Origin of the sequence: Allobosea sp. Leaf344 (genome assembly GCF_001426225.1) — a bacterium.
Taxonomy (GTDB): Bacteria; Pseudomonadota; Alphaproteobacteria; order Rhizobiales; family Beijerinckiaceae; genus Allobosea.
In genome coordinates, this window is the sequence record NZ_LMRT01000014.1 from 115,343 (window position 1) to 213,311 (window position 97,969).

The following is a 97,969-nucleotide window of genomic DNA, read 5'->3' on the forward strand; positions in this document are numbered from 1 at the left end:
AACCGATTAAGCTAACCTCGGCGCGCCTGTGAGGTCCTTGCCTTCGGCTTACGCGTGCACGAAATGCAGCGCCCGCGAGCGTGCAGCAGAACGGCGACCGCACGAGCCACAGAGCAACGCCTGCCCCCCCTACCGACACGCACCAAAAACCCATCGCCCCCCATCGCCCAATAAAAAAGCCCCGCCTGGGAAGGCGGGGCTGGTCGTCGCGAGGTTTCGGCTCAGTTTTCGTGGGTCATGATGTCCCGGTCCTTCGTCTCGGGCACGAAGAGCATGCCGATCACGAAGGTCATCATGGCGATCACGATCGGGTACCAGAGGCCGTAATAGATGTCGCCGGTGCCGGCCACCATCGCGAAGGAGGTCGCGGGCAGCAGGCCGCCGAACCAGCCATTGCCGATATGGTAGGGCAGCGACATGCCGGTGTAGCGGATGCGGGTCGGGAAGAGTTCGACCAAGGCGGCGGCGATCGGGCCGTAGACCATCGTCACATAGATCACCAGGATCGTCAGGATGCCGATGATCGTCAGCGACTGCGACCCGGCCAGGGCGCTGAAGAAGCCGACCTTGACGATGCGGGCGTCACCGGGAGCGGGATAGCCCGCGGCGACGGCTTCACGCGCCAGATTGGCGGCGAAGCCGGCATCGATGGCGAGATCCTTGCCGTTGACGGTGACCTTCGCCGGGGTGCCGGCGGGGGCCGGAGCCTGGGTGTAGACGATGGCCTGGGTCGCGAGCGTCCTGCGGGCGATGTCGCAGGGCGCCGTGAAGGTGCGCACGCCGACCGGATCGAAGACCGAGCCGCAGCTGGCGGGATCGGCGACGACCTGGACCTTGACGTTGGTGTGGGCCGCGGCGAGGCCGGGATTGGCGGCCTTGGTCAGGGCGCTGAACAGCGGGAAATAGGTCAGCGCCGCGATCAGGCAGCCGGCCAGGATGACCGGCTTGCGGCCGATCCGGTCCGACAGCGAGCCGAAGAAGATGAAGCCGCCGGTGCCGAGGATGAGCGACCAGGCGATCAGCACGTTGGCCGAATAGAGATCGACCTTCAGGATGCTCTGGATGAAGAACAGCGCGTAGAACTGCCCGGTATACCAGACGACGGCCTGGCCGGCGGTGAGGCCGAACAGCGCGAGCAGCGCGATGCGGGCGTTCTTCCACTGGCCGAAAGCCTCCGAGAGCGGCGCCTTCGAGCCGGTGCCCTCTTCCTTCATCTTCTGGAAGGCAGGGGATTCCTGCATCTGCAGGCGGATCCAGACCGAGATGGCGAGCAGGAAGATCGACAGCAGGAAGGGAATGCGCCAGCCCCAGGCGGCGAAGTCGGCCTCGCCCATATTGACGCGGATGCCGAGGATCACGAGCAGCGAGAGCAGCAGCCCCAGCGTCGCGGTGGTCTGGATCCAGGAGGTGTAGAAGCCGCGGCGGCCGGTGGGCGCGTGCTCGGCGACATAGACCGCCGCTCCGCCATATTCACCGCCGAGCGCCAGGCCCTGCAGCATGCGCAGCGCGATCAGAATGACCGGCGCGGCCCAGCCGATGGTGTTGTAGCTGGGCAGGAGGCCGACCAGGAAGGTCGAGGCGCCCATGATCACGATGGTGACGAGGAAGGTGTATTTGCGGCCGATCAGATCGCCCAGGCGGCCGAAGAACAGCGCGCCGAAGGGACGCACCAGAAACCCCGCCGCGAAGGCGAGCAGCGCGAAGATGGCGCGGGTATTGGGATCGAAGGCGGAGAAGAAATGCGCGCCGATCATCACGGCGAGCGAGCCGTAGAGATAGAAATCATACCACTCGAACACGGTCCCCAGCGAGGATGCGAGAATGACGCGCTTCTCCTCTCTGGTCATCGGGCGGGCCGCGACCTTCGCCCCCGTTGCCTGTGCTGCCATGCTCATCGCGTCAACTCCCTCGATTGCCCCGGCAGGAGGACGATCCACGCTGCCTGTCGCCTGTCCCGTCTGTGTCCGGCGGGATTCCAGCCGAGCCCGACGCGCAGCTTTCGGCATGCGATACGGACCGAGCCGAAGGAATGCGCGCGGGCAGGGCGGCGTGCAACGGAGCACTTGGTCTTGCGTCTTTGGTCCTACGACTATCGGCCACGGACCTTTCTCCGGCACGAAAGCCGCGACGGCCGAGGTGCTCCGGCAACAGCCTCCCTTGGCCTAAAGCGCAGTGGCGCCGCGCGATCGCGGCTATTACTGCTGGCTGTGGGGTGCTGCGGAGGCTGCCCCGCGGCCGGCCCCGTCCGTGTCGCCAGTCTCTGCGCCATCGCGACACTGGCGAGATGGCGCCACCTCCCAGCGGAGCGACCGGAGATGAAAGGCAGACAGGCCCCCGGTGATCTCATCGGCGCGACCATCATGGTCATCGGCGCCACGGGGCTGGCGGCGTCGCTCACCCTGATCGCGCCGCTGGAAAGCGTCTCCGCCATCTACATGCTGCCGGTCCTGGTTTCCGCCGTCCGCTACGGGACCAAGCCCGCCATGCTGGCGGCCCTGCTCGGCGCCTTCTCGACTTCGCTCTTCTATCCGCCGGTCCTCAGCATCCAGGTCGTCCAGCCCTGGCAGATCGTCGATCTCGTGATCTCCCTGTCGGTCGCGCTGGTGATGGGGCGGCTCGCGGCGCAGACCCGCGACGAGATGCTGGCAGCGCGCCAGCGCGAAGGCCAGATCAAGCGGCTCTACGATCTCGGCTCGGCCATGGCCGCCGCGAGCGATGCCGAAGCGATCTACACGATCGTCGCCGCCCATATGAGCGAAGCCCTGAGTCGGCCCGTCGCGGTCTTCGTCGCCGGCGCGAGCGGCCGGATCGATTCGATCCCGAGCCCGGTCGTCGGCGAGGCGCAGGAGCGGGTGCTGAAGCCGGCTGTCGAACGCACCCTCGCGGCGCCACCCGGTGCGGCGCGGGACCGGGCGGAATTCGTCGAGGTCCCGGGCGGCGAATCCTGGCTGCTCTTCCCCCTCGGCGATGCGGAGCGCGCCGGGGCGGTGCTCGCCGTCGCCTTCGGGCGCGACGGCGTCGCCCCGGCGAGCGAGGTGATCGAGGAGGCGCGGCTGATCCTGCGCGAGGGCTCGCGCTCGCTGGAGCGACTCGGCCTGACCCGCGCCGTCGAGGAACGCAATATGCGTCAGCGCAGCGACGAATTGCGCGATATCCTGCTCGAATCGGTGTCTCACGAGCTGCGGACGCCGATCGCCGGCATCATGGGCTCGGCCGGTGTTCTCGCCGCGGCGCCGGCGCTTCGCGACGAGCCGCAGCTGGTCGAGCTCGCCTGCGGGATCGAGGCGGAATCGCGCCGCCTCGACATGCGCATCCAGAGCCTGCTCGACGTGACCCGCATCCGCTCCGGCGCGCTGGTGCCGAGGCTCGAGGCGATCGACCTGCTCGACGTGGTCAATGCGGCGCTCGATGCGGCCGCGGACCGGCTGCGGGAGCACCGGATCTGCCGCGAATTCGGGCCGGATCTGCCGCTGGTCCGCATCGATGCGGTGCTGGTGGAACAGGCCCTGATCAATCTCCTGGAAAACGCCGGCAAATTCAGCCCGCCCGGCTCGACGATCCGCATCGGCGTGCGGACCGAGGCCGAGACCGTGCGGATCACGGTCAGCGACGAGGGCGCCGGGCTCGAGCCGAGCCAGCGCGAGCAGATCTTCGAGCGCTTCTATCGCGGCGCGCGCCATGCCGATCTCGCCGGTGGCAGCGGGCTCGGCCTGACCATCGCCCAGGTCTTCGTCGCGGCCAATGGCGGGCGCATCGATGCCAGCAGCGCGGGTCCGGGGCAGGGCACCAGGCTCGCCGTCACGCTGCCGCGCCTGCGCGAGGCGCCCGCGCGCGAGGGAGACGAGCATGAGTGACGCCGCCGCGACCCTGCCCCTGCTGGCGCTGATCGTCGATGACGAGCCGCAGATCCGGCGCTTCGTCAAGGCGGGGCTGGAAATGCAGGGATTCCGCATCGCCGAGGCCAAGACCGCGCGCGAAGCCATCGATCTCGCGGTGATGCGCGCGCCGGATCTGGCGATCCTCGATCTCGGCTTGCCAGATGCGGACGGCGCCACCGTCCTCGCCGCGATCCGGTCCTGGTCGCAGCTTCCGGTCATCGTGCTCTCGGTCCGCAGCACGGAAACCGAGAAGATCGCGCTGCTCGAGGCGGGCGCCGATGATTACATCGTCAAGCCGTTCAGCATGGCCGAGCTGCTTGCGAGGGTGCGCGTCGTCCTGCGCCGCAGCGCGCCGCGCGGCACCTCGTCCCCGCTGATCCGCGTCGGCGAGCTCAGCCTGGATCTCGCCCAGCGCATCGTCAGCCGTGACGGCGCGCCGGTGACGCTTTCGCCGAAGCAATTCGCCCTCCTGACCGCGCTGGCCAGGCATCACGGCATGGTTCTGACCCATCGCCAGCTGATGCGGGAGCTCTGGCCGCAGGGCCCGGAGGAGGATGTCCAATATCTGCGCATCCTGATGAAGAAGCTGCGCGACCGCATCGAGCCGGAGCCCGCGCGCCCGCTCTACATCGCCACGGAACTCGCTGTCGGCTATCGGCTGCGAACCCAGGAGCAGCTCGACGCCATCCTCCGGACCACGCCCGCGGAGGAGTAGGACGGGGAGCGTCGGGCCTTGCGGCGTCGCTGCCGCTTCCTGTGTCGCGCCCGGCGCAATCCGCTTTTTTCGGGCCGGTTCGGCTGCTGGCGGCTTGACACCGCACCCCCGGATACGGAACGTGGCGGCCGCAAGCGGGTGTAGCTCAATGGTAGAGCAGCAGCCTTCCAAGCTGAATACGAGGGTTCGATTCCCTTCACCCGCTCCACTCCTTTCCCCTCCGCCGCTCCTGCCGATGCGCTCGCCGTCATGAGGCTCGCGCGCCGCGGCGTCGCGGCGCTCCGGTGACGCCTCCGGCCGCAGGCAGGGCCGAGCGCGCTCTGGCGCGGCTCGTGCTCGGGCTGGAATGGCTCGGGGCTCTGCTCCTGGCCGCGCTGTTTCTGGTGGTGATGGCCGCCGTGATCCGGCGCTATTGGCTGGGCAGCGGCTTCCTCGGCGCCGATGAGGCGGCGATCTGGCTGCATGTCGGGCTCGTCGCGGTGGGGGCGCCGCTGGCGGCGAGCAGCGCGCTGGCGATGCGGCTCGATGTCTTCGTCAAGCTGCTGCCGCCGGGGGGCCGGCGCGTCGCCCGCATCCTCGCCGATGCGGTGACGGTGCAGGGCGCGCTGGTGCTGTGCCTCGGCGGCGCCGAGGTGGCCATGCTGGTCGGCGGCCGTTCCACCGTGCTCGGCCTGCCGGAATGGCTGCGCTTCGCCGCCTTCGCCTGTGGCGGGGGGCTGACCGTGCTGCTCATCCTCGGCCGCGCCGGGCTGGAGCGCGGGCCGGCGGCGGCGCTGGCGGCGCTGGCGATCGGCACCGGCCTCTATGCCGCCGCCCAGCTGGCGCCTTTGGTCTTCGTGGAGACGCCGAGCCTGGTCGCGGCGGCGATGGCGGCGTTGGGCCTGGTGCTCGGCGCCCCGATCCCGCATGCGCTGCTGGCCGGGGTCTCGCTCAGTAGTGCTTTCGGCGGCACTTTGCCGGAGCCGGCGATCGTGCAGAACTCGGTGTCCGGCGTGTCGAAATTCCTGCTGCTGGCGATCCCGTTCTTCCTGCTGGCCGGCGAGCTGCTGACGGCCGGAGGGCTCGCCGACCGGCTGGTGCGGTTCGCGGCGTCGCTGGTGGGGCATTGGCGGGCGGGGCTGGCGCAGACGGCGCTGCTGGCGAGCGTCCTGTTCTCCGGCGCCTCCGGCTCCTCCGTCGCCAATGCCGCCTTCGGGGCCAAGGTCATGGCGCCGACGCTGATCGCCCGCGGCTATCCTCCCGCCAAGGCGGGCGCGATCGTCGCCGGCGTGTCGATGCTCGACAACATCATCCCGCCCTCCATCGCCTTCCTCATCCTGGCGACGGCGACCAATCTCTCCGTCGGTTCGCTGCTGGTCGGAGGTTTCATCGCCGGCGCGATCCTCGCTCTGGCGCTGGCGGCGGGCATCCACCTCACCATGCGCGATGTCCGCGACACCGCCCCCCGCGCCAGCGCCCGGGAGCGGAAAGAGAGTTTCATCGGCGCGCTGCCGGCGATCGGGCTCGGCATCGTGGTGGTGGTCGGCATCCGCTTCGGACTCGTCACGGTGACGGAGGCCTCGGCGCTGGCGGTGGCCTATGCGCTCGTGGTCTGCCTGCTGCTGCGCAGCCTGGGCGCCGCCGGCGTGATGCTGGCGCTGCGCAAGGCGGCCACGGAAGCCGCGGCGATCGGGCTCCTGATCGGCGCCTCGGCGCCTTTCGCCTTCCTGCTCGCCACGGACCAGATCTCGGCGCTGATCTCCGGGCTGGTGACGGCGCTCGGCGCCGGCCCCTTCGCCGTCATGCTGATGGCCAATCTGCTGCTGCTGCTCGCGGGGCTGGTGCTCGATATCGGTGCCGCCATCCTGCTGCTCGCGCCGCTGCTGCTGCCGGCCGCCGTCGCGGCGGGGCTCGATCCGGTCCAATTCGGCGTCATCCTCGTCGTGAACCTGATGATCCACGGGCTGACGCCGCCGCTCGGCATCCTGGTCCATGTGGTGAGCGGCATCCTGCGCGTGCCGGCCGGTGCCGTGTTCCGCGCGGTTCTGCCGCTGCTGGCGAGCCTGCTTCTGGCGCTCGCCATCCTCTCCTGCGGCGTCGCCGCCTGGCCCTGGCTGCGCTCGCTTTGACGGCTCCGGCCGCTAGCGGCCTTGCATCGGCGCAGCCCCGGGGCGGGGCAGGAGGAGGTGGAAGGCCAGGGCCGTCACCGCCGCCACGACGAGGATCGAGACCAGCCACAAGCACAAAAGCTGCCCGGCCGCGACCCTGTTGTTGAACTCGCGCAGCAGGCCGAGCGCGAAGGCTGCATACCAGGACACGCCCGAGACCGCTCCGCAGCCGATGAAGATCATCCTCTGGCCGAAGGAGAGGTCCATCAGCAACGGCCGCTGCGGCTTGGCGAGCACCAGCGGGATCACCGTCGCGTGCAGCAGCAACCCGTTCAGGGTCAGGGCCAGGACGATGGTGACCTTCGCCCAGATCTTCGGATTGGCGAGTTTTTCGGGCGCGTCGGCGGCATAGATCGCGAGGAAGCCGATCCCCGAGACCCAAAGCAGCACCAGCCCCACGGTGACGACCTTGGCGAGGAAGCCGAAGGTCCGCACGATCGGATCGGGCAAAGCGCGCCAGGCCAGCCAGCGCAGGATCCAGAAATCGAGCATGGTCGCGCCGCCGAGGCCGAAACACAGGCCGATCAGATGCAGACCCACCAGCGCCGTGCGCAGCTCGATGCCTGGCAGGAGGCCGATATCGAGGAGCAGCCGCGGCGCCACCGGCGCGGCCTGCGGGACGCTGGAGAAACCCGGCCGCAGTGCCGGCCTCGCATCGGGGAAGACCAGCAGATCGGTCAGGGACGGGAAGCCCGCCCTGTCGAAGGTGATGGCGACGACCACGCAGCAGAATCCGATGACGATCCAGGGCAGCGCGGGATGCAGGGGAAAGGCGCCGGACGCCGTCGATGCGTCGGAATGGGCGGTGGCGGGGATGCGGGATCGCGCTTGCATCGGAGTTCCGGCCGAGGAGGAGGGCACGGGAACAGGCAAGCATGCCCAAAACTAACGTTACGTTATGTGATGCTCGTACCGTCTCGACAGGGTTGACGAATTGCAAAGCCGGGGCGCGCTCGCCCCTAGAGCCAGCTCTTGATCTGCGCCACCACCGCCTCCGTCGAGAGCCCGTAGCGCTCGTGCAGGGTCGGCAGCGCGCCGGCATCGAGAAAGGCGTCGGGCAGCGCGATCTGGCGGAAGCCCGCCGGGTGGATGCCGCCGCGCAGCAGCTCGCCCGCCACCGCCTCGCCGAGGCCGCCGATGACGCTGTGGTTCTCCGCCACCACGACCAGCCGCCCGGTCCGGGCGCAGGCGGCGCGGATGCTCTCGGCATCGAGCGGCTTGATCGTCGCCACATGCAGCACCGCGACGTCGATCCGGTCCGCGGCGAGCAGCTTTGCGGCCTCGAGCGCCCGCATCGTCATCAGCCCGGACGAGATGATCAGCACGTCGCTGCCGTCGCGCAACATCCTGGCCCGGCCGAGCTCGAAGCTGTAATCGTATTCGTCCAGCACCAGCGGGACGTTGCCGCGCAGCAGCCGCATATAGACCGGCCCCTGATGCGCCGCGATCGCCGGCACCGCCTGCTCGATTTCCAGCGCGTCGCAGGGATCGATGATCGTCAGCTGCGGCATGCCGCGGAAGATGGCGAGATCCTCCGTCGCCTGGTGGCTCGGCCCATAGCCGGTGGTCAGGCCGGGCAGGGCGCAGACGATCTTGACGTTCAGATTCTCCTCGGCGATCGCCATGAAGATGAAATCATAGGCGCGGCGCGAGGCGAAGACGGCATAGGTCGTGGCGAAGGGCGTGAACCCCTCCCGCGCCAGCCCGGCCGCGGCCGAGATCATCACCTGCTCGGCCATGCCCATCTGGTAGAACCGGTCCGGATAGGCTTTGGCGAAGAGATGCAGGTCCGTGTACTTGCCGAGATCGGCGGTGATGCCGAGCACGTCGGGCCGCGTCCTGCCCAGCTCGACCAGCGCCTGGCCGAAGGGCGCGGCTCTGGTGCGCTGGTCGGGGCCGGCGATGGAGGCGATCATCGCGGAGGTCTTCAGCCGCGCGCCGCCCCCGGCAGGGGCGTCGAGATGGGCCGGCCGGAGATATTTCGAGCGTCTCATGCCGGCCTCCCCTGGTCCAGCACGTCCAGAGCCCGTGCCCATTCCTCCGGCTCGACCCGCAGGAAGTGGTTGCGCTCGCGCTCTTCGAGGAAGGGCACCCCCTTCGCCATCCTGGTATCGCAGATGATGATGCGGGGTCTGGTGACCGTCGCATGGCGCGCGAGATCGAAGGCCGTGACCAGCGCCTCGAGATCATTGCCGTCGACGCGCTGGACCAGCCAGCCGAACGCCTCGAATTTCGGGACAAGCGGCTCGAAATTCATGATCTGGGTCGAGGGCCCGTCGGCCTGCATGTTGTTGACGTCGACGATGCCGATCAGATTGTCGAGCCGGTGCGAGCCCGCCGCCATCGCGGCTTCCCAGACCGATCCCTCATCCAGCTCGCCATCGGAGAACAGCGTGTAGACGAAGCTCCGCGAGCGCTTGCGCTTCAGGCCAAGGGCCATGCCGACGGCGATGCCGAGTCCGTGGCCGAGAGAGCCCCCGGTGATCTCCATGCCCGGCGTATAGGCCGCCATGCCGGACATCGGCAGCCGGCTGTCGTCACCGCCATAGGTTTCGAGCTCGTCCTCCGGCAGCACGCCGGCCTCGATCAGCGCCGCGTAGAGCGCGATCGCGTAATGCCCGATCGAGAGCAGGAAACGGTCGCGCCCCTCCCATTCCGGCTCATGCGGCCGGTAGCTCAGGGCATGAAAATAGGCGACGGCCAGCACGTCGGCGATGCCGAGCGCCTGGGCGATGTAGCCCTGGCCCTGGACCTCGCCCATGCGCAGCGCGTTGCGCCGGATCCGCCAGGCGCGCTCGGCCAGAGAGAGGTTGGGGAGGGCGGGGCGGGGCGCCTCAGCCATGGATCAGCATGCCTCCATTGACGTCTATCACCGCGCCGGTGACGTAGCGCGACAGATCGGAGGCCAGGAAGAGATAGACCCCGGCGACATCGTCAGGCGCACCGAGCCGGCCCAGCGGGATGCCGCTCGCGATCTCCGCCTTCATGGCGGGGGTGAGCGCGTCGCCGGTGATGTCGGTCTCGACGAGACCCGGTGTGACGCAGTTCACCCTGATGCCGTCCGGCCCGAGCTCGCGCGCCATCGCCTTGGCGAGGCCGAGCACCCCCGCCTTGGCCGCGGCATAATGCGGGCCGCCGAAGATGCCGCCGCCGCGCTGCGCCGAGACCGACGACATGCAGACGATGCTGCCGGATCGGCGCGAGCGGAAATGCGGGATGAAGGCCTGGCTGAGGTTCAGCACGCCGCGCAGATTGACGTCGAGGATCCGGTCCCAATCGGCGGGCTCGATCTCCATCGTCCTGGCCGGCTGCGAGATCCCGGCATTGTTGATCAGGATATGCGCATGGCCGAAATGGGCGAGCACGCGCTGGGCCGCGGCGATGGTCGAGGAGCGGTCCGCCACGTCGCAGGCGAGGCCGAGATGCCGCTGCCCCTCCTGGTCGGCGCTGAGCGTCGCGGCGGCCTCCATCGCCGCCGTCTCGTCGAGATCGAGGATGGCGACGCTGGCGCCGTGGCTGGCGAAGAGCCGGGCGGTCGCGAGGCCGATGCCGCGCCGTCCGGCCGCGCCGGAAATCGCGGCGACCTTGCCCTGCAGAAGCATGCGTCTCTCCCCGTGGCGTCTTCTCTCGCTTTGCCGGCAGTGTTGTCGGCTGAGCCTCGCGGGGCAAGGCCTATCTCGCTCGCGCCGGCATGGGCGGCGGGCGCGGAGCGCGCCGTCTCGGCAGTGCCGGATTGGAGCAGCCCCGGCCGCGCCCGTTAACCACTCCCTGACCGGCTGAGCGCAACACTGCAGCGCGATTCGGTGTCATTTCGAGCGGTGTAATGGGTCAGATCCTTCAGTTCCGGTTGCGTCCACAGCCTGTCGTCGGCGCCGATGCGCTCGACCTTCTCTCCGCCGTCGATTTCGCGCTGCGCGACCTCGCCGAGATCACCCAGCACATCATCCTCGATTCCGCCCGCGAACAGGCCGAGGCCTGCCGCCAGATGCTGCAGGACGCCTATGACGCGGCCTGCATGGCCGAGTGAGCCTCTTCCGACCCGCGCATGCGCTGCCCTCGCAAGCCCATGACGGCAAACGCCTTGTTGCCGTGAGAGGGCGGCATTACGGTCTCTCCCACCAAGGGAGATCATCATGCAGACGCTCGAAGACTGGCTCGCCGGTCACCATGCCGAACTGACCGCCATCCGCCGCGACATCCACGCCCATCCCGAGCTCGGGCTGGAGGAGACGCGCACCGCGGCGCTCGTCGCCAGGACGATGCGCGCCTGGGGGATCGAGGTCACGGAAGGCGTCGGCGGCACCGGCGTCGTCGGGGTCATCCGCGGGCGCAGGCCCGGCAAGCGCGCGGTCGGGCTTCGGGCCGACATGGATGCGCTGGCGCTCGACGAGCAGACCAACCTGCCGCATGCCTCGCGCCATCCCGGCAAGATGCATGCCTGCGGCCATGACGGCCACACCACCATGCTGCTCGGCGCCGCCGGCTATCTCGCCCAGAACCCGGACTTCGCCGGCACCGTCAACCTGATCTTCCAGCCCGCGGAAGAGGGGCGGGGCGGGGCCGTCGCCATGCTGGCGGACGGGCTGTTCGAGCGCTTCCCCTGCGACGCGATCTACGGGCTGCATAATTCGCCCGGCATGCCGGTCGGGCAGTTCGGCACCTGCACCGGCCCGATGCTGGCGGCGGCCGACAGCTGGAAGGTGACCTTCCGCGGCGTCGGCGGCCATGGCGGCTCGCAGCCGCATCTCTCCACCGACATCACCTATGCCCAGGCGCATTTCACCCTCGGCCTGCAGGGCATCGTCGGGCGCAACGTGCCGCCGCTCGACACCTGCGTGATCAGCGTCGGCTTCATCCATAGCGGTTCGGAGCAGGCATCGAACGTCGTGCCCTCGGAGCTCGTCATCGGCGGCACCGCCCGCACCTATTCCGACGAGGTCCGCGACATGGTCGAGCGGCGCATCGCCGAACTCGCCACGGCCACGGCCCGCGCCTGGGGCTGCCAGGCCGAGGCCAGCTATCAGCGGGGCCCGCGCGCGCTCCTCAACCAGCCGGAGCAGGTCGCCGTCGCCGTCGCCGCGGCGGCCGCCTCGGTCGGCGCGGCCAAGGTCGACAGCGCCATCCGGCCGAGCACCGGCGGCGAGGATTTCGCCGAGATGATGCAGCAGCGGCCGGGCGCCTTCATGCGGATCGGCAACGGCGTCGCGCCCGATGGCAGCTTCAGCGGCCTGCACACGCCGCATTACGACTTCAACGACGCGATCATCCCCGACGGCGTGCGCTATTGGGTGAATGTCGTGGCGCAGGAGCTGAAGACGGAGCCGCTGGAGATCGCCGCCTGAGCAGATTTCGGCGCGCCGCCCCCGCTCGGGGTGCGGCGCGCCCGTCTTTCAGACCGCCGCCTTCTTGATCGCCTCCAGCGTATCGCCGCCGAATTTCGAGACGAATTCCTTCTCGACCTCGGCCGTGACGATCCTGGCGAAGGAATCGCGGTCGGGATTCTCCACCGCCTGCATCCCCGCCTTCTTCAGCGCCTCGAGGCTGGAGCCCTCGGTATCCTCGTTCATCTGGCGCTGAACCCCGGCGATCTCGACGCAGATCCGGGTCAGCATCGCCTGGACATCGGCGGGCAGCGCGTCGAACTTGCCCTTGTTCATCACCACCGGCCCGGTGGTGAAGGCATGGCGCGTCAGCGACAAATGCTTCTGCACCTCGAAGAATTTGGCGTTGAGGATCAGCGTCACCGGGTTCTCCTGCCCGTCGACCGCGCCGGTTTCGAGAGCGGTGAAGAGCTCGGTGAAGGCCATTGGCGTCGGCACGGCGCCGAGCAGCTGGAACGCCTTGATATGGGCCGGGTTCGGCGTGGTGCGGATCTTCAGCCCCTTGATGTCGGCGGCGTTGGCCACCGGCCGGCGGTTGTTCGTCAGGTTGCGCCAGCCGATCTCCCAGGTCGCCAGCGCCTTCAGGTTGGAGCCTTCCAGCTCCTTGCGCAGCCCGTCGCCGATCGGCCCGTCCATCACCGCGGCGGCATGTTTGCGGCTCTGGAACAGGAAGGGCAGGTCGAGCACGTTGAGCTTGGGGGCGAGGCCGGTGAAGAACGGGTTGCCGGTCAGGCAGATGTCGAGCGAGCCGCCGCGCACGGCGCTGATCGTCTGCGCGTCGGAGCCCAGCGCACCATTCGGGAAGACCTGGATCTCATAGCGGCCATTGCTCTCCGCCTTGACCTTGTCGGCGAAGATCAGCGCGGCCTTGTGCCAGCTGTCGGCCTCCGGATGCGGGTGGGCGAAGCGCAGCTTCGCCGTCTGCGCCAGAGCGGGTCTGCCGATCGCGAACAGGGCGATACCGGCACCGGCGCCCTTCAGCATGGTCCTGCGGTCGATGGTCATGACGTTCCTCCTCTTGTTGTCGTTGCTTGCGGGTCAGCGGCCATAGAGCCATTTGGCCGGGATGGTGACGATCTCGGGCACGAGGATGAGCAGCAGCAGCACCGCGAGCTGCGCCAGCAGGAACGGCATCACGCCGCGGATGACGCGATCCATGCGCACCTGACCGACGGCGCAGACGACATTGAGCACCGTGCCGACCGGCGGGGTCAGCAATCCGATGGCGTTGTTGATGATGAACATCACGCCGAAATAGACCGGGTCGATGCCGGCCTGCTTGACGATCGGCATCAGCACCGGGGTCAGGATCAGCACGGTGGGGATGAAGTCGAGCGCGGTGCCGACGACGACGACCAGCGCCATCATCGCCAGCATCAGCAGCGTCTTGTTCTCGATCAGCGGCCCGAGCAGGCCGGCGACCTGTCCGGGAATATCCGCGATCGTGATCAGCCAGGCCGATACCAGCGCCGCCGCGACCAGGAACATCACCGCGGCCGACATCTTGATCGCGGCCAGCAGGGCCGGGCGCAGATGCTCCGGCTTGAGCTCGCGGTAGACGAAGCCGCCGACGAAGGCGGCATAGACCGCAGCCACCACCGCCGCCTCCGTCGGGGTGAAGGCACCGGCCTTCATGCCGCCGATGATCACCACCGGCAGGCCCAGCGCCCAGAGTCCGTCCAGCGCCGCCCGTGCGATTTCCCGCGCCCCGGCGCGCCGGCTGCGGGCGACGGGCTCGTCGCGCGCCACGATGTACCAGGTGATCACCAGCGCCACCGCCATCAGGATGCCGGGGACGATTCCCGCCAGGAACAGCCGCGTGATCGAGACCCCGGCCGCGACGCCGAAGACGACGAAGCCGATCGAGGGCGGGATCACCGGCGCGATGATGCCGCCCGCCGCGATCAGGCCGCAGCAGCGATCCAGCCTGTAGCCGGCCTGCCGCATCATCGGCAGCAGGATCGCCGCCAAAGCGGCCGTGTCGGCGACGGCCGAGCCGGAGATGCTCGCCATCACCAGCGCCGCGATCACCGCGACATAGCCGAGCCCGCCTCGGATATGGCCGACCAGGGTGACGGCGAGCGCGATGATCCGGCGCGACAGCCCGCCGGCATTCATCAGCTCCCCGGCGAGCATGAAGAAGGGCACCGCCATCAGCGGGAAGGAATCGGCGCCGCCGACCAGGTTCTGCGCCAGGATCTGCGAGTCGAAGCTGTCGAGCTGCAGCATCAGCGCGACGCCGCAGACCATCAGCGCGATCGCGATCGGCAGGCCGAGCGACATCGCCCCGAGCAGCGAACCGAGAAAGACGAAGACGGTCACGACCGCTTCTCCGCCGCCATCCGCGCCTCGAAGGCGGCGAGCTCCTCGGAATCCGCGCCGATCACCAATTCGGAATCCGCCATCGTCCCGGTCAGCAGCGCGTGCAGCGCGAGCAGGTTGAGGCTGCCGATGCCGAGCCCGCAGGCGAGCCCGGCCATATAGGTGACGGCGAGCGGGATGCCGGTGATCGGCGCGTAATTGTCGATGTTGATCAGAATCTGCAGCCAGCAGCCATAGACGAGCATGCCCATGCACAGGAGCGAGAGCGCTTCCGCGGCGAGCCGGCACGCCCAGCGGCCGCGCCGGCCCAGCATGGTGACGATGGCGGTCATGCCGAGATGCCCGCCCTCCCGCGCCACCAGAAAGGCGCCGCCGAAGGTCAGCCAGACGAAGATCATGCGCGAGACCTCTTCCGACAGGATGATGCCGGAGTTGAAGCCGTAGCGGAGCACCACATTGCCGAAGACCAGCGCGATCATCGCCACGAAGCCGGCGATGAGCAGGTTCTCGACCAGCCGCAGCAGCCAGGCGCGGGCCTTCATGGGCCGACTCCGTACCAGCGCGCGGCATTGTCGTGGAACAGCGCCAGGCGCTGTTCCGGAGCGAACCGGCGGGTCGCGGCCTTGAAGACCTCGAAGATCGTCCCGAACGGGGCGCACAGCCCGTCGACGGGGTAATTGCTGGCGAAGGCGCAGCGCTCGACCCCGAAGGCGGCGATCACCCCGTCGACCACCGGCTGCTGCAGCTCCAGCGTCCAGGCCTGTCCCGGCACGCCGATGCCGGAGATCTTCGCCACCACGTTGGGCTGGCGCGCCAGGCGGTCGAGCGCCGCCCGCCAGGCCCGCAGCCCCTCCGCGCTGCGGTCGGCCGGCAGCCCGGCATGGTTCAGGATGATCAGCGTCTGCGGCATGTCGGCGGCGAGCTCGGCGGCCTCGTCGAGATGCCACCAGGGCGTCTGCAGGTCGAAATGCAGCCCCGCCTGCCCCAGCATCGCATAGCCGTCGCGCCAGCGCGGATCACGCATCGAGCCCTTCGCGGCGTAGCGCGGGTGATGCTCGGCCCGGCTCGTGGCGGCCGGCTTGTGGCGCACGCTCTTGACCAGCTCCATGCCACGATAGGCGGCGATCACGGCGCCGACATCCTCCCGGTCCAGCCAGATCTGGCCGATCGCCGCATCGGGGCGTCCCGTCGCCTGCGCCACCTCCGTCGCCCAGGCCATTTCGCCGATGGGGTCGGCCGGGTCCCATTCGCCCTCCATCAGCACGCTGCCGACGACGAGATGGCCCGAGGCGGCGGCCAGATAATCCTCTGGCAGGAAGTTGCGGCAGATCGCGCCGTAATCCCCATAGCGGAAGGAGGCGAGCCGCTCGCCCTGCAGCCAGGGATGCCGGTTGCGGTCGAGATCGAAGAAATGGTGATGGGCGTCGATGATCGGCAGCGCCTCATCCGCGCCGGAGGCGAGGAACCGCGCCCTGGCTTCGGCAGGCGCCCGCGGCATCGTCAGGATCCTCGCCGGCAGGGCAGGCAGCTCACGGCACTCTCCATCGTTTCCGCCCCGGAGGCGGCTCGGGCCGACGCCCGCCGCTCTCTCGATATATTGTATGCAGCATACTGAAACGCGGCCGGGAGCCTGTCAAACCCTTACGTCATGCGGTCATAAAGAGAGCGTCCTGCTCCCGGCGCAGGCGCAGCAGCGTCGATCCTTCCGGCAGCGCGACATCGGCCCCGGTCAGGATCGCGCCGCGCTTCACCGGCCGCATCACGGTGAGATTGGTCGCGAGGTAATAGGGCAGGGGGTTCTCCGGGCCGAGGCGCTGCGCCGGCTGGAGCAGCGGGTCGAGTCCGTCCAGCACATGGCGCGCGCCCATGCTCAGCCGGTCGCCGGGTTCGAGATCGCGATGCGCACGGGCGACGAGGTCGATGCGGGGGCGCACCTCGCTGCCGCCGGTCGTGGCGCCGAGCAGCGCCGCCGAGAGCGCCGACATCGGCGCTTCCGCCCCCAGCAGATGCACGGGGTTGTGCAGCATGACATAGCGCCCATCGGGCGAGGCGGGGATGCCCTTGCCGGCCAGGAGCCGCCCGGTCGCCAGGTCAGGCGCCTCGACCACGATGAAGACGCCGCCCGCGAAACTCAGCTCGTCCGCGCGCCGCAGGCAGTTGAACATGTCGACGCGGCCCGGCCCGGCGAGCAGCCCGCCCTCGCTCGCCGGCCTGAACAGCGTGGCGAGCTCGATCGTCCGGGCGATCGGCGCATGCAGCTCCGGCCGGTCCGGCATCAGGCCGGTATGGTTGGCGACGATGCCCATCTCGCAGAGATCGGGCACCGTGGTGCGGGGGAAGGGCAATGTCGCCCGCGCGGCGAGCAGCGCCATCGGCTCGCTCGCCTTGCCGCCGAAGCGGGCGGCGAAATCGGCTGCGGGCACAGGTGTCTCCCAGGCGGTGACGGTGCCGTCCTCCGCATCCCAGACGAAATCCGATTCGCTGGATTTCCCGGCCGCGATCACCGGCAGCCCGAGCATGCGCGCCCAGCCGATCAGCCCGATCAGCAGGCTCGGCTGGTCGCCGTCGACCGGGGTGTGCACAACACCGTTGCGGGCGGCGAGATGCGCGAGCATCGGGCCGATCACCACCTCGGTCTCCTTCGTCACCATCACGAGGTGCCGCCGGTTCTCGATCGCCGCCAAGGCGGTGACGGCAGCGCCTTCCGGATCGCCCGTCGCCTCGATCACCACCTCGATCGGCAGCGCGGCGAGCAGCATGGCATCGTCCACCAGCGCGATCTGCCCGCGCGAGAAAGCGGCCTCGGCCTCCGCGACGCTCCCACAGATCGCGAGCTCGGCCTCGCTCGCCCCACCGGCCAGCGCCGCCTGGCGGGCCCGGCCGAGATCCCGGTCGCAGATGGCGCGGGTCTCGAAATGCGGCGTCAGGCGCGATTGCGAGACGAAACAGGCGCCGAACTCGCCGGCCCCCACGATCCCGGCCGAAATGCTGCGTGCCGCGCCATCGCGCTGGCGCTCGAAAATCTGGGCGATGTTCACGTCGAAAATCCTGTCGCTGAGAGGTGCCGATCAGACCGCGAGGCCTTCGATGGCGTAGATCCGGGCGGGGGCGCCGTCGGCGTTCGGGATCAGCAGCGGGGCTGCCGAGAACAGGTTGCGCGGCGCCGTCAGGCGGCTGGTATTCACGACATATTCGATCAGCGTGACGCCGGTCTTCAGCAGGATGTCATGCGTGACATGCTCCGGCTTCGGCACCTCCTTGCCGTCCAGCAGCAGGCGGATCGGGAAATCCTGGGGGAAATCGAAAGCCACGGCGCTCGGCCGGCGGCCGGCCAGCCATTGCGCCGATTCCAGCGTCAGCCAGGGCGCCTCGGTCCAGAAGCTCTTGTCGCGATAGTCGCGCCTGTCGCTCCAATGCGTCTTGAGGAGCAGGATCTCGCGCTCCGCGCCGCCGGGATCGGCCGCGGCGAGATGCTCGGGCAGGATCGGCTGATTGTCCGGCCTGCCGCTGAGATCGAGCACGCGACACGCCCCGACCACATCGCCGAGCCGCGTTGCCTCGATCGTCGGCGCGCCGGCGACGAAATGCGCCATCGCATCGACATGCGAGAAGCCATGGCAGGGAGTATGCAGCCGCGAGACGCGGAACTGGTCGCCGGCCGCGATATCGCCCTTGACGCCGAGCTCCGCCGGCCAACGAAAATGCGGCGCGATCGGCATTGAAAGGTCGATGATCTGCATGTGATGGTCCATCGGGAGATCGGGCCGCGGCGGCCGCCGGAGCGCCGTGGCCGGCCCTTGAATGAGAGACGTCATCTTGCATACAAGAATTCGGGATCGTCAAGTCGACGGGAAGAGCCGGGGCAGCCATGACCGCAGCGCATGAGACGACGCCGCTCGCGGCGCTATTGGCGAAGCTGCCGACGCCGGAGGCGGAGCGGCGCAAGGGCAGCCTGCACGGCAACACGGTCGCCCAGCTGCGCAACATGATCGTCACCGGCGTGCTGGCGCCGGGCTCGCGGCTGAACGAGCGCGAACTCTGCGAGCAATTGCAGGTCTCGCGGACCCCGGTGCGCGAGGCCATCAAGACGCTGATCCAGGACGGGCTGCTGACCTCGCTGCCCAACCAGTCGGCGATCGTGTCGGAGCTCGATCTGGCGGAGGTGAGCGCGCTGATCGACGTCGTCTCGACGATCGAGGGGCTGGCCGGCGAGCTCGCAGCCAGGAACGCCACCGACGAAGCGGTGGCCGAGATCGGCATGCTGCATTACCAGATGCTGCTGCACCATACGCGGGACGAGCTGCCGGGCTATTTCGAGGCCAACAAGGCCTTTCACCGGCGCATCGTCATGCTCTCGGGCAATCCGATCCTGATCTGGGTCTGGGATCTGCTGGCGCTGCGCGTCGACCGCGCGCGCTATTCCTCCAATCTCTGGCCCAAACGCTGGAAGACCGCGATCCAGGAGCATCAGGAAATTTTGGATGCGCTGAGCGCCCGCGATGCGCAACGCTGCGCCCAGGCTCTTCGCGACCATGTCCGCAACGGCCTGTCCGGCCTCGTCGCGGCGCTCGAAGCGCGGCAGCCGGGCGCGGCCCCGCCACAATCATGACAGCTTTGCTCGCCACGGCAGCAGGTGCCTGTTCCCCGCGAGAGCGAGTGTCCCCATGCGAATTGCCGCCAGCCTCTGCGCCCTGCTGATCTGCCTCGCCGCGACCTTTCCGGCCGGGGCGCAACTGCCGGCGGGCAAGAGCTGGAGCGAGCAGAAATGCGAGCGCTACGGCAAGGCCTGGACGGAGACGCTCGCCCGGCGCGGCAGCAGGGGGCTGAGCGCCGGCTTCCTCGCCGATCACGCGGCGTTCCTGGCGGCGGGCTGCACTGAGGCCGGCAATGTCTGCCCGCGCAGTACCGAGGAATTCGAGATCGCCAACATCATGGTGCTCGCGGCGATGAATGCCGGCATGGCCAGCACCTTCCCGCCCTTCGCCTGCCGGAAATAGCGGCGAGCGCTCAGCGCCCCTGCCATTGCGGCGGGCGCTTGCCGAGGAACGCTTCCATGCCCTCGCGGAAATCCGCGCTCATATAGCACATCACCACCAGATCATCCCCGGCCGGCAGCGGCCCGGCATGGGCCAGCCGGTGGAGGGCTTCCTTGGTGGCACGCATCGTCAGCGGCGCATGGCCGGAGATCGTGGTGGCGAGCTCCTGCGCGCGCTGCATCAGCGCCGCATGGTCGGGCACGATCTCGTTGTAGAGCCCCGCCCTGAGCCCTTCCTCCGCCTCAACCAGCCGCGCGGTGAAGACGACATCCTTGACCCGCGCCGCGCCGAGCAGCGCGACCAGCCTGGAATAGCTGCTCATCGACAGGCAGTTGCCGAGCGTGCGCGCCACGGGAAAGCCGAAGCGGGCATTGGCGGTCGCGATGCGCATGTCGCAGGCGCAGGCGATGCTGGCTCCACCGCCGGTGACCGCGCCGGAAATCGCGGCGATGGTCGGGATCGGGCAGGTTTCGATCGCCGTCAGGATGCGGTCGATCCGCTCCTCATAGCCGAGCGCGTCCTCCGGCGTGGCGAAGGCGCGGAACTGCGAGATGTCGGTGCCCGCGGCGAAGGCTTTTTCGCCCGCGCCCGTAATGACCAGCACCTTCGGCGCTCCATGGCCGGGCAGGTCCGAACAGATCGTCGCCAGCCGCTCATACATGCCGAAGGTCAGGGCGTTGCGCGCCTGCGGGCGGTTCAGCGTCACCATGCCGACGCCATCCGTGACCGCGTAGAGGATCTCATCGTCCATGGCGTGCTCCCGATTCAAGGCCAGACAGGCCGGCGACTATCGGAGCCGCTCCTGCGCACGTCAACGCGCACCGCTATCCTGCATGCAAGATCGCGACGCAGGGCGCCGGCTCAGCGTCCCGCGGAAAAGCGGGCCATGAAGCGCCGGTCGATGAGATCCTTCCAATGCCAGACCAGGCGGCCCTCGAGCGAGAACCAGCGGCCGCGGGCGGCGATGGCGTGGCGCCCGCCCGTCATCAGCAAGGTGAGATAGGCCCGCTGCGCCGCATGCTCCCGCATGGCGCCGCCCCGCAGCCGCGTGCGCAGATTGGCGGCTAGGGTCGGGCCCTGGCGAACCGCGAAGACTCCGGCCTTGGGCCGCGGATCGGCGGTGACGACGGCACAATCGCCCACGGCGAAGACCGCCTCGTCATCCAGCACCTGCAGCGTCCGCCGCGTCCGCACCGATCCGTCGGGGGCCAGAGGCAGATCGGTCCGCCCGAGCCAGGACGGCGCGCGGGCGGCGGTGGCGATCAGCACGGCCTCGGCCGCGAGAACCCTGCCATCCTGCGCCCGGATCCCCGCCGGATCGATGCCGGCGACGCGGAAGCCGGAGATGACGGCGATGCCCTTGCCTGCGAGATGCGCCAGAATGCGCCGGCGCGCCCCTTCATTGAGCGACGGCGCGATCTCCTCGCCGCTGACCAGCGTCACGGCGAAGGCGCCGGCACCGAGCCGATGCGCCTCCGCGATGCCGTGCAGCCGCGCGTTCAACGCGAAGGCGATCTCGATCCCGGCCGCACCGCCGCCGACCACGGCGAAGCGCCGCGGACCGTCCGGCTGCGCGGCCGACGCCAGCAGCGGCTCCAGCCGATGCAGGAAACTGCCGATCGGCTTCACCGCGAGCCCATGGCGCTCGGCCCCCGCGATGGCGCCGAGATCGGGCGTGATGCCGATATCGAGCGACAGCGTGTCATAGGGGAGGGGCGGCGCCCCCTCCAGACACACCAGCTTCTCCCGGCGATCGAGCCCCTCCGCGGGAGCATGGATCAGCCGCGCGCGCGCCGCCTGCGCCAGCCGCGCCAGGTCGATATGCATCTCCTCATGGCGGTAGAGCCCCGCGACATGGCCCGGCAGCATGCCGGAATAGGGCGTCAGCAGCCGGTCCGTGACCAGCGTCAGCCGGCAGGAGGGCATTGGCCTGGCGGCGAAATCCGTCAGGATCTGCACATGGGTATGCCCGCCTCCGACCAGGACGAGCTCATGCGCGGGATCCGCAGCCGCGACCATCACGGCCTCCCGACGAGGGGCGGGGGAAAGCCGGGCCGAGGCGCGGCGAAAATTTCGGGAAACGTCATGGAGCCGTCGTCAATCCGTCGCGGCGCTGTTGCGCAAACGGGTCAGATCCCCCGCCGAGGGGGAGATGATGACGCAAGCGATCCTGTCCGCAAGGGCTATCGGCGCCGGCGAGAGCAGGGGGCGGCCTTTCTGGCCGCGCGGCGACACGGCGCTGGCCTTCGGCCTGCTCGCGCCATCGCTGCTGCTTCTCGGCCTCTTCACCTATGCGCCGGTCGTTCAGCTGGTCTGGCAGGCGCTGACGGCGCAGAGCACGATCGGCGGGCCGCAGCTCTTCGCCGGGCTCGAGAATTTCCGCGCCCTCTTCGCCGATGGCGCCTTCCGCAAGGCGCTGGCCAATAATCTGATCTACGCGCTGGGCACGGTGGTGCCGAGCCTGGTCCTGGCGCTGGGGCTGGCGCTGGCCCTGGTGCGCTCGACTCAGGTCAACGCGCTGCTGCGCGCGCTCCTCTTCGTGCCGGTGCTGTTCCCGCTGGTCGCGGCGGCCTCGATCTTCCTGTTCATCTTCCTGCCCGGCATCGGCCTGCTCGACTATCACCTCGCCAAACTGGCGCTCTCCGGGCCCAATTGGCTCGGCGATCCCGATGTCGCGCTCTACGCGATCATGGGCCTGACCATCTGGAAGAATGCCGGCTACTACATGCTGTTCTTCCTGGCCGGGCTGCAGGGCGTGCCCGCCGATGCCTATGAGGCGGCGATCCTCGACGGCGCCAATCCCTGGCAGCGGCTGCGCCACGTCACCTTGCCCTATCTCAAGCCGACCATCGGCTTCGTCATGGTGATCGGCCTGCTCAACGTCGTCACCCAGGTCGACCATGTCTTCGTGCTCACCAAGGGCGGGCCGTCGGATTCCACCAATCTCCTGCTGTTCTACGTCTATCAGCAGGCCGTCGAGACCTATGACGTCGGCCGGGCCGCGGCCGGGACGCTGGTGATGCTGGCGCTGCTCCTCGCCATCACCGCCGGTTCGCTGCGGACGCTGGAGCGCTCCTTCGGGGAGAAGGAGCCATGAGCGCCGGGCTCGGGGAGGCGAGCAGCGGCGTCGCCATGGCGGAAATCTCGCCCAGGATCGGCTATGGCGCCGCCGTGCTTGTGGCCCTGCTCTGGACCGTGCCCTTTCTCTGGATGCTGGTCGCGGCCTTCAATCCGCAGAATGTCGGCGCGGGCATGGCCTCGCTGGTGCCCTCCTATGTCCCGACCCTGGCGAACTTCAGGGAGGCCTGGGCCTCCGCCGATTTCCCGCGCTACGGGCTGAACACGCTGATCATCAGCCTCGGCATCCTCGCCGTGCAGCTGGTGACGATCACCCTCGCCGGCTATGCCTTCGCCAGGCTCGAATTCCCCGGCCGCAGCCTGTGCTTCTACCTGTTCCTGCTGCAGCTCATGCTGGCCCCGGTGGTGCTGATCGTCCCCAATCTGGCGATGATCGCCAGGCTCGGCCTCTATGACAGCCTGCTCGGCGTGATGGCGCCGTATTTCGCCTCCGCCTTCGGCACCTTCCTGATGCGCCAGGCCTTCAAGGCGATCCCGCGCGAGTTGGAGGATGCGGCCCTGATCGACGGCGCCACCGTCTGGCAGCGCATCGGCTTCATCTATCTGCCGCTGGCGAAGCCGTCGCTGATCGCCTTCGCCATCGTCTCGGTCACCGCCCATTGGAACGAGTTCCTCTGGCCGCTGATGGTGATCAATTCGCCGGATCTGCGCCCGCTCACCGTCGGCCTCGCGACCTTCACCCGCGGGGCCGAAGGCGCCCAGGCCTGGGGTGTGATCGCCGCCGGCACGCTGATCGTCAGCGCGCCGCTGCTGCTGGCTTTCGCGCTCTTCCAGCGCGCCTTCGTCAACTCCTTCGTCTCCTCCGGCATCAAGTGAAAGGCACAGACCCGATGACCACGACCAGACGCAGCCTCCTCGCCGGTGCGGCTCTCGCAGCCGGCCTCAGCCTCGCCCCCGCCTTCGCCCAGACGCCGACGGAGATCGAATTGTTCTTCCCGGTCCCGGTCGACGGCCAGCTCGCCCGCGACATGGCCGTGCTGATCAAGGAGTTCAACACCGCCCATCCCGCCATCAAGGCGACGCCGGTCTATACCGGCAGCTATGACGAGACGCTGATCAAGACCCGCGCTGCGATGAAGGCAGGCAAGGCGCCGGCCGCGGTGATCATGTCCGCCAATTTCCTGCTCGACCTCAAGATCGAAGGGGAGATCCAGTCGCTGGACGGGCTCGTCAAGGCCGATGGCAAGACGAACGAGCAGTTCATGGGCCAGTTCTTCCCGGCGCTGCACGGCAATGCGGTCATCGACCGCTCGATCTATGGCGTGCCCTTCCACAATTCGACGCCGCTGCTCTACGTCAATGTCGACCACCTCAAGGAGGCCGGGCTCGACCCCGAAAAACTGCCGGAGAACTGGCAGGATCTGGTCACGGCGGCGAAGAAGCTGACCAGGCGGGAGGGCGAGCGCACCACGCGCTGGGGCATCACCCTGCCGTCGAATTATGATTACGGCGGCTGGATCCTGCAGGCGCTGACCCAGTCCAATGGCGGACAATGGTTCAATCCGGAATTCGGCGGCGAAGTCTATTACGACACGCCCTCGATGCTCGGCGCGCTGACCTTCTGGTCGGATCTGATCGCCAAGCACAAGGTTCACCCCTCCGGGGTCCAGGCCGGCGGCGCCGTGTCCAGCGCCTTCCTGGCCGGGCAGAGTTCGATGGTGCTGCTCTCGACGGGGTCGCTGACCCATATCCGTACCAACGCGAAATTCCCCTACAAGGTCGCCTTCGTGCCGAAGAATCTGCGCAACGAGGTGCCGATCGGCGGCGCCTCGCTGGTCATTCCCAAGGGCGTTGAGGGCGAGCGTCGCAAGGCGGCCTGGACGCTGATCAACTGGATGACCTCGCCGGAGAAATCCGCCTGGTGGAGCCGCGCCACCGGCTATTTCGCCCCCAACAAGGCGGCCTATGACACGCCGGAGATGAAAGCCTTCATCGCCACGAATCCGGATGCCGGCGTCGCGGTGAAGCAGCTCGATTATGCCAGCGCCTGGTTCGCCACCTACAAGACGGTGCCGGTGCGCAAGGCGATCGAGGACGAGCTGCAGGCGGTGCTCGCGGGCAAGAAGCAGCCCAAGGAGGCGCTCGCCGCGGCGCAGAAGCAGGCCGACGAGATCCTGCGCCCCTATGTCGAGCAGACCGCGCTGAAGCTGCCGACCCAGTGACGCCTCCGTCGGGCCGGGCCGGGCGCATCGCCTCCGGCCCGGCCTCAGCCCATGCCGTTTCCGGATCATCCCATGCTCATCGCCCATATCACCGACCTGCATGTCCGCCCGCCCGGCAAGCCGGCCTACCGCGTCTCCGAGACCAATATGCTGACCAAGCGGGCGCTCGACGCGGTCAACCGGCTCCGGCCGCGTCCGGACGTGCTGGTGATCACCGGCGATCTGACGGATTGCGGGCTGGCCGAGGAATATCGCGTGCTGGAGACGATGCTGGCCCGGCTCGACCTGCCGGTGCTGCTCATCCCCGGCAATCATGACCGCCGCGCCGAGCTGGTCGCGGGGCTGACGCTCGATCCGCATACGCTGCAGGAGGGCGGCTTCGTGCAATTCGTCGCCGATCTCGGGCCGATGCGCCTGATCGGGCTCGACACGCTGGTGCCGGGGCAGAGCCATGGCGCGCTCTGCCGGCAGCGTCTGGCGCTGCTCGAACGCAGCCTGGAGGAGGCGCGCGGCCGGCCGGTCGCGATCTTCATGCATCACCCGCCCTTCGCCTGCGGCATCGCCCATATGGACGCGATCCGCCTGCGCGAGGGCGAGGCGGAGTTCGCCGCGCTCGTGGCCCGCCATCCCACGATCGAGCGGATCCTCTGCGGCCATCACCACCGGCCGATCGTCAGCCGCTTCGCCGGCACGATCGCCCAGATCGCGCCGAGCGTGACGCATCAGGTCACGCTCGATCTCGGTGAGGAGAGCCCGTCGACCTTCCATATGGAGCCGCCGGCCTATCTGCTGCACCGCTGGGACGAGGCGACGGGGCTGGTCAGCCACACCGCCTATGTCGAGCGTTACCCCGGCCCCTATCCCTTCGTGCTCGATCCGGACTATCCGGGCGCCCATCTCTGAGCGGCCCGGCCTGTCGAAACGTCGAGGCGGAATGGTCAGCCGACCATGCCGCCGCCATGCGCGCCATAGATCTGCCCGGTGCTGAGAGCCATGGGTCTGGTCCTGTACCTGTCTCTGGGGGGTACAGGGGCAACGACGCAATGGAGCGGCCGTTCCCTCCCCATCGTCCGGAGCCGTGGAACCTGCGATGCCGCCATCCGTTCAGGAACAGACGATGAACGGAGTACGAGTCGATGAACGCGAGCGACAGCGACGACCAGAAGGCGCAGGCAGCGGAGAATCCCAAGCTGGACCCCAACCCGCCGGACAACACCCAGAAGGATCCGGATCAATGGGTGTCCGGCGACGACCCGATGACCGGGGCGCAGATGTCCTATCTCAAGACTTTGTCCGAACAGGCGCAGCAGCCCGACCAGTTCTCGGAGACGCTGACCAAGGCCGAGGCCTCGAAACGCATCGACGCGCTGAAGGCCGGGCTCGACCGCGGCTGAGCGGCCTCGGCCGGGTCAGCCGAGCCGGCGTTGGAACCATCGCCGCAGCCTCACCCAGCCATCCGCGGCCGATACGGTGAAGCGCGCCATCGGGCGTTGCAGAAAGGGGATATCGGCGGCGAGCAGCAGCAGCCCCAGTGGCAGCATCCAGAGCCCCAGCCCGGGCAGGATGGCGAAGACGCCGCCCAGCAGCAGCAGGATGCCGACCGGGATCCTGACCCAGCGCGAGGCCGGGTGACGCAGCCAGCGCAGGCTGGCTCCGAGCCAGGGCGGAACCTCCTGCTCGAACCGCCTGAAGGCCTGCCTCAGTGCCTGCCTGCCATTGGTCATCGTCGGTGGTCTCTCCTTCGGCGCATTGTCGCAACTGAACGCACCATGCCGATTATCGTTCGGTGCGAGCGGTCGCGATCCTCATGACGGGTCCTGTCAGCAGATTGCGGCCAATATGGGAGGGAAGGAGCATCGGACGGGCCACGCAATCGCCGAAACCCTCATCGACCCGGAGACATCTCATGGAAGCCCAGCAACTGCATCGCGGTCGCCTGATCGACCATATCCAGCTGGTGGTCAGGGACCTCCCGGCCAGCCGCCGCTTTTACGAGGCGGTTTTCGCGGCCCTCGACATCCCGATCGGCGGCTCCGCCGATGATCATTTTTGGGCCGACGAGCTCTTCATCTCCAGCGCCGACAGCAGTTCCGCACTCGGCGTGCTCACCGGGCGCCATCATCTGGCCTTTCAGGCGCGCGATCGCGCCATGGTCGAGGCCTTTTACCGGGCCGGGCTGGCCCATGGCGGCCGCGACAATGGCGGCCCGGGCCTGCGCGACTATCATCCCGGCTATTACGCCGCCTTCCTGCTCGATCCCGACGACAACAACATCGAGGCCGTCTTCCACGGCCCGGCCGAGCGCAGCGCGGATTCGGTCGTCCTGCGCTTCTGAGCGGGTTCCCGGTTCACTCAAGGGAACCGAGGGAGCGCGATCGCGTTGCCTTGCCAGCATTACAGGAGCAGTCATGGGCATCATCACCACCATCATCATCGGCTTTTTGGCCGGTGTCGTCGCGAAATTCGTCACGCCGGGCTCCAACGAGCCTTCCGGCTTCATCCTGACCACGATCCTCGGGGTCATCGGCGCCGTGGTGGCGACCTATCTCGGCCAGGCGCTCGGCTGGTATCGGCCGGGCGAGTCGGCAGGCTTTATCGGCGCGGTGATCGGCGCCGTGCTCCTGCTGGTGATCTGGGCGATGTTCAGCCGTCGCCGCACGGTCTGACGTCCGTCGAAAATACCGCGGCGGCCGCGCGGCGACCGCGGAAACGTTCAAGGGCCGGATCGTCAGATCCGGCCCTTGTTCATGACATCAGTGATGTGGTCCCGCCGCGAGCACGACCATCCGCGGTCGACGGCTAAACCCAGGACGCGGCGCCCGGTATGGGCAGCGCGACGCAGCAGATGAACGCCAGGAACAGGGCCACGAGGATCCAGGCTGCGAGATAGATGTAGGTCATGGGTACGGTGAGCCGGCTGAATAGGCAGCCAACGCGCGCCGCGCTGCAAAGTTCGCCACGGATTCCGATAAGCCGGACGCGTTTCAGGCGAGATGGCGACCGAGGAAGGCGGCGGTCCGGGTGGCGGCGTCGCGCTGCGCGGCCTGGCCGAAGCCGTGGCCTTCGCCGGGATAGATGCGCTTCTCGACCGGGACGCCCCTTGACCGCAGCAGCGCCTCGATGCTGTCGGCATTCGCCACGGGCACGATCCGATCGGCGTTGCCGTGCAGGATCAGCGTCGGCGCCTTCGGACGGGCGCCGTCGAGATCTCGCGGGCGGAAGCCGAAATAGCTGACCACGGCCCTGATCCGAGCATCCTGCGCGGCCAAGGACAGCGCCAGCGCCCCGCCCAGCGAGATGCCGACCAGCGCCATCCGGCGCGGATCGATCGCCGGATCGGCGGCCGCCTCGTCGAGGATCGTCTTCAGCCGCGCCAGCCATTGCGGGTAGCGGGTGTGAATCTCACTGAGAGGCGCCGTGCCGCCGCCGCTGAAATAATGCGGGAACAGTACGGTATAGCCCTGTGCGGCCAACGCATTGGACGCGAAGACATAGGATTGGCGCTGGGTGACGCCATCGGCGCCGTGCAGCAGGATGATGCCGGGACGGCGCCCGCCGCCCGCGCCGTCGACACGGTCTATCGTCGCTGCCGCGGCCTGTCCGCCGGCGAGCAATGCTCCGCTCGCCCCGAGCAGGGCCTCGCGGCGGTTCAAGCCATCCATCTGAAAACTCTTCCTAGCTGTCTCGGGTCCGGTCGGGCAGGGCGTCGATCGCTTCATCCGCGCCCTCGTCACGATGCAGCACGCCCTCGCGCAGCACCTTGGTCGCGGCTTCCGCCTTGGCCTCGCTGGCGGTGGGCAAGGCGTCGGTCTCTTCAGTGGCTTCGAGGCCGTTCTCATCCGGCTTCTTGCCATCGGCCCGCGCCGCGGCAGCGAAGGTCGCCAATGCTTCGGGTTGCCTGGCCATGATGCTTCTCCCTGAGCGGCTCTGAAGCACAACCCTGTCATGCTGCGCGGGTTCCGCCCTTCTCAAACGCCGCCGATGCGCTATCGGAGGAAACAGAATCGCTGCCCGGACGTTGGCGCTGGCACCACAGGAGTCGAAGATGAGCCGCTTGCTGATTGCCGCCCTTTGCCTGAGCAGCCTCACCGGCTGTGTCCAGCGCACCGTCATCGTCGAGGAGACGGTGGCCTATCCCGTCGCGACGCGCGGCGTGCCGGTCGCGCCGCTCGAGGCCGACCCCTCCGTCAAGCGGATCCGCAATGACGGCCAGGGCGGGCTCATCCTCCCCGACGGCACCATCGTCAGCGTCGACGGATCGGGCGGCTTCACGCTGCCCAATGGCGATTATGTCCGGCGGGACGCGCGCGGTGCGCTGAACCTCCCCAACGGGTCGCGCTGCCTTCCCGACGGCACATCCGGCTTCATCTGCCCCTGAGGCGTCTCGGGCCGCTTATGCCCGCTCCTCATGCGACTGCGCGCCGCGGACATGCATCGCGGCCGCCAAACGGTGTAGACCGGTGATGCAGGGGCGCTGACAGGGACCGGCGGATCGCCGGACACGCGATGGAACAGGCGAGCGGGCAGATCGAGGATGCAGGCGCGCTGCGTGAGCTGGTCGGGGCGGTCAATCCCCTGGCCGAGCGCAAGGTCCTGACCGCGCTCGACCGGCACTGCCGCGACTTCATCGCGCTGTCGCCTTTTCTCGTGCTGGCGAGCGCCGATGCGCAGGGCGGCGCCGATGCCAGCCCGCGCGGCGATGCGCCCGGCTTCGTCACCGTGCTGGACGACAGGACGCTGCTGATCCCCGACCGCCGCGGCAACAACCGCGTCGACAGCTATCTCAACGTGTTGGCCTCGCCCGGGGTGGGGCTGATCTTCTTCGTCCCCGGCGTCGCGGAGACGTTGCGGGTCAACGGCACGGCCAGTCTCAGCCGGGACCCGGCCCTGCTCGCGCCTCTGGCGGTTCAGGATCGCGTGCCGACCCTGGGGCTGATCGTCGCGGTGCGCGAGGCATTCTTCCATTGCGGCAAGGCGCTGATCCGCTCGAAACTATGGGATCCGGAGACCAGGATCGAGCGCGGCCGCTTCCCCACGCTCGGCCGCATCATCGCTGACCAGACCCAGGCTGTGGACGCTGCCGAGGCCGAGGCCAATCTCGAGGAAGCCTACCGGACGCGGCTCTACTGAGGGCCGCCGGGCCCGACATTCATCCCGCCGAGCCTTCTGGCGCGCCGGGACCAGGATTTTGCCGATGACGAACGACCAGCCGACACGAGCCGCGCCGCAGGACTGGCCGCGCCTCCCGCCGATCCGCACCGGGGTCCGCGGCCTCTGCCCGCGCTGCGGCCGCGGCAAGCTCTTCGACGGCTTCCTGAAGCTGCGCCCCCGCTGCGAAGTGTGCGGGCTGGACTATGGCTTCGCCGACCCGGCCGACGGCCCGGCCTTCTTCGTCATGATGTTCGTCTGCGTGCCCGTCGTCGCTTTCGCGCTCTGGCTCGAACTCGCCTATGAGCCGTCGGCCTGGGTGCATCTCGTGACCACGCTGCCGCTGATCGCGCTGACCTGCATCCCGCCCTTGCAGCCGCTGAAAGGCTGGCTGGTGGCGGCCCAATATTATCACAAGGCGGAAGAGGGCCGTCTCGCGGCGCCCGACCGCCCCGCCGATCCAGGGCCCGGCGGCTGAGGCCGCCGGCGCGGCGGGAGGACGGGCGCGGGGCCGCTCGGCGAGATCATCTCATCAGCAGCAGGAGCGGGTTCATGGAACGGGAATTTGCCGGCAAGCGCGTCATCGTCATGGGTGGCAGCAGGGGCATCGGGCGCTCGATCGCGCTCGGCTTCGCCGCGGCCGGGGCCTCGGTCTCGATCTGCGCGCGCAACCCGGCGCCGCTCGAGGCGACGCGCCGCGAGATCGCGGCGCTGGGCGTGACCGCCCATGCCGCCAGTGTCGATCTCGCCGACGCCGCCGCGATCGCGGCCTATGTCCCGGACGCCGTGCAGGCGCTGGGCGGGCTCGATGTCCTCGTCAACAACGCTTCGGGCTTCGGCCAGGCGGATGACGAGGAGGGATGGGCGGCGTCGCTGAGCGTCGACATGCTGGCGGTGGTCCGCGGCAGCCATGCGGCGGTCCCGCATATGGGCTCGGGCGCCTCGATCATCAACATCTCGTCGATCTCGGCCCTGCGCGCCTCGTCCCGCGCGGCGCCCTATGGCGCCGTCAAGGCCGCCGTGATGCATTACACCGCCAGCCAGGCCAAGATGCTGGCGCGCCAGGGCATCCGCGTGAACTGCGTGGCCCCGGGCTCGATCGAGTTTCCCGGCGGCAGCTGGGAGGATCGCCGGACCTCGAATCCCGCGCTCTACCAGTCGACCCTGGCGAGCATCCCCTTTGGGCGCATGGGCCGGCCGGAGGAGGTGGCGCAGGTGGTTCTTTTCCTCGCCTCCGACAGAGCGAGCTGGGTCACCGGGCAGAGCATCGTGGTCGATGGCGGGCAATTGATCGGCCCTTGATCGATTGTGCAATGCAACATATCGGGGCGGGCGCAGTTAGGCTGAGGGTGGACCTTCCGGTTCGCTCTGGAAAGGACACCCCGCGATGCCCAGTATCGCCGACACCATCGCCCGCCTGAAAGCCGTGCATACGCAGGCCGGCGGCGGGCCGAGCGCCATCCCCTCGCGCCTCGCAAGGCTCGGCGGCTTCGGCTCCAATCCCGGGGGGCTCGCGGCCTTCTGCCATGTTCCGCCGGGACTGCCGGCCCATGCGCCGCTGGTGGTCGTGCTGCATGGCTGCACGCAATCGGCGGCCGGCTACGACCATGGCTCCGGCTGGTCGCAGCTCGCGGACCGCCATGGCTTCGCATTGCTGTATCCGGAGCAGGCGCGCGAGAACAATCCCAATCTCTGCTTCAACTGGTTCCTCCCCGGCGACATCGGCCGCGAGGGCGGCGAGGCGCTGTCGATCGCCCAGATGGTGCGCCATATGCTGGCGACGCATCGTCTGGATCCCCGCCGGGTCTTCATCACCGGCCTGTCGGCCGGCGGCGCGATGACCTCCGTGATGCTCGCGACCTATCCCGAGCTGTTCGCCGGCGGGGCGGTCATCGCCGGGCTTCCCTATGGCGTGGCGAGGACCGTGCCCGAGGCGCTGGATCGCATGCGCGGGCGCGGCCTGCCCGGCGCGTCGCAGCTGGAGTCGCTGGTGCGCGGCGCATCCGCCCATGAAGGCCCCTGGCCGAGCCTGTCGCTCTGGCATGGCAGCGCCGACCCGACCGTGACGGCCGCCAATGCCGAAGCCGTGCTGGCGCAATGGCGCGGCCTGCACGGGTTGCGGCAGGTGGAGCCGGTGCGGAGCGCGATCGGCCGGCACAGCCGGCTGGTCTGGCATGACCGGGCGGGGACGCCAAAAATCGAATCCTTCACCCTCGCCGGCATGGGCCATGGCACCCCGCTGAGCGGGACCGACGATCTCGGCCATCCCGGCGCCTATATGCTCGATGTCGGCATTTCCTCGACGCGGCACATCGCCCGCTTCTGGCAGATCACGCCGGCCGAAGCCGCGCTGGAGGAGACGGCGAGGGAGCAGCCCACGGCCCAGCCCGCAGCCCAGCCCGCCAGGCCGTTCCCGGGCGCGGCCCGGCCCGGCGGACAGGCCGCGCCGAGCGCCGGCGTCGGCAAGGTGATCGAGGACGCGCTGCGCGCGGCCGGCCTGATGCGCTGAACCCGAGAGCCCCTCCGGCCCTGTGCCTTGAGCCCCGGGGAGGGGTAGGGGCCCGCCAGCGATGGCAGGCGAGTGACGAGTTCCTGGCTGGAGCGGGGTAGGGGACGCAGTCGGCCGGGAGCATGCCCCGCCTCAGCCGGTGCCGGCCTGGGCGAGGGTGAAGGCGGTCATCATCAGCCCCGCCGCGGCCGCCCAGCCTCCCAGCGCCCTGAGCGCGATGCCGCGCCAGCCGGTCTCGGACCGCTGCCTGTCGCCGCGGAACGCGACGGACAGGGCGGCGGCGAGCGTGATCGCGACATAGCCCGCCAGCACGAGACCCGCCGCGAAGAGCGGCAAATTCGTCGCCGCCATCGTCCCCGTCGCATTGGCGAAGCCGCGCGACACCCCGGCCGCGGCCCCGAGCAGCCAGATCAGAAGAATTAATGGATGGGGCGCCTAGCAAATAAGTTGATCAGCAGCTCATATTAAATTAGCGAACGATTAAAATCAGGCTATTTACGCATAAACTACACATTATTAGCCGCATCAATCGCTAAATAAATCTTCAAAATCCTACGCGTTAACGTTTGTTTAATCATTCTGTCATGACCGGCCCATAGAGAGCCTTTCACGAAGGGGCGGAAGACGCTGGGGCCTTGCCCGGTGTCGTCCCTGTTCGGTGAGCTTCTGGAGGATTGAGTGATGGCCGCTTCCCACGATCAGGTTTCGCAGCTCGTCGGAGCGCCGGTTGCGGCTCCGGTGACCCGGAACGTTCTCGAGCCGGTCCTGTCGGGCAGCCGGATCGGCGCTGTGCAAGCGAGCTTCGCGCATGGGAAGACGCTTCCCGCCCCGCCGGCCGCGTCCGGCCAAACCAAAGCGCCGGCGACCGTCTTCGCCTCGGAAACGGCGGGGCTCGCCACTGAGGAGGCGGATGCCGGCACCGGCTCGGGAGACGGCGTCGCGCGCGCCGAAACCCATCGAGGCAGCGATGCCGCGCTGAACGCGGTCTCGGCCATCGCGCTGCGCGGCCTCGCCTCCAGGCCCGCCGCCGTCCAGCACGCCGGCGGCGCGGCCAGGCTGGCGCTCGCCACGGCCGAAACCGGCGAAAATTCCGGTCATTCGCATGCGAAGCGGCCCGAAACCCGGAATTCCGGCGAAGGCGCGCAGGAGCATCGCGGCCCCTTCACGCAGGCGGCTCCGGCCGTGGCGTCAGCGGGCGCGATCAGCGATCTGATCCTGAAGGGCACCCCCGATGACGATGTCCTCGCCGGCGGCGACGGTGACGACGAGATTCGCGGCGAGGCGGGCGACGACACGCTGTCCGGCAATGGCGGCGACGATCGGCTCGAAGGCGGCGCCGGCGACGACAGGCTGGAAGGCGGCGTCGGTGACGACACGCTGATCGGTGGGGCCGGCGACGATACGCTGATCGGCGGCGCCGATCATGACCGGCTCGAGGGCGGGGAGGGCAACGACACTCTGGTGGCCGGCGCCGGCGACGTCGCTTTGGGCGGCGCTGGCGACGACCGCATCGAGATCTCGACCGATGGCGGGATCCCCTTCGTGATCGATGGCGGGGAGGGCAGCGACACGCTGCAGCTCGAGAGCGCCGGCGCCGGCTCGCTGGCCCGGGCCCGGGTGCAGAATGTCGAGAGGCTGGTGGTCAAGAGCGGCAGCTGGAATCTGGGCGACGCCTCGGTCTATTCCGACATCACGGTGAAATCCGGCGGCTCCGTCGTCTCCTCGATCGCGATCGGCCAGGGGGATCGGCTGACCGTGGAGGCCGGGGGCGTCGTGACCGCCTCCGCCCCGGTGGTCTGGAGCGGGGGCGACGCCGAGATCGGCAATGCCGGCCGGATCGAGGGCGAGCGCGCGATCGATACCGGCAAATCCGCCGTCGACGGCACGCTCACCATCACCAACCGGGCCGGCGGCGCCATCCTGGGCAGCGATGACGCGATCCGCATCCAGTCGCTCGGCGGCTCGGCGAGCGGCGCGGTCGTCATCGACAATGCCGGCACGATCCGCAGCGAGACCGGCGAGGCACTCGACCTGAAGAAGAGCGATTCGGCGAAAGCCTCCTTCACGATCACCAACCGGGCCGACGGCGTCATCGAATCCCGCGGCTCGGAAGCGATCAAATTCGGCCATGGCACGACGCTGCACAATGACGGGCTGATCCTCGGCGGCACGCGCGACGACAAGCAGAGCGGCGTCAATATCGGCAAGGATGCCGGCGGCAAGCTGCTCAACCATGGCGGCGGCCTGATCTCGGGCGGGCATCATGGCGTCAACGGTGACGCCGCCGCCACCATCGTCAATGACGGGATGATCCTCGGTCAGAACGGCTCGGGCATCAATCTGGACACGGTCAGCACCTCGACCACGGTGATCACCAATTCCGGCACGATCGCCGGCCAGGCGCGCAGCGGCGACGGCGACGGCATCGATGTCGACGGCCTGCTCTTCCTCACCAATTCCGGGACCATCAAGGCGATCGGCCGCACCGCCAATGGCAGCAACGAGGCGCTCGCCATCGGCGGTGGCCTGATCCGCAACCTCGCGGGCGGGCTGATCCATAGCGACGAGCGCGCCATCCAGGTCGACGACAGCAATGGCGGCAGCGCCTTTGCGGCCGTGACCATCGAGAATGCCGGCACGATCAAGGGTGCCGGTGGCGAGGCCATCCGCATCCTCGGCGACTTCGCCGACAGCGTCAGCAATTCCGGCTCGATCATCGGCAGCGTCTCCATGGCCGGCGGCGACGACACGCTGACCAATTCCGGCACCATCACCGGCGCCATCGACATGGGCTCCGGCGACGACGAGGTGACGATCGACGCGACCGGCACGATCGACGGCGCGCTGTCGCTCGGCGCCGGCGACGACACGCTGCGCCTGGCCGTCGGCTCCAGCATCACCGGCGCCATCGATGGCGGCGCCGGACAGGACACTGTGGTGCTCACCGGCAGCGGCGAGGGCGCTCTGGCGGAGACGAGCGCTATCGAGGCGCTGGTCGTCGCCGGCGGCACCTGGACGCTCGATGGCCGCGGCGCGGGCTTTTCCAGCGTCACCGTCAAGGCCGGGGCCGCGATCGCGGAGGGGCTGATCGTCGACGCGTCCGATCATGTCACGGTCGAGAAGGATGGCGCGATCCTCGGCGCCGATGCGGCGGCGATGGTCTGGTCGGGCATGGCGAACGGCGCCGTGATCGACAATGCCGGCCGGATCGGCGTCGACAGCCCCTGGAGCTGGATCGAGAAGCCGGCCTTCACCAATAGCGATCAGTTCGGCGCGCCCGCGGGCAAGGGCTCGCTGACCCTGAACAACCTCGCCGGCGGCAAGCTCGGCGTGGTCTCGATCAAGGGCGATCTCGGGCAAAGCGGGTCCTTCACCCTCAACAATGCCGGCACGATCACCCGCGCCACGCCGACCACGCTGATCGACATCGCCAAGACCGGCGCGGCGGCGATCAAGCTCGCCAATACCGGCAGCATCCTCGGCGGCGGCAATGCCACCTTGATCTCGCTCGACGGCACCAGCGCCGCCGAGATCGAGAATTCCGGGAGCATCCGCCAGAGCGACGACACCGGAGCCGGCGTCGATGCCACGGCGATCGACCTGCACGCCTCGCAGGGCACGAAGATCACGAACAAGGCGGGCGGCCTGATCGAGGGCGCGCGCCATGCGATCTCCGGCACGGGCCCGGTCAGCATCGCCAACGCCGCCGGCGCGACCATCGCCGCGCGTCTCTCCTCCGCCATCGCCTTGGGCGACGGGGATGACAGCGTGACCAATGACGGCACGATCAAATCCGCCAGGGGCGTCGCGATCGCGCTGGGGGGCGGCAACGACACGCTGACCAATTCAGGCAGCATCGCCGGCGATGTCGATCTCGGCGCCGGCGACGACACCGTCACCAATGCGGGGACGATCACCGGCGGCCTGGCGCTGGGCGCGGGGCGGAACACGCTGCGCAACAGCGGCTGGATCGGCGGCTCGGTCAGCTTCGGCGATGGCGACGATCGCGTGACCCTGGTTGCCGGCTCGCGCATCGGCGGCGATGTCGATCTCGGCGACGGCGCCAACACGCTTTCGGGCGTCGGCCGCATCGGCGGCGACATCCTGGCCGGTTCGGATGATGATCAGGTCTATCTGGGCGCGGAATCCAGCGTCTCCGGCTCGATCTCGCTCGGCGAGGGCGACAACACGCTGGCACTGGCCGGAAGGGTCGGCGGCGACATCACCACCGGGGAAGGCGATGATGTGGTGACGATCGCCGTCGATGGCGCGGTCGAGGGCGGCATCACCTTGGGCGGCGGCAAGGACAGCCTGACCATCGCCGGCACCGTCTCCGGGGATATCCTCACCGGCGAGGGCGACGACATGATCCAGCTGGCGCGGGGCGGCAGCGCCGGCCATATTCTCGCCGGCGACGGCGCGGACAGGCTGAGCAATGCCGGCACCATCTCCGGCTCCGTCCTGCTGGGCGCCGGCGATGACAGCCTGGAGAATACGGGCTCGATCGCCGGCCCGGTGATGCTGGGCGATGGCGACGACAGCCTGACCAGCTCCGGCGCGATCGAGGGCGACGTCAATGCCGGCGACGGCAATGACCGGCTGGTGTTCCGGGCCGGCGCCACCGTTCTCGGCCTGATCAGCCTCGGCGCCGGCGACGACAGCCTGGATGCCGGAGCCGTGACCTGGGATCTCACCGTCGATGGCGGCGCCGGTGCGGATCGCATCACCACGGGCGCCGGCAATGACAGCATCAGCGCCGGCAGCGGCGACGATATCATCACCGCGGGGGCCGGCGACGACGTGGTCAAGGCCGGCGCGGGCAGCGACAGCATCGATGGTGGCGCCGGCCATGACGTGCTCGATCTGACGGAGGCCACGGGCGCCGTCACCGTCGATATGCGGGCGGGCACGGCCTCCGGCGCCGGCATCGACGGCGATCGCTTCACCGGCATCGAGGAGGTCCGGCTGGGAGCCTTCGGCGGCCAGGTCGTCGGCAGCGATGGCGACGACACGATCAAGGGCGGCGGCGGCACCAGCATCCTCTCCGGCGGTGCGGGCAATGACCGGCTGGTCGGTGGCACCGGGGTGAATACGCTGAATGGCGGCTCGGGCGACGATACGCTGATCGGCGGCGATCAGGGCGACACGCTCTCGGGCGGCTCCGGCGCGGATCTGATCACCGGCGGGTCGGGCCATGACCGGATCTCCGGCGGCTCGGGCAGCGACACGCTGAATGGCGGCGCCGGCGACGACATCCTCACCGGCGGTTCCGGGGCGGATAATTTCGTGTTCGCGGCGGGCTTTGGCAAGGATACGGTCACCGACTTCACGGCGCAGGGCCCCGGCCACGACGTGATTACCTTCGACCATGTCTTCGCCGATTTCGCATCGGCGATGCGCTCCGCCACCCAGGTCGGGTCGGACACGGTCTTCACCATCGACGACCACACCACGCTGACGCTGCAGAACACGCAGCTCTCCTCCCTGACAGCCGACGATTTCCGCTTCGTCTGAGAGTGAGAAGACGCTGCCCGGTCCGACTCCGCGGACCGGGCAGCGTGAGTTTTGAGCGGCTGAGGAGGGCGCCGCCCGGGTGCCAGGGGGCGCGTCGGTCAAGGGCGGCAAGGTGGTGCAACTGCGCGAGAGCCGTTCGCGGCCGAATGCGGGCATCGTCACCTTCCTGCACCGCGCCTATAATCAGCACGACGACCTCGTCGCCCAATGCCGCCGCTCCGGTCTGCAGAAGCAGCGGGCAGAGGCGTGACCTGCCTGACCTCCGCCTGACCCTCGCCAGCCCCCCGCCAAACCCGGCCGGAACCTCGCAATCCGAGCGAAGTTGCTCGAGGAAGCGGGGGCTCTGACCCAGGAGCGACGATGCGTTTCGAAACCAAGGAATATGTAGCTGCCTTTCTGATCGCCGTGATGATGCTGTCGCCCTTGGCGGCGGCCGTGCTGACGGCCGATGATCCCGGCCTGCAGCAGAAGGCGCGGACCGATCTGATCCAGCCCGACCCGGCCAAGGCACCGACCGGGGCGCCACCGCCTCCCGGTGCGCCGACGCGCTGAGCAATGAGCGGCCCGGTCCCACGACCGGGCCGTTTTCCGTTCCGGCCTATGGCCAGGCGCAGTGAGCGACCAGCGAGAACGTGTTTGGACTTACCGCGCCCCGCGGTGACTTCATGGCTCCGGCAGTTCCGGGAGAGAAGTCCATGCGCGTGATCGCCGCCGTCCTATGTCTCGCGACGGGTCTCGTCGGCGGCCTCGCGCGAGCCGGCGAGCTCAAAATCCTGACCGCCGGTGCCTTCAAGCCGGTCGTGCTGGCGCTGGCCGAGGATTTCGAGCGGCAGAGCGGCCACAAGCTCCTGATCGACAATGACACGGCCGGTGCGCTGTCGCGGCGGATCGGCGCCGGCGAGGCCTTCGATCTCGCGATCGTGACGCCCGGCGTGATCAGGGACCTCGTCGACAAGGGGCGGATCGCGGCTGGAACCCCGGTCGATCTGGCCCGCACCTCGATCGGGGTCGCGGTGAAGGAGGGGGCTGCGAAACCCGCCATCGCCACGGTCGCGGATTTCCAGGCCGCGCTGCTGGCAGCCGGCAAGGTCGCCTATATCGATCCCGCCGCAGGCGGATCGAGCGGGATCTACTTCGCCAGGCTGATCGAGACGATGGGGATCGCCGAGGCGGTGAAAGCCAAGGCGGTGCTCGTCCCGGGTGGGCTGGTCGCGGAGAAACTGGTGACCGGCGAGGCCGATCTCGCCGTGCATCAGATCAGCGAGATCCTGGCCGTGAAGGGCGTGACGCTGGTCGGGCCTTTGCCTGCCGAGATCCAGAACGTCACGACCTATTCCGGCGGCATCGGCGCGAAAGCCGCCGAGCCGGAGATCGCGAAGGCATTCCTGGCCTTCCTGGTCGGGGAGCCGGGCCGGCGCGTCCTCGCTGCGCGCGGCATGGAGCCGCCCTTCCGCTAGGCCGAAGGGACCGGCGAACCGCGGCCGGCGCGGGCACCTCGCGCGATCGTGCCGAGGCGGATTGACGCTGCCGCCGAACAATTCGCGCCACCCGACATTCAAGGATCTCGACCGCGCATCCTGCCGCGCCAGTTGGAGATCTCATCATGGCCCATTCACTCAAGGCCCTGCTCGTCGCGGGGGTGGCGACCTCGGCGCTGGCACTGGCCGGTTGCAACGACAAGCCGCTGCCGGAAGAAGCGGGCTATGGACCCAATCCGACGCTGCCGCGGCCGAAAGCCTCCTGGCTGCCGACGGTGAAGATCGCCGATGCGGTGGGCTGGAAGGAGGGCGACAAGCCGGTGGCCGCCAGCGGCGGACAGATCACCGCCTTCGCCACCGGGCTCCAGCATCCGCGCTGGCTCTATGAACTGCCCAATGGCGACATTCTCGTAGCGGAAAGCGATGCCCCGCCCAAGCCCGAGGGCAAGAGCGGCGGCATCCGCGGCTGGATCCAGGGGCTCTTCATGAAGAAGGCCGGGTCGAAGACCCCGAGCGCCGATCGCATCAGCCTGCTGCGCGACCAGGATGGCGATGGCGTCGCCGAGACCAGGAGCGTCTATCTGAAAAACCTCACCTCGCCCTTCGGCATGGCTCTGGTCGGAGACCAGCTCTACATCGCCAATGCCGATGCCGTGGTGCGCGTGCCCTATATCGCCGGCGAGACCAGCAACGGCGCCAGCCCGGTCAGGGTCGCGGCGCTGCCGGCCGGCCGCAACCATCATTGGACGAAGAGCATGGTGGCGAGCGAGGACGGCACGAAACTCTATGTCGGCGTCGGCTCCAACTCCAATGTCGGCGAGTACGGCATGGCGGAGGAGGAGCGGCGCGCGGCGGTCCTGGAAATCGATACGGCGAGCGGCGCGACGCAGGTCTTCGCGTCGGGGCTGCGCAACCCGGTCGGCATCGACTGGAACCCGGTGACGAAGGAGCTCTGGGTCGCGGTCAACGAGCGCGACGAGATCGGCGACGATCTCGTTCCCGACTACATGACCTCGGTGAAGCGGGACGGTTTCTATGGCTGGCCCTACAGCTATTACGGGCAGAATGTCGACGATCGTGTCGAACCCCCGCGGCCGGAGCTCGTTGCCAAGGCGATCAAGCCCGATTACGCGCTGGGCTCCCACACCGCCTCGCTCGGCCTGACCTTCGTCAAGGACGGGCGGATGGGGCAGAGCTATCAGGGCGGCGTCTTCATCGGCCAGCACGGCTCCTGGAACCGCGCGACGCCGGTCGGCTACCGCGTAATCTTCGTGCCTTTCACCGAGGGCAAGCCCTCCGGCATGCCGAAGCCGGTGATGACCGGGTTTCTCTCCGACAAGGGCGAGGCGAAGGGCCGGCCGGTCGGGGTGCTGGTCGACAGGAAAAACGGGCTGCTGGTCGCGGATGATGTCGGCAACGCGATCTGGCGCTGGACCGAAGCCGCCGGTTCCTAGCGCGGCCAGGCTCAGGTCAGGCGCGACAGACTCGCCGGGCGGCCCCGGCCGGGCGCCGCCTCCGGTTCCGCTCAGCCCCCGCCCGGCTGCCCACCGCCGATCGCATCGGGGGCCGGATCGGGCGAGGCCTGCCGCGCCGGCCGCCCGCGCATCACATAGCTGTCGACCCGTTCGCGCTGCGTCAGATGCTCCACGCGATCGTGGAAAGGCGACAGCACGCAGACCGGGTCGGCATTGCGGGCATCCCCGGTCAGCGCCATCGCCTGGCAGCGGCAGCCGCCGAAATCGATCTCGCGCCGGTCGCAGCTGCGGCAGGGCTCGGCCATCCAATCCGTGCCGCGAAACGCGGCGAAGGCCGGGGATTCCTGCCAGATCTCGGCCAGATCATGCTCCCTGACGCTCCAGAAGACGAGGCCGGGGATGGTCTGCGCCGCGTGGCAGGGCAGCACCAGCCCACGCGGCGTCACGTTGAGCGACTGCCGGCCCCAGCCATTCATGCAGGGTTTCGGATAGCGCGCGAAATGATCGGGCGGGACGTAGTCGATGGTGATGCGGGAGGCCGTCGCCACGCGCAGCGCCGCGACCTGGTCGCGCGCGGCCAAGGCATCGGCCATGTCGGGCATCAGCGCATCGCGGTTGCGGGCCGCCCAGCCGTAATATTGCGCATGCGCCAGCTCGATCCGGCCTGCGCCCATGGCGATGGCCTCGTCGACCATCGCCGCCATGCGCGAAAGATTGCCGCGATGCAGGACGGCGTTGACCGTCAGCGGCAGCCCGGCAGCGATGACCAAGGTCGCGAAATCCCGCTTGCGGCGATGCGCCCCGGCGAGACCGGCGACACGGTCGGCATTGCGCTCCTCGGTATCCTGGATCGAGAGCTGGACATGGTCGAGCCCGGCCTCGGCGAGAGCGCCCAGCCGGTCGCGATCGAGCCCGATCCCGGAGGTGATCAGGTTGGTATAGAGCCCGGCATCGGCGGCCGCCGCGACGAGTTCGGTGAGATCGGCGCGGGCCGCGGGTTCGCCGCCGGAGAGATGCAGCTGCAAGATGCCGAGATCGGCGGCCTGGCGAAACACGCGGATCCAGTCGGCGGTGGCGAGCTCCTCCGCCTTCCGGTCGAGCTCCAGCGGGTTGCTGCAATAGGGGCAGGACAGCGGACAGCGATGCGTCAGCTCGGCCAGCAAAGCGAAGGGCGGCGGCGCGCTCATGTCTCGACCAGACGTCGCGCCATTAGATCCGCCAGAAGCGCGCGGACATCCTGCGCGATGCGCTCTCGCTCGCCCTGATAAGTCGAGGCCAGGATCTCCGCGATCTCATCGATGCCACGGGCGCCGTCGCAGAGCGCCAGGATCGCGGCCGAGGAGGCGTTGACGCGCAGCACATGCTCGGGCGCCAGCAGATTATGCCCGCCGCGAACCCGGTCCTCGCGCAGCCTGACCCCCTTTGCCAGCATCGGGCGGGCGTCGGGGCCGATCATGGCGCCCCGCCCGGCTGGAAGGCGCCGGGCGGGATCTGGCCGGCCGGGCCATAGGCATGGTCGAGCGCATCGAGCATCGCCCAGAGCACGTCGCATTTGAATTCGAGCGCGGCGACCACCGCATCCTGCAGGTCCGGGGTCGTGGCATGGGCGGCGACATAGGCGAGCGCGCTCTCGACATCGCGCGACGCCTGTTCCGGACGGGCCGTGAAATAGGCCAGGCTCTCGGCGCTGACGAAATCATAATGTGCCAGCATGCCGGAGACCCGCGTCTTGATGACCTGGGGCGAGAACAGCTCCGTCAGCGAGGAGGCCACGGCCTCGAGCAGCGGCCGCTCGCGGACGAAGGCGACATAGGCATCGACGGCGAAGCGCGTCGCCGGCAGCACGCCCCGATGCGCGATCACCGCGTCGCGGGCGAAGCCGAGGCTCTCGCAGAGCCGCAGCCAGCGCTCGATGCCGCCCTCGCCATCGGCCGCGCCGTCATGGTCGATGAGCCGCTGGCGCCAGGCCCGGCGCAGGGCGGGATCGTCGAGGCGCGCGATCAGGCTGGCGTCCTTGCGCGGGATCGCCGCCTGATAGGCATAGCGGTTCAGCGCCCAGGCCTGGACCTCGCTTTTGCTGCAGCCACCTGAATGCAGCCGCAGATGGAAGGGGTGGCGGTCGTGATAGCGTCTGGCACCGACCTCGCGCAGGCGGTCGAGGAGAGCGGGAGCGGAGAGGGCGGTCACAGCGGGATCTCCAGCCCGTCATAGCCGATCTCGACCCCGGCGCTCTCGACATGGCGACGCTCGCGGGACCCCTCGATCAGCACGGGGTTGCTGTTGTTGATGTGGATATAGATCTTGCGGGCGGCGGGCAGCTCCGCCAGCCAGGCGAGCGAACCGCCCGGACCGGTCATCGGCACATGGCCCATCCTGCGCCCGGTCTTCTCGCCGAGCCCCATCCGCAGCATCTCGTCATCCTCGAACAGGGTGCCGTCGCAGAGCACGATATCGGCCCGCGACACCCATGCCGCGAGATCGGGCGTGAGTTCCGCGCAGCCCGGGATATAGGCGAGGCGCCTCTCGGGCCCTTCGACCAGCAGCCCGCAGGCCTCGCCCGCCAGTGCGGCCGGTTCGCTGTCTCCGGTTTCGAGATAGAGCGGCGCCTTGCCGGGAACGGGAACCAGCGTGATCCGCATCTCCCGCGTCACCTCCAGAACCTCTCCGGCCGCGACGGTGCGGCGGCTCGCCATCAGCGGGGCGAAGAGCGGGTTGTCGGCGATGGCGGCCTGTACGGGAGCCAGCGCCAGCACGGCGAAGGCGTGCCGCTCGCGCAGATGCGCCAACCCAGCGATATGGTCGATCTCGGCGCTGGTCAGCACCACCGTATGGATCGGGGAGCGGCGCGTGGCGATCGGCCAGAGCGCCGTCGTCTTGCGCAATTGTTCGCCGAGATCAGGCGAGGCATTGACCAGGACGCAGCCATCCCCGTCGAGCAGCGCCAGCGAGGATTGCGTGCGCCAGGTCGCGCGGGGATCGCCGGCCCAGGCCAGCGCGCAATTGGCGCATCGGCAGTTCCATTGCGGAAAGCCGCCGCCCGCGGCCGAACCGAGAACGACGGCCTTCATGCCGAGATCACGCCTCGGCGGCTTCGACCGTCGCTTCGGGCGTCGTGTTCAGATCGTCGCCTTCACCGGCGGGCGCATAGGCGGTGACTTCCATGCCACAGGCGATGTCTTCGACGATGGGTGTTTCCCAGATCATGTCTCTCTCCTTGGATGCACCCCGAAGATACGCGCGCGACCCCCGGATGGATCCACATGCGGCACTATGACAGGGGCCCGGGCGAAGAAGTGCCTCCGCTATTCCGCGAGTTCGCGCATCACCTTGATCAGGTCGCTCTTGCCTTCGAAGCCGATGCCCGGCAGCTCCGGCATGACGATATGGCCGTCCTCGACCCGGACGCCGTCGGGAAAGCCGCCATAGGGCTGGAACAGATCGGGATAGCTCTCATTGCCGCCGAGCCCCAGCCCGGCCGCGATGTTCAGCGACATCTGATGCCCGCCATGCGGGATGCAGCGCGCCGGCGACCAGCCGAATTGCTGCAGCACGTCGAGCGTGCGCAGATATTCGACCAGCCCATAGGACAAGGCGCAGTCGAACTGCAGAAAGTCGCGGTCCGGGCGCATCCCGCCATAGCGGAGCAGGTTGCGCGCATCCTGATGCGAGAACAGATTCTCTCCCGTGGCCATCGGCCCGGGATAGAACTCCGAGAGCGCCGCCTGAAGCGCGTAATCCAGCGGATCGCCCGCCTCCTCGTACCAGAACAGCGGATATTGCCGCAGCATTTCCGCATAGGCGATGCCGGTCTTGAGATCGAAACGGCCATTGGCATCGACGGCGAGCCTGGCCTGCGCGCCGATTTCCGCCAGCACGGCCTCGATCCGGCGCTGGTCCTCGGCGATCGAGGCGCCGCCGATCTTCATCTTGACGACGGTGTAGCCGCGATCGAGATAGCTGCGCATCTCGGCGCGCAGCTGCGCATCGTCCTTGCCGGGATAGTAATAGCCGCCGGCGGCATAGACGAAGACCCGCGGATCGGCCTCGCGGCCCTTCTGCTCGGCCAGCAGGCGAAACAGCGGCTTGCCGGCGATCTTCGCGGTCGCGTCCCAGATCGCCATGTCGAGCGTCCCGACGGCGACCGAGCGCTCGCCATGGCCGCCCGGCTTCTCGTTGACCATCATCGCCGCCCAGAGCCTGTGCGGGCAGAGACTATCGCCGGCTTCGTTGAGAACGCTGTTCGGCTCGGCCTGGAGAAGCCGGTCGCGGAAGCGCTCGCGGATCAGGCCGCCCTGTCCATAGCGGCCATTGGAGTTGAAGCCGTAGCCGACGACCCGCCGGCCATCACGCTCGACATCGGTGACCACGGCGACGAGGCTCGCGGTCATCTTCGAGAAATCGATATAGGCGTTGCGGATGGGCGAGGCGATCGGCTTGGTGACCTCGCAGACGTCGACGATACGCATGAAATTCTCCCTGTCCCGCATGCAGATTCGGCATCGACCAAGCTCGGGCTTGATCGGAAAGGCGCGGCGGATTCGAGGCATAAGGCTGGACCAACCAGCAATCCAATGCCAAATTCGGTTCCTGCTATGCTCGAACGGCACTGACATGGATTATGATTGGCTGTCGGATTTCGAGGCTTTGGCGCAGCATCGAAACTTCTCGCGGGCTGCCGCCGCTCGCAACGTCACGCAACCGGCGTTCGGCCGCAGGATACGCGCTCTGGAAGAGTGGATCGGCGCCATTCTGTTCGAACGGACACCGCAAGGCGCGCGCCTGACGGCGGCGGGCGAGCACTTTCAGCCCCACGCGCGCGACCTGCTGAACATCCTCGATCGGGCCAGGCGCGAAACGCGCGTGATCGGCGAGCGCAACACCACCGCACTCACCATCGCGGCGACGCATGCCCTGTCTTTCACATTCTTCCCCGGCTGGATCCGGCGGGCCATGCAGGCGCAGGCGCTCGGCGCAATCAACCTGATCTCGGATAGCATGGCGGCGTGCGAGCAGCTGATGCTCTCCGGCGAGGCCCAATTCCTGCTCTGCCACGTCCATCAGGCTGTCGCCCCGCCATTCGCGGCGGACCGTTTCGCCAGTATGCGCATCGGGGACGACGTGCTTCTGCCGCTCTGCGCACCCAATGAGAGCGGGGGGGCCAGATGGGCACTGCCCGGCACCGCAGCAGAGCCGACGCCGTTTCTCGGCTACAGCCAAGCCTCGGGTCTCGGGCGGATCATCGCTGCTTGCGGCGGACTGCATATCGGCGCGTCGGCGACCAACCTGACATCCCATCTCGCCGCGACCCTGGCGACGCTGGCCCGTGATGGGCATGGCGTCGCATGGTTGCCGCTGACCCTCGCGGCGGAGGATCTGGACTGTGGCCGCCTGGTCCGTGCCGGGTCGGACCACTTGGATATTCCGGTCGAGATACGACTGTTCCGATCGCCGGACAGGCTGAATGAAGCGGCAGAGGATCTATGGACTGGTGCATGTCATCACTCTCAGGAGCGACGCTGAGCGCCTCCTGCTGACCTAGGCGATGCCGGTCTCGAGCTCGAAGCGGCCATTGGCATCGACGGCGCGCCTCGCCTGCGCGCCGATCTCGGCGAGCACGGCCTCGATCCGACGCTGCTCCTCGGCGATCGAGGCGCCGGGATCGTCATAGCCGCCGGCTGCATGGACCCGCGGATCGGCCTCGCGGCCCTTTTGGCCGGGTGCCGTGGCGAGCATGGGCGTGGCAGCTTTTACTATGTGAGCCAAGGGTTTGCGCGCGATTCGGGACGCGCCGCCCGGTATCGCCGGGCCCGGCGGTAAGCTGCGTCCGAGCGATTAGAGCAAAGACTTTATTGATCCGTTCATAACTTCCATCGACCCTGTCCGCCAATCGGGTTGCGGCATATGAAAATTCTACGGCTTTTTGCGGGTCTGATCTTATTACTTGGTGGGCTTTATGTTCTCATCGGCGAACACTTTGCCGGTACGTCAGCGGACGCCACCGTCAATGCGCGGATCACCGTCATCCGTGCGCCGATCGAAGGCGTCGTCTCACTGGCGGTGCGCAGCATCGGCGCGCGCGTCAGGGCAGGGGAGCTGATCGCCGACATCGTCGACGACCGGTTCGACACCGCCCGGCTGATCGATCTCGAACGGCAATCGGATAGCCAAAAGCTCGAGGCGAAGCGCGCCGCGGCGCAGAAGCTCGCTCTGATCCAGGCCCGCGACGGTTTCGCGGCGCAGCTCGTCAGCTATCAGAAGGGCCGCATCGGGCAGATCGAGGCGCGGCTGGCGGAGGCGCGCGCCGCGCAGGACGCCTCGGCGGCACGGCTGCGGGAAGCCGAGGGCACCCTGCGCCGCGCCAATGAGCTCAACGATCGCGGGGTCCAGACCGCCGCCAATCTCGAACGCTCGCGCGCCGCCTCGGATGTGGCGCAGCAGGAGCTCGAAAGCGCCAGGCAGCGCAGCAACTACCTCACCACCGAGCTGGCCGCGGCGCGCACCGGCGTCTTCATCGGCGATTCCTACAATGACGCCCCCTTCTCCTCGCAGCGCGTCCGCGAGCTCGATCTCAGACTGGCGGAGCTCGAGGCGGAGCAGGCCCAGCACGAGGCACGGGTGGCGCTGCTGGAGCGGCAGATCGCGGCGGAGCGGGTGCGCATCAACCGCCTGACCTCGGCCTCGCTGACGACGCGGGTCACCGGCATGGCCTGGGATTTCCTGATCGACGACGGCGAATATGCCCGCCGCGGGCAGGATCTCGTCCGGCTCGTCGATTGCAGCACGCTGATCGTCACGGCCGGCGTCACGGAATCGCTCTATGACAGCCTCTCGATCGGCTACCCCGTGCAGTTCCGGCTGTTCGGCGACGAGCGCGTCTTCGACGGCACCGTAACGAGGCTCGGCGGCTCCGGCGCGACCAGCCTCTACGCCAATCTCGCGGTGGGGCCGAGCGCCGAGCATTTGCAGCGCTTCGACGTCACGGTCAGCGTGCCCGCGCTCGCCGCCCAGAACGATCTGAGCTGCGCGATCGGCCGCACCGGCCGGGTGATCTTCAGCAGCGGCCCGATCGCCACCATGCGCCGCTTCCTGACCCGCTACGGGTTCTGATGCTGGCGCTGCCGCCTCTGCTCTCGGCCTTCGCGGGCACCGCCGTGGTGCTCGGCCTGCGCCTGCTCCTGCTGCCGCACCTCGATCCCAGGCGCTGGTACTGGCGCGCGCTGCTGCTCGGCGGCGCCACGCTCCTGGCCTGGCGCTACATGGCCTGGCGCCTGACGGAGACCACCGCGCCGCTGGCCTGGAGCTGGGACGCGCTGTTCAGCTGGAGCTTCGCGATCCTGGAGGCGCTGACCGTCCTCTCCTCATCGGTCGCCTTCTTCATCCTGTCCCGCGTCAAGGACCGCAAGCAGGAAGCGAGCCTGCACGCGCAATGGTGGCGCCCGAAACCGCCGCCGCGGGTCGACATCTTCATCGCCACCTATAATGAACAGCTCGAAGTGCTGGAGCGGACCATCATCGGCGCCAAGGCCTCGGCGTTCCCGGTCAATGTCTTCGTGCTCGACGATGGCCGCAGGCCCTGGCTGGCCGAGGCCTGCCGACGCTTCGGGGTCGGCTACTTCGCCCGGCCCGACAATGCCCATGCCAAGGCCGGCAACATCAATTACGCCCTGAACGCCCGACGCGACGCAGCCGACGCACCCGATTTCGTCGCGGTGCTCGACGCCGATTTCGTTCCCCATGTCGATTTCGTCGATCGGGCGCTGGCGCTGTTCCACGACCCCTCGGTCGGGCTCGTGCAGACCCCGCAGCATTTCTTCAACCCCGATCCGATCCAGCACAATCTCGGCATCAGCTCGGCCTATCCGGACGAGCAGCGGCACTTCTTCGACAATGTCGAACCCGCCCGCGACGCCTGGGGCATCGCCATCTGCTGCGGCACCTCCTCCATGGTCCGCACCATTGCCGTGCAGGAGATCGGCGGGCTGCCGACCGAAAGCGTCACGGAGGATTTCCTCCTGACGCTGCGGCTGGCCGAACATGGCTGGAAGACCGTCTACCTCAACGAGGCGCTGACCGAGGGGCTCGCCCCCGAAGGGCTGCAGGAGTACATCGTCCAGCGCGGCCGCTGGTGCCTGGGGATGATGCAGATCGTCCGGAACGTCTACGGCCCCTTCGGCCGCCACCGCCTGTCCTTCATGCACCGCCTCAGCGTCTTCGATTCCCTGCTCTACTGGAACACGACCTTCGCGTTCCGCCTCGCCGGGATCATCTGCCCGCTGCTCTACTGGTGGGGCGGCGTCACGGTCGTGAACGCGTCGCTGGCCGACATCATCATCTATTACTGCCCTTATTACATCGCCGTGATGGCGACGCTGAACTGGCTGTCGAAGGGGCTGTTCATCCCGGTGGTGAACGATGTCGGCCAGCTCGTCGCCGCCTGGCCGATCACCCGCGCCGCCGCGACCGGGCTCCTGACCAAGGGCCCGCATAAATTCTCGGTGACCGCGAAGGGCGGCGACCGCACCCGGATCGTCGTGCAATGGCCGCTGATGTGGCCGTTCCTCGTGCTGTTCGCGCTCACGGTCGGCGGGCTGCTGGTCAATCTCCGCTCCGACTTCCTTTTCAACAATGCCGGGACGGCCGGCGACGGCATGGTCGTCGTGATGTTCTGGACGATCTACAACCTCTTCGTCCTGCTGGTGGTGATCGCGGCCTGCGTCGAGCGCCCGCGCCTCAACCAGCCGCAGCGCCAGGTGCTGCAGCGCGTCGTCCTCGAGACGCAGGGGCGCGAGCTGCGCGGCTGGCTCGTCAGCCTCGGCACCGACCATGCCCGGATCAGCGGCCCGGTCGGGCTGGCCAAAGGCCAGCCGGCCGCGTTGCGCCTGCCGATCATCGGCGCGATTGCCGGGCGGGTCCGCGACACCACGCGGGACGGCTATCTCATCGACCTCGAGCCCAGCGACGACCAGCGCAGCCTGATCATCGCCAAGCTGCACACCGCCTCGCTCACGCCCGGCACGGACAAGGGCGATATCGGCCTGATGATCCGCGAATTGGCGCGGGCGCTCACTCGCTAGGGGACAGGACATGGCAGCCAGACGAGCGCTTCGCGCGAAACGCCCCGGCCTCCGGACCTGGGTCATCATCGGCGGTGCGCTGCTGATGCTGATCCCTGCGGTCACGGCCGGCAGCTTCTATACCGGCACATTGCAGCGCCGCTCCGAGGAGCTGCTCGTCGACAAGCTGACGGGACGCGGCGAACTCAGCGCCGGCCTGCTGGCGCGTCGCCTCCACCAGCTCTGGCTGCAGGTCGAAGCCTTTTCGCGCACGGTCGACATCGCCCGGCTCGACAAGGTGCGCGAGCAGATCGACTTCATCGGCGACCTCGACCAGCGCTATTCCTGGATCGGCATCGCCAATGTCGACGGCAAGGTCCTGGCGGCGAGCCGCGGCATGCTGGAGGGGGCGAGCGTGGCGCAGCGCCCCTGGTTTCGCCGCGGGCTGACCGGACCGACCGCGGTCGACGTTCATGAGGCGCAGCTGCTGGCACAGCTGCTGCCCCAGCGCGCCGAGCCGCCGCGCTTCATCGACCTCGCCGCCCCGGTCAAGCAGGATGGCGGGGCGACGCTCGGCGTGCTGGGCGCGCATCTCGACTGGCGCTGGGTGATCGAGAACCTGGCCAGCATGCAGGCGCCGGGCATCGACGTCCTGCTCCTGTCGCGCGAGCGCACGGTGCTCTACGGGCCGCCGGACCTCGTCAACAAGCCGCTCACCGTCGGGTCCGCCCTGTCGGCGAACCGGGCGACCTCGATCGTCCTCGACGAGCGCTGGCCCGACGGGAAGGACTATATCACCGTGGTCATCCCGGCGGTCGGCCACGACAATCTCCCGAGCTTCGGCTGGTCGCTGCTCATCCGGCAGGACCGGGACGCCGCGCTGCGACCGACGCGCGACCTCGTCCGCAGTTTCTGGACGATGCTGGGCGCCGGCGCCCTGGTCGCGATCATCCTGCTCGCTCTGGGCGCGCAATGGATCACCACGCCGCTGCGGCGCCTGGCCGGATCGGCCGAGGCCATCCTGGACGATCCCGAGGCGGGCGCTCCCCATGTCGAGACCCGCTATGACGAGGCCGCGCGCCTCTCCGACGCGCTGGTCAGGCTGCAGAATGCGAACAGCAAACAGTGAGAGGCGAAGCAGCGGGCCGAGAGCCATCACCGTCCTGTCATGAAGCTCCGGTCAACAGGGGCAAAGCGCAATGGCCGGGCCCGATTCCATGCAGTTTCGCATCAGCAAAGCCAGTGACACAAGCTGGCCGCCTCTGATCCTGCTTCATGGTTCGGGCGGCAGCGAGATGGATATGCTGCCTCTGGCCGCTTCGGTGGCCCCGGGAGCGGCGACGCTCTCGCTGCGCGGCGCCATCCCCTGGGAGGAGGGCTACGCCTTCTTTCGCCGGCGGCCCGATCGCAGCCTGGACGAGGCGAGCCTGCGCGACGAGGCGCAGGCGCTGGCCGGTTTCCTGCGGCAGCTACCGGTTAGCCAGGGCTGGACGGAGCGCCCGGTGCTGATCGGCTTCTCGAACGGGGCGATCATGGCCGCAGCCCTCGTGCTGCTCTTCCCCGAGTTGATGCGGGGCGCCGCGCTGTTGCGGCCGCTCTCGCCTTTCGCCCCGAGCGCGGTGCCGCGCCTCGACGGGATGCCGATACTCGTCCTCGACGCGGCCCGCGACGAGCGGCGGCAGCCGCAGGACGGTGCCGACCAGGCCGCTCTGCTCAGCCAGGCCGGCGCCGCCGTCAGCCATCGCAGCACGGCATCCGGTCATCGCCTGTGCGAGGTTGATTTGGAGATCCTGCGCGACTGGCTCGCTCGCGCCTTCCCGGCCGATCGTCGCGGGCCGCTGTCCGGGGTCTGATCCCGCCCCGGCCGGCGAAAATCTAGCGCCACATCCCGCGCATCTTCGCCCGGACATCCATTCGCGGGCCGCCCAATGGCGCGCGCCCCTCGGACGCTTGAGCGAGCGGCCAGGCCACGCGCGCGAAATGCCCGAGCAGGGCGTTGGGGATGAAGCGCGTCCGATTGGCATAGACATGCCGATCGCCCGTCGCCGATTGCCCATGGGTGAAGAAGCGCTGCGGCACGACGAGATGCAGATCGTCCTTGGCGCGGGTCATGGCGACATAGAGCAGCCGCCGCTCCTCCTCGATCTCGTCCTTGGCGCCTGTACCGAGATCGCTCGGAATGCAGCCATCGACTGCATTCATGACGAAGACCGACTTCCATTCCTGGCCCTTGGCGGAATGGATCGTCGACAGGATCAGGTAATCCTCGTCGAGCAGCGGCACGCCGGCCTGGTCGCTGGTCGCATCGGGCGGATCGAGCGTGAGCTCGGTCAGGAAGCGCTCGCGGGAGGGGTAGCCGCCGGCGATCTGCTCGAGCTGGACGAGATCGGCCTGGCGGGTGGCGGCATCCTCGTGGATGCGCTCCAGATGCGGCTCGTACCAGCGGCGGGCGCGCTCGATCTCGCCCGGCCAGCCGGGCCGGCCGGTCCGCAGCTCCTCGATCGCGGCGACGAAGTCCGGCCAATCCTCGCCGGCGCGCGGCGGAGGAGGCGCGTCGCGCAAGGCTTCGAGCGGCGACGGCGCCTGCGCGACATGGTCGAGCACACGCTGCGCCGAATTGGGGCCGACGCCCGGCAGCAGCTGGAGCACGCGGAAGCCCGCGACCTTGTCGCGCGGATTCTCGACGAAGCGCAGGAGCGCCAGCAGATCCTTGATATGGGCGCTGTCCAGGAATTTGAGCCCGCCGAACTTGACGAAGGGGATGTTGCGGCGGGTGAGCTCGATCTCGAGCGGGCCGCTGTGATGCGAGGCCCGAAACAGCACGGCCTGCTCTTTCAGGATCGATCCGGCTTCGCGGTTCTGCAGCACCGTCTCGGCGATGAAACGGGCCTGGTCGGCCTCGTCGCGGACATGGACGAGCTGCGGCGGCGCTCCCGTGGCGCGATCCGTCCAGAGGTTCTTGGTGAAGCGCTCGGAGGCCAGATCGATCACCGCATTGGCCGCCGCGAGGATCGCGCTGGTCGAGCGGTAGTTCTGGTCCAGGGTGATGATCTCGGCCGGCGGCACGAAGGCGGCCGGGAAATCGAGGATGTTGCGCACGGTGGCGGCCCGAAACGAGTAGATCGACTGCGCGTCGTCCCCGACCACGGTCAGGCCCCGCCCATCGGGCTTCAGCGCCAGCAGGATCGATGATTGCAGGCGGTTGGTGTCCTGGTACTCGTCCACCATGACATGGTCGAAGCGCGCGCCGATCGCGGCGGCGATGTCGGGATCGGTCATGGCCTGCGCCCAATAGAGCAGGAGATCGTCGTAATCGAGCACGTTCTGGCTCTGCTTCGCCTCGACATAGGCGGCGAACAGCGTGTTCAGCTCGGCCGCCCAGGCGGTGCACCAGGGATAGGAGCGCCCGAGCACCTCCTCGATCGGCAGCTCCGCATTGACGCAGCGCGAATAGATCGCGAGGCAGGTGCCCTTGGTCGGGAACCGCGCCTCGGTCTTCGAGAATCCGAGCTGGTGCCTGACCAGATTCATCTGGTCGGCGGAATCCTCGCGATCATGGATGGTGAAAGCGGGATCGAGCCCCAGCTGATCGGCACAGTCGCGCAGCAGCCTGGCGCCGATGCCGTGGAAGGTGCCGGCCCAGCTCAGCGCATCGGCCAAGACGCCCGCGCCATCGCCCATCACCTTGCGCACGATCCTCTCGACGCGCCGCGCCATCTCCGACGCCGCGCGCCGTGAAAAGGTCATCAGCAGGATGCGGCGCGGATCGGCGCCGCTGACCAGGAGATGCGCCACCCGATGCGCCAGCGTGTTGGTCTTGCCCGAGCCGGCGCCGGCGATCACCAGCAAGGGCGCAGCGGCGAGGGAGCCGACGCCATGGGTGACCGCGCGGCGCTGCGCCGGGTTCAGCGCATCGAGATAGCTGATCGGGGTGAGGGCATTCATGATGGCTCGGCTCTTCGACGACGATGTTGGCAGGCCGCCCTCGGCGAGAACACAGTAGGAACATGCTTCGCATTGAAGTCAATGATTCAATCCGCGAGCGAGGAGGGGAGGCTGCCGCAAGCGGCCGCTTCATCTCTGCCACTGTCGATAGGTCAGGTTTTCGCGGAACAGGCGCCTGCCCAGGCCGTTCTCAAGCTGACCTATTCATCACAGGAGTTTCACATGGGCATTTTCGACAGCATCAAGCGGGCGATTTTTGGCGAGGCCAAGGCCGATACGGTGGCGGCGCCGACCCCTGCGACCGTTCCGGGCGCCGTGGTGCCGCCGATGGGCACCTCGACCGCACCCGCCTCGGCGCCGGCCGGCACGCCGGCGGGTCAGACCACCACCGCGGCCGGACCGGCCCCGATGTCGTCCGCGACCCAGGAGGTCGATGTCGCCCCCATCCTCGACAAGGCGGTGAAGGATAGCGGCCAGAACCTCAACTGGAAGACCTCGATCGTCGATCTGCTCAAGGCGCTGAAGCTCGACAGCAGCCTCTCCGCCCGCAAGGAGCTGGCGCATGAGCTCGGCTACACCGGCTCGACCGAGGACAGCGCCGCGATGAATATGTGGCTGCACAAGGCCGTCATCCGGAAGCTGGCCGAGAATGGCGGCAAGGTCCCGGCCGGCCTCGCCGACTGAGGGGAACGACCGATCCGACCGGAGCCCACGGGCTCCGCCGCGGCCCCGCGCGCCTGTTGAGGGCGGGCAGGGGCCGCCGAGCCGCGCTCCAAAAGGGCGCGGTCTATTTTTAGCCCGACCTCAGATCACGCCCATCACCCGGGCGAAGGCCCAGCCGACGGCTGCCAACCAGGCGAGCTGCATCCCGGCAAGGAACAGCAGCAGGCCACGCTCCATCAGGCTGTCGCTCATGATTGTCTCCTTCTGAAGCGTTTGGTTCAGGCCGGAACGCCCCGGCCGCGATACCGGGTCACGCTTCAAGTCCCGTACCATTCGAACACGTTGCGCCGGCGCCGGCCGTCGCCGGCCCGGTTCGGCGGGTGCGGGTTCAGAGTTGTCCGGTCTTGGAGCGGCGGGGAGAGGGCTGATTGGCGGCCGCCCGCAAAGGCGGCGGCCGCCCGGTCAGGGGGGCGCTGCGGAGGCGGGACGGCCCCTCCCGAAGAATCCGGTGAGCTTGGCCAGCCAGCCCAGCCCGAAAGCCAGGAGACCGAGCCCGATCAGCAGGATCTGCCAGAACTGCTCGTTCAGCCTGGCGGCGGTCCGCTCATAGGATAGGAGGACCTTGCCATTGCTCGTCGCCTCATAGATCAGGCTGGTTGCGGGATCGACGCGGAACAGCACCTTCTGGCCGGAGGGCACACGGTCGAGATCGTCCACCCACAGGTTCCTCGCCGGACGATAGAGGCCGGAATGGCGTCCCGCCCCGTAGAGCCGGATCTCCTGCGTCCTGTAGGTGCCGCGCGTCTGTCGCGCCCCCAGCCCGCCATAGGAGACGAGCGGCATCTCGACGATCACCGGCGCCTTTTCTTCGACCAGGACCAGCTGCTCCCGGGCGGTCGGACCCTTCCACCAGGCGGCCGCGAGCATAAACAGCCCGAGGCCCAGCCCGAAGGCGCTAAAGGCCAATGCCCAGTAATCGGTTCCAGTCCATTTCCCTGCCATCCGCGCCGACCACCCCTGCCGCGCATCGCCAGCCGAAGATTGCGCCGGAATGACGCCGGTGACAATGCGCCCCCCTTCAGCCCTCCAGCAGCCGTCGCATGGCGGGCACGTCGCATTGGAACTGGTTGATGCGCGGTTCGCAGATGAAGCCTTGCCGCTTCAGTTCCGCCATCGTCCGGCTCGCGGTCTCCGTCGTTAGGCCGAGCACGGCGCCGAGGTCCTCGCGGCTGAACAACTCACAGCGCTCGTCGCCGCGCGCCTCCGCCAGCCAGAGCAGGAGACGCACGACTCTCTCGCGCGACGAGCCGGTCGAAAATTCCGTGATCCAGCGGTCGGCATTGCTCAGCGCCCTGTGCCAGCGCGCCATCAGCTCGTTGAAGAGCTGGGCGTTGCTCTGGGAGAGCGACCGCACGAACTCCACCGGCAGCCGGCAGATCTCGGTCGGCTGAAGCGCGGTGGCGGTGTGCGGGTACTGGCCGACGATGAGCGCTTCGAGCCCGATCACGTCGCTGCCGCGCAACAGGCGCACGATGCGCTGCGTGCCGTCCGGCAGGAACTGAGTCAGCTTGACCATCCCGGAGCGGATCGTGAACAGCGAACCGGCCTCGTCGCCCATCCGATAGATCGTGGCGCCGGCTTCGTAGACCGACTGGTCGATGGGCCGGTGAAACCGCTCGAAATCATCCTCCGTCAGCCCCGCGAACAGCACCGAGCCGCGGATCGCGCAAAGGCGGCAATCCGCCGTGCCGGTCCAGGCTTCCGTCGCGCCGATCCGCTTCACGCATCGCTCCCCCGAGCCGTTCGAGCGCGGCATTGTGCCGAGCGACGGTCATGGCGCAAGCATGCGCCCTGCGACAAGACGCAGCGTCATGTCGCAGCTGCTCAGGACGGTTTCGTCATGGCTGATGACGAGGATGGCCTGCTCCGCCCGCGCGCTTCGCAGGCGCCGGAGCAGCGCGCCGGCCGCATCGGGGTCGAGTCCCTCCGTCGGTTCGTCCAGGATCAGGATCGGCGCGGGCTTGATCAGGGCCCGCGCCAGCGCGATCCGCCGCGCCTCGCCGCCGGAGAGCTGGGTGCCGTGCGCGCCGACGAAGAGGTCGAGCCCCTCGGGCTGCCGCAGGACGAAGGGCAGGATCCCGGCGAGTTCACAGGCGGCCAGCATCTCGGCCTCGCTCGCATCCGGCATGGCGAGGTGCAGATTGGCGCGGATGGTCGCGGCAAGGAGCGGGGCGTCCTGCGGCAGCAGCGCGATCCGCCGGCGCCATTCATCGCCATCGAAGGCCGAGAGCGCCGTGCCGGCGAAGCTCAGGCGCCCCTCGCTCTCGGGCAAAAACCGCATCGCCAGCCCGACGAGGCTGGTTTTGCCGGCGCCGCTCGGCCCGGCGACGCCCAGCATCCGGCCGGGCTCGAGCACGATATCGATGTCCCTCAGCGCGAAATCCGCGGCACCGGGATAGCGCAGGCCGACGCGCTCGAACCGCAGCACGCCGGAGGCCGGGGGCGCGATCGGATCGGCCGGTTCCGAGACGGAAGGCGCCCGTTCGGTCACGTCCATGAGCCGCCGCAGCGAGGCCAGGGCCGCCGGCAGCGACAGGAGGGCGAGCGGCAGCGGCGCCACCGCCTCGAACATTGCGAGCGAAAACAGCGCCAGCATCGGCACCTGCGGCGCCGTCAGCGCACCGGCTGTAAAGCCGGCGATCGCCAGAGCCATCGTCGCCATCAGAGCGAGATGGGCGCAAAGGCCGAACATCGCGCCGGTGAAGGCATTGGCCGCCGTCAGCCGCCTCTCGTCGCCCAGCACCGCATCGCTCTCCGCCAGGAGCCGGGCGAGATGGCGCTGCTCGGGGTCGTAGACCGTCAATTCCGCCAGCCCCTCGACATGGTCCACCAGCGTGGAAGCCAGCCGGCCCTGGCCTTCCGCCAGCCGCGCGGCGGCGCGGGCACCGTAGCGCCGGGCGGCCAGCGGCACGGCGAGCCCCGCCAGCGCCAGCAGCGGGGCCAGCACCGCCACGATCGGCGCATACGTCAGCGCGAGCCAGCCGAGACCGATCGCCAGAACGATGCCGGCGACCGCGAACGGCACGACCACGCGCAGCACCACCAGTTCGAGCCGGTCGACATCGCCGCGCAGCCGCGCCATCAGGTCTCCGTCACGCAGATCGGCGAGGGCCGCCGGCGCGAGCGGCAGCAGCCTCGCGAACAGCCAGGGCCGCAGCAGCGCCACGACACGCAGCGTCGCCTCGTGCCCGACCACGCGCTCGGCATAGCGGCCTGCGGTGCGCGTCATCGCCAGCGCACGGATCGTCGCGCCCGGCGTGAAAAAGTTCATCGAGACGCCGGCCAGCCCGGCCATGGCCATGGCGGTGATGAACCAGCCGGAGAGGGCCAGCAGAGCGATATTCGCCAGCATGGCCAGTGCCCCGAGACCGATCGCCAGCGCGATCCAGCCGGCCAGCGGCCGCAGCACCGGCCCGATCCTGCGCAGCATCAGCATGGGCTGGCCGCTTCCGCGGGTTCGGCCCGGCTCGGGACGATGCAACCCTGCTCAAGCCGGATGATCCTGTCGACCAGCGCCAGGCTCGCGGGCCGGTGAGCATTGACCAGGATCGTCCGCCGTCCCTTCAGCGCGGCGATGGCGGCGTGGATCATGGCCTCGCTGTCGTCGTCGAGATGGGCGGTCGGCTCGTCCAGCAGGACGAGCGGCGCATCGCGGTAGAAGAGCCGCGCCAGCGCGATCCGGCTCGCCTGCCCACCCGATAATGGCCGCCCGCCATTGCCGATCGCGGTGTCCAATCCCTGCGGCAGCCCGGCGATCAGATCGGCGAGGCCGGCGCGCGCGGCGGCGCCATGGATGGCGGCCTCGTCCGGATCGGCCTCTCCGGGCGCGATATTGGCCCGCACCGAGCTGGCGAAGAGCTTCGGCCGTTGCGGCATGAAGCCGAGACGACGGCGCCAATGCCGGGGCTCCAGGGTGTCGAGCGGCGTTCCGTCGATCAGGATGCGGCCGCTGGTCGGGGCGACGAAGCCGAGCAGCAGGGCCTGGATGCTGGATTTTCCGGCGCCGGAGGGACCCGCGAAGGCGATGCTTTCTCCGGGCTCGATGGCGAAGCTCACGCCACGCAGCGCCTCGCGCCCGTCGGGATAGGTCAGATGGACATCCTCGAAACGGATCGCGACGCCGCCAGCAAATCCGGGCCTGAGCGCTCCCCCGGCGAGCATCCGCTCCGGCAAAGCGTCGAGGGCGACGAGCCGGGACGCGGCCCCCAGAGCTTCCATGCGCGCATGATAGGCGGTGCCCATCATCCGCAGCGGAGCGTAGAATTCCGGTGCCAGCAGCAGGATGAACAGGCCGGTGCGATAGTCGAGCTCGCCCCAGAGCAGCCGGAAGCCGATCAGGACGGCGATGAGCGCGATCGCCACGGTCGCGAAGAATTCAAGCGTCAGCGACGACAGAAAGGCGATCCGCAGCACCGCCATCGTCTCCCGCCGGTAACGCTCGGCCGTGGCGCCGACGCTGGCGACCATCCGGCCACCGGCTCCGAAGGCCTTGATCGTGGCGAGAGCCTGCACCGCGTCGAGAAAATGGCCGGACATGCGCTGCAGGCGCAGCCATTGCCGCTGGTTGAGCGCCTCCGCGCCCTTGCCGATCAGGACCATGAAGAGCGGGATCAGCGGCGCGGTGACGAGGAACACCAGCGCCGACAGCCAGTCCAGCGGCGCCACCACCAACAGAATGCCGGCGGGCAGCATCGCGGCCTGCGCCGTCGCCGGCAGATAGCGCGAGAAGAACGGCTCGACCGCGCGCACACCGTCCGAAAGCGCCGCGACGATCTCGCCGGTCGGCAGCGCCGCGGCGCCCGCCGGTCCGACCCGGTCGAGCTTGCCGAGCAGGGCGCGGCGCAGCGCCGGCACCACCCGCATCGCCGCGGCGAAGCCGTAGCGCTCGGCGGCGAAGCTCGCGGCGGCGCGCAGCACCAGGATGGCGAGCAGCAGGGCGAAGGCCGGGCCCAGCGTGTCGAGCGGCTCACGGCCGCGCAGCGCCCGGTCGAACAAGCCCGCGACGCACCAGGCCTGCCACACGACCATCGCCCCCACCAGCGCGCCGGCCAGCATCGCGAAACGCAATTCGCGGGCGGCGAGGGGACGCAGGCGGCGGAGGAAGGCAAGATCGTTCGCAGAGGATGTCACGGGAATGCGATCGCCTTTCGGGTCGCCGCCGCGGCGCCGCGCGCGGCTGCGGCGCAGGGCATCACGGGCTGCCTGCTTCGTCCCCGGCCCGTCGCGGAGCGCCGGCGGCATCGCCGCGCGTCTCGAACTCGTTCTGGAATTCGAACCAAATCACATTGATGACGGCGATGGCGAGGGCGGCCGTGACGCCGAGAATCCAGGCGAAATACCACATGGCGGGGTCCTTCCGGCTCAATAGGCCTGATGCTTGTGCGCTTCGATATCCGCCACGGTGACCTTCCCCCACATCTGGACATAGGCCCAGACCGTGTAAGCGAGCACGATCGGCAGCAGGATCACCACGGCCCAGAACATGATCGTCAGGGTCAGGTGGCTGGAGGCGGCGTCCCAGACCGTCAGGCTGGAGGAGGGCTGCGTGCTGGACGGCATGATGAAGGGGAACAGCGACAGCCCGGCGGTGCCGATGATCCCGGCCAAAGCGAGGCCGCTCAGGGTGAAGCCGAGCCCGGGCCTGCCCTGCCGCGACAGGGCGGCGGCGAGCAGGGGCGCGGCGATGCCGATGAGCGGCGCGGCCAGCGCGACCGGCCAGTTGCGGTAGATGTCGAACCAGGCGCCGGCGGCACGCACCACCTCCTTGGCGAGCGGGTTCGGCAGCGCCGCGAGCGGCGGCTGCGAGACGATCCGATAGCCGTCTATGCCGAGCCAGACCCACAGCCCGCCCAGCGCGAAGAGGGCGGACACGGCGATGGCGAGCATCGGCACCAGCGCCCGCGCCCGTGCGGCGACGATGTCGTCGGTGCGCATCTGCAGCCAGATCGCGCCGTGCAGCGCCAGCATGCCGACGCTGACCAGCCCCGCGAGCAAAGCGAAAGGGTTCAGCAGCGGCAGCAGGGCCCAGATGAAGGAGCCCTCGTAATGCGGCCTGAGGAAGCGATCGAGATGGAAGGGAACGCCCTGCAGCAGATTGCCGAAGGCGACGCCGAAGATCAGGGCCGGGATCAGCCCGCCCGCGAACAAGCCCCAATCCCAGGCATTGCGCCAGCGCGGGTCGTCGATCTTGCTGCGATAGTCGAAGCCGACAGGGCGGAAGAACAGAGCGACCAGAACGAGCAGCATCGCCAGGTAGAAGCCGGAGAAGGCGGCGGCGTAGACGGCCGGCCAAGCGGCGAAGATCGCGCCGCCGGCGGTGATCAGCCAGACCTGGTTGCCGTCCCAATGCGGGCCGATCGTGTTGATGATGACGCGCCGTTCGCTGTCGTTGCGGCCGAGGAAGGGCAGCAGCATGCCGACGCCCATATCCATGCCGTCGGTGATGGCGAAGCCGATCAGCAGGGCGCCGACCAGCACCCACCAGATCAGTTTCAGGCTTTCGTAATCGAGCATCGTCTTGCTCCTCCGACAGGGATTGCGCTCATTCGGCGGCGACGAGGCCGGGCGGGACGGGCGAGGGCGGATCGCTCCGCTCATGGTGATAGCGGCCGGTATGCAGCGAGCTCGGTCCGAGCCGGACGAAGCGGACCATGAGGTAGATCTCGATGACGAGCAGCAGCGTGTAGAAGGCGAAATAGACGCTCATCGACACGATCAGATCGGTGACCGTCAGGGCCGAGGTGGCGAGGAAGGTCGGCAGCACCTCGCCGATCGCCCAGGGCTGGCGGCCATATTCGGCGACGAACCAGCCGAGTTCGCAGGCGAGCCAGGGCAGGGGTATGCTCCAGACCAGCGCATGCAGAAGCCAGCGCTGCCGCTCGATCGTGCCGCGGGCGAGATAATAGAAGGACAGGGCGAAGAGGCCGAGCATGGTGAAGCCGAAGGCGACCATGATCCGGAAGCTCCAGAACAGATAGGGGACATGCGGGACGCTGTCCCACGCCGTCGCCGCGATCTGCTGCTCCGTCGCGGTCACCGGATCCTCGACATGGCGCTTCAGCATCAGCCCGTAGCCGAGATCCTTCTTGTGATCGTCGAAGACCGCCTTGGTCTCGGCGGAGCTGTCGCCGGCGCGCAGCTTCTCGAGCGCGCCATAGGCCAGAATGCCCGAGCGAACGCGCTGCTCGTTCCTGGCCACCAGCTCGGTGATGCCGGGGACCTGCTGGTCGAGAGAGCGCGTCGCGATCAGGCCGAGCACCCAGGGGATCTGCAGCTCGAAGCGGTTTTCGCGCTTGTCGTGGTCCGGCAGCGCGAGGAGGTTGAAGCTCGCCGGCGCCTGCTGGGTGTGCCACTCCGCCTCGATCGCGGCGAGCTTCATCCTCTGGACGTCGCCGAGCTCATAGCCGCTCTCGTCGCCGAGCACGATCACCGAGAGCGAGGAGGCCAGGCCGAAGCCGGCCGCGACCGCGAAGGAGCGCTTGGCGAAGGCGAGGTCTCGGCCCTTCAGGATGTACCAGGCCGAAATCCCGATCACGAAGATCGAGGCCGTGACATAGCCGGCCGCGACGGTGTGGATGAACTTGACCTGGGCCACGGGGTTGAACAGCACCGCGGCGAAATCGGTCATCTCCATGCGCATCGTCTCGGCGGAGAATTCGGCGCCGACGGGGTTCTGCATCCAGCCATTGGCGACCAGGATCCAGAGCGCGGACAGATTGGTGCCGAGCGCGGTCGCGAAGACGACGGCGAGATAGCGCTGCTTGCTGAGCCGGTCGCGGCCGAGCAGGAGCAGGCCGACGAAGGTCGATTCGAGGAAGAAGGCCATCAGCCCTTCGATCGCCAGCGGCGCGCCGAAGATATCGCCGACATAATGCGAGTAATAGGCCCAGTTCGTGCCGAACTGGAACTCCATGGTCAGGCCGGTGGTGACGCCGAGCGCGAAGTTGATCGCGAAGAGCTTGGTCCAGAACCGCGACATGTCGCGGTAGATCTCCTTGCCGGTCATCACATAGACCGATTCCATGATCACCAGGATCCAGCTCAGCCCCAATGTCAGCGGAACGAAGATGAAATGGTACATCGCCACCGCGGCGAACTGCCACCGGGATAGCTCGACGAACATCGGGTCGATCATAAAGAGCTCCTCGCGAACGGCGCGTCTCGGCCCGGTCGACCGGCCTCGGCGCATGCCGCGGCCTTACGTAAAGGCGGGTGCCGCACCCGCGCATTGCGTTACGTCAATTGTGGGAGGAGTTGGTTGTGGCCCGGGTGGTGGGCTCGGTCGAATCGATGCCTGGGAGACACGCCCCGTGCCGCGACGGGTGGCTGCACGGGATCGTCAGGGGAAAGACGAGCCGTAAACGCTGTATCAAGGGCTCAGAAAGGAGTGGCGGAGACGGAGGGATTCGAACCCTCGATACCCTTGTGGGGTATGCTCATTTAGCAAACGAGTGCCTTCAGCCTCTCGGCCACGTCTCCGTTGCGTGCTCTATGCCTGATTGCGGATTGGTTTGACAAGCCGTCCCCGCCGAAATTGCATGCGCGGCCGGTCGCGCCATGCCCAGAGACGAGGCGGATGAGTTGGTCCGGCTCGCCGATTCCTCCCATCCGCACGTGACCGTCGATGCTCCAGGCGTGCGAGGCGCAGTACCCCGCGAGCCTGAGCAGGGTGGACGCAGTGCCGGCGCAGGTGGATTTCTCCAGTTTTGGCCGAGTTCCGAGCGCTGGTTTCGGCCGAGTTCCGAGCGCTGGGCCGCTGCCTCGGGGCCCCGATGATGAACATCTCCGGACGGGTTTTTCAGAGAGGAACGGTGAGGCCGGCGTGATAGCGGCCGCCTCTCGCGAGGCCGCCGATGCATCGCCTCCGCCCGCCCTCTATGCCTCGCCGACGCCTCACAGCGCCGATCGCCCCAGCCCGCGCCTGCGGGCGCAGGTGGCATCGTCATGAAGACGCGCAACTGCCATCGCCGCACCGTTGACGGCGCCGGCGATTGCGGTTCTGATGGTTGGAAGGACAGTCTGATATATGAAGATGGCGGCTTTGAGGAGGACGGGCCGCAATCTCGCAGTTCGCATGTTCAACCCTGACCGGAAGCGTCGCTCGGCCGATTGGCGCGCTTATTGCCTGTGCCGGCGGGATGGAACGGATGGTGGGGCGAAGGCGGCGATATATGAGCGCTGGGAGGGGGAGCGGCCGGTGGCGACGCGGGCTCCACTCGGGTTCGCGCCTCGGGCCGGATCGGGCCTCGCCGGGCCGCGAGGCTCAAGCGCGGCAAGACTTGCACGGTGCCGACGGTCCGGGGCGGGGGCCGAAAAATGTTCGAGCCTGCCAGTGAACGAGAACAGAGGGAAGGATGACATGATGACCGGATTGAAAAGCATGATCGCGGCCCTGGCCTTGGCCGGAGGGCTCGGCCTCGCCGCTCCCGCCGCTCTGGCGCAGAACAAGCTCGAGCTCAACATGGCCACCCCCTGGGCCGGTGGCCATTGGCTTGATATCGGCGCCAAGAAATATGCCGAGAACGTCGAGCGGATGACGGAGGGCCGCATCAAGATCAACGTCTTCCCGGCGGGCGCGCTGGGGCCTGCGCTGAAGGTGACGGAGACGGTGCAGAAGGGCGTCGCCGATATGGGCCATTCCTGGCCGGGCTATGATTGGGCCGTCGACCGGACCGGGGCGATCTTCTCCGGCTGGTCGGCCGGGCCGAACCCGGAAGAAATGATGATGTGGCTGTTTAACGGCGGTGGCGCCGATCTCTGGAAGCAGTGGCGCAAGGAGAAGTTCGACGTCGTCGCCTTTCCCTGCGGCGTGCTGGAGACCGAGTTCTTCATGCATTCGCACAAGCCGATCCGCACCGCCGACGACATGAAGGGTCTGAAGCTGCGCACCTCTTCCTCCTGGGCCGAGATCGCGCCGATGCTCGGCGCCTCGACGGTGGTCCTGCCGGGCTCGGAAGTGTTCAGCGCGCTGGAGCGCAAGGTCGTCGACGCGATCGAATGGGGCGGGCCGGGCAGCAACCTCTCGGAAGGTTTCCACAAGGTCGCGAAATACATCATCATGCCGGGGCTGCATGCGCCCTCCGGCGCGCATGATTGCATCTTCAACAATGCGACCTGGGCCAAGATCGGCGACAAGGACAAGCAGCTTCTGGAGCTCGCCGGGCGCCTGACCGTGTTCGACACCTATCTCGGCTATGCCAAGAGCGACCTCGATTCCTACAAGCAGATCAGGGCGACCCCCAATCTCGAGGTCATCCAGGTCGATCCGAGCCTGACCGCCGCGGTGGTCAAGGCCTCGAACGAATGGGCCGAGAAACAGGCCGGCAGCAATGCCTGGTTCAAGAAGGCCTTCGAGAGCCAGAAAGCCTTCATGGCGTCGGTCAAGCCGCTGGCCGAGTTCCGCTTCGCCACCGGCTCGCGCTGATCGGCGTCCCGCGCCGTTCCCTCTGCCGGCGGCTCCGCGAGGGGGCCGCCGGTGTCGTCCCGCCCGAGCTCCAGGGTCCACCCCATGCCCATCATCCGTCTCATCGGCCGGCTCTCTCTGTGGTCGGGCCGCCTGGGCGCCTTCGTCGTGCTGCCGCTGGTGCTGGCCATGGTCTTCGAGGTGGTCAGCCGCTATGCCTTCGCCGCGCCGACGGCCTGGGCCTTCGAGCTCAGCTACATGATGATGGGCACGATCTTCCTGCTCGGCCTGTCCTATGCCGTGCTGCAGAACCAGCACGTCAATGTCGATTTCATCCACCAGATGCTGCCGCGCCGCGGCGTCGCCGCGATCGACGCCGTCGGCTATCTGCTGATGGCCGGCATGCTGGCCTGGCTGACCAATGTCCTGGTCGCCAACGCGATCGGCGTCTACCGCACCGGGGAGGGCTCCGGGCTCTCGGCCTGGAACCCGCCGATCTGGCCCTATCGCTGCATCTATGCGCTGGGCTTCGGCCTGTTCGCGCTGCAATGCCTCGCCAAGGCGATCGAGAACCTGCTGATCGTCGCCGGGCGCGACAGCGAGGAGGCCGGCCGATGACCGCTCAGACCGTCCTCTGGATGTTCCCGGTCCTGCTGGGCCTGATCTTCCTCGGTTTCCCCGTCGCCTTCTCGATGATGCTGGCGGCGCTCGGCTTCGGGCTGATGCGCTTCGGCGGCACGCTGGTCCATCAATTCGCCCAGCGCATCGACGATCTCGCCACCAATTACGTGCTCGGGGCGATCCCGCTCTTCATCTTCATGGGCTCGATTTTGGAGCGGGCGGGGATCGCCGAGCGCCTGTTCGACGCGCTCTACATGTGGACGCGCCGGCTGCCGGGCGGGCTCGCCGTCGCGGCGCTGCTGATGTGCACGATCTTCGCCGCGGCCAGCGGCGTCGTCGGCGCGACCGAGACGCTGGTCGGCATGCTCGCCATCCCGGCGATGGTGAAGCGGCGCTACGACAACGCCCTGATCTCGGGCACGATCTGCGGCGGCGGCTCGCTCGGCACCATCATCCCGCCCTCCGTTCCCGTGGTGGTGCTGGCCCCGATCGCGGCGCTGTCGATCGGCGATCTCCTGGCCGGCATCCTGCTGCCGGGCCTGCTGATGTCGGGCCTGTTCATCCTCTACATCGTCATCGCCTGCGGGCTGAAACCTTCGCTCGCCCCGCCCGAGACCGAGCCGGACGGGCGCAGCTTCGCAGAGAAGATCCGGATCACGCTGGTCGCGCTGATCCCGCCCGGCTTCCTGATCTTCACGGTGCTCGGCACCCTGTTCATGGGGCTCGCCACCCCCACCGAGGCCGCCGCCTGCGGCTCGCTCGGCGTGCTGATCCTGGCCGTGCTGTATCGCCGGATGTCGTGGCACCTTCTGTACCAGGCGACACTGCAGACGGTCTCGCTCACCGCGATGATCCTCGCCATCATCCTGGCCGGCGGCATGTTCTCGGGCGTGTTCTTCGCCTCGGGCGGCATGCAGGCGACCAAGGGCGTGCTCGACGCCTTCGGCCTCTCGCCCTGGTCGGTCATCGCCATCATCCTGTTCGTGGCGTTCATCCTGGGCTTCCTGATCGATTCGATCTCGATCATCCTGATCATCGTTCCGATCGCGATCCCGCTGGTGAAGAGCTTCGGCATCGATCCGCTGTGGTTCTCGGTGGTGCTGCTGGTGATGCTGCAGACCGCCTATCTGACCCCGCCCATGGCGCCCTCGATCTTCTATCTCCGTGCCATCGCGCCGCCCAGCATCCGTCTGAAGGACATGTATTGGGGGGTGATCCCGTTCATCATCTGCCAGCTTCTGGTGCTCGGCCTGCTGCTCGTGGCGCCCTGGCTGGCGACCTGGATGCCGAAGGTGATGTATGGCGGCTGAGCGCGGCGCGAGCCGGAAGGGATAGTGACGATGAAACTGGCAGGCAGGATCGCGATCATCACCGGTGCGGGCTCCGGGATCGGCCATGAGGCCGCGAAGCTCTTCGCGCAGGAAGGCGCCTTCGTCGTGGTGGCCGACCGCAACGGCGCCGCGGCCGCGCAGGTGGCGGCGGAGATCGCGGGGCAGGGCGGCAAGGCCGAGCCCCTGGTGGTCGATGTCGCCAGGGAAGCCGAGGTGAAGACCATGGTGGAGACGGTGGTGGCGCGCCACGGCCGGCTCGACATCCTCGTCAACAATGCCGGCTACGGCTTCGCCGGCACCGTCGTCACCACATCCGAGCAGGATTGGGACGCGCTGATGGCGGTCAACGTCAAGGGCGTCTTCTTCGGCTGCAAACACGCCATTCCCGTCATGGAGCGCCAGGGCGGCGGCGTCATCGTCAACACCGCTTCCGCCGTCGCCAATGTCGGCATCCTGGATCGCGCCGCCTATGTCGCCTCGAAAGGCGCGGTCCAGGCTCTGACCCGCGCCATGGCGATCGACCATGTCGGCGCCGGGATCCGGGTCAATTGCGTCGCGCCGGGCACGATCGAATCGCCCTATTTCACCGAGATCCTGAAGGCGCCCGACGCCGCCGCGCTGCGCCGCGGGCTGGAGCAGCGCCAGGCGATGGAGCGGCTCGGCCAGCCGGTCGAGATCGCCCGGGCGATGCTCTTCCTCGCCAGCGACGATTCCTCCTTCTGCACGGGCTCGACCCTCACGGCCGATGGTGGCTGGACCGCCCGATGAAGCCGCCGCGCCGGCACCGCGGCGCGCCATCACCATGGACCGCTTCGGCCGGCGCCCGCATCGGGCCCGGCCGTCGCCAATGAACAGGAAATGCGATGTACGGACTTGAAGGCCGCAAGGCGATCGTCACGGGCGCTGCCCACGGAATCGGCAGGGCCATCGCCGCGCGGCTGGTCGCGGAAGGCTGCGCGGTCGGCATCTTCGACCGGGACGAAGCCGCCGCCGAAGCCGCGGCGCAGACGCTGCGCCAGGCGGGCGGCACGGTTTTCGTCGCCAGCGGCGACGTCTCGGCCAAGGCCAATGTCGCGGCCGGCATCGGCAGCCTGATGGAGAGGCTGGGCGAGGTCGACATTCTGGTCAACAATGCCGGGATCTGCCGCGTCGGCAAATTGCTGGAGACCAACGACACCGACTGGAACGCCACCTTCGGGGTCAATGTCGACGGGCTGTTCCACGTCACCCGCGAGGTGGCGCCGCAGATGATCGCGCGGCGCCGCGGCGCGATCATCAACATGGCGTCCTGGATGGGGAAATCCGGCGTCGCCGCCTATGGTGCCTATTGCGCCTCGAAATTCGCCGTGGTGGCGCTGACCCAATCCTTCGCGGCCGAGGTCGGAGAGTTCGGGGTCCGCGTCAACGCCATCGCGCCCGGCCTCATCGTCGACACGCAGATGCGCGATGAATCCGAGGTGGAGCGCAAGGCGCAGGGCCTGCCCTCCGCGCAGGACCGGGCGCAGTCGATCCCGTTGCGCCGCCCCGGCCTGCCGGAGGACATCGCCAAGGCCGTGCTGTTCCTGGCCTCGCAGCAGGCCGACTACATCACCGGCGAGACCATCAGCGTGACCGGTGGGCTCTGGAACGACTAGGGAGGACTGGCCGATGCCGCGCTTCAAGGATTTCCGCCCCGCCGGCGTGATTCCCGCGACGCTTCTGGTGCTCGACGAGGATATGGGCATCGACGAGCGCCAGACCCGCCGGCATCTGCGCGACTGCGCGCTGGTCGACGGCGTCTCCGCCGTCACCGTCAACGGCCATGCCTCCGAGGTCCATGCCTGCTCCTTCGCCGAACAGCAGCAGATCCTGGCGGCGTCCCTGGCCGAGGTCGGAGACACCGTCCCGGTGATCAACGGCGTCTATGCGGATGGCTCGATCGAGGCCGCGCGGATCGCGGCCATGGCCGCCGCCGAGGGCGCCTCGGCGCTGCTGGTCTTCCCGCCCAACAGCATGGCGATGGGCGGGCATCTCCGCCCCGAGATGGCGCTGAACCATTACAGGCGAATCGCCGACGCCACCGACCTGCCGATCATCGCCTTCCAATATCCGATGGCCAGCCATCTCGGTTACGGCTTCGAGACCCTGCTGCGGCTGTTCGAGGCCGTGCCGAGCATCGCCGCGATCAAGGACTGGTCCAATGACGCGATGCTGCACGAGAAGCACATCCGCACCTTCCAGAGCCTGCCGCGTCCCGTGAACGTGCTCACCACCCATTCCTCCTGGCTGATGGCCTCGCTGACGCTGGGCTGCAACGGGCTGCTCTCGGGCTCCGGCAGCGTGATCGCCGATCTGCAGGTGGCGCTGTTCCGGGCCGTCAAGGCCGGCGATCTCGCGGCGGCCCAGCGGGTCAACGACCGCATCTACCACCTCTCCCAGGTCTTCTACGCGCCGCCCTTCCTCGACATGCACAACCGGATGAAGGAGGCGCTCGTCCTGCTCGGGCGCATCGACAAGGCCGTGGTCCGGCCTCCCTTGGTCAAGATCTCGGAGGCGGAGATCGCCCGCATCGGCGAGGCCCTGACCCGTGCCGGTCTGGCCCCCGCCGCTTCGGCCGGGCTGGCAGCCTGAGCGCATCCCGGTCCCGGTCCCGTTCGCCCGACGGAGACAGATCCGCCTGCCGACTCGGCAGCTGATGAGCGCTCGACGATCTGGATTGCATCGCTGCCGCTCGCAGTCCCTGCATAGCCGGCTGCGAGTCGCTCCGGCCGACGCGACCGGCGAAGCCGATCGCGACGCTGTGACGCTTTGCCTCCCCGCGGCGCTGCGGCCCCGCCGCTTCCAAAGTTGAACTTCCAGAAGCAGGCGTGTAAAGAAAACGACACGCCAGAGACCGCCATCCGCACATCCGGGACATAATAATATATCATTACGCCAAGAGATGATGTCGTGGTGATCTTACCAACAGTTATCGCTATTTTATATACTGGCTGAAGTAAATAGTGATAGTTGGACATCATTGTCGCATGCGTACATAATTTTAAGTCTACTTTGTTCGTAGCGTACGAAGTTTGTCGTTTCGTAATCGCTCCCGGCGACTTCAAGAATGGATCGGTGATTCTCGCGAGGGGAGCGATGGCTTGGAAGACTTTAAGGGGCGTCCGACTTACACAGGGGCGTGCTCGCGATGACTGTTAAAAAGCCTGTTTTCGGCAATCGACTTCTGGCAGGGCTGAGCACAGATGATCTTTCGCTGCTGCAGCCGCATCTGGCGCCGATCGACCTCGGACTGCGTTTCAGGCTGGAAACCGCCAATCGACCGGTCGAGAACGTCTATTTTCTCGAGCAGGGCGTGGCGTCGATCGTCGCACAGGCACAGCGTGGCCGCATCCAGGCCGAGGTCGGGATCGTCGGCCGGGACGGCTGCACGGGGCTGTGCCTCCTGCACGGCTCGGACCGGTCCCCGAACGACACCTTCATGCAGGTCGCGGGCAGCGGTTACGTCGTCGAGGCGGACCGGCTGGCGAAGCTGCTGCAGCAGAGCCGCAGTCTCGAGCGGCGCCTGCTGCTCTTCGCCCATGTCCAGCTCGTCCAGACGGGGCAGGGCGTCCTGGCCAATGCGCGCGGCAGCATCGAGCAGCGGCTGGCGCGCTGGCTGCTGATGTCGCATGACCGGCTGCGCAGCGACCGCTTCAAGCTGACGCATGAATTCCTGGCGCTGCTTCTGGGCGTGCGGCGGCCGGGCGTGACGATCGGGCTGCAGCGCCTCGAGCAGCAGGAGCTGGTGCGCACCAGCCGCGGCGAGATCACCCTGATCGACAGGCTCGGCCTGGAGCGCGCGGCGGGTGCGCTCTACGGGGTCGCCGAGGCAGAGTATGAGCGGCTGTTCGGCTCAGCCGCGCCGTGACGTCGCCCCCGTGCAGCGCTCTGCGCCTCAGGCGCCGTAGCGCCGCCGCAGATGCGCCTTGAACACCGAGGCGTCGAGCGGCCGGCCCGTCGCTGCCGTCATCAGCTCGTCCGTCTCGTATCGGCTGCCCTGGCTGTGGATGTTGCGGCGCAGCCAGCCGACCAAGGGCGCGAAATCGCCGCGCCCGATCCCGGGCAGGATGTCGGGTTCGGCCGTGCAGGCCGCGTCGAAGATCTGCGCCGCCGACATCGCGCCCAGCGTATAGGTCGGGAAATAGCCCCAGCCCCCGCTCGGCCAGTGAATGTCCTGCAGGCAGCCGCGCCTGTCGTCGGGCGGGGTGAGGCCGAGCAGCGTCTGCATCCCCTCACGCCAGGCGTCGGGCAGCGCCGAGAGCGGCATCGCATCGGCGATCAGCGCCTTCTCCAGCCGGTAGCGCAGGATGACATGGGCTGGGTAGGTGACCTCGTCGGCATCGACGCGGATATAGCCCGGCTCGACCCTCGTATAGCGCCGCCAGATCGCATCCGCCTCCCAGGCCGGCCCCTCCGCGGCGAAGGCCTCCCGCATCAGCGGCGCGGCATAGCTGAGGAATTCGCGGCTGCGGCAGGCCTGCATCTCGACCAGCAGCGACTGGCTCTCATGCAGGCTCATGCCCCGCGCCTGGCCGACCGGCTGGTTGAGCCAGGCCTGGGGCCGGCCCTGCTCGTAGAGCGCATGGCCCGTCTCATGCAGCACGCCCATCAGCGCCCGGGCGAAATCGGCCTCGTCGTAGCGGGTGGTGATGCGCACGTCGTTATCCGCCCCGCCGCAGAACGGGTGCATCGACACATCCAGCCGGCCGCGCTCGAAATCATAGCCGAGCGCCTTCATCATGGTCAGCCCGAGCGCGCGTTGCCGTTCGATCGGGAAGGGCCCTTCCGGCTCGGCGGGACGCGGCCGGCGCGCCTGCACCGCGAGCGCCTCCTGGGTGAACTCCGGCAGGAACACCGCGAGATCGTCGAACAGCGCGTCGATCCGCTCCGAGCGCCCGCCGGGCTCGTAATCATTGAGCAGCGCGTCATAGGGGGAGAGGCCGAGCTTTTCGCCCTTCGCCTGGCCGATCTCGCGCTGCAGCCTGAGCACCTCGCCGAGCAGGGGCAGCAGCCCGGCGAAATCGCTCTCCGCCCGCGCCTGGCGCCAGCGCATCTCGCAGGCCGAGATCGCCTTGCTCGAGGCTTCGACGAGCGCGACGGGCAGAGCGGTGTCGACGGTCCAGACCCGCCGGATCTCCCGCAGATTGGCGCGCTCCCAGGCGCCGAGCTCGCCATCGGCCTCGGCCTCCTCCAGCCAATCGCCGATCCGCGGCTCCGTCGCCATCCCGTGGCGCAGCACCTGTAGCAGCGCCATGCTCTCCGCCCGCGTCTCGGCCGCCCCGGCCGGCATCATCGCCGCATGGTCCCAGCTCAGGATCCCGATGGCGTTGGACAGGGCTGCGATCCGCGCGAAATGCGCGGCGAGATGGGCGTAGGCGGGGCTGGTGGCTGGGGCAGACATGGGCGCTCCTGATACTCGCCGCTGGCCGGGCGGCGAACGCGCATAGCACGCCGTCTCGCCGCGATCTCGCCTTCCCTCGCGGGAAGGGGTTGCAGCGCGCGGGACCCGCCCGCTCCGGCCGCCGCGCGGGCCGCTCCCGGCCGGAGCCGGGTCAGACCAGCAGGTCGCGATGATGACGCGGCTGCGAGCGCAGATATTGGCGCGGCGCCTTCACCGTCGCCCCGAGCTCGGCCGCCGCATGCCAGGGCCAGCGCGGATCGTAGAGAATGCCCCGCGCGAGCGCCACGAGATCGGCATCGCCCGTCGCCACGATCGCCTCGGCCTGCTGCGCCTGGGTGATCAGCCCCACCGCGATCGTCGGCAGGCCGGTGGCCTCCCGCACCGCCCGGGCCAACGGCACCTGATAGCTCGGGCCGAGCGGGATCGCCTGCGCCGAGGAGATCCCGCCGCTGGAGACGTCGATGAAGCTGCAGCCGCGCGCCTTCAGCTCGGCCGCGAAGGTGATGGTCTGGTCGATATCCCAGCCGCCCGGCACCCAATCCGTGCCCGACACCCGCACGCCGACGGGAATAGGGGCAGGGGTGGCGGCGCGAACCGCGTCGAAGACCGCGAGCGGAAAGCGCATCCGGTTGTCGGGCGATCCGCCATAGGCATCCTCGCGCCGGTTCGACAGCGGCGAGAGGAACTGGTGCAGCAGATAGCCATGCGCCGCGTGGATCTCGATCAGCTCGAAGCCCAGCCGCACCGCCCGGCGCGCGCAGGTTGCGAAGGCTTCGACCAGCGCGGCGACGGCCGCTTCGCCGAGCGCCTCCGGCGGGCGGGATTGTCCGTCGAAGGGAATGGCGGAGGGTGCGACGGCCTGCCAGCCACCGGCGTCGAGCGCGAGCTGCCCGCCGCCCCGCCAGGGCTGGGCGGCGGATGCCTTGCGGCCGGCATGGCCGATCTGGATGCCGATCGCCATGTCGGATTGGCCGCGCACGGCGGCCAGGGTCCGCGCCAGCGCCGCCTCCGTCTCGTCCGAATAGAGCCCGACATCATAGGGGGTGATGCGCCCGATCGGCTCCACCGCGGTCGCCTCGATGATCATCAGCCCGGCCCCTGACAGCGCGAGATGGCCGAGATGGATCAGGTGCCAATCGGTGGTCCGCCCCTCCTCGGCCGAATATTGGCACATCGGCGAGATCACGATGCGGTTCGGCAGGGACAGCTCGCCGAGCTGATAGGGGCTGAAAAGCTGGCTCATCGAATCGGGTCTCGCTGCTCTGGCGGACGGTGCGGAGGGTCCGCCGCTCGTCGTCCCAGCATGCGCAGCCCGCGCGCCGCTGTCGACGGCGGTGACGCGTCATCGCCCCGCCACCAGCCACATGGTCAGCGGGAAGCTCATCGACGCCAGCGCCGTGGCGGCGACCACGGCGACCGCGATGGTCCGGCTGCCGGTCTCGAAGCGCTCGGCGATCACGAAGACGTTCGAGGCGATCGGCAGCGCCGCATAGAGCACGCCCGCCGTCACCCAGAACGGTTCCAGCCGCAGCAGCACGGCGAGGACGAGATAGGCCAGCAGCGGGTGCAGGATCAGCTTGCCCAGCACCAGCGGCACGATCTCCAGCCAGCGTGCGTCGCCGCCCCGGGCCGCTTCCTGGCCGGTCCATTGCCGCGCGGCGAGCCCCAGCGCGAACACGCCGACGGGCGCCGCCGCCCCGCCCAGAAACACGAGAAACCGGTCGACCGGCTCCGGTATCGGCCAGCCGCTCAGCGACAGCGCCAGCCCGGCAGCGACCGAGAGCATGAAGGGGTTCAGCGCGGTGCCTCTGATCAGCCGGCCCGCTATGGCCGGAACGGAGCCGCTGCCGCGCCCGGCCTCGATCAGCCCGATCGAGAGCGGCACCACGATCGCGGTATCGCAGATCAGCCCGATCGCGATCGGCGCCGCCGCCCTGTCGCCGAGGATGGCCAGCATCAGCGGGATCCCGAGAAAGGCGAAATTGCCGCCGATCAGGCATTGTGCCCGCGAGACGGCGGTGCCATGCGCCCATCCGAAGACCCGGCGCCCGATGGCGACGCCGAGCAGCAGCATCGTCAGCGCGATCAGGGCGAGGGCGGCGAAATAGCCGACATGCCACAGCTCGGCGAGCGGCTGGCGCGCCATCACCCTGACGACCACCGGCGGGATCGCGATGGTGAAGGCGAAGGTGTTGAGCACCTTCACCGCCTCCGGCCCGAACAGCCCCCGGCCCGAGACCAGCGCGCCCAGCGCGATGACGGCGAAGAACGGGGTGCTGATCGCGAGAAATTGCAGCATGGCCTGGGGGATGCGGAAGCGGGCCCCGCTCTGTGGCCGGAATGGCGGCGTCGAGCAAGGGCTGCGGCGGCCTTTCCTGCCGCCGGCAGCCTCATACCGGGGGCGGGCGCGCGACCCCTCGCGCCGGGCCGCGCGTCGCCTTCCCCCCGGATGCCGCGCGCTACCAGCTGTAGCGGAGCGTGGCCTTGCCGCCGAGGCTGTGGCTGTTGCGGGCGAATTCGCCCTCGAAGCTCGCCGCCACCGTCATGGCCTTGCTCAGCCTCAGTTCGGCCGCCGCCGTGCTGCGCAGCGCCGTGCGGTCGACCGGCGCGCCGCGGGTGAGGGTCGTCACCCCCGGCAGCGCCTGGAAGCTGACGAGGTTGCTGGTGCTGGCCTTGTCGTTGGCGATGAGGGCGGCGCCGGCACGCAGGGTGAGCGGCAGGCCGGCCAGCATGAAAGTACGGTCCAGCCGCAGGCCGAGCTCGCCGCGCAGCCGCGTCGCATCCTTGGCGGCGAAGCCCAGCGCGAAGATCCCCGGCCCCGACAGCGCCTTTTCGCGATAGGCCGGCAGCGACAGCAGGCTGAACTGGGCGGCGGCATAGGGGGTGAGGCCGAAACCCGCGAGATCGACCCGGTGCCCGGCCTCGAGCCGCGCCGCATAGCTGTTCGCATGGAAGCTGCCCTGGAGATGCTCGCCGGGCAGATAGCGGTCGGTGGTGATCTCCTGCCAGCCATAGCTCGCCGAGGCGGCGATATGGCTGCGGCCGAATTGCTGGCGGATGAAGGCGCCGGCCTGGAACAGGCTGGAGGATCCGGAGCCGAGGCCGAAGCTGTTGAAGCTGGTGCCGGCGCCGCCGAGCGCGAAGCCCAGCGTGGTCTCCGGCGACAGCCGGTAATCGGCGCCGACCGCGGCCCCGTAGACGCGGTTGGTGGTCGCCGCCGTATTGGCGGGGCCGTTGGCGCCGTTGAACTGCACGCCGCCGAAGCCGCTGCCCCAGACGCTCCAGCGCCAGAGATCGGGATCGGCCGTGAGCTGCGTCTTCGCCACCGGCCGGTCGGATCCGGAGCTGCGGCTGGAGGCATAGGCGGTATAGCCGCCGGGGCCGGGTGCGATCGGCACGCCGCGCTCGCCCGGGACGCCGTCGTTCAGCGCGCCCAGGAACTGCGTCGTCGCCACGGCGCTATTGCCCTGCGCGGCGAGGTTCGATTCGCCCGTCGCCTGCGACAGGCCCAGCGCCGTCAGCTGTCCGAAACCGAGCGGGATCGAGCCGGTGCGGTTGAAGAAATCCGTCAGCAATCCGGCCAGCTGGCCCTGACGCGGGCTCAGCGGACCGAGCGCGGCAGCATAATCCAGGTTCAGGTCGAGATAGGCGTTGCGCGCGTCGTAGCGCAGGGTCGGAACGAAGGCGCCGGGCAGATAGCTCGCGACCTTGGGCACGAAGCGGCCGACGACGCCGTTCGCCGCCGTCAGGATCGTGTAGTGCTCCCGCACCGCATCGGCGGTGGACGAGGCTCTCGGCGCGACGATCGCGTCCTGCACCAGCGCCTTGCCGGTCACCAGCGTCAGGTCCGAACGGCTCTTCTCGACCTCGACCAGATAGATCGACCCGGGATCCATCCCCAGATCGCCGCGCACGGTCAGCCGGCCGATCCCGTTGCCCGGGGCCAGCACGCCGGCGCTGCGGATGCGCGTATCGCCGACAATGCCGTTGCCGCCGAGCGCGCCACCGGCATCGACCAGCACCTGGCGGGAAGCGGTGATCGAACCATCGACCGACAAAAGCCCGCCATCGACGCGCGTCAGCCCGGTATAGGCATTGCTGCCGGAGAGCTTCTGCGCGCCGCCCGACACCGTCACCCCGCCATCCCCGGAGATCGTCCCGGCGAAATCATCCGCCGCCGCGGTCAGCGTCAGCGTCTGCGCGCCGAGTTTGACCGCGCCGGAGCCGGCGAGGCTCGCCACCTGGGCGCCGCCGGTCTTGGCCGCGATATCGAAGGTGCCGCCGGCCTCGCTGTAGATGCGGGCCGAGCGGGCGATGCTCCCCGCGCCGGCCAGAGCGAGCGTGCCGGCGGTGATGCGGGTCTCGCCGCTATAGCTGCTGACGCCGGACAAAGTGAGCGTGCCGGCGCCGATCTTGAAGAGATGGCCGGCGCTGGCGTCATCCGTGACGGTGCCGGCCAGGGTCAGGCCGAAGCCCGCGGTGTCGATCTGCCCGACGCCGCCGATCCGGAGCGTATTCGCGACGCTCAGCCCGTCCGCCGCCGCATGCAAGGTCGTCAGATGGCGCATGGCGAGCGGGCCGGTGCCGAGCGCGGTGGCGCTGCCCAGCCCGAGCGTGCCGCCTTCCAGAATCGTGCCGCCGGAATAGCTGTTGTTGCCGGCTAGCACCAGCCGGCCATCGCCGCTCTTCACCAGACTGCCGACGTAATCGGCGTCGGTCTTCCGGGCGAGCATGGGCAGATGCGCGTCGATCGCCTCGATATCGGCCCTGATCCGATTATTGGTGCGGATGATGCCGTCGCGCTCCTCATCCGGGACCGAACCCAAAGGCGGAACCTCGGCGAGTTCCGCCAGCAGCGCCTGCTTGCGCGCCGGCGCTCCCGCGATCTCGGCCTGATCCTCCTGCTTGCGCGCGGCCAGCGCCGTCTCCGAAATATCGTTCTTCCAGAGGTCGGCGCTGCCGCCGGGCAGGTTGGCGTTGAAGCGGCCCAGCAGCTGCGCGGGACCGTCCATGCCCTTGCGCAGGTCGACCATGCCCCAGCCGGTGACCTCGTTCGGCACACCCGGCGTGCCCCCCTGCTGGGCGGCCGTGGTCAGCAGGATGGTCCGGATTTCCGCATTGCCGAGATAGGGATAGCGCTCCATCAGCAAGGCGAGCGCGCCGGAAACCATCGGCGCCGCCATCGAGGTGCCGGAGTCGAGGCCGAATGACGTAGGCCCCGTCGCACTGAGTATCTTGGTGCCGGGAGCGGTCAGGCACCAGTATTTGGCGTAGCGGCATTGGCCCGAATAGATGCCGGGCTTGGCGTCCGGCCCGGTGGCAGTCACGGCGATCCAGGCCTTTTCCAGCTCGGGCCGAAAATGCGGCAGCCCGGCGAAGATGTGCGGCATGGATTTGGCAGTGCCATTGCCGGCCGACCAGACCATCAAGGCGCCGGATTGAGCCGCCGCGACCGCGGCATCCAGCGAGGAGCCGGCCGGCGCTTCGTAGAAGGATCTGGCGACCAGGCCCATTGACCGCCAGAACGAGCCGTTCCCCCAGCTCTGATTGATGATGCGCACGTTCTGGTCGATCATGCCCTTATAGATCGGGCTGAAGATCGCCGTGTCGCGCCCCGCGACGGGAAACGTCGCGGGCTCGCCCGTCAGGGCGGAGTTGCCGGAGACGATGGTCGCCCCGAAGGCCACGCCATGCGTCGGGGCCGAGGATGTGCGCGCGCCGGCCGCGATGCCGGCGACATGCGAGCCATGGTTGAGGACGCGGGGCGAGGTGGTCGGGTCGTCGCCGCGCAGGGTGAAGCGGTCGCCGGCCTTCGCGTAGTCATTGACGTCAGCAACGGAGCGACTGCCGCTGACATCGATGGAAATCAATTTTCCGGGCGCGGAAAACATCGGGTTGGCCCGGTAGGTCCCTGTATCGATGACGCCGATCCGCAAACCGGTTCCCGTCAGACCGCGCGCATAGGCATATTCGGCGTTCATCAGCGAGAGGTCGGCTCGCGCCGCGCCCTGGAGCGACTGTTTCCAGCTGGCGACCGCGGCTGCGAGATCGCTTGTCGTCGTCCCATCCGCCTTGACGAAACTATCCGCTTGCGCGGCTCCGCCGCCGAGCATGGCCAACCCGAGAGAGAGGCTGGCGAGCCCGGCGGCCCATCTCGCCCGGGGCGGACGATGGACCGCCGGAACTGGACAGGGCTTGCGGCGAAGGCGCAGCGACATGGGACAACCTCGTTCAAGAGACTGTCACAAAGCGTAGATGTCACATTGCGGCGTGCATAATTCGTATTCCTCATGTCGCCGCTCAACTATGAGCAGCATTCATAACTCGTTTACCATGACATGACCCAGGGAAATTCCCCGCACGCTCTGTCGCATGACGAAAGAGGAGAGGTGGCGGACGGCGGCCCTGCGCGAGCCGCCGCTGCGTCAGGGGCTCAATCCAGGATCGTCGCCAGCACTTTTTCCAGCGAATGCTGGCGATAGGGCTTGCGCAGCAGCACGGTGCGCGGCGCGTTCTCGAAGCCCGGGACCTCGTCGCGGCCGGTCGCGAAGATGATCGCGATCTCCGGGCTCACCGCGCGCAGGCGCCGCGCCAATTCGTCGCCGGGAATGTCCGGCAGGCCGATATCGGTCAGCAGGATGTTGATCGGCTGGCCGGAGGCGATCTCCAGCGCCGACAGCCCGTTCTCGGCCTCCAGCACCGTATGGCCGAAATCGCGGATCATGTCGGCCGTGTCCATCCGGATGATGGCGTCGTCCTCGCAGACCAGCACGGTGAGCGCGCCGGGCGGGGCGGCGGCCGCGCCGTCCTGCTCCTGCGCGGCGGGCGGTGGCGGGGGCTGCGACGGAACCTTGCCGTCCTGCGCCAGAACCTGGCGGATCTTCCGCGCCAGCGCCTCGCGCGTATAGGGCTTCGACAGAAGGTTCACGCCCTCGTCCAGCCGCCCGCCATGGACGATGGCGTTCTCGGTATAGCCCGAGGTGAACAGCACGCTGAGATTCGGCAGACGCTCCTTGGCCTTGCGGGCCAGTTCCGGGCTTTTGAGCTGGCCCGGCATCACCACATCGGTGAAGAGCAGGTCGATCGACACGCCGCTCTCGATCACGGCGAGCGCGCTCTGCGCGTCATGCGCCTTGAGCACGCGGTAGCCGAGCTCGCCGAGCAGCGCCAGAACGGTCTCGCGCACGGCCTCGTCATCCTCGACCACCAGCACGGTCTCGGAGCCGCCGGTGACCGGGCCGCTCTCCTTCTCGACCAGCAGATCCTCGGCCTGGGTGGACCGCGGCAGATAGAGCTTGATCGTCGTGCCCTGGCCGGGCTCGCTATAGACCTTCACATGCCCGCCCGACTGGCGCAGGAAGCCATAGACCATGGAGAGGCCGAGCCCCGAGCCCTTGCCATGCGATTTGGTTGTGAAGAAAGGCTCGAAGGCCTGTTCCATCACCTCCTTGCTCATCCCCGAACCGGTATCGGTCACGGAAATCTGCACATATTGCCCGGGGCTGACATCGCTGTGGCTGGCGGCATAGGCATCGTCGAGAAAGGCGTTGCCCGCCTCGATCGTCAGCTTTCCCTGCTCGTCCATCGCGTCGCGGGCATTGATGGCGAGGTTGAGCAGGGCGTTCTCGACATTGGTCGGATCGACCAGCGTGTTCCAGAGGCCGCCGGCGATGATCGTCTCGATCTCGATCGCGTCGCCCAGCGTCCGCCGCAGCAGATCGTCCATGCCCCGGATCAGCCGGCCGACATTGACCACCTTGGGCTCGAGCGGCTGGCGCCGCCCGAAGGCGAGCAGCTGCGCGGCGAGCTTGGAGCCGCGCCCGACCCCGGCCATGGCGTTCTCGATGCGCTTCTCGGCGCGCTCATTGCCGCCGACCTCGCGCGCCAGCAGCTGCAGATTGCCGCTGATCACCTGCAGCAGATTGTTGAAATCATGCGCCACGCCGCCGGTCAGGTTGCCGAGCGCCTCCATCTTCTGGCTGTGGCGCAGCGCGTCCTGCGCCTTGGCGAGTTCGGAGGTGCGGGCCGCCACCCGCTCCTCCAGCGTCTCCGCGAGATCGGCCAGCGCCGCCTCCGCCGTCTTCTGGTCGTCGATATCGGTGTTGGTGCCGATCCAATGAGTGATGGCGCCGCTCTCGTCCCGGGCCGGAATGGCGCGCGCGATATGCCAGCGGAAGGCGCCGTCGGCCCGGCGCAGCCGGAACTCCATCTCATAGGGCTCGCCGTCGCGCAGCGCGTTCTCCCAGGCCGCGGCGGCCCCCGCGACATCGTCGGGATGGACCATGATCGCCCAGTTCTCGCCGTCGAGCGTGCCGGGCTGAGCGCCGCTATAGGCGTAGATCTGCTCGTTGAACCAGTCGAGCGCCCCGTCCGGCCGCGCCGTCCAGACATGGTTGGGCAGGGATTGCGACAGGCTGCGGAACCGGGCCTCGCTCTCCTGCAGCGCCGCCTCCGCCGCCTTGCGGGCGGTGATATCGAGGAACAGCACGGAAAACCGCTCCGGCGCGACGCGCCTGGCCCGCGCCTCGAACCAGCGGTTGCGCAGGGCCGGCACATGAATTTCGTAGCGGGCCGGCTGGCCGCTATCGACGACGCCGGCATAGGCATCGACCAACGCCCGCGGCAGATCGGGGATCACCTCGCTGACCGGCCGCCCGATCGCATCCTCGACGCGGATGTCGGTCCGCGCCTCGAAGGCCGGGTTCATCTCCAGGAAGCGGAAATCGACCATCCGTCCGGCGCCGTCGCGAATCGCTTCGGCGATGAAGAAGCCTTCCTGCATCTGCTCGAACAGGCTGCGCCAGCGCGCCTCGCTCGCACGCAGCGCCTCCTCCACCGCCTTGCGGGCGGTGATGTCGTAGCAGACCCCGATGAAGCGGACGCGGCCGTTCTCGGGCGAGGACACCGCCTCGCCCTGGCGGGCGATCCAAGAGACCGCGCCGGTCTCGGGATCGATCCTCCGGTACTCGGCATAGACCAGCGGGTTGGGCTCGTGCAGCCGCGAGGAGCCCCCCAGCGCCCGGTCCTCCGGATGCATCAGCGAGGTCAGCAACCGGTCGGTCACCTCGATATCGGGCGCGAGACCCCAGATGCGCCGATAGGCGGGGGAGACGTCGAGCCGGCCGCTCTCCGGATACCATTCGAACACGCCGACGCCGCCGGCTTCCTGCGCGATCTTCAGCCGCTGCTCGGCGCGCACGCGCTCGGTCGTCTCGACCACGATGGCGAAGACCCCCGCGGGCCGTCCGTTCTCGTCGAGGATCGGCATGTAGTCGAGGTCGAGCCAGCAATCCTCGGGCAGGCCGCGCCGGTTCAGTACCAGCCGCTGCTCGCGCAGCGACAGCGTGCCGCCCGACAGCACCGTATCGAGCACCCGCCGGTTCAGCTCGGCCGCCTCCGGCCAGCCTTCGAGCACCTTCATCCCGAGCAGCGCGGGATGGCGTGCCCCGGCGAAATCGGCATAGGCGTCGTTGTAGATCAGGAAACCATCGGCGCCCCACAGCATCACGATGGGCAGCGGTGCCCTCAGCATCAGCGCGATGCTGGTCCGAAGGCTCTGCGGCCAGCTCTCCAGCGGGCCCAAGGCCGTATCCGCCCAGGGGAAGCCCCGTATCAGAGCTCCGGTCGCGCCGCCTTCGTTCAGGAACCCGTATGGATCATTCGGCTGCGGGGGCGACATGAAGCTCTCTGAACGAAGCAGGAGCAGGGTTTTTGGCCGGTTGCGCCGAAAGCCGCAAGGGCTTTGCGCGCGCCGGCCCCCGGCGCGACCGCGTCCCCGCCTCAGCCCTGCAGGGCCTGGTCGAGCACGCGCACCACATGCAGCGCCTCCCGCTCGGCGCCATCATGGATCTGGTGGCGGCAACTCGTGCCGTCGGCGACGATCAGATCGGCTGCAGCCGCCTTCCGCACGGCCGGCAGCAGCGACAATTCGCCCATCGCCAGCGAGACGTCGATGGTTTCGGACCTGTAGCCGAAGGCGCCGGCCATGCCGCAGCAGCTCGACTCGATCGGCCCGACCTCGAGCCCCGGAACCGCCCGCAGCGTCTCCTCGACCGCGCCCATCGCCGCAAACGCCTTCTGGTGGCAATGTCCGTGCAGATGCGCCACGCGCCCGCCCTGGTCCCGGAGCGGCAGCCTCGTCGTTCCGGCCTTCAGATCCGCGGCCAGCACCTCCTCGATCAGGAAGGCGGCCCTGGCCAGAGGCTCGGCCGCATCCTTCGGCAGGAGCGCGCCGAATTCGTCGCGCAGCGTCAGCAGGCAGGAGGGTTCGAGCCCGACGATCCGCGCCCCTCCGGCGACATAGGGCGCATAGGCCTCCACCACCCGCCGCGCTTCGGCCCGCGCCTCGTCGACCAGCCCGGCGGCCAGGAAACTGCGGCCGCAGCACAGATTGCGCCCGCCATCGGCCGCCGCGACCCGGTGCAGCCGGTAGCCGCCGGCGGTCAGCACGCGCGTCGCGGCATTCAGATTCTCCGGCTCGAAGGCGCGGTTGAAACTATCGCCGAAGAGGATGATGTCGCGGCCATCGCCGCGGAGATCGGCCGGGCTCGCCGGGCTCCCGCTCTCGCGCCAGGGCTTGCCCCAGACCGGCAGGCTGCGGCGCGCGCTGAAGCCGAGCCAGCGCTCGCTCAGCTTCGCCAGCGCCGGGATCCTGTCGCGCAGGTTCAGCAGCGGCGCGATCCGCGCGGCGAAGGGCGCGTAGCGCGGGAGATAGGCGATCAGCCGCTCCTTCAGCGGCAGGCCGTGGCGCCGGTGATAGTGGTGCAGGAATTCGATCTTCATCCGCGCCATGTCGACCCCGGTCGGGCATTCGCGCTTGCAGCCCTTGCAGGACACGCAGAGATCGAGCGTCTCCTTCATCTCCGGCGAGGTGAAGGCGTCCGGGCCGAGCTGGCCGGAAATGGCGAGGCGCAGCGAATTGGCCCGGCCGCGCGTGACGTGCTGTTCCTCCTGCGTGGCGCGCCAGGAGGGGCACATCGTGCCGCCGCTCATCTTCCGGCAGGTGCCGTTGTTGTTGCACATCTCGACCGCGCCGCCGAAGCCGCCCCAATCGGACCAGTCCAGCGCCGTGCCGGCCGGCACCGGCGTCGCATAACCCGGCGGAAAGCGCATCAGGCTGCGATCGTCCATGCGATAGGGCCGCACGATCTTGCCGGGGTTCAGCCGGTTGTCGGGGTCGAACCCGTCCTTCACCTGCTCGAAGGCGCGGGTGAGGGGGGCGCCGAACATCGGCTCGACGAAATCGGAGCGCGAGATCCCGTCGCCATGCTCGCCGGAGAACGAGCCCTTGAAGCGCCGCACCAGCGCACAGGCCTCTTCCGCGATGGCGCGCATCGCCTTCACCCCCGCCTCGTCCTTCATGTTCAGGATCGGGCGGACATGCAGGCAGCCGACGGAGGCGTGGGCATACCAAGTGCCGCGCGTGCCATGCCGTTCGAACAAGGCGGTGATGCCGTCGGTGTAATCCGCCAGATGCTCCAGCGGCACCGCGCAATCCTCGATGAAGGAGACCGGTTTTCCGTCGCCCTTCATCGACATCATGATGTTCAGGCAGGCCTCGCGCACGTCCCAGACCGGCTTCTGCCGCGCCGGCTCGATCACCTCCACCACCGCATCGGCGAAGCCGTGATCGGCCATGCATTGGCCGAGCCGCTTCAACTCCTGCTTCAGGGCGGCGAGATCGTCCCCGGCGAATTCCACCAGCAGCAGGCAGTTCGGCCGGCCGCGGGTGATATCGGCCAAAGTGCGCACGAAGAGCGGGATATCGGCGCCGAGCACCAGCACATTATTGTCGACGAGCTCCACCGCCGCCGGGTCGAGCGCCACGATATGCCGCGTCGTCTCCATCGCCGCGCGGAAGCTGGGGAAATGGCAGACGCCCATGACGCGATGCGCCGGCAAAGGCGAGAGCTTCAGCGTCGCTTCGGTGGTGATGGCGAGCGTGCCTTCCGATCCGACGAGCAGCCGCGCCGGATTGGGGCGCGCCGGAAGCAGCTCGTCCAGATTATAGCCGCCGACACGGCGCTGCACCTTCGGGAAAATGCTCTCGATCTCCGCGCGGTGATGCTGCGCCAGCCCGGTCAGCCGCGTCACCAGATCCCGCGCCCGCGGCGAAATGTTGTCGCCGATGGCGCCTTCGCCGAGCGCGAAGGCCTCGCCATCATGGAACTGCGCCCGCAGCGCCAGGACATTGTCCGACATCTTGCCGTAGCGCAGCGAGCGGGCGCCCGAGGAGTTGTTGCCGGCCATGCCGCCGATGGTGCAGCGGCTGGCGGTCGAGGGCTCGACTGGGAAGAACAGGCCCTGCTTGCGCAGCTGCGTGTTCAGCGCCTCGAGCACCAGGCCGGGCGCCACCGTCACGGTGCGGGCTTCCGTGTCGAGGGCGCGGATGCCGTTGAAATGCCGGCTGAGATCGAGGATCAGCGCATCGCCGATGGGCTGGCCGTTCTGCGAGGTACCGCCGCCGCGCGCGATGACCGGCACGCCATGCTCGGCGGCGATCTGCAGCGCCGCGGCGATATCCGCCTCGCTGCGCGGGAAGGCCACGCCCTGCGGGATGATCTGGTAGATCGAGGCGTCGGTGGCGTAGCGGCCGCGGGTGAAGGCGTCGAAGCGCACCTCGCCCTCCAGGCTGCGCGACAGCCTGCGCTCCAGCCCGAGATTGCGCGCAGTGCCGCTGCCGGCCGCCTGATGTCCCATGAAATCTCTCCCGCGGCGCCGGCCGGCGTCAGTTTCTGAATGCAAAATAACGGAGTCAGCCATCCGCCGAGGCGGGCTGCAGGGCAGGGCGCTCCGTTCCGGCGGCGACCGAGCGCAGCTTGTTGCGCAGATGCCTGAACAGGATGTCGCTGAGCTCGGGCCCGTCGCGCCGCGACAGCGCGTCGAGGATCGCCTCGTGCTCGCGCATCGCCTCGCCCCAGCGGTCGCGCTCGCCATCGAGATTCGCGGCATAGCGCACCCGCCGCAGCCGCCCCGACAGGCTGGCATAGGTCGCGCTCAGCGTCGCATTGCGCGCAGCCGCGACGATGCGGTGGTGGATCTCCTGGTTGAGCTTGAAATAGGCCGCGAGATCCCGGTGCAGATAGGCCCGGTACATCGCATGATGCGTCTCGACGATCTCGGCCAGCTCGGCCTGGGTGATACGCTCGCAGGCGAGGCGCCCAGCCAGCGCTTCGAGCCCGCCGATGACGTCGAACAGCTCCTCGACATCGGCCTGCGTCAGCGCCCGCAGCCGCGCCCCGCGATTGGGCAGCAGCTCGATCAGCCCCTCCGCCGCCAGCACCTTCAGCGCCTCGCGCAGCGGCGTGCGCGACACGCCGAAGCGCAGGCAGAGCTCGCGCTCCGGAATCCGCCCCCCTTCCGGCACATGGCCCTCGACCAGCCAGTCGCGCAGGGCCGAGACGAGATCATGGTGCAGGATCCCCGCAGCCGGCTTCTCGGTTTCGCTCATCATGCTCCATTCCAGGCCGGTGCGGCCGCCATTGCCAGCGTGCGATCACATAAGCATTGCACACATCTCATTCCGCGGCTACGGTCAAAATGAATTCAAAAACAATCCGGCTGCAGGAGCCGAGGGAGACGATCATGAGCGCGCAAGGCCGGCATTTCCTCCATATCCCGGGTCCGAGCCCGATCCCCGATCGCATTCTCCGCGCCATCGGGATGCCGATCATCGACCATCGCAGCGCCGAATTCGCGCGTCTCGGCAAGGAGGTGCTGGAGGGCTGCAAGACGATCTTCAAGACGAGCCGCCCCGTCGTGATCTATCCCTCCTCCGGCACGGGCGCCTGGGAGGCCGCGATCGTCAACACGCTCTCGCCCGGCGACACCGTGCTGATGGCGGAGACCGGGCATTTCGCGACGCTGTGGAAGCAGATCGCCGATCGCTTCGGCATCAAGGTCGATTTCATCCCCGGCGATTGGCGTCGCGGCGCCGACCCCGCCGCCATCGAGGCCAGGCTGGCCGAGGACCGCGGCCATGCGATCAAGGCGGTGATGGTCGTCCACAACGAGACCTCGACCGGCTCGACCAGCCGCATCGCCGCGATCCGCCAGGCCATCGACGCCGCCGGCCACCCGGCGCTGTTCATGGTCGACACCATCTCCTCGCTCGCCTCGGTCGATTACCGCCATGACGAATGGGGCGTCGACGTCACCGTCTCGGGCTCGCAGAAGGGGCTGATGCTGCCGCCCGGTCTGAGCTTCAACGCCATCTCCGAAAAGGCGATGGCGGCCTCGAAGGCCAATACGCTGCCGCGTTCCTATTGGGACTGGCAGGAGATGGTGAAGATCAACGCCAACGGCTTCTTCCCCTACACCCCGGCGACGAACCTGCTCTACGGGCTGAAGGAGGCGATCGCCATGCTGCACGAGGAGGGGCTGGACCGGGTCTTCGCCCGGCACCAGCGCCTGGCGGCGGCCTGCCGCGCCGCCGTCGCGGCCTGGGGCCTCGACGTGCTGTGCCAGAACGAGGCCGAGCACTCGCCGGTGCTGACAGCGGTGCTGATGCCGCCGAGCCATGACGCGGATGCCTATCGCAAGATCACGCTCGAAAAATACAACATCTCGCTCGGCTCCGGCCTCGGCAAGGTGGCAGGCAAGGTCTTCCGCATCGGCCATCTCGGCGAATGCAACGAGTTGATGCTGCTGGGGGCGCTGTCCGGCGTCGAGATGGGGCTGGCGGCCGCCGGCGTCCCGCATCGCAGCGGCGGCGTCGCCGCGGCCATGCAGCATTTCGAGGCGGCCGATGCTGGCAATGCTCCGGTGGCCGCTGTAGCCTGATCGGATGACCGAGACCGTCCTGCTCGCCGTCGCCGGCGGCGTCGCGACCCTGACGCTGAACCGCCCGGCCGTCCTCAACGCCTTCGACGCCGAAATGGCCCGCGCCTTGTTGGAGCGGGTCGAGGCGTTGGCCGGGCGCGAGGATATCCGCGCCGTGCTGATCAAGGGCGAGGGCAGGGGTTTCTGCGCCGGCGGCGACGTCTCGCAATTCGGCGCGGGTGGTGATCCGGCCGTCGCGGTGGACGCGATCATCGAGCCGCTCCATGCGGCGATGCTGCGCCTCGCAGAACTGCGCGCGCCGACGCTCGCCTGCCTGCACGGGGCCGTGGCCGGAGCGGGGTTCAGCCTGGCGCTGGCCTGCGACCTCGCCATCGCCGCCGAGGATGCGCGCTTCAGCATGGCCTATGCCCGCATCGGCGCGACGCCCGACGCGTCCGGCACCTTTCATCTGCCGCGCCTGCTGGGGATGCGGAAGGCGCGCGAACTAGCGCTGCTGGGCGAGACGCTTGCTGCCGACGAGGCGCTGCGGCTGGGGCTGGTGAACCGGGTCGTGCCGCCGGCCGAATTGTCCGCGCAGGCGCAGGCGCTGGCGGAGCGGCTCGCCGCCGGACCGACGCGCGCCTATGGGCGGATCCGGCAGCTGCTCGACGCCTCCCTCGACCGCTCGCTCGCCGAACAGCTCGAGGCGGAGCGCGCCGCCTTCCTCGCCTCCACCCGCACCGCCGACTTCGCCGAGGGCATCGCAGCCTTCCTGGAGAAGCGCCCGGCGCGGTTCACCGGCGCCTGACGCAGAGTCCGGAACCGGATCGGCGGCAGGGGCGTTCGTGCCCGCTGACTGGGAGTTCTCGCACCATGACCCGCATCGCCGTCTCGGCCGTTTTCGCTGCAGCCCTCGCACTGGCGGGGTGCATCCCCGACGGGCCGGTCGGCAACGCCTCCGTGCCGGAGCCGCGCAAGCCCGTCGAACTGCAACGCTATCTCGGGACCTGGTACGAGATCGCCCGCTATGAGGCGAGCTTCCAGCGCGGCTGCGAAGCGGTGACCGCCTCCTACAGCCTCCGGCCGGATGGCGAGATCGCCGTCGTCAACAGCTGTCGCCAGGGCTCCCCGACCGGGCCGGAACGCTCGGCCGAGGCGGTGGCGAGCCCGGTCGCCGGATCGAACGGGGCCAAGCTCAAGGTCTCGTTCTTCCGCCCCTTCTATGGCGATTACTGGGTGCTGGATCGCGCGCCCGACTATTCCTGGTCGATCGTCGGCGAACCCTCCGGGCGCTATCTCTGGATCCTGTCGCGCACGCCCCGGCTGAGCGAGGCGCGGGTGCAGGCGCTGGTCGAGCGGGCTAAGCAACTCGGCTACGACACCAGCCTGCTGCGCCGCACGAAATGGTAGGCGGCGGCGCAGGGGCAGGGCAGCGCCGGCCGCTCAGGGTTTGAGATAGGGCATCCGGACGCCCTGTTCGCTCATCGTCGAGCGGTTGGCCTCGCGCCGCTTCCGGATCTCGCTGCGCGCCACCGTGCGCAGATGCACCTCGTCCGGCCCGTCGATGAAGCGCAGCGCCCGGCCCCAGGAATAGATGAAGGCGAGCGGCGTGTCGTTGGTCAGCCCGCCGGCGCCGAAGACCTGGATGGCGCGGTCGGCGATCTTGGTCTGGAGTCTGGCCGCCACGACCTTGATCGCCGAGACCTCGGTGCGGGCCGCCTTGTTGCCGTGCCGGTCCATCATCCAGGCGGCGCGCAGGCAGAGCAGCCGCGCCTGGTCGATCTCCATCCGGCCTTCCGCGATCCAGTCCTGGATATTGGCGTAATCGGCGATCGGCCGGCCGAACGCCTTGCGCTGCAGGGCGCGCTCCACCATCAGCTCCAGCGCCACCTCGCATTGGCCGATGGTGCGCATGCAATGATGGATGCGCCCCGGGCCGAGACGCGCCTGCGCCAGAGCGAAGCCCGCGCCTTCCTCGCCCAGCATATTGGCGGCGGGAACCCGGACATTGTCGAAATTCGTCTCGGTATGCCCCTCGGGGGAGAGATGGTTCAGCACTGGCAGGTTGCGCATCACGCTGAGGCCGGGCGTGTCCATCGGCACCAGGATCATCGAATGCCGCTTGTGCGGGTCGGCGTCGGGGCGCGTGTCGGACAGGCCCATCACGATGCAGAGCTTCACATTGGGATGCAGCGCCCCGGTGGTCCACCATTTCCGGCCGTTGATCACGTAATGATCGCCGTCGCGCGTGATGGTGGTCTGCAGATTGGTCGGGTCGGAGGAGGCGACGCCGGGCTCGGTGATGCCGACGCAGGAGCGGATCTCGCCGCGCATCAGCGGCTCCAGCCATTGCCGGCGCTGCTCCGGCGTCGCGAACATGTGGAGGATCTCCATGTTCCCGGTATCGGGCGCGTTGCAGTTGAACACCTCGGAAGACCAGAAGAAGCGCCCCATCATCTCCGCGAGCGGCGCGTAATCGAGATTGCTCAGCCGCGTCCCGGGCTCGTCCGGCTTCAGCGCCGGGAGGAACAGGTTCCACAGCCCCTCGCTGCGCGCCTTCTCCTTCAGCCCGTCGATCAGCGCCATCGGGTAATGGCCGGCCTCGACCTCCTCCCGCCATTGCGTGTCCGCCGGCTGGATATGATCGTCCATGAAGGCCTGCAGCCGGCTGCGCAGCTGCTCGACCCTGTCGGAATAGGCGAAGTCCATGGCGTCCGTCCCCGGTTCGGCCCGCCGCGTCCCGGCGGGCCCTGTCTCGTCAAGCGTTGGTTTCGATGAGCGCCTGCGCCCGCAGCGCGAAGCTCTCCGCCAGTTCTCCGACGGCGACCGCATTCTCCGCCGCCGCATTGCCGGCTCTGGCCCGCGCGGCGATGCCGTCGAGGATGACGGCGAAACGGAACAGCGAGAAGGCGATGTGGAAACGGCCGGGCCCCTGCGCACGTCCCGCCGCCAGGCAGTAGCGCTCGAGATACTCCTCCTGGCTCGGAATGCCGAGGGCCGCGCGATCGAGCCCGACGATGCCGGCATACATGGCCGGCGTCGACTGCCAGGGCAGGCAGGAGAAGGCGACGTCGGACAGGGGGTGTCCGAGCGTCGACAGCTCCCAGTCCAGCACGGCGACGACCGTCGGGGTTTCGGGCGCGAACATCAGATTGCCCGGGCGGAAATCGCCATGAACGATGGTGGTCTCCGCGGAATCGTCGAGATTCGCCTCGAGCCAGGCGATGACGCGGTCGACGGCCGGGATCTCGCGCGTCCGCGTCTCCCGCCATTGCCCGCCCCAGCGCCTGAGCTGGCGCGCGTAATAATTGCCGGGCTTGCCGAAATCGCCGAGCCCGGCGGCCTGCCAGTCGAAGCGGTGCAGCGCCGCGAGCGTCTCCGCCATGGCGAAATACATCGCGCGGCGCTCCTCCGGGCTGACGCCCGGCAGCGACGCATCATGGAAGACCCGGCCCTGCAGCCGCTCCATCAGATAGAAGGGCGTGCCGACGACATCGGGCCGCTCGTGCAGCAGCAGCACGGGCGGCACCGGCACGGCCGAGCCGGAGAGCGCCTTCAGGATGCGATATTCCCGCTCGATCGCATGGGCGGAGGGCAGCAGCGGCCCGGGCGGCTTCTTGCGGAGCACGAGCTCGGTGCCGCAATCGGGATAGGACAGGAAGAAGGTCGGGTTGGACTGGCCGCCGCTGATCCGCTCCAGCGCCATCCTGCCGCTGGCGCGGCCGGGCAGGGCGGCTTTCAGGAAGGCGTCGAGGCGCCCCGTCTCGAATTCCGGAGCGGAGCCGGGCGGCTGTTCGGCTGACATGGCGCCATCATCGGGTGCCGCGAAAGCCGCGTCAACGCGGCACGGTCCCTCGCCCCGCTGAGCCGGGGGCTCAGGCCGCGTCCAGCCCGTAGAGCGAGTGCAGCGTGCGCACCGCGAGCTCGGTATAGGCGGCGTCGATCAGCACGGAGAACTTGATCTCCGAGGTGGTGATGGCGCGGATGTTGATGCCCTTCTCGGCCAGGGCGCGGAAGGCGCGCGCCGCGACGCCGGCATGCGAGCGCATGCCGATGCCGATGGCCGAGACCTTGACCACGTCGGTCGCCCCCTGCAGCGCCTGATAGGCGATCTCGGCATGGCGGCTCTCGAGCAGGGCCTTGGCCCGCTCGTAATCGGCGGTGGGGACGGTGAAGGTGATGTCCGTGCTGGCCTGGTCGTCCGAGACGACCTGGATGATCATGTCGACATTGATGTTGGCGTCGGCCAGCGGGCCGAAGATCGCGGCCGCGACCCCGGGCTGGTCGGCCACGCGGCGGAGCGTGATCTGCGCCTCGTCCCGCGAGAAGGCGATGCCGGTTACGATCTGCTGTTCCACAATGTCGTCCTCGTCACAGATGAGGGTGCCAAGCTTGGGATTGTCCGGGTCGTCGAAGGAGGAGCGGACATAGGTCGGAATACGTTGCACCATGGCGATCTCGACCGAGCGCACCTGCAGCACCTTCGATCCGAGCGATGCCATCTCCAGCATCTCCTCGAAGGCGACCTTGTCCATCCGCCGCGCCTTGGGCACCACGCGGGGGTCGGTGGTGTAGACGCCGTCGACATCGGTATAGATGTCGCAGCGATCCGCCTTCAGCCCGGCCGCGAGCGCCACTGCGCTGGTGTCGGAGCCGCCGCGCCCGAGAGTGACGATGCGCCCCGTCTCCTTGTGCACGCCCTGGAAGCCGGAGCAGACCGCGATCTCGCGGCGCTCGCCGAAGCCCTTCAGGATCGCCGTGCCGTCGACATCCTCGATCCGCGACGCGCCATGCGCGTCCGAGCCGTAGAGCGGGATCTGCCAGCCTTGCCAGGACCGGGCGGGGAGGCCCATATCCTGCAGCACGATCGCCATCAGCCCCGAGGTGACCTGCTCGCCGGAGGCGACGACGACGTCGTATTCGGCCCGGTCGAACAGCGGCGACGCCTCGTTGCACCAGCCGACCAGCTCATTGGTCTTGCCCGACATGGCCGAGACCACCACGGCGACCTCGTGACCGGCGTCGAATTCGCGTTTGACGTGGCGGGCCGCGTTCTTGATGCGCTCGACCGTGGCGACAGAGGTGCCGCCGAATTTCATCACCAGACGGGCCATGGCAGTCCAGAGGCTCTCAACTACGTGTCCGGACCGAAGCCGGGGCGAAACGTCGCCCTCGCATGCGGCGCGGGGCGCGTGTAGATGACGGTCGCGGGCGGCACTGTCAATGCGATGCGCGCCGCCGCTGCCGTTTGGAGAGGGACCTCAGCATGACTGCCACCCGGGACGGCGATGCCTCGACCATCGACGCGGCGGAAGTCGCGCGATTCGACGCTCTCGCGCGCAGCTGGTGGGACCCGAAGGGCCCGATGGCGGTGCTGCACAAGTTCAACCCCGTGCGGCTCGGCTTCGTGCGCGATCTCGCCTGCGCGCGCTTCGGCCGCGACCCCCGCGCCCTCGACGCGCTGCAGGGGCTGACGCTGGTCGATATCGGCTGCGGCGGCGGGGTGCTGTCGGAGCCGCTGGCGCGGCTCGGCGCGGCGGTGACGGGGCTCGATCCCGCGCCCACCAACATCGCCGTCGCCCGCGCCCATGCCGAGCGCAGCGGCCTCGCCATCGATTATCGTGGCGAGACGATCGAGGCGCTGGTCTCGCAGGGCGCCCGCTTCGACATCGTGCTGGCGATGGAGGTGGTCGAGCATGTCGCCGATGTCGAGGCCTTCGTCGCCTCCTGCTGCGCGGCCGTCCGGCCGGGCGGGCTCCTGGTGATGGCGACCCTCAACCGCACGCTGAAATCCTATGCGCTGGCGATCGTCGGGGCGGAATATGTGCTGCGCTGGCTGCCCCGCGGCACCCATGACTGGAACAAATTCGTGACTCCCGAGGAGCTCGGCGGTGCCATCGCGCGAAACGGGCTCGAACTCGGGGAGGGGGTCGGCGTCGTCTACAACCCGATCAGCGACCGCTGGTCGGCCTCCCGCGACATGGACGTCAACTACATGCTGGCGGCCTCGCGGCCGCAGGATCAGACATAGCGCCGGAGCGCGCTCGCCATCAGTAGCGACGCCAGGGCCGCGGCCAGAGCGACCGAGGCCGTGACGGCATTGGCGTCATAGGCGAGCGCGATGCCGAGCTTGCGCCAGGCCCAGAGGCCGAGCGCCGCACCGAGCAGCATCACCAGCGCATTGCCGATCACCCCCAGCGCGCCATGGCCGAGCAACAGATCGGCCAGCCAGCCCAGCGCCAGCGCCGCCAGGCAGAACAGCGCCAGCGCGACCAGCGCCTGGTTCGTCGACAAGGCGGGCAGGCCGAGCAGGAAAGCCATGGTGCGGATCAAGGGAAGCGTCCTTCGAAAACATCCGATGCCGGAAGCTAAGCCCTCCCGGCGACCTTGGGTCAAGCCGGCTTCCCCGCGCCGCGCACCGAGTTCCCTCTTGTTTTTTGCGCTGCGGCGTCATTCCTTAGATCAATGGCGCAGTGCAGCATAGGGTTGCATCATCGGCCTGGACAATGAGGCGCTCCGGACCTGCCCGACACGCTGCCGGTGCGCCCGAACGGGGAGAGACGGGAATGACAAAGCCTGCCGCGACGCCGCTGAAGGATCTCTACGAGCTCGGCGAATTGCCGCCCCTCGGCCATGTCCCCGCCTCGATGTATGCCTGGACGATCCGCCGCGAGCGGCACGGTCCGCCGCAGGAGAGTTTTCAGGTCGAGGTGGTGCCGACCTGGGAGATCGGCGAGGAGGAGGTGCTGCTGCTCGTGATGGCGGGCGGGGTCAATTACAACGGCATCTGGGCCGGGCTCGGCCAGCCGATCTCGCCCTTCGACGTGCACAAGCAGCCGCTCCACATCGCCGGTTCGGATGCCTCTGGGATCGTCTGGGCCGTCGGCTCCAAGGTGAAGCGCTGGAAAATCGGCGACGAGGTCATCGTCCATTGCAACCAGGATGACGGCGATGACGAGGAGTGCAATGGCGGCGACCCGATGTTCTCCTCGAGCCAGCGGATCTGGGGCTATGAGACGCCCGACGGCTCCTTCGCGCAATTCTGCCGGGTGCAGTCGCGCCAGCTCATGCTCAAGCCGAAGCATCTCTCCTGGGAGGAGGCGGCCTGCTACACGCTGACCCTGGCCACCGCCTATCGCATGCTGTTCGGCCACCCCCCGCACGCCATCAAGCCCGGGGACAACGTGCTGATCTGGGGCGCTTCCGGCGGGCTCGGCGTCTTCGGCGTGCAGCTCTGCGCCGCCTCGGGAGCCAATGCGATCGGCGTGATCTCGGATGAGAGCAAGCGCGACTACGTGCTGGGGCTCGGCGCCAAGGGCGTGATCAACCGCAAGGATTTCGCCTGCTGGGGCCAGATGCCGACGGTGAACTCGCCGGAATACGACGCCTGGGTGAAGGAGGCCCGGAAGTTCGGCAAGGCGATCTGGGAGATCACCGGCAAGAAGGACGTCGACATCGTCTTCGAGCATCCGGGAGAGGCGACCTTCCCTGTGTCCTGCCTCGTCGCCAAGCGCGGCGGCATGGTGGTGTTCTGCGCCGGCACCTCGGGCTTCAACATCACTTTCGACGCGCGTTATGTCTGGATGCGGCAGAAGCGCGTGCAGGGCTCGCATTTCGCCCATCTCAAACAGGCGTCCGCCGCCAACCAGTTCGTCATCGACCGCCGCGTCGACCCGTGCATGTCCGAGGTCTTCCCCTGGGACAAGATCCCGCTCGCGCACCACAAGATGTGGAAGAACGAGCACGCGCCGGGCAACATGTCCGTGCTCGTCTACGCCCCGCGCACGGGCTTGCGCACCTATGAGGATGTGGTGGAGGCGCTGGGCGCCTAGCCAGCCGATCGGGCGAGGGGCGAGGGGCGAGGGGCGTCTGGCGGGCCTCGGGCCGCACATGCCCCTCGCGCGCGGCTGAGGGGCGACAACCCCGCCGCATCGGCCTATCAGGCGATCAGCAACGCCGGCTCCCCATGCTCGAATCGCCCCTGTTCCTGCGGCTCGTCCCGCTGATCTTCACCTTCCTCTGGTCGACGGGGTGGGTGGTCGCCGGCTATTCCGCGCAATATTCCGATCCCCTGACCTTCCTGGTCATCCGCTACGCCTGCGCCGCCCTGCTGATCACGGCGCTGGCGCTGGCGGTGGGCGCGCCCTGGCCGAAGGGGCGGCGCGCCATCCTCGACTGCGTCGTCACCGGCGTGCTGCTCCACGCCGCCTATCTCGCCGGTGTCTGGTGGGCGGTGCGCCACGGCCTGCCGACCGGCATATCCGGGCTCATCGCCGGGCTGCAGCCGATCCTGACCGCCCTGTTCGCGCCGATGCTGGTCGGGGAGCGCATCTCGGCGATCCGCTGGCTCGGCATCCTCTGCGGCTTCCTCGGCATCGCGCTGGTGCTGGAGCCCAAGCTCGTCGGCGTCGCCCCGGCCGCGCTCTGGGCGGTGGCGATCCCGGTTCTGGTCAACGTCATCGGCATGCTGGCCGTCACCTTCGGCTCCTTCTACCAGAAGGCGCGGATCGTCACCGGCGATCTGCGCACGGTGACGGCGGTGCAATATCTCGCCGCCTTCCTGGTCACGCTGCCGGTCGCCTATGCGCTGGAGCCGATGCGGATCACCTGGAACCCGACCATGGCGCTGGTGCTGGCCTGGTCGGTGCTGGCTCTGTCGCTGGGCGGCATCGGGCTCTATCTGCTGATGATCCGGCGCGGCGCCGTCTCCCGCGTCTCCACCTTCCTCTATCTCGTGCCGGCGCTGGTGGCCGTGGAGGCCTGGTTCCTGTTCGGCGAGACGATGACGCCGCTCCAGCTCCTCGGCATGGCCGTCACCATCGTCGGGGTGGTGCTCGCCAGCCGCAAATAGGCGCCGGCCCCGCGCGGCCTCAACTTCCGGCGCCAGCCGAAAGGGGGATTTCGCATTCCTCCGATCTCGCCCTATGTTGCATTGCGAAAGGGAGAGAGACGATGAGCGCGAACGCAGCCCTGCACCGCGACGCACCGGCGACGGCCGTGGCCTTGATCGGCGCCGCACTGCCCGGTTTCGAGACCCTGCTGGACCAGGCCGTCGCCAGCGTCCGCCAGAAGGTGCTCGCCGACGGCAAGATCTCCGCCGCGCGGCTCGAGGCGGAGCAGCATGCCGCCCATGGCCTGGCTTGGCTCGCCACCTATGTGATGGCGCTGCGCGAGCTGAAGGCCTATGGCGAGCGGCTGCAGGCCGAGGAGCGCTACGGCGCGGTCGAGGATTACGCCATCAGGATCGGCGCCGGCGAATACGCCGCCCAGATCTTGGGCGGCATCCCGATGTCGCAGAACGAGATCGTCCGGCTCTCCGCGCTCGGCCTCTCGCAGAAGGCGGTGGCGGCGGCCGAGAGCGAGGCGGCGCGGGCGCTGATCGCCGAAGGCAATACGCCCGAGAACCGGGCCCGGCTCGTCGCGCTGTTCAGCCAGAACCAGGGGCTCGCCAGCGTCGGCGATCCCGGCCTGGACGAGACGTTGGAGGCGATCCGCAGCGAGATGCGCCGCTTCTGCGAGGCGGAGGTGACGCCCCACGCCCATGAATGGCATCTCGAGAACAGCTACATCCCGCTGCCGGTGGTCGAGAAGATGGCAGAGCTCGGCGTCTTCGGCCTGACCATCCCCGAGGAGTTCGGCGGGATGGGCCTGACCAAGGTCTCGATGTGCGTCGTCTCCGAGGAGCTCTCGCGCGGCTATATCGGCGTCGGCTCGCTCGGCACGCGCTCGGAAATCGCGGCCGAGCTGATCCTGTGCGGCGGCACCCCGGAGCAGAAGGCGACATGGCTGCCGAAGCTCGCCTCCGGCGAGGTGTTGCCGACCGCGGTGTTCACCGAGCCCAATACCGGCTCCGACCTCGCCTCGCTGCGCACCAAGGCGGTGAAGGACGGGGCGGATTGGAAGGTCTACGGCAACAAGACCTGGATCACGCACCCGGTCCGTGCCGACATCATGACGCTGCTGGTCCGCACCGATCCCGATGCCGCCGGCTATCGCGGCCTGTCGATGCTGATCGCCGAGAAGCCGCGCGGCACCGATGCCGATCCGTTCCCGGTCGCGGGGCTGAGCGGCGGCGAGATCGAGGTGCTCGGCTATCGCGGCATGAAGGAATACGAGCTCGCCTTCGACGGTTTCGTGGTCAAGGGTGAGAATCTGCTCGGCGGCGTCGAGGGGCAGGGCTTCAAGCAGCTGATGCAGACCTTCGAGGCCGCCCGCATCCAGACCGCGGCCCGCGCGGTCGGTGTCGCGCAATCGGCCTTCGATCTCGGGCTGCGCTATGCGCAGGAGCGCATCCAGTTCGGCAAGCCGCTGATCGCCTTTCCGCGCGTCGCCGACAAGCTGGCGATGATGGCGGCGGAGATCATGATCGCCCGCCAGCTCACCTATTTCGCCGCGCGCGAGAAGGATGCCGAGCGCCGCTGCGATCTCGAGGCCGGCATGGCGAAGCTGCTCGGCGCCCGGGTCGCCTGGGCGGCGGCCGACAACGCCCTGCAGATCCATGGCGGCAACGGCTTTGCGCTGGAATATCCGATCAGCCGCGTCCTCTGCGACGCCCGCATCCTCAACATCTTCGAGGGCGCGGCGGAAATTCAGGCGCAGGTCATCGCGAGACGGCTGGTCGAGGGGTGAAGGGGGCGGGCGCGGCGGAGCCGATCGGCCGTTGCGCCGTCATTGCGAGCGTAGCGAAGCAATCCAGCTCGCAACGCTCGACTTCCCCTAGGTTGCTTCGCTGCGCTCGCAATGACGGGTGCGGTGTGCGTCCAGCGTCTTCGGCCCGTCCAGATTGGATCGCCGATCAGCGTCATTGCGAGC

Annotated in this window: 86 protein-coding genes, 2 tRNA genes and 1 pseudogene; 45 read left to right on the top strand and 44 right to left on the bottom strand. The window is 68.7% G+C overall.

The features are described 5' to 3' along the window. Positions 1-221 precede the first annotated feature (221 nt). Positions 222-1,847 carry an MFS transporter gene (locus tag ASG72_RS12550; protein WP_082540412.1) on the bottom strand — a complete coding sequence of 542 codons (1,626 nt, stop codon included), beginning with the start codon at positions 1,845-1,847 and terminating at the stop codon, positions 222-224. Between the two features lie 468 nt (positions 1,848-2,315). On the opposite strand from ASG72_RS12550, the gene ASG72_RS12555 reads away from it, so the two are divergent. The 4 genes from ASG72_RS12555 to ASG72_RS12570 all read left to right on the top strand — a co-directional run bounded on the left by ASG72_RS12555 (position 2,316) and on the right by ASG72_RS12570 (position 6,701). Beyond that, the gene (locus ASG72_RS12555; protein WP_056712776.1) at positions 2,316-3,854 is read left to right on the top strand and encodes an ATP-binding protein; all 1,539 of its coding nucleotides are present in this window, start codon (positions 2,316-2,318) and stop codon (positions 3,852-3,854) included. Continuing rightward, the gene (locus ASG72_RS12560) at positions 3,847-4,593 is read left to right on the top strand and encodes a response regulator (RefSeq protein WP_056712778.1); all 747 of its coding nucleotides are present in this window, start codon (positions 3,847-3,849) and stop codon (positions 4,591-4,593) included. Before ASG72_RS12555 ends, ASG72_RS12560 begins: the two co-directional genes overlap by 8 nt. A 134-nt stretch (positions 4,594-4,727) precedes the next feature. Then, positions 4,728-4,801 (top strand) — tRNA-Gly (locus tag ASG72_RS12565). A 76-nt stretch (positions 4,802-4,877) separates the two neighbouring features. Beyond that, the gene (locus tag ASG72_RS12570; protein ID WP_056712780.1) at positions 4,878-6,701 is read left to right on the top strand and encodes a TRAP transporter large permease subunit; all 1,824 of its coding nucleotides are present in this window, start codon (positions 4,878-4,880) and stop codon (positions 6,699-6,701) included. A 12-nt stretch (positions 6,702-6,713) separates the two neighbouring features. Here the strand turns inward: ASG72_RS12570 and ASG72_RS12575 are convergent, their stop codons facing one another. The 4 genes from ASG72_RS12575 to ASG72_RS12590 all read right to left on the bottom strand — a co-directional run bounded on the left by ASG72_RS12575 (position 6,714) and on the right by ASG72_RS12590 (position 10,342). After that, positions 6,714-7,574 (bottom strand): hypothetical protein, encoded by an 861-nt coding sequence (locus tag ASG72_RS12575; RefSeq protein ID WP_056712781.1) that lies wholly within the window; start codon positions 7,572-7,574, stop codon positions 6,714-6,716. Positions 7,575-7,699: 125 nt separating this feature from the next. Further along, on the bottom strand, positions 7,700-8,734 hold the full coding sequence (locus ASG72_RS12580) for a transketolase family protein (protein WP_056712782.1): 1,035 nt from the start codon (positions 8,732-8,734) through the stop codon (positions 7,700-7,702). Beyond that, positions 8,731-9,582 carry a transketolase gene (locus tag ASG72_RS12585; RefSeq protein ID WP_056712783.1) on the bottom strand — a complete coding sequence of 284 codons (852 nt, stop codon included), beginning with the start codon at positions 9,580-9,582 and terminating at the stop codon, positions 8,731-8,733. Before ASG72_RS12585 ends, ASG72_RS12580 begins: the two co-directional genes overlap by 4 nt. Continuing rightward, positions 9,575-10,342 (bottom strand): SDR family NAD(P)-dependent oxidoreductase, encoded by a 768-nt coding sequence (locus ASG72_RS12590; protein ID WP_056712786.1) that lies wholly within the window; start codon positions 10,340-10,342, stop codon positions 9,575-9,577. The genes ASG72_RS12585 and ASG72_RS12590 overlap by 8 nt, the downstream gene beginning before the upstream one ends. Positions 10,343-10,563: 221 nt before the next feature. Between ASG72_RS12590 and ASG72_RS12595 the strand changes: the two genes are divergently transcribed. Both ASG72_RS12595 and ASG72_RS12600 read left to right on the top strand, forming a co-directional pair. Next, positions 10,564-10,767, top strand: coding sequence for a hypothetical protein (locus ASG72_RS12595; protein WP_056712789.1), 204 nt, complete (start codon positions 10,564-10,566; stop codon positions 10,765-10,767). Between the two features lie 106 nt (positions 10,768-10,873). After that, positions 10,874-12,082: an amidohydrolase gene (locus ASG72_RS12600; RefSeq protein WP_056712791.1), complete on the top strand. Its 1,209-nt coding sequence runs from the start codon at positions 10,874-10,876 to the stop codon at positions 12,080-12,082. A 48-nt stretch (positions 12,083-12,130) separates the two neighbouring features. Here the strand turns inward: ASG72_RS12600 and ASG72_RS12605 are convergent, their stop codons facing one another. The 6 genes from ASG72_RS12605 to ASG72_RS12630 form a co-directional block, all read right to left on the bottom strand. After that, entirely contained in the window at positions 12,131-13,126 is a 996-nt protein-coding gene (locus ASG72_RS12605) for a TRAP transporter substrate-binding protein (RefSeq protein WP_056712793.1), read from the bottom strand. Positions 13,127-13,159: 33 nt separating this feature from the next. Then, positions 13,160-14,443, bottom strand: coding sequence for a TRAP transporter large permease subunit (locus ASG72_RS12610; RefSeq protein ID WP_056712795.1), 1,284 nt, complete (start codon positions 14,441-14,443; stop codon positions 13,160-13,162). Further along, entirely contained in the window at positions 14,440-14,985 is a 546-nt protein-coding gene (locus tag ASG72_RS12615) for a TRAP transporter small permease (protein WP_056712797.1), read from the bottom strand. The genes ASG72_RS12610 and ASG72_RS12615 overlap by 4 nt, the downstream gene beginning before the upstream one ends. Beyond that, entirely contained in the window at positions 14,982-15,941 is a 960-nt protein-coding gene (locus ASG72_RS12620) for an amidohydrolase family protein (RefSeq protein WP_056712799.1), read from the bottom strand. Before ASG72_RS12620 ends, ASG72_RS12615 begins: the two co-directional genes overlap by 4 nt. 148 nt (positions 15,942-16,089) lie before the next feature. Continuing rightward, positions 16,090-17,481, bottom strand: coding sequence for a hypothetical protein (locus ASG72_RS12625; protein WP_082540312.1), 1,392 nt, complete (start codon positions 17,479-17,481; stop codon positions 16,090-16,092). Positions 17,482-17,511: 30 nt separating this feature from the next. Next, on the bottom strand, positions 17,512-18,183 hold the full coding sequence (locus ASG72_RS12630) for a cyclase family protein (RefSeq protein WP_056714576.1): 672 nt from the start codon (positions 18,181-18,183) through the stop codon (positions 17,512-17,514). A 128-nt stretch (positions 18,184-18,311) separates the two neighbouring features. On the opposite strand from ASG72_RS12630, the gene ASG72_RS12635 reads away from it, so the two are divergent. Beyond that, positions 18,312-19,052: a GntR family transcriptional regulator gene (locus ASG72_RS12635; protein ID WP_056712801.1), complete on the top strand. Its 741-nt coding sequence runs from the start codon at positions 18,312-18,314 to the stop codon at positions 19,050-19,052. A gap of 55 nt (positions 19,053-19,107) precedes the next feature. Next, on the top strand, positions 19,108-19,440 hold the full coding sequence (locus ASG72_RS12640; RefSeq protein ID WP_056712803.1) for a hypothetical protein: 333 nt from the start codon (positions 19,108-19,110) through the stop codon (positions 19,438-19,440). 10 nt (positions 19,441-19,450) lie between these two features. Here the strand turns inward: ASG72_RS12640 and ASG72_RS12645 are convergent, their stop codons facing one another. Continuing rightward, on the bottom strand, positions 19,451-20,230 hold the full coding sequence (locus ASG72_RS12645) for an enoyl-CoA hydratase/isomerase family protein (RefSeq protein WP_056712805.1): 780 nt from the start codon (positions 20,228-20,230) through the stop codon (positions 19,451-19,453). Positions 20,231-20,340: 110 nt separating this feature from the next. Continuing rightward, positions 20,341-21,498: an FAD-dependent oxidoreductase gene (locus ASG72_RS12650; RefSeq protein WP_056712807.1), complete on the bottom strand. Its 1,158-nt coding sequence runs from the start codon at positions 21,496-21,498 to the stop codon at positions 20,341-20,343. Between the two features lie 133 nt (positions 21,499-21,631). Here ASG72_RS12650 and ASG72_RS12655 point away from each other — a divergent pair, with 133 nt between their 5' ends. The 5 genes from ASG72_RS12655 (at position 21,632) to ASG72_RS12675 (ending at position 26,173) form a co-directional block, all read left to right on the top strand. After that, on the top strand, positions 21,632-22,576 hold the full coding sequence (locus ASG72_RS12655; RefSeq protein WP_244488792.1) for a sugar ABC transporter permease: 945 nt from the start codon (positions 21,632-21,634) through the stop codon (positions 22,574-22,576). Then, positions 22,573-23,433, top strand: coding sequence for a carbohydrate ABC transporter permease (locus ASG72_RS12660; RefSeq protein WP_156395944.1), 861 nt, complete (start codon positions 22,573-22,575; stop codon positions 23,431-23,433). The genes ASG72_RS12655 and ASG72_RS12660 overlap by 4 nt, the downstream gene beginning before the upstream one ends. Positions 23,434-23,447: 14 nt before the next feature. After that, positions 23,448-24,779, top strand: a complete 1,332-nt coding sequence (locus tag ASG72_RS12665; protein ID WP_056712808.1) for an ABC transporter substrate-binding protein — start codon at positions 23,448-23,450, stop codon at positions 24,777-24,779. A gap of 72 nt (positions 24,780-24,851) precedes the next feature. Further along, entirely contained in the window at positions 24,852-25,682 is an 831-nt protein-coding gene (locus ASG72_RS12670; protein ID WP_056712809.1) for a phosphodiesterase, read from the top strand. Positions 25,683-25,915: 233 nt separating this feature from the next. After that, positions 25,916-26,173 (top strand): DUF3072 domain-containing protein, encoded by a 258-nt coding sequence (locus ASG72_RS12675; RefSeq protein WP_056712810.1) that lies wholly within the window; start codon positions 25,916-25,918, stop codon positions 26,171-26,173. Positions 26,174-26,188: 15 nt separating this feature from the next. Here ASG72_RS12675 and ASG72_RS12680 read toward each other — a convergent pair whose 3' ends face one another. Then, the gene (locus ASG72_RS12680) at positions 26,189-26,503 is read right to left on the bottom strand and encodes a hypothetical protein (protein WP_056712811.1); all 315 of its coding nucleotides are present in this window, start codon (positions 26,501-26,503) and stop codon (positions 26,189-26,191) included. 182 nt (positions 26,504-26,685) lie between these two features. Here ASG72_RS12680 and ASG72_RS12685 point away from each other — a divergent pair, with 182 nt between their 5' ends. Together ASG72_RS12685 and ASG72_RS12690 are read left to right on the top strand one after the other, a co-directional pair. After that, on the top strand, positions 26,686-27,114 hold the full coding sequence (locus tag ASG72_RS12685; RefSeq protein WP_056712812.1) for a VOC family protein: 429 nt from the start codon (positions 26,686-26,688) through the stop codon (positions 27,112-27,114). Positions 27,115-27,187: 73 nt separating this feature from the next. Continuing rightward, positions 27,188-27,445, top strand: a complete 258-nt coding sequence (locus ASG72_RS12690) for a GlsB/YeaQ/YmgE family stress response membrane protein (RefSeq protein WP_056712814.1) — start codon at positions 27,188-27,190, stop codon at positions 27,443-27,445. 318 nt (positions 27,446-27,763) lie between these two features. On the opposite strand, the gene ASG72_RS12695 is transcribed toward ASG72_RS12690, so the two are convergent. Both ASG72_RS12695 and ASG72_RS21040 read right to left on the bottom strand, forming a co-directional pair. Beyond that, entirely contained in the window at positions 27,764-28,441 is a 678-nt protein-coding gene (locus ASG72_RS12695) for a dienelactone hydrolase family protein (RefSeq protein ID WP_162246248.1), read from the bottom strand. Between the two features lie 13 nt (positions 28,442-28,454). Then, positions 28,455-28,685, bottom strand: a complete 231-nt coding sequence (locus ASG72_RS21040) for a hypothetical protein (RefSeq protein WP_162246249.1) — start codon at positions 28,683-28,685, stop codon at positions 28,455-28,457. A 139-nt stretch (positions 28,686-28,824) separates the two neighbouring features. Here ASG72_RS21040 and ASG72_RS12705 point away from each other — a divergent pair, with 139 nt between their 5' ends. The 5 genes from ASG72_RS12705 to ASG72_RS12725 all read left to right on the top strand — a co-directional run bounded on the left by ASG72_RS12705 (position 28,825) and on the right by ASG72_RS12725 (position 32,436). Beyond that, positions 28,825-29,157, top strand: coding sequence for a hypothetical protein (locus ASG72_RS12705; protein WP_056712818.1), 333 nt, complete (start codon positions 28,825-28,827; stop codon positions 29,155-29,157). A 128-nt stretch (positions 29,158-29,285) separates the two neighbouring features. Continuing rightward, entirely contained in the window at positions 29,286-29,909 is a 624-nt protein-coding gene (locus ASG72_RS12710) for a pyridoxamine 5'-phosphate oxidase family protein (protein WP_056712820.1), read from the top strand. A gap of 64 nt (positions 29,910-29,973) precedes the next feature. Next, entirely contained in the window at positions 29,974-30,405 is a 432-nt protein-coding gene (locus ASG72_RS12715) for a DUF983 domain-containing protein (protein ID WP_056712822.1), read from the top strand. Between the two features lie 74 nt (positions 30,406-30,479). Continuing rightward, positions 30,480-31,229, top strand: a complete 750-nt coding sequence (locus tag ASG72_RS12720; protein ID WP_056712824.1) for an SDR family NAD(P)-dependent oxidoreductase — start codon at positions 30,480-30,482, stop codon at positions 31,227-31,229. Between the two features lie 85 nt (positions 31,230-31,314). Further along, positions 31,315-32,436, top strand: a complete 1,122-nt coding sequence (locus tag ASG72_RS12725) for a PHB depolymerase family esterase (protein WP_156395945.1) — start codon at positions 31,315-31,317, stop codon at positions 32,434-32,436. 132 nt (positions 32,437-32,568) lie between these two features. Here ASG72_RS12725 and ASG72_RS12730 read toward each other — a convergent pair whose 3' ends face one another. Further along, positions 32,569-32,820, bottom strand: coding sequence for a hypothetical protein (locus tag ASG72_RS12730; RefSeq protein WP_056712826.1), 252 nt, complete (start codon positions 32,818-32,820; stop codon positions 32,569-32,571). Positions 32,821-33,117: 297 nt separating this feature from the next. Between ASG72_RS12730 and ASG72_RS12735 the strand changes: the two genes are divergently transcribed. The 5 genes from ASG72_RS12735 (at position 33,118) to ASG72_RS12750 (ending at position 40,882) form a co-directional block, all read left to right on the top strand. Next, on the top strand, positions 33,118-37,950 hold the full coding sequence (locus tag ASG72_RS12735; RefSeq protein WP_056712827.1) for a hypothetical protein: 4,833 nt from the start codon (positions 33,118-33,120) through the stop codon (positions 37,948-37,950). Positions 37,951-38,029: 79 nt separating this feature from the next. Continuing rightward, on the top strand, positions 38,030-38,200 hold the full coding sequence (locus ASG72_RS20355) for a protein dehydratase (protein ID WP_082540314.1): 171 nt from the start codon (positions 38,030-38,032) through the stop codon (positions 38,198-38,200). A 110-nt stretch (positions 38,201-38,310) separates the two neighbouring features. Further along, complete coding sequence (locus ASG72_RS12740) at positions 38,311-38,502, top strand: hypothetical protein (protein WP_056712828.1); 192 nt, start codon at positions 38,311-38,313, stop codon at positions 38,500-38,502. A 143-nt stretch (positions 38,503-38,645) separates the two neighbouring features. Further along, a complete protein-coding gene (locus ASG72_RS12745) occupies positions 38,646-39,407 on the top strand; it encodes a substrate-binding domain-containing protein (RefSeq protein WP_056712830.1) in 762 nt (253 codons plus the stop codon). A gap of 146 nt (positions 39,408-39,553) precedes the next feature. Further along, complete coding sequence (locus ASG72_RS12750) at positions 39,554-40,882, top strand: sorbosone dehydrogenase family protein (protein ID WP_056712832.1); 1,329 nt, start codon at positions 39,554-39,556, stop codon at positions 40,880-40,882. A 71-nt stretch (positions 40,883-40,953) separates the two neighbouring features. Here ASG72_RS12750 and pqqE read toward each other — a convergent pair whose 3' ends face one another. From pqqE to ASG72_RS12775, 6 genes are all read right to left on the bottom strand, one after another. Then, entirely contained in the window at positions 40,954-42,090 is a 1,137-nt protein-coding gene (pqqE, locus tag ASG72_RS12755; RefSeq protein WP_082540315.1) for a pyrroloquinoline quinone biosynthesis protein PqqE, read from the bottom strand. Then, entirely contained in the window at positions 42,087-42,359 is a 273-nt protein-coding gene (gene pqqD, locus ASG72_RS12760; protein ID WP_056712833.1) for a pyrroloquinoline quinone biosynthesis peptide chaperone PqqD, read from the bottom strand. The genes pqqE and pqqD overlap by 4 nt, the downstream gene beginning before the upstream one ends. After that, positions 42,356-43,090, bottom strand: a complete 735-nt coding sequence (gene pqqC, locus ASG72_RS12765; protein WP_056712834.1) for a pyrroloquinoline-quinone synthase PqqC — start codon at positions 43,088-43,090, stop codon at positions 42,356-42,358. Before pqqC ends, pqqD begins: the two co-directional genes overlap by 4 nt. Then, the gene (gene pqqB / locus ASG72_RS12770; RefSeq protein ID WP_056712835.1) at positions 43,087-43,971 is read right to left on the bottom strand and encodes a pyrroloquinoline quinone biosynthesis protein PqqB; all 885 of its coding nucleotides are present in this window, start codon (positions 43,969-43,971) and stop codon (positions 43,087-43,089) included. Before pqqB ends, pqqC begins: the two co-directional genes overlap by 4 nt. 7 nt (positions 43,972-43,978) lie before the next feature. Beyond that, positions 43,979-44,107, bottom strand: a complete 129-nt coding sequence (gene pqqA, locus ASG72_RS20360) for a pyrroloquinoline quinone precursor peptide PqqA (RefSeq protein WP_082540316.1) — start codon at positions 44,105-44,107, stop codon at positions 43,979-43,981. A gap of 98 nt (positions 44,108-44,205) precedes the next feature. Continuing rightward, positions 44,206-45,369, bottom strand: coding sequence for a mandelate racemase/muconate lactonizing enzyme family protein (locus ASG72_RS12775; protein WP_056714590.1), 1,164 nt, complete (start codon positions 45,367-45,369; stop codon positions 44,206-44,208). Here ASG72_RS12775 and ASG72_RS12780 point away from each other — a divergent pair. Continuing rightward, positions 45,368-46,423, top strand: coding sequence for a LysR family transcriptional regulator (locus ASG72_RS12780; RefSeq protein WP_348271587.1), 1,056 nt, complete (start codon positions 45,368-45,370; stop codon positions 46,421-46,423). The two genes, ASG72_RS12775 and ASG72_RS12780, sit on opposite strands and share 2 nt — an antisense overlap. 18 nt (positions 46,424-46,441) lie before the next feature. Here ASG72_RS12780 and ASG72_RS12785 read toward each other — a convergent pair. Beyond that, positions 46,442-46,612, bottom strand: a pseudogene (locus ASG72_RS12785) (mandelate racemase); the annotation flags it as partial. Between the two features lie 192 nt (positions 46,613-46,804). On the opposite strand from ASG72_RS12785, the gene ASG72_RS12790 reads away from it, so the two are divergent. From ASG72_RS12790 to ASG72_RS12805, 4 genes are all read left to right on the top strand, one after another. Continuing rightward, a complete protein-coding gene (locus tag ASG72_RS12790) occupies positions 46,805-48,010 on the top strand; it encodes an HlyD family efflux transporter periplasmic adaptor subunit (RefSeq protein ID WP_082540317.1) in 1,206 nt (401 codons plus the stop codon). Further along, positions 48,010-49,977, top strand: a complete 1,968-nt coding sequence (locus ASG72_RS12795; protein ID WP_056712841.1) for a cellulose synthase catalytic subunit — start codon at positions 48,010-48,012, stop codon at positions 49,975-49,977. The genes ASG72_RS12790 and ASG72_RS12795 overlap by 1 nt, the downstream gene beginning before the upstream one ends. A gap of 10 nt (positions 49,978-49,987) precedes the next feature. Then, positions 49,988-51,085 (top strand): cache domain-containing protein, encoded by a 1,098-nt coding sequence (locus ASG72_RS12800; RefSeq protein ID WP_056712843.1) that lies wholly within the window; start codon positions 49,988-49,990, stop codon positions 51,083-51,085. A 166-nt stretch (positions 51,086-51,251) separates the two neighbouring features. Then, entirely contained in the window at positions 51,252-51,809 is a 558-nt protein-coding gene (locus ASG72_RS12805; protein WP_156395947.1) for an esterase, read from the top strand. 22 nt (positions 51,810-51,831) lie between these two features. Here the strand turns inward: ASG72_RS12805 and ASG72_RS12810 are convergent, their stop codons facing one another. Beyond that, positions 51,832-53,901 carry an ATP-dependent helicase gene (locus ASG72_RS12810; protein ID WP_056712847.1) on the bottom strand — a complete coding sequence of 690 codons (2,070 nt, stop codon included), beginning with the start codon at positions 53,899-53,901 and terminating at the stop codon, positions 51,832-51,834. A gap of 222 nt (positions 53,902-54,123) precedes the next feature. Here ASG72_RS12810 and ASG72_RS12815 point away from each other — a divergent pair, with 222 nt between their 5' ends. Further along, positions 54,124-54,585 (top strand): DUF3597 domain-containing protein, encoded by a 462-nt coding sequence (locus tag ASG72_RS12815; protein ID WP_056712849.1) that lies wholly within the window; start codon positions 54,124-54,126, stop codon positions 54,583-54,585. 441 nt (positions 54,586-55,026) lie between these two features. Here the strand turns inward: ASG72_RS12815 and ASG72_RS12825 are convergent, their stop codons facing one another. The 8 genes from ASG72_RS12825 to ASG72_RS12855 form a co-directional block, all read right to left on the bottom strand. Beyond that, entirely contained in the window at positions 55,027-55,491 is a 465-nt protein-coding gene (locus ASG72_RS12825) for a hypothetical protein (protein ID WP_156395948.1), read from the bottom strand. A gap of 151 nt (positions 55,492-55,642) precedes the next feature. Continuing rightward, on the bottom strand, positions 55,643-56,347 hold the full coding sequence (locus tag ASG72_RS12830) for a Crp/Fnr family transcriptional regulator (protein WP_200939941.1): 705 nt from the start codon (positions 56,345-56,347) through the stop codon (positions 55,643-55,645). Positions 56,348-56,395: 48 nt separating this feature from the next. Next, positions 56,396-58,060, bottom strand: coding sequence for a thiol reductant ABC exporter subunit CydC (cydC, locus tag ASG72_RS12835; protein WP_082540318.1), 1,665 nt, complete (start codon positions 58,058-58,060; stop codon positions 56,396-56,398). Beyond that, positions 58,054-59,754, bottom strand: coding sequence for a thiol reductant ABC exporter subunit CydD (gene cydD, locus ASG72_RS12840; RefSeq protein WP_162246250.1), 1,701 nt, complete (start codon positions 59,752-59,754; stop codon positions 58,054-58,056). The genes cydC and cydD overlap by 7 nt, the downstream gene beginning before the upstream one ends. A gap of 61 nt (positions 59,755-59,815) precedes the next feature. After that, positions 59,816-59,968, bottom strand: coding sequence for a cytochrome bd-I oxidase subunit CydX (gene cydX / locus ASG72_RS20365; protein ID WP_082540319.1), 153 nt, complete (start codon positions 59,966-59,968; stop codon positions 59,816-59,818). Between the two features lie 17 nt (positions 59,969-59,985). Further along, a complete protein-coding gene (gene cydB / locus ASG72_RS12845; RefSeq protein ID WP_056712861.1) occupies positions 59,986-61,137 on the bottom strand; it encodes a cytochrome d ubiquinol oxidase subunit II in 1,152 nt (383 codons plus the stop codon). Between the two features lie 28 nt (positions 61,138-61,165). Continuing rightward, positions 61,166-62,758 (bottom strand): cytochrome ubiquinol oxidase subunit I, encoded by a 1,593-nt coding sequence (locus ASG72_RS12850; protein ID WP_056712864.1) that lies wholly within the window; start codon positions 62,756-62,758, stop codon positions 61,166-61,168. 253 nt (positions 62,759-63,011) lie between these two features. Beyond that, a tRNA-Ser gene (locus tag ASG72_RS12855) sits at positions 63,012-63,102 on the bottom strand. Between the two features lie 883 nt (positions 63,103-63,985). On the opposite strand from ASG72_RS12855, the gene dctP reads away from it, so the two are divergent. The 7 genes from dctP to ASG72_RS12890 all read left to right on the top strand — a co-directional run bounded on the left by dctP (position 63,986) and on the right by ASG72_RS12890 (position 70,864). After that, complete coding sequence (gene dctP / locus ASG72_RS12860; RefSeq protein WP_056714592.1) at positions 63,986-65,047, top strand: TRAP transporter substrate-binding protein DctP; 1,062 nt, start codon at positions 63,986-63,988, stop codon at positions 65,045-65,047. A gap of 84 nt (positions 65,048-65,131) precedes the next feature. Next, positions 65,132-65,644, top strand: a complete 513-nt coding sequence (locus ASG72_RS12865; protein ID WP_056712865.1) for a TRAP transporter small permease subunit — start codon at positions 65,132-65,134, stop codon at positions 65,642-65,644. Beyond that, positions 65,641-66,957 (top strand): TRAP transporter large permease subunit, encoded by a 1,317-nt coding sequence (locus ASG72_RS12870; protein WP_056712866.1) that lies wholly within the window; start codon positions 65,641-65,643, stop codon positions 66,955-66,957. The genes ASG72_RS12865 and ASG72_RS12870 overlap by 4 nt, the downstream gene beginning before the upstream one ends. 30 nt (positions 66,958-66,987) lie before the next feature. Then, complete coding sequence (locus tag ASG72_RS12875) at positions 66,988-67,746, top strand: SDR family oxidoreductase (RefSeq protein ID WP_056712867.1); 759 nt, start codon at positions 66,988-66,990, stop codon at positions 67,744-67,746. A 95-nt stretch (positions 67,747-67,841) separates the two neighbouring features. Beyond that, a complete protein-coding gene (locus ASG72_RS12880) occupies positions 67,842-68,612 on the top strand; it encodes an SDR family NAD(P)-dependent oxidoreductase (RefSeq protein ID WP_056712868.1) in 771 nt (256 codons plus the stop codon). 13 nt (positions 68,613-68,625) lie between these two features. Next, positions 68,626-69,588: a dihydrodipicolinate synthase family protein gene (locus tag ASG72_RS12885; protein ID WP_056712870.1), complete on the top strand. Its 963-nt coding sequence runs from the start codon at positions 68,626-68,628 to the stop codon at positions 69,586-69,588. A gap of 556 nt (positions 69,589-70,144) precedes the next feature. Further along, complete coding sequence (locus tag ASG72_RS12890) at positions 70,145-70,864, top strand: Crp/Fnr family transcriptional regulator (protein WP_056714596.1); 720 nt, start codon at positions 70,145-70,147, stop codon at positions 70,862-70,864. Between the two features lie 27 nt (positions 70,865-70,891). Here the strand turns inward: ASG72_RS12890 and ASG72_RS12895 are convergent, their stop codons facing one another. The 7 genes from ASG72_RS12895 to ASG72_RS12925 all read right to left on the bottom strand — a co-directional run bounded on the left by ASG72_RS12895 (position 70,892) and on the right by ASG72_RS12925 (position 85,850). Next, on the bottom strand, positions 70,892-72,397 hold the full coding sequence (locus ASG72_RS12895) for a carboxypeptidase M32 (RefSeq protein WP_056712871.1): 1,506 nt from the start codon (positions 72,395-72,397) through the stop codon (positions 70,892-70,894). A gap of 151 nt (positions 72,398-72,548) precedes the next feature. Next, a complete protein-coding gene (locus tag ASG72_RS12900) occupies positions 72,549-73,640 on the bottom strand; it encodes an NADH:flavin oxidoreductase/NADH oxidase (protein ID WP_056712873.1) in 1,092 nt (363 codons plus the stop codon). A 99-nt stretch (positions 73,641-73,739) separates the two neighbouring features. Continuing rightward, complete coding sequence (locus ASG72_RS12905; RefSeq protein ID WP_056712875.1) at positions 73,740-74,696, bottom strand: AEC family transporter; 957 nt, start codon at positions 74,694-74,696, stop codon at positions 73,740-73,742. A gap of 160 nt (positions 74,697-74,856) precedes the next feature. Next, positions 74,857-78,615 carry an autotransporter domain-containing protein gene (locus ASG72_RS12910; RefSeq protein ID WP_082540320.1) on the bottom strand — a complete coding sequence of 1,253 codons (3,759 nt, stop codon included), beginning with the start codon at positions 78,613-78,615 and terminating at the stop codon, positions 74,857-74,859. A 215-nt stretch (positions 78,616-78,830) separates the two neighbouring features. After that, positions 78,831-81,929 carry a PAS domain S-box protein gene (locus tag ASG72_RS12915; protein ID WP_244488793.1) on the bottom strand — a complete coding sequence of 1,033 codons (3,099 nt, stop codon included), beginning with the start codon at positions 81,927-81,929 and terminating at the stop codon, positions 78,831-78,833. A 248-nt stretch (positions 81,930-82,177) separates the two neighbouring features. Further along, a complete protein-coding gene (locus ASG72_RS12920; RefSeq protein ID WP_056712879.1) occupies positions 82,178-85,096 on the bottom strand; it encodes an FAD-binding and (Fe-S)-binding domain-containing protein in 2,919 nt (972 codons plus the stop codon). Between the two features lie 55 nt (positions 85,097-85,151). Continuing rightward, positions 85,152-85,850 (bottom strand): GntR family transcriptional regulator, encoded by a 699-nt coding sequence (locus tag ASG72_RS12925; protein ID WP_056712880.1) that lies wholly within the window; start codon positions 85,848-85,850, stop codon positions 85,152-85,154. Between the two features lie 128 nt (positions 85,851-85,978). Here ASG72_RS12925 and ASG72_RS12930 point away from each other — a divergent pair, with 128 nt between their 5' ends. The 3 genes from ASG72_RS12930 to ASG72_RS12940 all read left to right on the top strand — a co-directional run bounded on the left by ASG72_RS12930 (position 85,979) and on the right by ASG72_RS12940 (position 88,567). Continuing rightward, positions 85,979-87,178 (top strand): aminotransferase class V-fold PLP-dependent enzyme, encoded by a 1,200-nt coding sequence (locus tag ASG72_RS12930; protein ID WP_162246261.1) that lies wholly within the window; start codon positions 85,979-85,981, stop codon positions 87,176-87,178. Between the two features lie 4 nt (positions 87,179-87,182). Next, positions 87,183-87,965 carry an enoyl-CoA hydratase-related protein gene (locus tag ASG72_RS12935; protein WP_056712885.1) on the top strand — a complete coding sequence of 261 codons (783 nt, stop codon included), beginning with the start codon at positions 87,183-87,185 and terminating at the stop codon, positions 87,963-87,965. A 65-nt stretch (positions 87,966-88,030) separates the two neighbouring features. After that, positions 88,031-88,567, top strand: a complete 537-nt coding sequence (locus ASG72_RS12940) for a lipocalin family protein (RefSeq protein WP_056712887.1) — start codon at positions 88,031-88,033, stop codon at positions 88,565-88,567. Between the two features lie 33 nt (positions 88,568-88,600). Here ASG72_RS12940 and ASG72_RS12945 read toward each other — a convergent pair whose 3' ends face one another. The 3 genes from ASG72_RS12945 to ASG72_RS12955 all read right to left on the bottom strand — a co-directional run bounded on the left by ASG72_RS12945 (position 88,601) and on the right by ASG72_RS12955 (position 92,271). Further along, positions 88,601-89,866: an acyl-CoA dehydrogenase family protein gene (locus ASG72_RS12945; protein ID WP_056712889.1), complete on the bottom strand. Its 1,266-nt coding sequence runs from the start codon at positions 89,864-89,866 to the stop codon at positions 88,601-88,603. A 49-nt stretch (positions 89,867-89,915) separates the two neighbouring features. Beyond that, complete coding sequence (locus ASG72_RS12950; RefSeq protein ID WP_056712891.1) at positions 89,916-90,962, bottom strand: phosphotransferase family protein; 1,047 nt, start codon at positions 90,960-90,962, stop codon at positions 89,916-89,918. A gap of 70 nt (positions 90,963-91,032) precedes the next feature. Continuing rightward, positions 91,033-92,271, bottom strand: a complete 1,239-nt coding sequence (locus ASG72_RS12955; RefSeq protein WP_056712894.1) for an aspartate kinase — start codon at positions 92,269-92,271, stop codon at positions 91,033-91,035. A gap of 152 nt (positions 92,272-92,423) precedes the next feature. Here ASG72_RS12955 and ubiG point away from each other — a divergent pair, with 152 nt between their 5' ends. After that, positions 92,424-93,188, top strand: a complete 765-nt coding sequence (ubiG, locus tag ASG72_RS12960; protein ID WP_056714598.1) for a bifunctional 2-polyprenyl-6-hydroxyphenol methylase/3-demethylubiquinol 3-O-methyltransferase UbiG — start codon at positions 92,424-92,426, stop codon at positions 93,186-93,188. Here ubiG and ASG72_RS12965 read toward each other — a convergent pair. Further along, positions 93,179-93,490 (bottom strand): hypothetical protein, encoded by a 312-nt coding sequence (locus ASG72_RS12965; protein ID WP_056712896.1) that lies wholly within the window; start codon positions 93,488-93,490, stop codon positions 93,179-93,181. The genes ubiG and ASG72_RS12965 overlap by 10 nt on opposite strands. Positions 93,491-93,723: 233 nt before the next feature. Here ASG72_RS12965 and ccrA point away from each other — a divergent pair, with 233 nt between their 5' ends. From ccrA to ASG72_RS12980, 3 genes are all read left to right on the top strand, one after another. Next, complete coding sequence (ccrA, locus tag ASG72_RS12970; RefSeq protein WP_056712898.1) at positions 93,724-94,989, top strand: crotonyl-CoA carboxylase/reductase; 1,266 nt, start codon at positions 93,724-93,726, stop codon at positions 94,987-94,989. A 134-nt stretch (positions 94,990-95,123) separates the two neighbouring features. Next, positions 95,124-96,008, top strand: coding sequence for a DMT family transporter (locus ASG72_RS12975; RefSeq protein WP_056712900.1), 885 nt, complete (start codon positions 95,124-95,126; stop codon positions 96,006-96,008). Between the two features lie 101 nt (positions 96,009-96,109). Continuing rightward, on the top strand, positions 96,110-97,786 hold the full coding sequence (locus tag ASG72_RS12980; RefSeq protein WP_056712902.1) for an acyl-CoA dehydrogenase family protein: 1,677 nt from the start codon (positions 96,110-96,112) through the stop codon (positions 97,784-97,786). The last annotated feature ends 183 nt before the right edge of the window (positions 97,787-97,969 follow it).

What these genes read in the sequence shown, in the direction of transcription:
- ASG72_RS12550 (WP_082540412.1), bottom strand. Translation starts at nt 1,847, where the DNA reads ATGACCAGAGAGGAGAAGCGCGTCATTCTCGCATCCTCGCTGGGGACC.
- ASG72_RS12555 (WP_056712776.1), top strand. Translation starts at nt 2,316, where the DNA reads ATGAAAGGCAGACAGGCCCCCGGTGATCTCATCGGCGCGACCATCATG.
- ASG72_RS12560 (WP_056712778.1), top strand. Translation starts at nt 3,847, where the DNA reads ATGAGTGACGCCGCCGCGACCCTGCCCCTGCTGGCGCTGATCGTCGAT.
- ASG72_RS12575 (WP_056712781.1), bottom strand. Translation starts at nt 7,574, where the DNA reads ATGCAAGCGCGATCCCGCATCCCCGCCACCGCCCATTCCGACGCATCG.
- ASG72_RS12580 (WP_056712782.1), bottom strand. Translation starts at nt 8,734, where the DNA reads ATGAGACGCTCGAAATATCTCCGGCCGGCCCATCTCGACGCCCCTGCC.
- ASG72_RS12585 (WP_056712783.1), bottom strand. Translation starts at nt 9,582, where the DNA reads ATGGCTGAGGCGCCCCGCCCCGCCCTCCCCAACCTCTCTCTGGCCGAG.
- ASG72_RS12590 (WP_056712786.1), bottom strand. Translation starts at nt 10,342, where the DNA reads ATGCTTCTGCAGGGCAAGGTCGCCGCGATTTCCGGCGCGGCCGGACGG.
- ASG72_RS12595 (WP_056712789.1), top strand. Translation starts at nt 10,564, where the DNA reads ATGGGTCAGATCCTTCAGTTCCGGTTGCGTCCACAGCCTGTCGTCGGC.
- ASG72_RS12600 (WP_056712791.1), top strand. Translation starts at nt 10,874, where the DNA reads ATGCAGACGCTCGAAGACTGGCTCGCCGGTCACCATGCCGAACTGACC.
- ASG72_RS12605 (WP_056712793.1), bottom strand. Translation starts at nt 13,126, where the DNA reads ATGACCATCGACCGCAGGACCATGCTGAAGGGCGCCGGTGCCGGTATC.
- ASG72_RS12615 (WP_056712797.1), bottom strand. Translation starts at nt 14,985, where the DNA reads ATGAAGGCCCGCGCCTGGCTGCTGCGGCTGGTCGAGAACCTGCTCATC.
- ASG72_RS12620 (WP_056712799.1), bottom strand. Translation starts at nt 15,941, where the DNA reads ATGCCGCGGGCGCCTGCCGAAGCCAGGGCGCGGTTCCTCGCCTCCGGC.
- ASG72_RS12630 (WP_056714576.1), bottom strand. Translation starts at nt 18,183, where the DNA reads ATGCAGATCATCGACCTTTCAATGCCGATCGCGCCGCATTTTCGTTGG.
- ASG72_RS12635 (WP_056712801.1), top strand. Translation starts at nt 18,312, where the DNA reads ATGACCGCAGCGCATGAGACGACGCCGCTCGCGGCGCTATTGGCGAAG.
- ASG72_RS12640 (WP_056712803.1), top strand. Translation starts at nt 19,108, where the DNA reads ATGCGAATTGCCGCCAGCCTCTGCGCCCTGCTGATCTGCCTCGCCGCG.
- ASG72_RS12645 (WP_056712805.1), bottom strand. Translation starts at nt 20,230, where the DNA reads ATGGACGATGAGATCCTCTACGCGGTCACGGATGGCGTCGGCATGGTG.
- ASG72_RS12650 (WP_056712807.1), bottom strand. Translation starts at nt 21,498, where the DNA reads ATGGTCGCGGCTGCGGATCCCGCGCATGAGCTCGTCCTGGTCGGAGGC.
- ASG72_RS12655 (WP_244488792.1), top strand. Translation starts at nt 21,632, where the DNA reads ATGATGACGCAAGCGATCCTGTCCGCAAGGGCTATCGGCGCCGGCGAG.
- ASG72_RS12660 (WP_156395944.1), top strand. Translation starts at nt 22,573, where the DNA reads ATGAGCGCCGGGCTCGGGGAGGCGAGCAGCGGCGTCGCCATGGCGGAA.
- ASG72_RS12665 (WP_056712808.1), top strand. Translation starts at nt 23,448, where the DNA reads ATGACCACGACCAGACGCAGCCTCCTCGCCGGTGCGGCTCTCGCAGCC.
- ASG72_RS12670 (WP_056712809.1), top strand. Translation starts at nt 24,852, where the DNA reads ATGCTCATCGCCCATATCACCGACCTGCATGTCCGCCCGCCCGGCAAG.
- ASG72_RS12675 (WP_056712810.1), top strand. Translation starts at nt 25,916, where the DNA reads ATGAACGCGAGCGACAGCGACGACCAGAAGGCGCAGGCAGCGGAGAAT.
- ASG72_RS12680 (WP_056712811.1), bottom strand. Translation starts at nt 26,503, where the DNA reads ATGACCAATGGCAGGCAGGCACTGAGGCAGGCCTTCAGGCGGTTCGAG.
- ASG72_RS12685 (WP_056712812.1), top strand. Translation starts at nt 26,686, where the DNA reads ATGGAAGCCCAGCAACTGCATCGCGGTCGCCTGATCGACCATATCCAG.
- ASG72_RS12690 (WP_056712814.1), top strand. Translation starts at nt 27,188, where the DNA reads ATGGGCATCATCACCACCATCATCATCGGCTTTTTGGCCGGTGTCGTC.
- ASG72_RS12695 (WP_162246248.1), bottom strand. Translation starts at nt 28,441, where the DNA reads ATGGATGGCTTGAACCGCCGCGAGGCCCTGCTCGGGGCGAGCGGAGCA.
- ASG72_RS21040 (WP_162246249.1), bottom strand. Translation starts at nt 28,685, where the DNA reads ATGGCCAGGCAACCCGAAGCATTGGCGACCTTCGCTGCCGCGGCGCGG.
- ASG72_RS12705 (WP_056712818.1), top strand. Translation starts at nt 28,825, where the DNA reads ATGAGCCGCTTGCTGATTGCCGCCCTTTGCCTGAGCAGCCTCACCGGC.
- ASG72_RS12710 (WP_056712820.1), top strand. Translation starts at nt 29,286, where the DNA reads ATGGAACAGGCGAGCGGGCAGATCGAGGATGCAGGCGCGCTGCGTGAG.
- ASG72_RS12715 (WP_056712822.1), top strand. Translation starts at nt 29,974, where the DNA reads ATGACGAACGACCAGCCGACACGAGCCGCGCCGCAGGACTGGCCGCGC.
- ASG72_RS12720 (WP_056712824.1), top strand. Translation starts at nt 30,480, where the DNA reads ATGGAACGGGAATTTGCCGGCAAGCGCGTCATCGTCATGGGTGGCAGC.
- ASG72_RS12725 (WP_156395945.1), top strand. Translation starts at nt 31,315, where the DNA reads ATGCCCAGTATCGCCGACACCATCGCCCGCCTGAAAGCCGTGCATACG.
- ASG72_RS12735 (WP_056712827.1), top strand. Translation starts at nt 33,118, where the DNA reads ATGGCCGCTTCCCACGATCAGGTTTCGCAGCTCGTCGGAGCGCCGGTT.
- ASG72_RS12740 (WP_056712828.1), top strand. Translation starts at nt 38,311, where the DNA reads ATGCGTTTCGAAACCAAGGAATATGTAGCTGCCTTTCTGATCGCCGTG.
- ASG72_RS12745 (WP_056712830.1), top strand. Translation starts at nt 38,646, where the DNA reads ATGCGCGTGATCGCCGCCGTCCTATGTCTCGCGACGGGTCTCGTCGGC.
- ASG72_RS12750 (WP_056712832.1), top strand. Translation starts at nt 39,554, where the DNA reads ATGGCCCATTCACTCAAGGCCCTGCTCGTCGCGGGGGTGGCGACCTCG.
- pqqE (WP_082540315.1), bottom strand. Translation starts at nt 42,090, where the DNA reads ATGAGCGCGCCGCCGCCCTTCGCTTTGCTGGCCGAGCTGACGCATCGC.
- pqqD (WP_056712833.1), bottom strand. Translation starts at nt 42,359, where the DNA reads ATGATCGGCCCCGACGCCCGCCCGATGCTGGCAAAGGGGGTCAGGCTG.
- pqqB (WP_056712835.1), bottom strand. Translation starts at nt 43,971, where the DNA reads ATGAAGGCCGTCGTTCTCGGTTCGGCCGCGGGCGGCGGCTTTCCGCAA.
- pqqA (WP_082540316.1), bottom strand. Translation starts at nt 44,107, where the DNA reads ATGATCTGGGAAACACCCATCGTCGAAGACATCGCCTGTGGCATGGAA.
- ASG72_RS12780 (WP_348271587.1), top strand. Translation starts at nt 45,368, where the DNA reads ATGAAATTCTCCCTGTCCCGCATGCAGATTCGGCATCGACCAAGCTCG.
- ASG72_RS12775 (WP_056714590.1), bottom strand. Translation starts at nt 45,369, where the DNA reads ATGCGTATCGTCGACGTCTGCGAGGTCACCAAGCCGATCGCCTCGCCC.
- ASG72_RS12790 (WP_082540317.1), top strand. Translation starts at nt 46,805, where the DNA reads ATGAAAATTCTACGGCTTTTTGCGGGTCTGATCTTATTACTTGGTGGG.
- ASG72_RS12795 (WP_056712841.1), top strand. Translation starts at nt 48,010, where the DNA reads ATGCTGGCGCTGCCGCCTCTGCTCTCGGCCTTCGCGGGCACCGCCGTG.
- ASG72_RS12800 (WP_056712843.1), top strand. Translation starts at nt 49,988, where the DNA reads ATGGCAGCCAGACGAGCGCTTCGCGCGAAACGCCCCGGCCTCCGGACC.
- ASG72_RS12805 (WP_156395947.1), top strand. Translation starts at nt 51,252, where the DNA reads ATGGATATGCTGCCTCTGGCCGCTTCGGTGGCCCCGGGAGCGGCGACG.
- ASG72_RS12810 (WP_056712847.1), bottom strand. Translation starts at nt 53,901, where the DNA reads ATGAATGCCCTCACCCCGATCAGCTATCTCGATGCGCTGAACCCGGCG.
- ASG72_RS12815 (WP_056712849.1), top strand. Translation starts at nt 54,124, where the DNA reads ATGGGCATTTTCGACAGCATCAAGCGGGCGATTTTTGGCGAGGCCAAG.
- ASG72_RS12825 (WP_156395948.1), bottom strand. Translation starts at nt 55,491, where the DNA reads ATGCTCGCGGCCGCCTGGTGGAAGGGTCCGACCGCCCGGGAGCAGCTG.
- cydC (WP_082540318.1), bottom strand. Translation starts at nt 58,060, where the DNA reads ATGCTGATGCTGCGCAGGATCGGGCCGGTGCTGCGGCCGCTGGCCGGC.
- cydX (WP_082540319.1), bottom strand. Translation starts at nt 59,968, where the DNA reads ATGTGGTATTTCGCCTGGATTCTCGGCGTCACGGCCGCCCTCGCCATC.
- cydB (WP_056712861.1), bottom strand. Translation starts at nt 61,137, where the DNA reads ATGCTCGATTACGAAAGCCTGAAACTGATCTGGTGGGTGCTGGTCGGC.
- ASG72_RS12850 (WP_056712864.1), bottom strand. Translation starts at nt 62,758, where the DNA reads ATGATCGACCCGATGTTCGTCGAGCTATCCCGGTGGCAGTTCGCCGCG.
- dctP (WP_056714592.1), top strand. Translation starts at nt 63,986, where the DNA reads ATGACCGGATTGAAAAGCATGATCGCGGCCCTGGCCTTGGCCGGAGGG.
- ASG72_RS12865 (WP_056712865.1), top strand. Translation starts at nt 65,132, where the DNA reads ATGCCCATCATCCGTCTCATCGGCCGGCTCTCTCTGTGGTCGGGCCGC.
- ASG72_RS12870 (WP_056712866.1), top strand. Translation starts at nt 65,641, where the DNA reads ATGACCGCTCAGACCGTCCTCTGGATGTTCCCGGTCCTGCTGGGCCTG.
- ASG72_RS12875 (WP_056712867.1), top strand. Translation starts at nt 66,988, where the DNA reads ATGAAACTGGCAGGCAGGATCGCGATCATCACCGGTGCGGGCTCCGGG.
- ASG72_RS12880 (WP_056712868.1), top strand. Translation starts at nt 67,842, where the DNA reads ATGTACGGACTTGAAGGCCGCAAGGCGATCGTCACGGGCGCTGCCCAC.
- ASG72_RS12885 (WP_056712870.1), top strand. Translation starts at nt 68,626, where the DNA reads ATGCCGCGCTTCAAGGATTTCCGCCCCGCCGGCGTGATTCCCGCGACG.
- ASG72_RS12890 (WP_056714596.1), top strand. Translation starts at nt 70,145, where the DNA reads ATGACTGTTAAAAAGCCTGTTTTCGGCAATCGACTTCTGGCAGGGCTG.
- ASG72_RS12895 (WP_056712871.1), bottom strand. Translation starts at nt 72,397, where the DNA reads ATGTCTGCCCCAGCCACCAGCCCCGCCTACGCCCATCTCGCCGCGCAT.
- ASG72_RS12900 (WP_056712873.1), bottom strand. Translation starts at nt 73,640, where the DNA reads ATGAGCCAGCTTTTCAGCCCCTATCAGCTCGGCGAGCTGTCCCTGCCG.
- ASG72_RS12905 (WP_056712875.1), bottom strand. Translation starts at nt 74,696, where the DNA reads ATGCTGCAATTTCTCGCGATCAGCACCCCGTTCTTCGCCGTCATCGCG.
- ASG72_RS12910 (WP_082540320.1), bottom strand. Translation starts at nt 78,615, where the DNA reads ATGTCGCTGCGCCTTCGCCGCAAGCCCTGTCCAGTTCCGGCGGTCCAT.
- ASG72_RS12915 (WP_244488793.1), bottom strand. Translation starts at nt 81,929, where the DNA reads ATGCTGAGGGCACCGCTGCCCATCGTGATGCTGTGGGGCGCCGATGGT.
- ASG72_RS12920 (WP_056712879.1), bottom strand. Translation starts at nt 85,096, where the DNA reads ATGGGACATCAGGCGGCCGGCAGCGGCACTGCGCGCAATCTCGGGCTG.
- ASG72_RS12925 (WP_056712880.1), bottom strand. Translation starts at nt 85,850, where the DNA reads ATGATGAGCGAAACCGAGAAGCCGGCTGCGGGGATCCTGCACCATGAT.
- ASG72_RS12935 (WP_056712885.1), top strand. Translation starts at nt 87,183, where the DNA reads ATGACCGAGACCGTCCTGCTCGCCGTCGCCGGCGGCGTCGCGACCCTG.
- ASG72_RS12940 (WP_056712887.1), top strand. Translation starts at nt 88,031, where the DNA reads ATGACCCGCATCGCCGTCTCGGCCGTTTTCGCTGCAGCCCTCGCACTG.
- ASG72_RS12945 (WP_056712889.1), bottom strand. Translation starts at nt 89,866, where the DNA reads ATGGACTTCGCCTATTCCGACAGGGTCGAGCAGCTGCGCAGCCGGCTG.
- ASG72_RS12950 (WP_056712891.1), bottom strand. Translation starts at nt 90,962, where the DNA reads ATGTCAGCCGAACAGCCGCCCGGCTCCGCTCCGGAATTCGAGACGGGG.
- ASG72_RS12955 (WP_056712894.1), bottom strand. Translation starts at nt 92,271, where the DNA reads ATGGCCCGTCTGGTGATGAAATTCGGCGGCACCTCTGTCGCCACGGTC.
- ubiG (WP_056714598.1), top strand. Translation starts at nt 92,424, where the DNA reads ATGACTGCCACCCGGGACGGCGATGCCTCGACCATCGACGCGGCGGAA.
- ccrA (WP_056712898.1), top strand. Translation starts at nt 93,724, where the DNA reads ATGACAAAGCCTGCCGCGACGCCGCTGAAGGATCTCTACGAGCTCGGC.
- ASG72_RS12975 (WP_056712900.1), top strand. Translation starts at nt 95,124, where the DNA reads ATGCTCGAATCGCCCCTGTTCCTGCGGCTCGTCCCGCTGATCTTCACC.
- ASG72_RS12980 (WP_056712902.1), top strand. Translation starts at nt 96,110, where the DNA reads ATGAGCGCGAACGCAGCCCTGCACCGCGACGCACCGGCGACGGCCGTG.